This window comes from Streptomyces sp. NPDC055955 (genome assembly GCF_042270245.1).
Taxonomy (GTDB): domain Bacteria; phylum Actinomycetota; class Actinomycetes; order Streptomycetales; family Streptomycetaceae; genus Streptomyces.
In genome coordinates, this window is sequence record NZ_JBHJYS010000003.1 from 294,628 (window position 1) to 407,458 (window position 112,831).

Here is a 112,831-nt window from a genome sequence, read left to right on the forward strand (position 1 = left end):
TCGCGGGGATGAAGTGGGGGGCGACGCGGGCGAAGGCGCGGGTCGACGAGACCTTCTGCAGCAGTCTTGCTCCGGGTGGCGCCATCAGGCCGTCGCCTCCTGACGGGTGAAGAGCCCGGCGGATTCCGCGGCGCGTGCGCGCAGCAGGTGGGCGGGGCCGAAGAGCAGTTCGTCGCCGGTCGCGCGCTTGAGGTAGAGGTGGGCGTCGTGCTCCCAGGTGAAGCCGATGCCGCCGTGCAGCTGGACGGCCTCGGACGCGGCGGTGCGCAGCGCTTCCAGGGCCTGGGCGAGGGCGAGACCGCCCGTGCGCTCCCCGCCTTCGAAGCCCGTCGACCAGGCCGCGTAGTACGCCGCGGAGCGCGCCGCCTGCACCTGGACGTAGACGTCTGCGAGGCGGTGCTTGACCGCCTGGAAGGAGCCGACGGGCCGCCCGAACTGCTCCCGCCCGCGCACATGCTCGACGGTCCGTTCCAGGGCGCGCCCGGCGGCGCCGACGGCTTCCGCGGCGAGTACGGTCGCGGCCGCGTCGCCCATGGCCGCCAGGGCCGCGGCCACCTCGTCCCCCTCGCCGGAGCCCAGCAACTCGGCCGCCACGTCCCGCAGTTCGACCCGGGCGCGGGGGCGCGTCTCGTCGAGGGAGGTCCGGCGGGTCCTGACGACTCCCTCCGCGTCGCCGTGCACGAGGAAGAGCAGGGTCCGCGAGCGGGCGAAGCCACCGGTGTGCGCGGCGACGATCAGGAGGCCGGCGCTGTGTCCGTCGAGGACCTGGTCGGCCTGTCCGTACAGGCGCCAGCCGGCGCCACCGCGGGCGTCCTGCCTGGCCTGGACGCCGCCCGCGCGGCCGCCGCCCGACCAGTCGCCGCGGTTGTCGCCGGTCAGGCCGAGCGCGGTGGCGAGGCCTTCGCCGGGCACGGCGAGGGTCGCGGTCAGGGCGCCCGACGCGATGCGGGGCAGCAGTTCGGCGCGCTGCGCCTCGGTGCCGAGGGCGAGGAGGAGCGGGGCGGCGAGCGCCGCGGTGGCGAGGAGCGGGGAGGGGGCCACGGCGCGGCCCGACTCCTCGCAGGCCAGGGCGAGTTCGGTGGTTCCGCAGCCGACTCCGCCGTAGCGCTCGGGGAGCGCCAGGCCGGGCAGGCCCAGTTCGCCGCCGAGGGCCGACCACAGGGCCGGGTCGTAGCCGGCGGGGGTGCCGACGGCGGCCTTGACGTCTTCGGGGCCGCAGCGTTTGTTCATGAGTTCGTGCAGGGTGCGGCGGATCTCGTCCTGTTCCGCGGTGAAGGCGGCGTCCATACGGGCTCCTCCCCGGGGCCCGGCGACCCCGGAACCCCTGTTCTGACGGGGCGTCATGTTAGGGCGGCGGAGCCGGGAAGCACAGAGATGTGCGCGGAGAGAGGCTCTGGCAGATCGACAGATCTGATGTACCGTCAGATTCATGACTGCCGCACTTCACGGTTCCCGCCGGGTCGCCATCGCCGGCATCGCCCTCTCCGACTGCGGCCGCGTGGACGAGGCCACTCCGTACGCCCTGCACGCCCAGGCCGCCCGCCGCGCCGTCGCCGACGCCGGGCTCACCCCCGACGTCGTCGACGGGTTCGCCGGCGCGGGCCTCGGCATCCTCGCCCCGGTCGAGGTCGCCGAGTATCTCGGCCTCAAGCCCCGCTGGGTGGACTCGACCTCGGTCGGCGGCTCCACCTGGGAGGTCATGGCGGCGCACGCCGCGGACGCCATCGCCCAGGGCCACGCGCGCGCCGTCCTGCTCGTGTACGGGTCGACGGCCCGTGCCGACATCAAGGCCCGGCGGCGCACGTCGAACCTGAGCTTCGGCGCCCGCGGGCCGCTCCAGTTCGAGGTGCCGTACGGGCACTCGCTGATCGCCAAGTACGCGATGGCGGCGCGGCGCCACATGCACGAGTACGGCACGACCCTGGAGCAGCTCGCCGAGGTCGCCGTGCAGGCGCGGGCGAACGCGGCGCTGAACCCGGAGGCCATGTTCCGCGACCCGGTCACCGTGGACGACGTGCTCGACGGGCCGATGATCGCCGACCCGTTCACGAAACTGCACTGCTGCCTGCGCTCGGACGGCGGCGCCGCGGCCCTGCTCGTCGCCGAGGACCTGCTGCCCGACTGCGCCAAGTCCCCGGTGTGGGTGCTCGGTTCGGGCGAGTACGTGTCACACACGACGATGTCCGAGTGGGACGACTTCACCGTGTCCCCGGCGGCCGTCAGCGGGAAGCTCGCCTTCGAGCGGGCGGGCGTCACCCCCGACGAGATCGACCTCGCGGAGATCTACGACGCCTTCACCTACATGACGCTGGTGACGCTGGAGGATCTGGGGTTCTGCGCGAAGGGCGAGGGCGGATCGTTCGTGGAGAAGGGGCGGCTGCTGCGGGACGGCGGGCTCCCGACGAACACGGACGGCGGCGGTCTCTCGGCCCAACACCCGGGAATGCGCGGCCTGTTCCTGCTGGTGGAGGCGGTGCGGCAGCTGCGGGGCGAGGCCGGGGAGCGCCAGGTGCGCAAGGCGGGCGGGCGGCTTCCACGGCTCGCGGTGGCATCCGGTACGGGCGGATGGTTCTGCTCGTCGGGAACGGTGGTGCTGGGCACGTCCTGAGGCCGCGTCCATGAGAAACGGGGAATCGGCACAACAAATTTGCAATTTCAATAAACCGATCGCGGCCACGCATGCGCCGCGTCATGAACAACCCGGAACCTGTTATTTCGGATGCCCGGTTTCCGTAGGGCATGATCCTGAGTAGGGTGCTCCCCGTCGTCCGTACGGAAAAGCAGAACAGTGGCAGGGGAGCATGGCCGCCGGCTCGTTCGAAGGACAGTACGTCTGGCATCCCGCCGCCGATGACCGAGAGCTGGCCAGGGCCTGTACGGATTTGCGGGCGGGCCGCTACTTCGGCGCGCACTCCGTCCTCAGGGAAACGCACGGCGACTTCGGCCTGCGCGCCCACCGCTCCCTGGTCCTGGCCTCCGTCGCCGCCGAATCCGACCTCGCGGAACGCTGGCTCGAGGAGGAGCCCGGCCCCGACGCCGCCCTGCTGTGGGCGCGCGTCGCCGTGTTCCGGACCCTGCGCGCCGCCCAGTCGTACGACCGGCGCATCGGCGCGCTGGGCCGGATAGCGCTCGCCGCCTGCGACCGGGCCTCGGACCTCGCGCCCAAGGACCCCACCCCGTGGGCCGCCCGGCTCTCCCTGGCCCGCCTCCAGCGGCCCCGCGACCGCGCGCCGCAGGGCCTGCTCACCGAGCCCCGTGGACCCTGGGCGCAGTTCGAGCACGTCACGCGCCTCGACCCCTGGCACCGCGAGGCCCACCACCAGTTCCTGGCGTTCTTCTTCACCCGGCACGGCGGCAGCGCGAACGCGGCCTGGGACGTGGCCGCGTATCTGAGCCAGCGCGCCCCTGCCTCGTCCCCGCTGCGTCTGCTGCCCCTGGTCACCCTCGTCGAGGGCCACAACCCGGCGCACCTTCTCGCCGAGCACACCTGGGATCAGCCGCAGTGGAAGGCGACGGCGCTCGGCGCGTACCGGAACTGGCTGCCGCAGGTGCCCGGATACCGCTTCACACCGGTTCTCGACCTGGCGTATCTGGCGCACGCGCTGCACATGGCGCAGTGCGCCTTCGAGGCGCGCGCGGTGTTCACGGCCATGGGCCCGTACGCGTCCCGGATGCCGTGGAGCGTCTTCGGCGACCCCGAGGAACAGCTCAGCAGGGCGCGGCGCGCGTGCGGCCTGCCGGTCCCCCACAGCACCTGATCCACGTCCGCCCCACAGGTTTCGGAAATTCCCCCCACCGGAAGGCCGAGATGGTGTCCGACCCCCTGACCAGCGCACCCACTCCCCCCACGTCCCCCACCAGATCCGGGCGGCCCGCCGCCGCGCTCGACGACGACGCGACGCTGCACGCGATGGGCTACCCGCGGAAGCTGACCCGGCGCTTCAAGGCGTTCGACAATTTCGCGATTTCCTTCACGATCATCAACATCATCTCCGGCATCTTCTCCTCCTTCGGGTTCGGAATGAACGCCGGCGGGCCGCGTATTCTCGTGTTCGGCTGGATAGCCGTCGCGGCCATGGTGCTTTTCGTCGGTGCGTCGATGGCCGAAATCGCATCGGCGTATCCGACGAGCGGGGCGCTCTATTTCTCGGCGGGCAAGCTGGCGAAACGCCACAAGGGCGCCTGGTCCTGGTACACGGGCTGGCTGAATTTCGTGGGGCAGGTCGGCGGCACCGCGGCGACGGGCTACGCGGCGGCGACGTTCATCCAGGCGTTCCTCGTCATGCAGTGGCCGTCGTACCACGCGACGGCACAGCAGACGGTCCTCATCACGGCGGTGATCCTGCTGCTCCAGGCGCTCGCCAACACGTACACGGTGCAGCTGGTGGCGCTGGTCAACCGGATCTCCGTGTGGTGGCTCCTCGTCGGCATGGTGGTCATCGTGGTCGCGCTGATCGCCGTACCGGACCATCACCGGTCGGCGTCGATCGTCACGCAGTTCACCAACAACACCGGCTTCTCCAACGGGATGTACGCGGCTCTGCTCGGCCTCCTCGTGACCAGCTGGACGTTCACCGGCTTCGACGGCAGTTTCCACATGTCGGAGGAGACGGTCCGGGCGACGGTCAACGCGCCGAAGGGCATCATGCGGTCGATCGGCTACTCCGCCGTCACCGGCCTGGTCCTGATGCTGGCCCTCGTCTTCGCGATCGGCGACTACGCGGCCCAGGCGAGCGCGTCGGCGCCGCCCGTGCAGATCCTCATCGACGCGCTCGGCATGACGACGGCGAAGCTCCTGCTGCTGATCGTGATCGGCTCGATGCTGTTCTGCGGCCTGGCCAACATGACGAGCAACACCCGCCAGATCTTCGCCTTCTCGCGTGACGGCGCCATGCCGGGCTCGCGCTGGTGGCACTCGGTCTCCTCGCGTACGCGTACGCCCGTGAAGGCCGTGTGGCTCGCGGCGGCCTGCTCGCTGGTCCTCGTGGTGCCGGGCTGGTGGTCGCACACGGCGTTCACCGCGATCGTGAGCGTCAACGTCGTGGGTCTCTACCTCGCCTACGCCGTCCCGATCTATCTGCGCCTGCGCCACGGCGACTTCCAGCAGGGGCCGTGGAATCTGGGCCGCTGGGGCAAGCCGGTGGCCGCGGTCGCGGTGGTCTGGATCGTGGCGAGCAGCGTCCTGTTCATGCTGCCGCAGGCGTCCCCGATCAACGCGACCTCGTTCAACTACGCGCCGATCGCACTGGTCGCCGTCCTCGTGATCGCGACGGTGTGGTGGTTCGCGACGGCCCGCCGCCGCTTCCAGGGCCCGGTCAGCTACGGCAGCCCGGACGAGGTCGCGGCGATGGACCTGATCTGACGGGCCTCGCCCGACGGACTCTGCTCATCCGGCACACGGGTCGCCCCGCCTTCCGGTCGGACCGGTCGGCGGGGCGCTCGCGTGCACCGCCAGAATCGGTGCATGCCGGAACTGCGAGAGATCCTGAAGTCCCTGCGCGTCTGGGACACCGAACTGCCCGTGTTCGACCCGTCCGCGGCCCCGCCCGCACCGCTGCCGCTCTTCGTCGAGTGGTTCGCCGAGGCCGTCGCCGCGGGCCAGACCGAGCCGCACACCCCGTCCCTCGCCACGGTGGACGGCGACGGCCTGCCCGACGTCCGTACCGTGATGCTGCACGGCGCCGACGAGGACGGCTTCCACTTCGCGTCCCACGTGGGCAGCGCCAAGGGCCGCCAGCTCGCCGCGCACCCGCGGGCCGCGCTCGGTTTCTACTGGCCGGCGCAGGGCCGCCAGATCCGCGTACGCGGGGATGTCACCACGCGGTCGCCCGAGGTGAGCCAGGCCGACCTCCACGTCCGCTCGACGGGAGCGCTGGCGGCGGCCCTGGTCGGCCACCAGAGCGAGGTCCTCGGCTCGCAGGAGGAACTGGAGTCGGCCTCGGCCGCCGCATGGGAGCGCGCGCAGGCCGATCCGACGGCCCCCGCCCCGACCTGGACGGCCTACGCGCTGGCGCCGCGCGAGGTGGAGTTCTTCCAGGGCGACGCCCGCCGCCGCCACATCCGCCTCAGGTACCGCAGGACGGAGACGGGCTGGGTACGGGAGCTGCTCTGGCCGTGACCGGGCGGGCCTCACGCCACCGGGGGCTCCGGGTCCGTGGCGAGGCGGGCGTGCAGGTGCGCGTCACGGAAGGCGTCCTGCCGCCCCTCCTCGAACATCGCTCCGCGCAGGGTGCCCTCGTACCGGTATCCGCCGCGCTCGGCGATCCGGCAGGACGCCTCGTGCCCGAGGGCGTGCCCCAGTTCGAGCCGGTGGAGGCCGAGTTCGCCGAACGCCAGCCGTGAGGCGAGGATCAGCGCACGCGTCGCGACCCCGCGCCCCCGGGCCTCGGGCAGCACCCAGTAGCCGACATGGGCGCTGCGGAACACGGGCATGATCATGTTGAGGCCGACGTGTCCGAGCACTTCCCCGCTGCTCTCGTCGGTGACGCAGCAGGACACGGATTCGCCGCTCTTGAGCGCGTCCTGGCGTGAGCGCAGGTACGCATGGGCGGCGGCGAGGTCGTCGACCGGGGTGAGCGGGGTGTTCCAGCGCCGGAACTCGGGGTCGTCGAGCCCGCGCAGCACCGCGGCGGCATCCCCCTCGTCCCCGGCCCGCCAGCCCCGCAGAAGGAGTCCGTGACCACGTATCTCGGGAGCATCGGTCATGAGGTGTCAGCCGTTCTCGGGTGCGGTGAAGGTGTGGACGGCGAAGTCCCGCACGGGACGGTAGCCGATCCGCAGGTACAGGCCGTTGCTCGTCGCGTTGGCGAGGTCGGTGAAGAGGAGCACCTCGCTCGCGCCCGCGGCCCGGGCGGCGCGGCTGACCTCGGCGGTGACCGCTCCCGCGTAGCCGCGGCCGCGCAGCTCCTTCGGTGTGTAGACGGGTGCGACCCGGACCGCTCCGGCGGCCTGGCGGGTCACACCGGCCATGGAGACGGGCACGCCGTCCGCGCTCTCCCAGAGGGTGACACCGCCGTACGAGATCCGCTCGTCGGCCCATTCCTGCGAGCCCGAGGCGCCGCCCGGAGTGCCGGTGTCCACGTCGAACGCGGTGCGCCACCGGACCAGCAGCTCCCGGTCCGCCTCGGTGGCGACGCGGGGCCGCCCGGCGGGTGCGGGCAGCGGCGGGGTGAGGTCCCCGAGCCGGTACAGGCGCTGCTCGACGGCCCGGCGGGCCACCGCGCCCGTGCGGGACTGCCAGGCGTCGGCGAAGGCGGCGGAGGCCGAGTCGACCCCGAACACGCCGGTCACCGCCCGCCCTTGGAGCGCGACGGCGAGCGCGTCCGCCTGCTCCCCGTCCAGGGGGCTGACATGGAGCCGGAAGGGCTTCGTCCACAGGAACGTCCCGCTCACGCCGCCGTCCGGCCCGTACAGCACGCCGAAGAGCTGCCCCTGCGCCCCGTACACCGCCGGCCCCCGTTCCCGCAGGCTCGCGGTGACGCTGAGGACGACCGTGTGCAGGGCGGGCTCGGCGCGCAGGTAGCCGCCCGCGCGGGCGAGGAAGTCGTCGACGTCGGCGGTGAGGTGCCAGCCGGGCACGGGGCTCTCTGTCATGACCGCATGGTGCCGCCCCTCCCCTCACGTCCGCGAGCGAAATACCGGCACGGAGAAACCCTCGACCTGACGGAAGGTGACCTCCAGCGGCATGCCCGTGCGCAGGTCGTCGCCGTCGGCGTCCACGATCTCCGTCATCATCCGCGGGCCCTCCGCGAGGTCGACGACGGCCGCGACGTAGGGGGTGCGGGTGCCGAAGGGCGGCAGGTCGTTGCGGTGGACGACGGACCAGGTGTAGAGGACGGCCCTTCCGGACGCCCGCTCCCACGCCACGTCCTCGCTCCAGCAGTGCGGGCAGAACTCGCGCGGGTAGTGATGGGCCCGCTCGCACGCGCGGCAGCGGCGGAGCAGCAGCGTCCCGTCGGCGGCCGCGTCCCAGTAGGGGCGGGTGAAGGCGTCGGGCTCGGGGAGGTCGAACCGTACGGTCGCGGGAAGGGTCACAGGAACAGTCCGATCGCCGCGTCGAGGGACCAGGCCTGCCAGGACATGGCGAAGAGCGCCACGAGCGAGATGAGGGCCATCATCGCGTTCTGCCCCTGCTCGGCCCAGTCGTGGATCATCAGGACCAGGTACAGGAGGTTCAGGAGCAGTCCGCCGACGAGGGCCACGGGGGTCAGCAGGCCCACCACGAGGCCGAGGCCCAGGGCCAGTTCGGCGTAGACGACGATGTACGCCATCACTTTCGGCCGCGGGGTGACGACGGCGCCGAATCCGCTGCGTACGGCGTTCCACCGGTGCTTCGCGGCGACGTCGGCGGCCCAGGCGATGCCGGTGCCCCGCTCGAACCAGCCCTTCTTGTCCTTGTGCCGCCAGCTCTCCAGCCACCACAGTCCGAGGCCTATGCGCAGCACGGCCAGCCATTCGACGCCGTCGAGCCAGATCGAGTCCACGACCGGGGCCCTCCTCTCCGTTTCTGACGGAACGTCAGTTCAGCGCACACGGGGGCGCCACCGCAAGGGGCGTACGCCGTGATGAATTCGCAACCGATTCCGGTCTTGACCGAGACCCATCAAATCGAACCGTGATTACGCTCGCACTCATGGTCACCGAGCCCGCGCCCACCGCACGCACCCAGGACCGCCCCGTGTACGTCATCGGGGGCGGCCCGGGCGGTCTCGCCGCGGCCGCGGCGCTGCGCGAGCGGGGCGTCAGAGCCGTGATCCTGGAGAAGTCCGAACACGTCGGGGCATCTTGGCGCCGCCACTACGACCGCCTCCATTTGCACACCACCCGCAAGCTCTCCGGGCTCCCCGGCCTCGCGATCCCGCGTCGCTTCGGCCGCTGGGTGTCCCGCGACGACGTCGTGCGCTACCTGGAGAAGTACGCCGAGTTCCACCAGCTGGAGATCGTCACCGGCGTGGCGGTCTCCCGCGTGGAACGCACGGACGACGGCTGGCTCGTACGCGCCTCGGGCGGTCGCGAACTGGCCGCGAGCGCCGTCGTGGTCGCCACAGGCTTCAACCACACCCCCCGCCTGCCCGACTGGCCGGGCCGTTCCTCGTACTCCGGCGAGCTCCTCCACGCGGGCGACTACCGCAACGCCACGCCGTACGCGGGCCGCGACGTGCTCGTCGTCGGCGTCGGCAACACGGGCGCCGAGATCGCCGTGGACCTGGCCGAGGGCGGCGCGTCCCGTGTCAGGCTCGCGGTGCGTACGGCGCCCCACATCGTGCGCCGGTCCACCGCGGGCTGGCCCGCGCAGCGGACCGGCATCCTTTGCCGCAGGCTGCCCGTGGCGATCGTGGACCGCCTGGCGCGCCCCATGGCGAAGCTCAGCGTGCCCGACCTGACGGAACAGGGCCTGCCCAGACCCACGACCGGCCTCTACTCACGGGTGCGCGAGGGCGCGATCCCCGTGCAGGACGTCGGCCTGATCGACGCCGTGCGCACGGGCAGGGTCGAACCCGTCGCGGCCGTCGAGTCGTTCGAGGACGGCAAGGTGGTCCTCGCCGACGGCACACGCATCGCGCCCGACGCGGTGATCGCGGCGACGGGTTACCGCCGCGCACTGGAGGACCTGGTGGGCCACCTCGGCGTCCTGGACGCCCGGGGCCGCCCGACCACGCACGGCCGGCGGACGGCCCCCGCCGCGCCCGGCCTCTATTTCACGGGGTACACGAACCCGATCAGCGGCATGTTCCGCGAACTGGCCCTGGACGCACGGAAGATCGCGAAGGTGATCGCGGGCTGACCCCGGCCACCGCCGCCCCGCCGCCGACCCTCCCTTCCGCCTGCCCGCCCATCCGCACACCCGCCCGCATCCCGTCCGTCACACCCGCCCACAGTGGCCACATCCCGCCGTTCCAACCGGCCCGCCCGCGGGAACACCCGTAACAGCCTTTGCGTGCAGCCCTGTTCCTGACACAGCGTCAGTTCAGTAATCTGACACAACGTCAGTTAGTGAGCACCAGTCGAGGAGCGGGCGGACCCGATGCTTGGATCGACATACGGCACCCTGACCACCGACCCCCGCCGGGCCCGCACGATCGCCTGCGGAGAGCAGCCGGCACCTGCCGTGCACGGCAGGACGGACGACCTGGACGTGAGCGGCAGGCCACTGCACCGTGAGGTGCCTGACCTGGACCGTTTCTTCCGGCCCGAATCGATCGCGGTCATCGGCGCGTCCGACGCCGAGGGCCGCCCGAACACGGGCATCACGCGCCAGCTGATCGCGTGGGCGCAGCGCGTGGGCGCCCGCCTCCACCCCGTGCACCCCACCCGCGAGACCGTCTTCGGCATCCCGTGCTCGCCGGGCGTCTCCGCGCTGCCCGAACCCGTCGACCTCGCCGTACTCCTCATCTCGGACCCGCTGCCGGTCATCGAGGAACTGGCCCAGGCCAAGGTGAAGTTCGCGGTGGCGTTCGCGTCCGGCTTCGCGGAGACCGGCGAGGAAGGAGCGGCAGCGCAGTCGTCCCTGTCCGCGGCGGTCAGCCGCTCGGGCATGCGGCTGCTGGGCCCGAACACGAACCTGAACGCGTTCTCCGAGTTCCGCGACGACCTCGAAGGACCGGCGATCGCCCTCATCACGCAGTCGGGCCACCAGGGTCGCCCCCTCTACACGATGCAGGAACTGGGCGTACGGCTCTCCCACTGGGCGCCCACGGGCAACGAGGCGGACCTGGAGACGGCGGACTTCGTCTCGTACTTCGCCGAGCAGCCCGAGGTCGGGGCGATCGCGTGTTACGTGGAGGGCCTGAAGGACGGCCGCGCCTTCCTCCTCGCGGCGGACCGCGCGGCCCGCAACGGCGTGCCCGTCGTGGCCGTCAAGGTCGGCCGGACCGAGGCGGGCGCCCGCATGGCGGCCTCGCACACCGGCAAGCTGACCGGCGCGGACACGGTGGTGGACGCGGCGATGCGGCAGTTCGGCGTGGTCAGGGTCGACGGACTCGACGAGCTCCAGGACACCGCCGCCCTGCTGGCGCGGGCCCGGCCCCCGCGGGCGGACGGCGTGGCGGTCTACTCGATATCGGGAGGCACCGGCGCCCACTTCGCCGATCTGGCCACCCGCGCGGGACTGACCCTGCCGTCGCTGTCCGAGGAGAAGCAGCGGGAGCTGCACCAGTGGATCCCGGAGTACCTCAACGTCGCGAACCCGATCGACAACGGCGGCCACCCGGTGGGTGACTGGCGCGGCCCCAAGATCATCGAGTCGATCCTCCAGGACCCGTCCATCGGCGTCCTGATCTGCCCGATCACCGGTCCGTTCCCGCCGATGAGCGACAAACTGGCCCGGGACCTGGCGGAGGCGGCGGAGCGCACGGACAAGCTGATCTGTGTCGTCTGGGGATCGCCCCTCGGCACCGAGGACGCCTACCGCGAGACGCTTCTCGGCTCCTCTCGCCTCGCGACGTTCCGCACGTTCGGCAACTGCATCACGGCCGTCCGGGCCTATCTGGACCACCACCGGTTCACCGCCGCCTACCGTTCCCCGTTCACCGACGCGCCCCGCACGCCCTCCCCCTCCTTCCGCAAGGCGCAGGCCCTGATGCGTCCGGGCCGCCAGCTCAGCGAGCACGCCGCGAAGCAGCTCCTGCGCGCGTACGGCATCCGCGTACCGCGCGAGCAGCTCGTGACCAGCGCCGCGGCGGCGGTACGGGCGGCCGGGCAGGTCGGCTACCCCGTCGTCATGAAGGCGTCCGGCGCGCGGCTGGCCCACAAGTCGGACCTGGGCCTGGTCAAGGTCGGCCTGACCTCGGCCAGCCAGGTCAGGGACGCCTACCGGGAACTCACCGACATCGCCCGCTACGAGGGCCTCGACCTGGACGGCGTCCTGGTCTGCCAGATGGTCGAGCGGGGCGTGGAGATGGTCGTCGGGGTCACCCAGGACGACCTGTTCGGCCCGACGGTGACGGTGGGCCTGGGCGGTGTACTCGTGGAGGTGCTGCGCGACACGGCGGTGCGGGTGCCTCCGTTCGCGGAGGACCAGGCGCGGGCGATGCTCGACGAACTACGGGGCCGGCCCCTCCTGGACGGGATGCGGGGGGCGCCGCCCGTGGACCTGGACGCGCTGGTGGAGGTCGTCCTGCGGGTCCAGCGCATGGCCCTCGAACTGGGCGACGAACTCGCCGAGCTGGACATCAACCCGCTGATGGTGCTCCCCCGTGGCCAGGGCGCCGTGGCGCTCGACGCGCTCGCCGTCTGCCACTGAGATCCGCCGGCACCGCCCACCGCCCGCCTCCGTACAGGGAAGAAGAGGTCATGTCCGCCACCATCGAGTGCACGACCGCCGACGCCGTCACCTGGATCACGCTCAACCGCCCCGAGGCCATGAACGCGCTGACCTGGGACCAGCGCGAGGAGATCATCGGCATCCTGAACGGCGCCGGTGCGGACCCGGACGTGCGTGCCGTCGTCATCACGGCGACCGGCAGGGGTTTCTGCGCCGGCGCGGACCTGCGGGGCGCTCCGGCCACCGGGCCCCGTGTGCCCGGCGACGTCGCCCGCACGATCCGGCTCGGCGCGCAGCGTCTGATCGCGGCGGTCATGGACTGCGAGAAGCCGGTCGTCGCGGCGGTCAACGGGACGGCGGCCGGCATCGGCGCGCATCTGGCGTTCGCCTGTGACCTGGTGCTCGCGGCGGAGTCGGCCCGGTTCATCGAGGTCTTCGCGCGCCGCGGCCTGGTCCCGGACGGCGGCGGCGCCTATCTGCTGCCGCGCCTGATCGGGCCGCAGCGGGCCAAGGAGCTGATGTTCTTCGGCGACGCGCTCTCCTCGGCGGACGCGGAACGCCTGGGCCTGGTCAACCGCACAGTCCCGGACGGGGAGCTGCGCAAGACGGCCCAGGAGTGGGCCGCGCGCCTGGCGAGCGGCCCGACCCGGGCCATCGCCCTGACCAAGCAGCTGGTCAACGCCTCCCTGGAGTCGGACCGCGCGACGGCGTTCGCGGCGGAGGCGGCGGCTCAGGAGATCAACATGACGACGGCGGACGCGCAGGAGGGCGTCGCCTCCTTCAAGGAGCGGCGCGACCCGGCGTACAGAGGCCGGTAGCCGGCCTGCGCCGCGGGACGCCGTCAGCCAATCCGCGCCCGCCACTTCCTATCTGACGGCTCGTCAGCTTCAATCGTAGATGTGATGGGACACGCGGGAATGGCAGCGACGGTGGTCAGGTACCTCCGGTCGGTCGGTGCGCCCACATCGGCCGAGCCGGTGGACGCACTGCCGCGTCCGGAGCTACGGGCCGTGGGCGAGGACGAGCGGGCGCCACTGGATCCCGGCGAGTTCCGCCGCGTCCTCGGGCACTTCGCCACCGGGGTCACCGTCGTGACGGCGCCGCCCCCGCACCCCGGCGCTCCCCCCGCGGGGTTCGCCTGCCAGTCCTTCTCCTCGCTCTCCCTGGACCCGCCGCTGGTGGCGTTCATGGTGGCCCGTACGTCCACGACCTGGCCGCGCATCGCGAGCGCCGGCGTCTTCTGCGTGAACGTGCTGGGCGCGGACCAGGGCGCGCTGTGCCGGTCCTTCGCGGTGAGCGGAGCGGACAAGTTCGCGGGTGTCGAGCACGACGCGGCGCCCGTGACGGGCTCGCCGCGGATCGCGGGCGCGCCCGCGTGGGTCGACTGCACGATCCACGCCGTCCACACCGGCGGGGACCACCTCATCGTGGTGGGCCGGGTGGAGGCGCTCGGGACGGGGGACGGCGAGGCGTCCCCTCTGCTGTTCCACAAGGGCGCGTTCGGCCGCTTCGCGCCCTGATCAGGCGAGTGGGGCCACCGGGCCCGTACCGGCGTCGGCGTGACGGCGCCGGATGACCAGCGCCATCAGGGCCGCCGCGGCGCACAGCGCGCCGGACGCGTACCAGACGACGTCGTACGAGCCGAACGTGTCACGGGCGACGCCGCCGAGGAAGGCGACGAGCGCGGCGCCCACCTGGTGCGAGGCGAGCACCCAGCCGAACACGATCGCGCTGTCCTGCCCGTAGTGCTCACGGCACAGGGCCAGGGTGGGCGGCACGGTGGCGACCCAGTCGAGCCCGTAGAAGACGATGAAGAAGATCATCGGCGGGTGGACGGAGGGCGCGAGGAGCATGGGCAGGAACAGCAGGGAGATCCCGCGCAGCGCGTAGTACACCGCGAGCAGCCGCCGCGCGTCGAAGCGGTCGGTGAACCAGCCCGACGCCACCGTTCCGACGACGTCGAAGACCCCCACCACGGCCAGCAGCGAGGCCGCCGCGGTGATGGGCATCCCGTGGTCGTGCGCGGCCGGCACGAAGTGCGTCTGGACGAGCCCGTTCGTGGAGGCGCCGCAGATCGCGAAGGTCCCGGCGAGCAGCCAGAAGGGGCCCGTGCGGGCGGCCTTGAACAGCACGCCCACGGTGCGGCGGGCGGCCCCGGTGACGGGCGGCGGCTTCTCGACGAAGTCCTGCGAGCCGTACGGGGTGGTGCCCACGTCGGCCGGATGGTCACGCAGCAGCAGCCACACGAACGGTACGACGGCGAGCGCCGCGAGCGCCACCGTCACGGCCGCCGGCCGCCACTTGTGCGCCTCGACGATCCACGAGAGCAGGGGCAGGAAGATGAGCTGCCCCGAAGCGGACGCGGCCGTGAGGATGCCGGTCACGAGCCCGCGCCGGGCCGTGAACCAGCGGTTGGTGACGGTCGCGGCGAACGCGAGGGCCATCGAGCCGGAGCCGAGCCCGACGAGCAGGCCCCAGCACAGCAGGAGCTGCCAGGCCGAGTCCATCCACACGGTCAGTCCGGAGCCGGCCGCGATGACGACCAGGGCGGCGGCGACCACGCGCCGGATGCCGAACCGGTCCATGAGGGCGGCGGCGAAGGGCGCGGTCAGCCCGTACAGCGCGAGGTTGATGGAGACGGCGAGCCCGATGGTGCCGCGGGACCAGCCGAACTCCTCGTTCAGCGGGTCGATCAGCAGCCCCGGCAGGGACCGGAAGGCGGCGGCGCCGATGATCGTCACGAAGGTGACGGCGGCCACGAACCAGGCGCGGTGGATACGGGGACCGGGGCGCGGCGGACGGGCGGCGCCCGCGCCGGGCGAGCCCTCGGCCGCGGCGTCGATGTCGGTGGTGTGCGTCACGGAAGACAGCATCGGATCACCGGCCCACCCGGGACGAGTGGCCCGAAAGACAGCCTTCGCTAGGATCGGGCCATACACTCGGAGCCATGCCCGAGACTCCCGCAGCCCGCACCCGGCGCCCCCACCGCGTGGTCGTCCTGGCCCTCGACGGCGTGCTCCCCTTCGAACTCGGCATCACCCAGCGCATCTTCACCCGCGCCAAGGACTCCGAGGGCCGGCCGCTGTACGAGGTCGTGACGTGCTCGGTCAGGGAACCCGGCCCCGTGGAGACGGACGCCGACTTCGCCGTCCTGATCAGGAACGGCCCAAAGGCGCTCGCGACCGCGGACACGGTGGTCGTTCCCGCGTCGTACGAGTTCGGCCCCGTCGTCGACGAGGGCGTCCTCACCGACGAGCTGGCGGCGGCCTTCGCGCAGGTCAGGCCCGGTACGCGAATGGTCTCGATCTGCACCGGCAGCTACGTCCTCGCCGCGGCGGGCTACCTGGACGGGCGCCCGGCGACCACGCACTGGGCGTCGGCGGAGCACTTCCAGCGACTCTTCCCCAAGATCAAGGTCGACGCCGACGTCCTCTACATCGACGACGGGGACGTCCTGACGTCGGCCGGGGTCGCCGCGGGCATCGACCTCTGCCTGCACCTGGTCCGCCGCGACCACGGCGCGGCGGTGGCCAACGAGGTGGCCCGCCGCACCGTCGTCCCGCCCCACCGCGACGGCGGACAGGCCCAGTACATCCACCGTCCCGTCCCCGAACCCCAGCTCGCGACCACGACCAAGGCCCGCGCCTGGGCCCTGGCCCGTCTCCACGAACCGCTCCAGCTGCGGGACCTGGCCGCCCAGGAGGCGATGTCGGTCCGCACCTTCACGCGCCGTTTCCGCGAGGAGGCCGGTGTCAGCCCGGGCCAGTGGCTCACCCAGCAGCGGGTGGAACGGGCCAGGCACCTGCTGGAGTCGAGCGACCTGTCGATGGACCAGGTGGCGCGCGAGTCGGGCTTCGGCACGGCGCAATCGATGCGGCAGCACCTCCAGACGGCGCTGGGCGTGACGCCCACGGCCTACCGCCGCACGTTCCACGCGACGAACCCGCGGGGCGCGGGCCGGACAGCGCAGGCGCGGCCGGCCGACGTGGGCGCGGGCCGGGCGACGTAGCCGCGCGACAGGCGAGAGGGGCGCGGGTCAGAACACCAGCACCCCCCGCGCCACCCTCCCCTGCCGGGCGTCCTCCGCCGCCTTCGCGAAGTCCTCGACCGGATAGGTCTCCGTGACCAGCTCGTCGAGCAGCAGCCGGCCCTGGCGGTACAGGTCGGCGTAGAGCCTGATGTCGCGCTGGGGCCGCGAGGTGCCGTAGCGGCAGCCCAGGACGGACTTGTCGAGGAAGAGCGAGGCGGGGACGAAGGACGCCTCCGCGTCCGCGGCCGGCATGCCGAGGAGCACGGCTTGGCCGCGCCGGTCGAGGAGGTCGATGGCCTGCCGGATCAGCTCGACGCGGCCGACGCACTCGAAGACGTGGTCGGCGCCGTGCGGCAGGACTTCCCTGACCCCGTCGGCCGAGGTCAGGAACTCGCTCGCGCCGAACTGCCGGGCCACGGCCTCCTTGTCGGGGTTCGCGTCGACGGCGACGATCCGCGAAGCACCGCTGATCCGGGCCCCCTGGAGCACATTGAGGCCGATCCCTCCGGTCCCGATGACGACGACGGTGTCGCCCTGGTCCACGCGCGCCCGGTTGAGGACGGCCCCGACGCCGGTCAGCACCCCGCACCCCATGAGCGCGGCCGACGTCAGCGGGATCTCCGCGGGGATCGGCACGGCCTGCACGGCCTTCACGACGGTCCGTTCGGCGAACGAGGAGTTCGCGGCGAACTGGTAGAGCGGCGTGCCGCCCCGCGAGAACGGCTGCGTGGGCCTCCCGATCGCCTTGCGGCACATGGTCGGCCGCCCCCGGTCGCAGTCCGCGCAGGCGCCGCAGTTGGCGAGCGTGGACAGCGCCACATGGTCCCCGGGCGCCACATGGGTGACGCCCGAGCCGACGGCCTCCACGACCCCCGCGCCCTCGTGCCCGAGCACGACCGGCGCCGGGAACGGGATGGTCCCGTCGATGACCGACAGGTCGCTGTGGCACAGCCCCGCGGCCGCGACGTCGACGAGCACCTCCCCCGGCCCCGGATCGCGTATCTCGAGATCGTCGACCACGTCGGCCCGGACCCCGTCGAACACGACACCCCTCATGACGACTCCCTCGTCTCCCTGGGCAGTCCGAGCACCCGCTCGGCGATGATGTTGCGCTGGATCTCGTCCGAGCCGCCGTAGATCGTGTCGGCCCGGCTGAAGAGGAACAGCCGCTGCGCGGCGTCGAGTTCGTACGTACGGTCAGGCGCCCAGTCCCCGGGTCCGGCGGCGGCGAGCGCGCCCCGCGCCTGGAGGGCGAGTTCGCCGAGGCGCTGGTGCCAGCGGCCCCACAGGAGCTTGGCGACGCTCGGGGCGCCCGGGTCCTGCGCGCCGCCGAGCGTGCGCAGCGCGTTGAACCGCATGACGCGCAGCTCGGCCCACTGCCGTACGAGGCGGTCCCTGAACAGCGGGTCCTCGGCCGCACCCGTACGCACCGCGGTCCGCACGACCTCGGCGAGTTCCGCGGCGAAGCCGATCTGCTGGGCGAGCGTCGAGACGCCCCGCTCCAGGGCGAGCAGCCCCATGGCGACCCGCCAGCCGTTCCCCTCGCCGCCGACGACGTGCTCCACGCGCGCGTGCGCCCCGTCGAAGAACACCTCGTTGAACTCGGCTGTGCCGGTCAGCTGCCGGATGGGCCGCACCTCGATCCGGCCCGGCTGGTCCATCGGCACGAGGAGGAACGACAGGCCGTGATGACGCCGCGAGCCCGCCTCGGTGCGGGCGAGCACGAAGCACCAGTCGGCCTCGTGCGCGAGCGACGTCCACACCTTCTGCCCGGTCACGCGGTACGTGTCCCCGTCGCGCACGGCGGTCGTACGCAGGTTCGCGAGGTCGGAACCGGCGCCGGGCTCGCTGTACCCCTGGCACCACAGCTCCTCGCCGGAGGCGACGGGCGGCAGGAAGCGCCGCTGCTGCGCCTCGTCGCCGTAGGCGATCAGGGTCGGGGCGAGCAGGTTCTCGCCGATGTGCCCGTGGCGTGCGGGCGCCCGGGCCCGCGCATACTCCTCGGCCCAGACGACCTGCTGCGTCAGCGAGGCGACCCGGTTGCCGTACCCGCCGCGCTGCCAGCCGAGCCCGATCCACCCGGACGCGCCCAGCTCCCGCTCCCAGGAACGCCGTACGCCGGCGCCCTCGTGCTCGCTCCCGGGGCCGCCGCGCCCCCGGGCGACGGCGTATTCGCCGGTGAGGTGCTCCGCGAGCCACCCGCGGGCCTCCCGCCGGAACGCCTCGTCCTCATCCCCGAACCCGAACTCCACCACGCGCCTCCGCCCCCGGCCTCGACGTCACTGATTGGGCCGCGCTTTCGCCGCGGCCGCCTCCGCCATCGCCTCCAGCTGCGCCAGCATCGGCATCGGATCGACGCCGACGGTGCCGGGCAGGAAGTCCGCGATCTTGTCCGGGGTCCAGCCGCCCTCCGCGTACCCCGAGCGCAGCTCCCTCGGCTGGGCCCACACCGCGATCTTCGGGCCGGCGATCGTGTACACCTGCCCGGTGATCTTCTCGGCGCGGGCGCGCTCGCTGAGCAGATAGACGACGAGCGCGGCGACGTCCTCGGGCTCCCCGATCTCCTTGAGCTCCATGGGAACGTTCGCCGACATGCGGGTACGGGCGACGGGCGCGACCGCGTTCGCCGTCACGCCGTACTTGTGCAGCCCGAGCGCGGCGCTGCGCACGAGCGAGATGATCCCGCCCTTGGCGGCGCTGTAGTTGGCCTGCGCCACGGAACCCTGGTGATTGCCGCTGGTGAAACCGATGAGCGTGCCCGACCCCTGCTTGCGCATGACGGCGGACGCGGCCCGGAACACGGTGAACGTGCCCTTCAGATGCGTGGCGACCACCGGGTCCCACTCCTGCTCGGACATGTTGAACAGCATCCGCTCGCGCAGGATCCCGGCGACGCAGACGACGCCGTCGATCCGTCCGTACCGGGCGAGCGCCACGTCGACGATCCGCTGCCCGCCCGCCATGGTCGAGATGTCGTCGGCGACGGCGACGGCCTCGCCGCCGGCCGCCTCGATCTCCTTGACGACGGACTCGGCGATCTCGCTCGCCGGTTCGCCGCCCTCGATGGACACCCCGTAGTCGTTGACCACGACCCGTGCGCCCTCGGCGGCACAGGCGAGCGCGACGGCCCTGCCGATGCCGCGTCCGGCCCCGGTGACGGCCACCACCTTGCCTGCCAAGAAGTTCCCCACGTCCGGCCCCTTCCCGCGGTTTCTGACGGACCGTTAGATTCTATGACCCGTCAGATACCCGAAGACAAGCCCCGGGGAGCACTCATGTCGTTGCCTGCCGAGTTCCACGAGATGGCCAAGCGCGTCAACAACTGGGGACGTTGGGGCGCCGACGACGAGATCGGCACGCTCAACCTGATCACCGACGAGGTCGTGCGCGAGGCCGCGGCGACCGTCCGCACCGGCCGCCGGACGGCGCTCGCGCTGCCCCTCAAGGAGGACGGGGTGCAGACCGGAATGATCCCCGGCCGGGTCAACCCGCTCCACACCATGGTCCAGATCAACCACGAACTGTTCGGCCCCGGCACCGTCGCCACCAGCGACGACGCGGTGACCATGGGGCTCCAGACGGCCACGCACTGGGACGCCCTCACGCACGTCTCGCACTCGGGCCGGATCTACAACGGCCGCCCCGCCGAGACGATCACGGCGCACGGCGGCGCGCAGTTCAGCGGCATCGACAAGGCCCCGCACATCGTCTCGCGCGGCGTCCTGCTCGACGTCGCCGCGGCGAAGGGCGTGGACCGGCTGCCCGGCGACCACGCCGTGACGCCCGAAGACCTGGACGAGGCCGCGGAGTTCGGCCGGGTCACGGTCCGCCCCGGCGACATCGTCCTCGTCCGCACCGGCCAGATCCAGACGTATCTGGCGGGCGACAAGCACGCGTACGGCTATCCGTCGCCCGGCCTGTCCGTGCGCACGCCCGAGTGGTTCCACGCGCGCGACGTGGCCGCGGTCGCGAACGACACCCTCACCTTCGAGATCTTCCCGCCGGAGATCGAGAACCTCTGGCTGCCCGTGCACGCCCTCGACCTGGTCGAGATGGGCATGCTCCAGGGCCAGAACTGGAATCTGGAGAACTTGTCCACAGTCTGTGCAGAAGAATCGCGCTACGTGTTCCTGCTGTCGGCGATGCCCGAGCCCTTCGTCGGCGGCACCGGCACACCTGTGGCCCCGGTCGCGATCCTGTAGCGCCCAAGAAGCCTGTCCGGCACGGGAGTTCAGAACCGGGCGGCGATGCGAGCCGCACCACCGCCCGGCCCCCGGCGCCCGGGCCCTGCTCCCCCGGCCCCTGGAGGAGCCGGCCGCCGCGGCACGACCCGTACTCGCCGAGGGCCCCCGTCACCGGAACCCTTGGCGTCCCCTCGCCACGAATCGCTGACCACAAGCGTGATCAAACGGACACCCGGCGTCAACACCCGTAAGGAGATTTGCCAGTTATGTGACATTGATGACGGCGCGAGCCGGGCCCGAACCGGCGCACCGGGGCACACGGACGCGCTCAGGCGCACGGGGACGCCCCTTGCCACCCCGAGAGGCGCCGGGTGCCGGGACTACACCGCCTCGTACGCCATCCCCGGATACGCCCCCGCCCCCGCGCCCCGAGCGCCGCAGCGGTCGATCTCGCACCAGATGGCCTTGCCCGTGCCCTCGGGCCGCCAGCCCCAGCGGTCCGCCAGGCCGTCGACGAGTTCCAGGCCGCGGCCGTTGGTCTCGTCCCCGTCGGCGTGCCGCGGCGCGGGGGGCCGGTCGCTGGCGTCGGCCACCTCCACGCGGACCGTGCCGGCGCTGGCCTCCGCCGGGACGCCCGGCAGCAGGATGCGCAGAACGGCCGGACAGCCGGTGTGCACGACGGCGTTGGTGACGAGCTCGGAGACGATCAGGATGAGCGTCTCCGCCAGTGGCTCGTCGGCCTCTATCCCGGACCCTGCCAGGCGCGAGCGCACCCACCTGCGGGCTCGCCCCACCTCTGCGGGATCCGCCCGGACCTCCAGCTGAACTTGAAGCACCTGCACCGCTCACACCATCCGAACCGGCGGACACATCGCCTCGGGACTGTGACAAGTCAAGGAGCTCACGGACCGTGATCCCCTTGGAAGACAGCATGGTTGACGTACAGTCACCCCAACAAGCGCTTCGGGCATATTCCAGCGCGAAGGAGTACGCGTGCGCCATACTGTGCGACGCGCCCTGTGGGGAGTCGAACGGGCGGGCGCGCGGCCCTCCCGTGCGCTGCGAACGGCACGCATCGCCGGATCCGGAGCCGCCTCAGGGGCAACACCGGGATGGCTCGGACTCGGAACCACTCGCATCCCACACAAGGTACCCGAGCGGGGCCCCGACTCCATGCCGTGACGAGTCCCGCGCAGGACACAACCCGATATCGACGTTCCGTGACCGTCCGTACACGGGTTCGCCCCGCACCGCACGGATCCCCGGACGTCACAGCGCCGCCGCCAGCTCCTCCTCCGTCTCGCGCGCCGTACGGCCCGTTCCGGCGCGCACCCAGGCCCGCTTGAGATGCAGATGCACGTCCGCCTCCCAGGTGAAGCCCATGCCGCCGTGCACCTGGACGCAGTCACGCGCGTTGCGCACGGCCGCCTCGTCGGCGAGCAGTTCCGCGGCGGCGATCTCGACCGGGTCGGCCGTGACAGCCGCCGCGTACACGGCCGCGCGGGCCAGCTCGGCCCGTACGAGCATCTGGGCACACAGGTGCTTCACGGCCTGGAACGCGCCGATGGGCTGCCCGAACTGCTCGCGTTCACCCGCGTACCGGACCGCCAGCTCGCAGGTGCGCGTGGCCGATCCGAGCTGTTCGGCGGCGGTGAGGAGCACGGCCTCGGGACTGCGGGGCGCGTGCGGGCCCGGCAGCCTGTGCAGGGGCGTGAGGGGGTCGACGGAGGCCAGGGGCACGGCGCCGGCCGCGTCGCCCTGGACGACGTCCGACGCCTCGCGCCACGGCAGGAGTTCCCCGGCGGGCGCCGTCACGACGCTCTCGCCGGTCGCGGCGCCCGGCACGGTGCCCGCGGCGAGGTGCGTGGCGACGAGCGGGCCCGGCAGCAGGACCCGGCCCGCCTCCTCGAAGACGAGGACGGCCTCGGGCAGCCCCAGGCCGACGCCGCCGTCCGCCTCCGGCAGGCACAGGGCGAAGAACCCCGCGTCGCCCAGAGCCCGCCACAGCGCCCGGTCCAGGTGCCCGGGCGTGTCCACGGCGGTGCGCAGGGCCTCGCGGTCGAAGCGGCCGGCGAGCAGGTCGCGTACGCCGTCGCGCAGGGCGCGCTGGTCGTCGGTGAGCTGGAAGCGCATGCTCACCGCCCTCCCTTCTGAAGATCCCCCTGAAGGCCCTTCGGCCGGTCTTTCGGCCGGTCTTTCGGCAGGCCGAGGATGCGTTCGGCGACGATGTTGTGCTGGATCTGGGAGGTGCCGGCGGCGATCGTGTACGAGAGGGACGACAGTCGGTCGAGCGTCCACTCGTGGTCCGTGTCGAGGGACCCCGCGACGCCGAGCACTTCGGCGGCGGCGTCGAACAGTTCCTGACGGGCGTGCGAGTACCGCAGCTTGAAGACCGAGCCGCCGGTGCCGGGGACGCCGACCGCCCTCCCCCACGTTCCCGGCTCCGCTCGGACCGGGGGGACCCCCATCGCCTCGCTGACGTTCCACTGGGTGAGCCGCCACAGGGCGCGGAACTCGGCGTTGAGGCGGCCGAGCCTGCGGCGCAGTACGGCGTCGTCCCAGCGGCCGTTCTTGCGGGCCTGCGCGGCCAGTTCGCCGAGGACACGGCGGCAGGCGACGACCTCGCCCACGAACGCGGTACCCCGTTCGAAGGACAGTGTCACCATCGTCACGCGCCAGCCGTCGTTCTCCTCGCCGACCCGGTTGGCGACCGGGACGCGTACGTCGTCGAGGAACATCTCGGCGAACTCGGCGGACCCGGCGAGCGTGCGCAACGGCCGCACGGTGATCCCGGGCGCGTCCATCGGCATGGCGAGCCAGGAGATGCCCCGGTGTTTCGGAGCGGACGGGTCGGTGCGCACGAGGAGTTCGCACCAGTCGGCGACCTCCGCGTGCGAGGTCCATATCTTGGACCCGCTCACCACGTAGTGGTCGCCGTCCCGGGTCGCGCGCGTGCGCAGCGCCGCGAGATCGGACCCGGCGTCGGGCTCGCTGAACCCCTGGCACCACACCTCGTCGCCGCGCAGGACGGGCGGCAGCCAGCGCGCCCGCTGCTCCGGTGTCCCCTCGGCCGCGATCGTCGGCCCTGCGTGCAGCAGCCCGACGAAGTTGGCGCCCACGTAGGGCGCGCCCGCTTTCTCGGTCTCCTCCAGGAAGATGAGGTGCTGCGTGGGCGTGGCACCGCGGCCGCCCGCGTCGGCGGGCCAGTGCAGGCCCGCGTACCCCGCGTCGTACAGCCTGCGCTGCCAGCCGAGGTCGTAGGCGCGCCTGCCCGGCCAGTCGTCGGGGGACGGCTTCGGGGGGAGTCCCGGAAGCACGGACGCGAGCCACTCCCGCAGCCGCGCCCGGAACTCCTCCTCCTCGTCCGTGTACGTGAGATCCATGGCGCGGCCCGCTACCGGTCGAGGTCCAGATCGAGCATGCGGATCGCGTTGCCCCGCATGAGCTTGTAGACCGTCTCGGAGTCGAGTCCCTTCACATGGTCGAGGGCGACCTCCTTGGTGTGCGGGAAGGTCGAGTCGACGTGCGGATAGTCCGTCTCGAAGGTCGCGTTGTCCCGGCCGACGACGTCGAGGGACGCCACCCCGTGCTTGTCGCGGAAGAAGCAGCAGAACATCTGGCGGTAGTAGTACGTCGACGGCGGCTCCGGGACGAGGTCGCGCACCCCGCCCCAGGCCCGGTGCTCCTCCCAGACGTCGTCCGCGCGCTCCAGGGCGTACGGGATCCAGCCCATCTGGCCTTCGGAGTAGGCGAGCTTGAGCGTCGGGAACTTCACCAGGACCCCGGAGAAGAGGAAGTCCATCATCGACGCCATCGCGTTGTTGAAGCTGAGCGAGGCCTGCACGGCGGGCGGGGCGTCGGGGGACGCGGCGGGCATCTGCGAACTGGAGCCGATGTGCATGTTGACGACCGTCCCGGTCTCCTGGCACACGGCGAAGAACGGGTCCCAGTAGCCGGAGTGGATCGACGGGAGCCCCAGGTAGGTGGGGATCTCGGAGAACGTCACGGCCTTGACGCCGCGGGCGGCGTTGCGCCGGATCTCGGCGACGGCGAGGTCGACGTCCCACAGGGGGATGATGCAGAGCGGGATGAGGCGGCCTCCGCTGTCGCCGCACCACTCCTCGACCATCCAGTCGTTGTAGGCGCGCACGCAGGCGAGCGCCACCTCCTTGTCCTTGGCCTCGGCGAACGTCTGGCCGCAGAAGCGCGGGAAGGTGGGGAAGCAGAGGCTGGCCTCGACATGGTTGAGGTCCATGTCCTCCAGGCGGGCCTTCGGGTCCCAGCAGCCGAGCCGCATCTCCGCGCGCGTGATGCCTTCGAGGGTCATGTCGTCGCGGTCGAAGCCGACGGCGGCGATGTTGCGCTTGTACGGGAACTTCAGGTCCTCGTAGATCCACCAGTCCGTCGCGGGCCCGTCCGGGTCCATGGTGATCTGGTACTTGCCCGCCACGTAGGCGAGCTCGCCGATCCCGGCGGTGAGCGGCTGCGGCCCCCGGTCCCGGTACTTCGCCGGAAGCCAGGTCGAGAAGAGGTGCGCGGGCTCGATCACATGGTCGTCGACGCTGATGATCCGGGGCAGTTCCATCGGGTCCATCGTGTCCCCTCACCTGACAGTTTCTGATGGCGTTCGTGACGCTGCTTCTGCTGCTGTTTCTGATGGGTCGTCAGATAGCAGGCTAGCCCCGCACCCCTGGACCGACAAGGCGCAGCGCTCTACGCTCTCCGCACGATCTGACTAACCGTCAGGTACGGCCTGTCCTTCCGAGGGGGAGCAGTGAACGACACCGCACACGCCCTGGGCGCCGCCGGGACGCTCTGGGAGCTGATCGAGCGCCGCGCCGCCCTCACCCCCGACACCCCCGTGCTGATCCAGTCCGCCCCCGACGCGAAGGACGACCGGCGCCTGACCTTCGGCGAGCTGCGCGACCGCGGCGAGCGGGTCGCCGCCGGCCTGTACGACATGGGCGTACGCCCCGGCACGGTCGTCGCCTGGCAGCTCCCGACCCGCATCGAGACCGCCCTGCTCTCCTTCGCCCTCGCCCGCATCGGCGCCGTCCAGTCCCCCGTCATCCCCTTCTACCGGGACCGCGAGGTCGGCTTCGCGCTGCGCGAGTCGAAGGCCGAGTTCTTCGCGACGCCGGGCGTGTGGCGCGGCTTCGACCACACGGAGATGGCCCGGCGCCTCGGCGCGCGCGGGATCTTCGAGGCCTACGACACGCTGCCCGACGGCGACCCGTCCGTACTGCCGCCCCCGCCCTCCGACGGCACGTCCGTGCGCTGGATCTACTGGACCTCCGGCACGACCTCCGACCCCAAGGGTGTCCTCCACACCGACCGCTCACTGATCGCCGGCGGCTCCTGCCTCGCGCACGCCCTGCGTCTGTCGGCGTCCGACGTCGGCTCGATGGCGTTCCCCTTCGCACACATAGCGGGCCCGGACTACACGGTCATGCTGCTCCTGTACGGGTTCCCCGCGGTGATGTTCGAGCACTTCGCGCTGCCGGACGCGCTCGACGGCTACCGGCGCCACGGGGTCACCGTCGCCGGCGGCTCCACGGCCTTCTACTCCATGTTCCTCACCGAACAGCGCAAGTCCCCGGCGGACCGGCTCATCCCGACGCTGCGGCTCCTCGCGGGCGGCGGCGCGCCCAAGCCGCCCGAGATCTACCACGCGGTCGTACGGGAGATGGGCTGTCAGCTCACGCACGGATACGGCATGACCGAGGTCCCCATGATCACGATGGGTGCCCCCGACGACACCGCGGAGAACCTCGCCACGACGGAGGGACGGCCCCCCGAGGGCATGGAGATCCGGGTGACGGACGCGGACGGCAAGCAGGTCCCCCGCGGCGTGGACGGCGAGGTCAGACTGCGCGGGGAGGCCGTCTGCCAGGGCTATCTGGACCCCGTGCAGTCGGCGGCCGCCTTCGACGGCGACGGGTTCCTCGTCACCGGCGACCTCGGGCACGTGCGGGAGACGGGGCATCTGGTGCTCACCGGGCGGGCCAAGGACATCATCATCCGCAAGGGCGAGAACATCTCCGCGAAGGAGATCGAGGACCTGCTGCACGCGCACCCCGCGGTGGGCGACGCGGCGGTCGTCGGGCTCCCGGACCCCGAGCGCGGCGAACGGGTGTGCGCGGTCGTCGTCCAGCGTGACGGAACCGAGCCGCTCACCCTGGAGGCGATGGTGTCCCATCTGCGGTCGGAAGGGCTGTCCACGCACAAGCTGCCGGAGCAACTGGAGCTGGTGGACGCCCTTCCGCGCAACGACACGCTGCGCAAGGTGCTCAAGTACAAGCTGCGCGAGCGCTATGCGGGCACGAGCCCGGTGAACGCTATTCCGAAACGGTGAAGTAGTGGGCGAAGGCGGTGACGATCTCCTCCTCGGAGATCCGCCCGTCGCCGTCCGCGTCCAGCGCGGCGGCGACCGGGCCCACCAGGGACGGGTCTACGCCGAGGACACGCAGGACGCGCTCCGCCGCCGCCGGGGTGAGGCCCGAGCCGTTCTGGTCCGCGACGGCGATGGCGGCCCGCAGGAAGGGGCGGGCGATCTCCGCGAACCGCTCCGGGTTGTCCCGCAGCCGCTTCACCGCGCCCGTGACGAACTCCTCGCGGGTGACGCGCTGGTCGCCGTCCACATCCGCTATGCCGGCCATGCCCTGCCAGAAGGCCTCGGCACCCGCGTAGAGCGCCTGGCCCTTGTCGCAGCGCGCCGTCGTGGTGAACTCGGCGAGCAGACCCTTGGCCGCGGTCACGAAGTCCTCGCGGTCGATGTAGCCGTTGCCGTCCTGGTCGAAGCCGGCGAAGCGGGCAGCGATCCTGCGCTCGTACTCGGCGTGATCGGTGCTCTCGGCGTGGTCCATGTCCCCTCGGCCGCCTCTCGCATCGGTGGTGGTACGGGTTCTGCCCGTCCCCTCGCCAGGGAGCGTACGTCGTGGAGCGGCGCCGGGGGGCCTCACAACGACGCTTGTGCCAAGACCGGAAAAATTCCGCAACAACTTCCGTGCCCGGCCGCCCTGACGGACGGGTGTGCGTCAGGCCGAGAGGGGCGACGCCTCGTCGTTCACGGCGGTCAGCACGTCCGGGTACACCTCGAAGAGGCGGCGTACGCCGAGCGCCGACAGGACGCGGTTGACGTGCGAGCCGTCCTCGGCCCCCTTGGCGGGCAGGATCAGCCGGAGCTCGCCGCGGCAGGAACGCATCAGCCGGCGGGCCGCGATCAGCACGCCGACCCCGCTCGAATCGCAGAAGAGGACCTGCGAGAGATCGAGGACGAGACTGTGCCGGCCGTCCGCGACCGCGTCGTGCACCTGCTGGCGCAGGGCGGGAGAGGTGGCGATGTCCATTTCGCCCGACACCCGCACGACGGCCCAGCCACCCTGCTGTCCCTCGGTCACTCTGAGCGTCACGCGACACGCCTCTCGTTGATCCGGAACCTCTGCTTACGGTTGTCTTCTTTCGCGGCTGCCCGACCGCGAGGTGCTGAAACACCACCGCAGGCGTATCACATATGGCCCGGTTAAGACCCAAGTGATTGGATTTTGGGTCACTCCCGGAACCAAAGGTCCGCGCATCGTGACCGTCTCCTTACCATCCGCATCCGGACCGGTCGAGCTTTGCCGCAAAGACACGTGCGCCCGCGGCGGGTCCGACTACATTCGAGTGAAGGCACACGGTGAGGGGGCCGCATGGCCAGGGAGACTCCGACCCGGTGGGACCGGAGGATGCAGCAGCGGCTCGCGCACGGGGAGGCCGCCGCGCTCGGCGAGCTGTACGACCGCTTCGCGTCGCTCGTACACGGGCTCGCGCACCGCGTGCTCGGTGACGAGGACGCGGCCGACCGCATCACGCGCGACGTCTTCACCCATGTCTGGGAGAACCCCGACGCGTACGACCCCAAGCAGGGACCGCTGCGCTCCTGGATCGCCACGCTGACCCACCGGCGCGCGGTCCACCGGCTGCGCCAGACCGAGTCCGCCGCGCTCGTCCGCAGCGGCCAGGGCACCACGGAGGACCTGGAACGCAGGGTGCGGCATGCCTCCGCCGCCGCCCGCGCCGACTACATCGTCACGTCGATGCCCGCCCCGCTGCGCGCCGCGCTCGAACTCGCCTACTTCCAGCGCAGGGACTACCGCCAGACCGCGGTCGACCTCGGCGTCACCGAGGACGAGGCGCGCCGCCGCCTGCGCCTCGGCCTCCAGCTCCTGTCCACGGCGCACGACAGCGGCACCTCCGGCACCCCGCCGGGTTCTCCCGGACTCGGGAGGGCGCTGTGAGCGGGCCCCACCCCTTCGGCAACGCCGAACAGCCCGACGACCCCGACCGCCGCGGCGGCTCCGCAGAGCCCGAGGGCACCGGTCGTTCCGACGCCGCCGCGAGCGCCCGGATACCGACGCCGCGCTCGTCCGTCGAGGACACCGGGCGCCCGCTGCCGGACCACGCCCCCGAGCCGCTCGTCCTGGAGCACCGCGTCCTCAAGTCCCTCCTCGGCGCGTGGGCGCTGTCCGCGTGCTCGGCCGAGGAGAGCTTCGCCGTGGAGGAGCACCTCGGCGGCTGCGGCCCCTGCGCCGAGGAGGCGCTGCGGCTGCGGGACGCCGTGGGCCTGCTGCACTCCGAGGAGAGCCTCGACCTCGACCCGATGCTGCGCTCCCGCGTCCTCGAAGGCTGCCTGACCCGGCGTCCGCCCCGCATCCCGGTCCCCGAGTGGGCCGCTCCGTACGACGCGGAGACCGCCCGCCTCGACGCCCTGCTCCAGGACATCGGCGACTCCGAGTGGCACGCGCCCGTACGGCTTCGCTGGTACGAGGGCGACGACCGGGTCAGCCGCAAGACGACCGTCGCCGGGGTGCTCACGCACCTGATGAGCGTGGACGGCCTGGTCGCCGTCGCACTCGGCCTCGACGACCCGCTGTTCGGCGTCGCGCCCGAGGAGCGCCGCACTCCGGAGAGCCGCACGGAGACGTTCTGGAACGCCTCGCACTACCCGCCGACCCGGGCCGTCCGCGGCCCCTGGCGCGAGCAGTCGCACGCCGTGATCCGCACGGTGTCGTTCGCGGCCGACCCGAGCGGTTCCGCGGGCCGCACCCGCACCTCCGGGCAGCTGGCGGTCCCGTACGGGGACTTCACGCTGCCGCTGCGCGACTCGATGCTGGACCGCGCCTTCGAGTGCTGGGTGCACGCCGAGGACATCGCCGAGGCGGTGGACTACCCGTACGAGCCGCCGTCGCCCCGCCATCTGAACCGCATGATCGACCTGGCGGCCCGGCTCCTGCCCGACTCGCTCGCGGGCCGCCGCCGCGCGGGCCTCGCCGCACCGGCCCGCGGACTCGTCGCCGCGGGCGCGCCGGGCCGTACCCTGCGCCTGGAGGTCGAGGGGGCGGGCGGCGGCGAGTGGCTCATCTCCCTGGACTCCCCCGGCGCGGTCGGCTCGGCGGAGCACGAGGTGGCCCATGTGGCCCTGGACGGCGTGGAGTTCTGCCGCCTGGCGGCCGGTCACGTCACCCCGGAGGAGGCGGCCGCGGGACAGGACGGCGACCGCGAGGCGATCCACGACGTCCTCTACGCGACGGCGTCGCTCAGCAGGATGTGACGGCGCGTCGCGGCACGCGTCATCCCTTGCTGACCGCCGCGAGGATCTCCGGCAGGCGGGCGGCCGTGCGCGGGGCGGCCAGGCGCAGGCCCGCCAGGGTGATCCCCGCCCCGTACGCGGCCCCGACCGGCAGCAGCAGCCAGGTCGCGGACCCGGCGCCCGACACGTGCAGCCAGATCGCGAGGGCGATGACCGGGGCGCACAGCAGGGCCGCCGCGACCATCCCGCCGAAGATCGATATCCAGGCGAGGCCCGCCTGTCCCGGGGCGACGTTCTTGTAGCCCTCCTGGGGGATCGAGTACGGGAAGCGGGCCGACGACCAGGCGCCGGTCGCGAGCATCGCGCCGAGCAGCGCGAAGGAGAGGCCGAGGACCTCGGGCAGGGCCCGCCAGTCGCCGAGCATCGCCGTCGTGACGACGGTGACCAGCGTCGCGTACGGCAGGGTGATCGTCAGGAGGGCGAGGGCCCGGCCGCGCAGTTCGACGTAGGCGTCGTGCGGCGAGGAGATGGTCATGGCGACCATCCAGAACGCCGAGGTGTCCTGCCCGAACTGGTTGTACATCTGGATGCCGAGCATTCCGGCGGCGAAGCACGCGAAGTAGATGGAGCCGGTGCCCTGGAGCGCGTTGAAGACCGGCACGATCAGGCCGATGGCGAGGGACGTCACCCAGGCCGCCTTCGTCTTCGGGTCGCGCCACACATAGCGCAGGGCGCGCTCCATGACCGTGCCCGTGCGGCCGTCGGGCAGAAGGCGGCGGCCGCGGGACGTGCGCCTGCGGCGGGTGGGCTCGGCCGCCTGGAGCGTGGAGCCGTCGGGGGACGTCATGAGGCGCGTCAGGGCTCGCTGCCAGGCGTACAGGAGTCCGGCGAGGGCGGCCGCGCACAGGACGAGGCGGGTCGCCGCGACGCCGTACGAGCCATGGCTGACCGCGTCGACGGCGCCGATCGCGGACGCCGGCGGGATCCAGGCCAGCACGTCGCCCGCCGGGTCGAGCGCCCCGAGTCCGCCGGACGAACCGATCTTCTGCGCACCGAAGTTGACGACCTGTGCGCCGACGGCGATGACGAGCCCGCTGAGGACGGCGAGGTCGCGTCCCTTGCGGCTGGTGAGCAGCCGGATGTTGGCGGCGGCCATGGCGCGGGCGAGGGCGACGCAGGTGAGCAGGGTGAGGGCGACGGCCAGGACCGCGACGGCGTACGCGGCTGCCCCGTGCGCCACGGCGATCACCGCGCCGACCGCGAGACAGAGCGTGAACAGGGGGCCGATCCCGACGAGGGACGCGATGAGCAGGCCCCTCACGAGCGGGCGCGGACGCAGCGGGAGCATCACGAGGCGGGTCGGGTCGAGGGTCTCGTCGCCGGAGGGGAAGAAGAGCGGCATCACCGCCCAGCCGAGGGCGAGCACCGCGGTGAGGATGACGCAGAGCGTCGCCGCGTGCGTGCTGCCGCGCAGGGCGATCAGGCCGATGAGCTGGAGCGCGGCGACGAGGAGCACGACGACGAGCGTGGTGATGTAGGCGGCGCGGCGGCCCGTGGACCCGCGCAGGCCGTTGCGCAGAAGTGCCAGTTTGAGGCGGACCAGCGTGACGGTCGTCGTGGTCACCGGCCGCCTCCCAGCCAGTCCAGGTCGGAGGTGGTGTCGCGGCTGTTCGCGCCGACGAGTTCGAGGAACGCCTGCTGGAGGGAGGGCGCGTCGCCGCGCACTTCGGCGAGGGACCCCTGCGCGCGGATGCGCCCGGCGGCCATGACGGCGACCCAGTCGCAGAGCGACTCGACGAGCTCCATGACGTGGGAGGAGAAGACGACGGTCGCCCCGGATCCGGTGTAGCGCTCCAGAACGCCGCGGATGGTCTGCGCGGAGACCGGGTCGACGCCCTCGAACGGCTCGTCGAGGAACAGGACTTCGGGGTTGTGGAGGAGCGCTGCGGCGAGCCCGATCTTCTTGCGCATGCCGGTCGAGTAGTCGACGACGAGTTTGTGCTGGGCCCCGGAGAGGTCGAGCACGTCGAGGAGCTGGGCGGCGCGCTTGTCGACCTCGGCGCCGGGCAGGCCGCGCAACCTGCCCGTGTAGGCGAGAAGTTCGCGCCCCGAGAGCCGCTCGAACAGGCGCAGGCCCTCGGGGAGCACGCCGATGCGGGCCTTCACCTCGACGGGGTCGCGCCACACGTCGTGGCCGACGACCTCGACGGCGCCCCGGTCGGGCCGGAGCAGCCCGGTGACCATGGACAGGGTGGTCGTCTTTCCCGCGCCGTTCGGCCCGACGAGGCCGATGAACTTGCCTGCGGGAAGGGCGAGATCGATCCCCGCGACGGCGACGCTCTGGCCGAACGCCTTCCAGAGGTCCTTCACGCGTACGGCCGGCGCACCGGCCTCGGTCCCCGCCTCGATCACTGTGCCGCCCGCCGTCCTTCGTCGCCGTCGCCCTCCCCGAGCACTCGGCTCCGCTCGGGCAGGGACCCCCGTCCGCACGATACGTGGCCGTGGGACCCGCTGTGGTGTTCTACCGGCGGCCTTCCCGCCCGCACGCGTACGCCAGTGGGGAGATGAGCTCCTCGGCGTCCGGCAGCCAGCGGTTCGCGGCGGTGGGGCGGCAGGCCCACTGGACGGCGCCCCGGCCGCCGAAGCGGGTGGGCGGCGCGGCGAGGTAGGAGCCCTCGCCGAGCGCGTCCAGGTCGAGGGAGGCGGGCGGCCAGCCCAGCTTGCGGACCAGGTCGGGGACCTTCGCGGCGGCGCCCGGCAGGACGAAGAACTGCATCCGGCGGTCGGGGGTGCAGGTGACCGGGCCGAGGGTGAGCTCCATGCGCTCCATGCGGGCCAGGGCCAGGAACCCGGCGGTCTCGGGCACGTCGATGGCGTCGAACGTGCGCCCCGTGGGCAGCAGGATCGAGGCGGTGGGCTGCTTGGACCACAGCCGGCGGGCGGCGGTCGCGCTCCCGGTGGCCTGGTTCGCCCAGTCCTCGCGCGCGTGGTGGGCACCGGGGGCCGCGCACCCGGCGTCGCCGCAGGAGCAGTGCTGCCTGCCCTCGTCGACCTCCAGCCAGGTGCCCGGGAACACGTCCCAGTGGCGTTCCTCCGCGTAGCGCGCGGCGGCGTCGAGGAGGGCCTCTCCGCGCTGCTTGGGGATCTGGGGAGGCGAGGTGACGGACGAGGTGACTGCCGGGGTGACTCCGAGGGTCTCTTCCACGAGGTTCTCAACTCCCGCCGCCACCCGGGGTTACGGGCGCACGCGCGCGGGAGCCCGCGGCACCGATCCTGCACGTGGGGCGCATGGATGCATGGGCGGGGGCGCGCGGGAGGAATGGCCCCGGCCGGGGGGTAGCCAGCCCGGAGGACCGGACGGGGGTGCTTCCACCGATCGGCCACCGGTTGGGGCTCTTGCTTGTTTTTGCCCTTCTTTGTGGCGCATCTTCCGTTTGATCTCAGGGCATTGATCACCTCAAGGCGGGCCCGACCGGGAGCGTGACGACAGGCCCGAGTCCGCCCGATGGTCCACGGTGCACACAGGGGGTACGCCATGGCCGCAAGGCCTCTCGTAGCACGACAGCCCAACGAACGGCTGCAGGCACTCATCCAGGAGGCGGGCTGCTCGAACGCCGGACTGGCCCGCCGGGTCAACATGTGCGGATCGGAGCACGGCCTCGACCTGCGCTACGACAAGACATCGGTGGCGCGGTGGCTGCGCGGCCAGCAGCCGCGCGGCCGGGCGCCCGGCATCATCGCCGAGGCCATCGGCCGCAAGCTCGGCCGCACGGTCACGATCGACGAGATCGGCATGGCCAACGGCAAGAACCTCGCCTCCGGCGTCGGCCTCCAGTTCTCGCCCACCGTCCTCGGCGCCATTGAGCAGGTGTGCGAGCTGTGGCGCAGCGACGTGGGACGCAGGGACTTCCTGTCCGGTTCGTCGGTCGCCTCGTCCGCGCTGGTCGAGCCGAGCCGGGACTGGCTGATCTCCGTACCCGACTCACAGGTCGCGCGGTCGGCGGGCCCGCGGGTCGGCACGTCGGACGTGGCGGCCGTGCGAGCGATGTCCCAGGCACTGACGGACCTCGACCACCAGTACGGCAGCGGGCATGTGCGGCCGGTGGTCGTCCACTATCTGAACAGTGTGGTGTCGGGGCTGCTCGCGGGCTCGTACCGGGAGGCCGTGGGGCGTGAACTGTTCGCGGCGGTCGCCCGGTTGACGGAGCTGGCCGGGTACATGGCCGTCGACACGGGACAGCCGGGCCTCGCCCAGCGGTACTACATCCAGTCGCTGCGCCTCGCCCAGGCCGCCGGGGACCGCGGATACGGCGGATACGTACTGGCCGCGTCCATGAGCCACCTGGCGGCGCAGCTCGGCAACCCGCGCGAGATCGCCCAGTTGGCGCGCGCGGCGCAGGAGGGCGCGCGCGGGCGGGTGACCCCGCGCGCGGAGGCGATGTTCTACGCGGCCGAGGCACGCGGCCACGCCCTGCTCGGGGACGCGCGGGCCACGCAGGCGGTGGCGGGCAGCGCACTGGCCGCGCTGGAGCGGGCCGCGCCGGACTCGGGCGACGACCCGGCCTGGATCGCGCACTTCGACGCCGCGTATCTCGCGGACGAACTGGCGCACTGCTACCGGGACTTGGGGCATGCGGAGGCCGCGCGACGGCAGGCCGAGGCGTCCCTGGCCGGGCACCCTCAGTCGCGGGCGCGACGCAGGGCGATCGGTCTGGTGCTGCTCGCCACGGCGCAGGTGCAGCAGCGCGAGATCGAGCAGGCCTGCCAGACGGGGACGCGCGCGGTGGAACTCCTCGGCACGCTGCGCTCGAACCGGGGCGCCGAGTACCTGGACGACTTCAGGCAGCGCCTGGAGCCGTACCGGGACGAGCCCGTGGTCCGGGAGTTCGGTGCGCGCCTCGATCTTCAGGCAGCGTGAGGATGCGTGAGCGGCGCGCAGGAGACGTACGCGTGAAGCTTGTGTGACGGACGCCTCAACCCGGTTCGGGAGGGCGCTAATCAGCGTTCCGCGGGCTTGTTTTGTTACTTGGGGGCGTGGGGAGGCTGTGGGGTTCTGAGCTGCGTGGCACGTGTGTGCGGGGACCCGGTAGCGTGAGCCGACGATTCCGAAGGTCCCCCAGTCGTAGGAGTCCCGGTGACGCAGCAGAGCGGACAGGGCGAGGATCCGCACCTTCCCTCGGTGCGGCAGGCACACGAAGGCGTCGTGCTGCCCGCCGACGGCAGCGAGCCCTTGCTGCCGGGTACCTTCGGCGACCAGTCGCACGTCGCCCCCTCGGGCGGCAGCCCCTGGGGCCAGCCGTGGGGCCCCGAGTCCGCGCAGGCGGCCTCCGGCGGCCCGATGCCGACGTACGAGTGGGGTGCGCCGTCCGCGTCGCCCGCGCTGCCGGGTGAGGACGCGCCGCATGCCGCGGCCCCGCTGCCCCCGGCCGCGCCGCAGCAGCACCACTCCGCGCCGCTGCCGCCCGCCGGCGCCCCGGCCGCCCCGTACGGCTCCGCGCCGCTGCCGCCGGCCTCCGCCTCGGACGCGACGCAGTACATAGCCCCGGCCGCGCCCTCCGACGCGGACGCCACGCAGTACATGGCCCCGGCCGCGCCCTCCGACGCGGACGCCACGCAGTACATCGCTCCGGTCGCGCCCGGGGCCCTGCCGCCCGAGGTGCCCGCCGACGCCACCCAGTACCTGGGCCGCGCGAACGCCCCCGGCCAGATGCCGCCGCCCCAGCAGCAGCCGTACGGCTCCGCGCCCATGCCGCCCGCGGGCACCGACAGCGATGCCACGCAGTACATCGCGCCCGTGCCCTCGCCGCCCCCGAGCGCGCCCTACGGCATCCGCCCCGGCGCCCCGGGCGACCGCCAGCCCCCGGCCGAGTTCGACAGCCTCTTCCGCACCGAGCCGGAGCCGGGCGCGCCCGCCTCGACGCAGCAGATGCCCCGCTTCGACCCGCGCGCCGGCGGACCCGCGGGTCCCGGCGGACCGGGCGGGCCCGGCCCGGCCGCGCAGCCGCAGGCCCCGTACGAGCCCACCGGGCGGGCCGCGGCCCGCAAGGGCCAGAGCCGCACCGGCTCCAAGGTGCCGCTGATCGCCGCCGTCGGCGTCGGCATCCTCGTCGTCGGCATCGGCGCGGGCGCCCTCATCGGCAGCGGGGGTGACGAGAACAAGGGAGACGACGCCAAGCCGGCCGCCGCGACCGGCGCACCGGACAGCTCGTCCCCGACGCCGGCCGACCCCGCCAAGGCGCAGGCCGTCGCTCTCGACAAGCTCCTCGCCGACTCGAACAACAGCCGCGACACGGTGATCAGGGCCGTCGCCGACATCGGCGCCTGCAAGGACCTCGGCAAGGCCGCCAGTGACCTGCGCGGCGCCGCCACCCAGCGCACCGGGCTCGTGACCCGGCTCGCCGGGCTCTCCGTGGACAAGCTGCCCGACCACGCGGCACTCACGCAGGCCCTCACCAGGGCGTGGCAGGCCTCCGCCTCCGCGGACAGCCACTACGCGGCGTGGGCCGACCAGGTCGCGGGCAAGAACGGCTGCAAGAAGGGCCACGCCAAGCCCACCCCGCAGCGCCGCGCGGGCGACGTGGCCAGCGGCACGGCCTCCACCCAGAAGACCCAGGCGTCGAAGCTGTGGAACAGCATCGCGGCGCAGTGGAACCTCACGCAGCGCAAGCCGTACCAGCTCTAGGGCCTTGCTTCTGGATCAGGCCGGACCAGGGAGCGGTGCAAGGCCCCTTGAGCCCGGCATGATCCGGACGAATGGCACCAGCCGATGCGGAGGCGCCTGAGCGGGGTCAGCCCGTGGGGGTCGCCTCCAGCGTCCGCGACACGTCGACGAGCCCGCGGCGCGCGGCCACGAGCCGCCCGTCGCGCACCTCCTGGAAGGTGACGTCGGCGTTGACGAGCCGCGGGAAGCCGCTGGCCGCGATCATGTCCTCGAAGCGCCAGCTGAGCGTCGGCGTCAGCCCGCCCGTGCGCACCTTCAGGCCGCCGTCGAGCGCCCCGCGCACCGTGTGCGCCGTCACGTCACCGTCGCCGAGCGACTCGACGACCTGCTTCAGGACGGTGTACGCGATCCATGTCGTCTGCACGCCCGCGTCCGCCGGGTCGATCCGGTTGTCGCCGAACGCCTGCTCACTGATGACCTTGCGCATCGTCGCCCACCGCCGGTCGGTCGCCACCGGGTACCAGCCGGTGACGTACGCCCCTTCGTAGACGCCCGACCCGCCGCCCGAGCGGTCGATGACCGTCTGGTCGACGCTGCCGAGGACGGTCGAGATCCGCACCTTCGGATAGGAGTCGCGGGTGCGGCGGAACGAGTCGAAGAACGTGTCCGTGCGGTCGCCGAGGACCGCTGTGACGCAGCCCTTCCCGACCGGGTCGGCGCCGGCCCGCTGGAGCGCCTGGCGGGCCTGCTCCGTGTAGTCGGTGGCGTCCTCGGCGGCGCGCACGTCGAACGCGCGGTCGCGGCCCGCGGACAGGCCCGTGTCGAGGAGCAGCGGCAGCTGGTCGCCGGCGACGGTGTCGGGGCGTACGAGCGAGGTGCGGTCGCAGCCCGCGGCGGCCAGCTGCCGGCCGTTCCCGGCCATCAGCGCGGGCTGGCCGCCGTTGACCGGGTACGACAGGGGGCTGGCGAACTCCTCGTCGGTGACGCCGTAGCCGCCTATGTAGGGAATGCCGGCGGACTCCAGGGGCCCGAGGAAGGAGCGGGCGTGCTGGCTGTAGGAGCCGACGACCGCGACGGCGTTCTGCTCGACGGCGTCCCTGGCGCAGCGGGCGGCGCCCACGGTGTCGTTGTTGTCGTTGCAGGTGATGACCCTGAGGTCGCGGCCGCCGATGCCACCGTGGGCGTTGACCCAGCGCGCGTAGGCGCGTGCCATGGCGGGCATGCCGGGCATGTTGGTCGCCTGGGTCTTCTCGGGCGCCCATGTCATCACGGTGATGGGGTCCTCGGAGCCCCCGGTGACGTCGGAGACGAGTCCGCATCCGGCGGCGAGCGACGCGCAAGCCGCCCACACCGCCGCCGAAAGCACGGTGGAACGAAGGGTGCGGGTGGTGCGCGAGATGGTGGTGCGACGCCGGCCAGTCATGAACCTGCACGATTCCGCCGCATCCCTAACCTGCGAGTGACCCGCGGTCAACGTGCGGTGACGCGGAGGTGAATTACGGGGGTCGGGTCGGGCCGAAGGGGACGGCACGTACGATCGATGACCGTGCAAAGCTCGGAGAAGTCTTCCCGTCGCGGCCGTCGCTCCTCCACCATGGGCGGCATGGCACTCAACGACATGCCGTGGTGGCGCTGGCGCAGCAATGTGCGCTCCGCGCTGCACATGCTCTCCGACTCCGCGTTCCAGCGAAACGTCTGGCTCGCGGGTGTGGACGGGTTCGGGGACGTCACCGACGCCGTGTACCGCCTCGTCGAGGACACCTGGCTCGACAACTGGTCCGCCGAGAAGTACGTCGGCACGATCTTCCGGGACTCCCAGGAGGCGCAGCTCGTCGACGCGGCCGTGCTGCGCGTGCTGCGGATCATGCACCAGGTGGGCCCCGACGCCCCCGTCTCCGCCTATCTCGACCACCACGCGTGGCCGGAGGCGGTGCACTCCGCGCGGGCCGCGCACGTCGCGCTCGCCACGAGCGACGGCGACGACCCCGACGCGGCGCCGCGCACCCTCGAAGTCCTGCGGATCATGACGCGCGCGGCCTGAGCGCCGCGAGCCCGTCCGAACGGCGGGACGGCGGCCCGGCGCGGGTTGCGTGTATGGGACCCTTGCCTGCATGAATGAGCAGTCCCCCGCGTCCGGCGTCGCCGGCGGCGAGCAGTACGTCCTGACTCTCTCCTGCCCCGACAAGCGGGGCATCGTGCACGCCGTGTCGAGCTACCTCTTCATGACCGGCTGCAACATCGAGGACAGCCAGCAGTTCGGCGACCACGACACGGGCCTGTTCTTCATGCGGGTCCACTTCTCGGCGGACGCGCCCGTCACCGCCGAGAAGCTGCGGGCCAGCTTCGCCGCGGTCGGCGACTCCTTCCACATGGACTGGCAGATCCACCGCTCCGCGGAGCGGATGCGCGTCGTGCTGATGGTGTCGAAGTTCGGCCACTGCCTGAACGACCTGCTGTTCCGCGCCCGGATCGGCGCCCTGCCCGTCGACATCGCGGCGGTCGTCTCGAACCACACGGACTTCGCGGAGCTCGTGAAGTCGTACGACATCCCCTTCCACCACATCCCGGTCACGAAGGACACCAAGGCCGAGGCCGAGGCGCAGATCCTCGACCTGGTGCGCGCCGAGGGCGTCGAACTGGTCGTCCTGGCCCGCTACATGCAGGTCCTCTCGGACGACCTGTGCAAGGAGCTCAGCGGGCGGATCATCAACATCCACCACTCGTTCCTGCCGAGCTTCAAGGGCGCCAAGCCGTACCACCAGGCACACGCGCGGGGAGTGAAGCTGATCGGCGCGACCGCGCACTACGTGACGGCCGACCTCGACGAGGGCCCGATCATCGAGCAGGAGGTCGAGCGCGTCGGCCACGACGTGACGCCGGACCAGCTCGTGGCGATCGGCCGCGACGTGGAGTGCCAGGCGCTGGCCCGCGCCGTGAAGTGGCACGCCGAGCACCGGATCCTGCTGAACGGGCGCCGCACGGTCGTCTTCACCTGATCACAGGTACGCGGGCCCGTCCGCACACGCAGACGACCCGCGAGCCTGGTCTCCTCCCGTACGGAACGGGAGGAGGCCGGCCGGACGTACCGGCGGCTCGCGGGTCGGGCGACTGCTTGGGATTGGGGCCGGCTGCACGCAGCTCTCACGTGCTGGTCCGGCGCCGAAATCGAGATGCGACGCCGGGCTGCTAGCCCGCAGTCACCTCACGCGTCCGGTATTCATACATCTGCCGAACCACCTCCCTTCTTGTGTACCTCCACCCTAAGAAGGGTCCGGGCGGCGTTCAAGCGAATTAACCGGCCACGGCTCGTCCGGTGCGCGAGGTCGTAGGCTGTGATCAAGGACGGAACGTTCTCCCCGGATCTTCGGAGCGCAACGATTTCCCCGAACTCCGTGTGTGCTGCGTCACGTTCGAGTTGAATGATCTGAAGTGCGGAACACGCGGACACAGCCTGCAGGGGGTGCCAGGTGAGTGCTTCCCGGCGTAGTGGGGCCACCGACGAGCTCGGTCCCGACGAGCCCGAGCGGGACGGGGCCGATCTTCTTGCCGCGTTGCTCGACGGTATGGACGCCGCGCTCTGCGCGTTCGACGCCGACGGGACCGTGACCCATTGGAACCGGGAGGCCGAGCGGATCCTCGGCTGGTCGGCGGCCGAGGCCGTGGGACGACGCGGGTTCTCCGGATGGGCGGTGCGCACCGCCGACGCCGACGAGGTCGAGGCCCGGCTGATGGCCGCGATGCGCGCGCCGGGCCGGCAGGTCCACGAGTTCGCACTGCTCACCAAGGACGGCGGGCGGATCCTCGTGCGTACGCAGTCCGCCGCGGTGCGCGGGCCCGACGGCAAGCCGGCCGGGCTGTACTGCGCGTTCAGCGAGGTGCACACGCAGATCGACCTGGAGCGGTCGATCGCCCTGAGCGAGGCCCTCTTCGAGGACGCGTCCTGGGGAGTCGTCCTCGTCGACGCCGACCTGCGGCCCGCCGTCGTGAACGTGCATGCCGCGCGGGCACTCGGCTCCGGCCGCACCGCGCTGCTCGGACGCCCCCTCGGGGACCTGATCTCGCAGGGCGTCGAGGAGCTGGAGAGCGCGCTCGCCCATGTGCTCGCGGAGGGCGCACCGCCGGCCCCCGCCGAGCTGTGGGTGACGGTGCGCCTCCCGGAGGGCGACGCGCGCAGGTGCTGGCGCAGCGGCTTCGTGCGGCTCGCCTCACCGCTGGCGGAGGAGCCCGTACCGCTGGGCGTCGGATGGCTGTTCCAGGACGTCACCGAGGCCAAGCGGACGGAACAGGAGGCGGCGCAGCTGCGGTTCCGGGCCAACCAGCTGCACCGGGCCACGCGGGCCGCCGCCGAGTGCGAGGACCCGGCGGAGGCGGCGACCGTCCATCTGGACTTCGCGCTGGCCGGGTTCGCCGACCACGCGCTGATCGACCTGGTCGTCGGCGACGAGCAGGCAGGCCGGTCGGAGCGCGACGCCGACGGGGACCGCACGGGTCCGGTGCGCCTCGCGCGGGCGGCCGCGACGCCTTCGGGAGCTCCGGGGCCGAGCCTGCTGGTGTCGCGCACGACGCTGCCCGTGCGCTATCCGGAGGGCCACCCGGCGCTGCAGTGCGTGGAGCGCGCGGGTTCGGTCCGGGCGAGCGCGAGCGGGCGTGACGCGGCGCGGGCGGGCGACTGGGCCGAGACCAGACAGTGGCCCGAGGGCACGGTGCACGCCCTGTGCGCGGTGCTGCGCAGCCGGGCGCGCACGCTGGGCGTGGTGACGTTCCTGCGCGGGCCCAGCCGTACGCAGTTCGAGCGGACCGACGCCACGTACGCGGAGAGCGTCGCGGCCCGGATCGCCGGGACGCTCGACCTGGCGAGGGTCCTCGACCGGTAGCCGCGCCCCCGGCGTCAGTGGCGGTAGAAGATCCGGTCGCCGTACTCGGTGAAGATCCGGCCGTTCCACTCGTGGCCGCCGTCCACGTTCCCGGAGCGCAGGAGCGGCGGCTGGATGCCGCGGTCGGCGAGCTCGGCCGCGGCCGTCGCCATGGTGGCCTGCATCAGGGCGCTGGCCACCATCGTGGAGGCCGGCCCGAAGGGGGCATCGACGGTGTCGTACGTGAGCTCCGCGTCACCGACCTCGATCTTGGAGTCGAGGACGATGTCGCAGTGGTCCTTGAGGAACGTCCCCGACACATGGCGGGACTTCGTCTCCTCGGCGTACGCCACGGACGTCACGCCGATCACGCGCACGCCGAGGGCGCGGGCGTTCATGGCCATCTCCACGGGCAGGGAGTTGCGGCCGGACAGCGAGATGATCACGAGGGTGTCGCCCGCGCGGACCGGGCTGGAGTCCAGGACGGCGCCGGCGAGCCCGTCGACGCGTTCCAGGGCGGAGCCCAGCGTGGCGGGCATGACGTCGACACCGACGACCCCGGGCACGGACAGCAGGTTCATCAGGGCGAGGCCGCCCGCGCGGTAGACGACGTCCTGCGCGGCGAGCGAGGAGTGCCCCGCGCCGAACGCGAAGAGCCGGCCGCCGTCGGCGACGGTGTCGGCGATGAGCGTGCCGGCGGCCGCGATGTTGCGGTCCTCCTCGTCGCGCACCCGCCTCAGCAGGCCGATCGCGGCGTCGAGGTACTGACCGGCCAGCTTGCTGTCGCTCATCGGCGGAGCCCCTTCGTGTCCCTTACTGCCCGCATGCCGCGCATCACGTTGCGGTCCGGACCAGTGCCGTGTCAATACGTTCCCGCCGCACGGAGCCCGGTTCCCCCGGCGCGGCACGGTTGTCAGCGCTATGCGTCAGAATTGGGTTCAGGGCCAGCGCACGAGCTAGCGGCGAGCTAGCAGAGCTAATCGAGGGGCACGTATGTCCGGACTGATCGACACCACGGAGATGTATCTCCGCACCATCCTCGAGCTCGAAGAGGAAGGTGTGGTCCCCATGCGCGCCCGGATCGCCGAGCGGCTGGACCAGAGCGGCCCGACGGTGAGCCAGACCGTGGCCCGTATGGAGCGCGACGGCCTGGTGGCCGTGGCCACGGACCGTCACCTGGAGCTGACGGACGAGGGCCGCCGGCTCGCCACGCGCGTGATGCGCAAGCACCGTCTCGCCGAGTGTCTGCTCGTCGACGTGATCGGCCTGGAGTGGGAGCAGGTGCACGCGGAGGCCTGCCGCTGGGAGCACGTGATGAGCGAGGCGGTCGAGCGCCGCGTGCTCGAGCTGCTGCGGCACCCGACCGAGTCGCCGTACGGGAACCCGATCCCGGGGCTGGAGGAGCTGGGCGAGAAGGACGGCGCGGACCCGTTCCTCGACGAGGGCATGGTGTCCCTCGCCGATCTCGACCCGGGCACGGACGGCAAGACGGTCGTGGTGCGCCGGATCGGTGAGCCGATCCAGACGGACGCGCAGCTGATGTACACGCTGCGGCGCGCGGGCATCCAGCCGGGCTCCGTGGTCAGCGTGACGGCGTCGCCGGGCGGGGTCCTGGTGGGCAGCAGCGGTGAGGCGGCGGAGCTGGCGGCGGACATCGCCTCGCACGTGTTCGTCGCCAAGCGCTGAGCCGGACACCGGCCACCCCGGCCCGGGTCAACTTACCGACGCGTCAACTCCTGTTCCCACAGGCACAGTTGGGACGTCATCGCATCCCCCCAGAACTCTCGCAGAAACAAGGATTCACTGCGCGGAATCGCAGCGCCCGGACGTTTTGCGTGCAAGGCTGTCGCGAGAGGCATATGACCTGAGGACTCTTGACCGTCTCGGTTTCGGGTCCGCACCGGTCCGGCCGCGCGGGCGGGGAGGGGGGCGGGACGATGTGCCGACGTACCCGTACAGGGCGCAGACAGACACGGCGTGGACAGACAGAGGGCCCCGGCGCCTTACGGCGCCGGGGCCTGTCCTCCCCTGTGCTGACCCGGAGCCCCGAGCTCCCAGGGTCATCCCCTTCGGACCGATTTCCCCGAGCGGTCCGCCTCCCGCTGAAGATCTCCCCTCGACGGCGGCGGTCAATCCTTGTGCGAGGTCACTCGAACGAGGGGTGTTGCCGAGAACGACCGCGCTTTCGAAAAAAGGTTCGATAACGTGCGCGGGTACGGGACTGCAGGCGCGACCACAAGGGGGTGCCAGGGCCTATGGTGCGGCGCATCGACGTGACCGGGGCGGGCGGCGTGAGTCTCGCCGCGTGGGAGTTCGCCGACCCTCCCAAGACGGGCGAGGTCGACCAGTCCTCCGCCGTGCTGTTACTGCACGGCCTGATGGGCCGGGCCTCGCACTGGGCGGGCACCGCCCGCTGGCTCTCCGAGCGCCACCGTGCCGTGGCGCTCGACCAGCGCGGCCACGGCCAGAGCCAGAAACCCCCCGAGGGCCCCTACGACCGTGAGGCGTACATCCAGGACGCCGAGGCCGCCCTCGTCCAGCTCGGCCTCGCGCCCGCCGTCGTCATCGGCCACTCCATGGGCGCGCTCACCGCCTGGCAGCTCGCCGCGCGCCGCCCCGACCTCGTACGCGCCGTGATCATCTGCGACATGCGGGCCTCCGCGCTCGGGGCGGCGTCCCAGCGGGAGTGGGAGGACTGGTTCGACGCCTGGCCCTCGCCCTTCGCCACGCTCGCCGACGTACGGAAGTGGTTCGGCGAGGACGACCCGTGGGTGGAGCGGCCCCAGCCCTCGCGCGGTGAGTTCTACGCCGAGGTCATGACGGAGGGCCCCGACGGCTGGCGGCCCGTGTTCGACCACCGGCAGATGCTGGTCTCCCGGGCCACCTGGGTCTACGACGCGCACTGGGAGGAACTGGCCCAGGTCCGCTGCCCCACCCTCGTCGTCCGCGGCCTCGACGGCGAACTGGGCCGCGCCGAGGCGCAGGAGATGGTCCGCGTCCTGCCCAGGGGCGAGTACGCGGAGATCGCGGACGCCGGGCACCTCGTCCACTACGACCGGCCGGAGGCGCTGCGCGCCGCCATCGAGCCCTTCCTGGACGGCGTACTCACGTCGTAGCGGCTCGGCCGCGCGGTGGCGGGGCCTCGTGGCCGGGAGGGCGGATCCGCGGGTCAGGGGCCGAGGCGTTCGACGCGCCAGGCGCCGGACGGCTCGTGGACGTAGCGCAGCCGGTCGTGGAGGCGGTTCTCGCGGCCCTGCCAGAACTCGACCGTGCGCGGGGTGACGCGGTAGCCGCCCCAGTGGTCGGGCACCGGGATGTTCTCGCCCTCCGGGTAGCGCTCGACGAGTTCGGCGTAGGCGATGTCGAGTTCGGCGCGCGAGGTGAGGATCTGCGACTGCGCGCTGGCCCACGCGCCGAGCTGGGAGCCGCGCGGGCGGGAGCGGAAGTACGCGGCCGTCTCCTCGCGGCTCGTGTGGGCGACGGTGCCGGAGACGATGACCTGGCGGGCCATCGGGTGCCAGGGGAAGAGCAGCGCGATCTCGTGGTTCGCCGCCAGGTCACGGGCCTTGCGGGAGCCGTAGTTCGTGTAGAAGACGAAGCCGCGATCGTCGTAGGCCTTGAGCAGCACGGTGCGTGAGCTCGGCCGGCCGGCCGCGTCCACCGTGGAGACCACCATCGCGTTCGGCTCGTACAGGACGCCGCGGGCCCGCGAGGCCTCGTTGAACCAGAGCTCGAACAGTTCCATCGGGCGCGCGGGGACGTCCTCCTCCAGGAGTCCCTCACCCGGTGGGCGGTACTGCGCACGCATGACGGCGGGGTTCTGGGGTGCATGGTGGTCGTGGTCGCTCACGCGGTCATCCTGCCGTACGCATGGGGCAGTCGGCCGCGTGGAGTTCATCACTGAGTGGCACTGAGTGCCGCGCACTCTCCCCAAGGGTGGCACCAGCGGATATCGTCATCGGTCCCGCCGCCCCTTCGGTTGGGTGACCGCCTGCCGAACGGGGCATCACCACGGTGATGCCCCGGCCCGTGGGCCCACCGCTGCAGAGCCGTTACGCCCATGCGGACCGCGCACGACCACCGCGGTCCTCCGTCGTACACCCGCAGAGCCGTACACCGCAGAGCCGTACACCGCAGAGTCATACACCCGCTGAGCCGTACACCCGCTGAGCCGTACATATTCAGAGGAGCCGCCTGATGTCCGACCCCGGCCTTGACCCCGGCAGTGCCCCCGGCTTCGTGCCCGGCCTCGAGGGAGTCGTCGCGTTCGAGACGGAGATCGCCGAACCGGACAAGGAAGGCGGCGCCCTGCGGTACCGGGGCGTCGACATCGAGGATCTGGTCGGCAAGGTCTCGTTCGGCAACGTCTGGGGCCTGCTCGTCGACGGGGCCTTCAACCCGGGCCTGCCGCCCGCCGAGCCGTTCCCCATCCCCGTCCACTCCGGCGACATCCGCGTCGACGTACAGTCCGCGCTCGCCATGCTCGCGCCCGTGTGGGGCCTGAAACCGCTGCTCGACATCGACGAGGCGCAGGCCCGCGAGGACCTCGCCCGCGCCGCCGTCATGGCCCTCTCCTACGTCGCCCAGTCGGCCCGCGGGCAGGGCAGGCCGATGGTGCCGCAGCGCGAGATCGACAAGGCGGACACCGTCGTCGAGCGGTTCATGAAGCGGTGGCGCGGCGAGCCCGACCCGAAACATGTCGCCGCCGTCGACGCGTACTGGACGAGCGCCGCCGAGCACGGCATGAACGCCTCCACGTTCACCGCGCGCGTCATCGCCTCCACGGGCGCCGATGTCGCGGCCGCCCTTTCGGGCGCCGTCGGCGCCATGTCGGGCCCCCTGCACGGCGGCGCGCCCTCCCGCGTCCTCGGCATGATCGAGGAGATCGAGCGGACCGGCGACGCGGAGGCGTACGTACGGCGGGCCCTCGACAAGGGCGAGCGCCTCATGGGCTTCGGGCACCGCGTGTACCGCGCCGAGGACCCCCGAGCGCGCGTGCTGCGGCGCACGGCCCGCGAGCTGGGCGCGCCGCGCTTCGAGGTCGCCGAGGCGCTGGAGAAGGCGGCCCTCGCGGAGCTGCACGCCCGCAGGCCCGACCGGGTCCTGGCGACGAACGTGGAGTTCTGGGCGGCGATCATGCTGGACTTCGCGGAGGTCCCGGCGCACATGTTCACGTCGATGTTCACGTGCGCGCGCACCGCCGGCTGGTCGGCGCACATCCTGGAGCAGAAGCGCACGGGCCGCCTGGTACGCCCCTCGGCCCGCTACATCGGGCCGGGCACCCGCGACCCGCGCGACATCGAGGGGTACGGGCAGATGTCGGGCTGAGCACCGCCCCCGACGGACTCAGGCAGGACGAACGGCGCCGCACGGATCTCCGTACGGCGCCGTTCCCCTGCGTCGTCCGCCCCGGGTCACCCCAGCGCCCGGTCCAGAATCGCCGCCCACTGTGCGACGACCCGGTCGCGGCGGGGCCCGTCGTCGGTGAGGAGGTTCGCGAGGCCGAGGCCGCGCGCCATGTCGAGGAGCCCCTGCACGGTCTCGCGGACACCGGGGTGCGACTCGTCGGCGGCCAGGAGCTCCACGGCGATGCGGTGGGTCTCGCGGCCGACGCGGGCCTCCAGTTCGGTGACGCGGCCGCCCAGCTGCGGCTCGTTCGACGCCGCCACCCACAGGTGCAGGGCGGCGCGGAACAGCGGGCCCGTGTACAGGTCGACGAGGGCGGCGACGACCTCGGTGCGGCCGCGGGGGCGCAGGGCGCGCAGCGCGGACGAGCGCTCCTCGGCGACGTACTCGACGGCGGCCGTGAACAGGTCCTCGCGGGTCGGGAAGTGGTGCTGCGCGGCGCCGCGCGAGACCCCGGCCCGTTCGGCGACGACGGAGACCGTGGAGCCCGACCAGCCGCGTTCGGCGAGACAGGACACGGCCGCTTCGAGGAGCCGCCGGCGGGTGGCGCGGCTGCGGTCCTGCTTGGGGGCGCGCTCCACCGCCGTACCGGATGAGGTCACAGCACCCATGCGGGATCCCGTCGTTCGAGGAAGGCCGTCATCCCTTCGCTTGCCTGCGCGGAGGAGAACAGCCGGGCCGAGAGCGCGCTCAGGTCGGCCGCGTCCCGGTCGAAGGCCTCCAGCACCTTAGCCGTGAGCAGCCGTTTCGTCTCGGCCAGGCCTTGCGGGGACGACCTGCGCAGCCCGTCGAGGACGGGGGCGAGGGCGGCGTCGACGTCGTCGCCCGCCGTCGTCAGGAGCCCGATGCGGACCGCCTCCGCCGCGTCGAGGCGCTCACCCGTCAGGTAGTAGCGGGCGACGGCGCGCGGGTCGGTGCGGGGCAGCAGGGGCAGCGAGATGACGGCGGGCGCGACCCCTATGCGGACCTCGGTGAACGCGAACGAGGCGGCGTGCGAGGCGGCCGAGATGTCGCAGGCCCCGAGCAGGCCGAGCCCGCCCGCGCGCACATGGCCGGCGATCCGCGCGACGACGGGCCGGTCGAGCGCGACGATCTGCCGCAGGAGCGCGACCAAGGCCTCGGGCGGGGGCGGGGACTTCAGGTCGGCGCCCGCGCTGAACGTGTTGCCGGTGTGGGTGAGGACGACGGCCCGTACGGCGTCGTCCTTGCCGCACGCCGTGAGCGCGCCCGCCAGCTCGGCGACGAGCGCGGCCGAGAGGGCGTTGCGGTTGGCCGGGGAGTCGAGGGTGAGGGTGGTGATCCCGCGCTCGTGCGAGGAGCGGACCAGGTTCTTCGGGGTGCTCACGACGTCTCCCTGAGCTGTCGGCGGAGGATCTTTCCCGAGGCGGCGCGCGGCACGGTCCCTCTCCGGTCACGTGGGCGCGACATGCAGAGAGTGGCAGCGGGCACAGAAACAATCAAGCGTGCCTGCATGAATCAGGGTCCGGCCGTCCGGCCGCGGGTCAGAGCGTTCTGCCGTCGGGCCCGGTCACGCCGGGCCGGGTGTTCAGGGACCACATGTGCGTGCACTGCGGGCACTGGAGGTGGAGGACCGGCCCCTGGTTGGAGATCAGGTAGCGCCAGTGCTCCCGGCAGTTGCGGCGGTCGGCGCAGGGTGCGCAGTGGCGGGCGTCGTCACAGACGGGGCAGGCCACCCAGGCGCGCCGGGCGATGTCCGCCTGCGGATCAATGGGAAGCCGCACGGCCCGGCCCCTCTCCCGGCAGGACACCGGCAGCCACCAGAAGGTCGTAGGTGCGCTGCTGCTCGTCGTCCAGACCCGAGTAGAGGAGGGCGTGCGCCTCGTCCTCGCCCCGCAGGACGGCCACCGGATCCCAGTCGGGGCCGAGCGCGGCCACGACCTCGGCACGGCGCCGGGCCTCCTCGAAGGTCAGGTCGATCGTGAAGGGTATGAGGCCAGGAGAATTGTCTTGGTTCATGGCGAGACTTCCGATGAGCTGAGCAGAACCCGACCATCAGTACCAGGCACCCCCGGCTCTAGGGAAGGGTTACCTAAGTTGCCCTGCGGTGACCGGGAGCGACATAACGCCCGGACGTGCCGACGGGGCGGCCTCGGATTCACCTACGGGGGTGGGCCGTTGCCGAGGGACAGCCGCGAAGAGACAGGCACGACCCGCCGGCGGAACTATGACGTACTTCACGGCACCCCACGGGGAGAGCCCGGCCATGATCCGCCGGACACCCCCCGAGCCCGGCCCTCCGGCTCAGGCCGCTGGGGCCTGTCGTCACATTCCCGTCGTCCGCCCGAGGGGCGGGCCCGGCGGCGTCTGGTGCGTGCGATCGCAAGGCGCCGAAGAGTCCTTGTAGCGGAGCTACCAGGGCTTTTCGGCAACGCCGCATGGGGGTCCCCCCTGCTCGAGCAAAGCCGAGAGCCAGGGGGAGTGCGTGCCAGACGCCGCCGGGCAGACGGGAATGTGACGACAGGTCCTAGTACGACTTCGGCAGTCCCAGGGTCTGGTGGGACACGTAGTTCAGGATCATTTCCCGGCTCACGGGCGCGATGCGGGCCACACGGGACGCCGTGATGAGCGAGGCGAGGCCGAACTCGCGGGTGAGCCCGTTGCCGCCCAGCGTGTGCACCGCCTGGTCGACGGCCCGCACGCAGGCCTCCGCCGCCGCGTACTTGGCCATGTTCGCGGCCTCACCCGCCCCGATGTCGTCGCCCGCGTCGTACAGATGGGCCGCCTTCTGCATCATCAGACGGGCCGTCTCCAGCTCGATGTGGGCCTGCGCGAGCGGGTGCGCGATGGCCTGGTGCGCGCCGATGGGCGACTTCCAGACGCTGCGCTCCTTCGCGTACCCGACGGCCCTGGCCAGCGCGAAGCGCCCCATGCCGATCGCGAACGCCGCCGTCATGATGCGCTCGGGGTTGAGGCCCGCGAACAGCTGGAGCAGGCCGGCGTCCTCGTCCCCGACGAGCGCGTCGGCCGGGAGCCGTACGTCGTCGATGACGAGCTCGAACTGCTTCTCCGGCGCCTGGAGCTCCATGTCGATCTGCCGCCGCCCGAACCCCTCGGCGTCGCGCGGCACGATGAACAGGCACGGCTTGAGGCTGCCCGTACGCGCGTCCTCGGTGCGGCCCACGATGAGGGTGGCGTCGGCTATGTCGACGCCGGACACGAACACCTTGCGCCCGGACAGGATCCAGTCGCCGCTGTCCCCGTCGCGGCGGGCGGTGGTGGTGATGCGGTGCGAGTTGGAGCCCGCGTCGGGCTCGGTGATCCCGAACGCCATCGTGCGGCTGCCGTCGGCGAGACCCGGCAGCCAGGCCGCCTTCTGCTCGGGCGTGCCGAAGCGGGAGATGACGGTGCCGCAGATCGCGGGCGACACGACCATCATCAGCAAGGGCGCGCCGGAGGCACCCAACTCCTCCAGCACCAGGGACAGTTCATACATACCGCCACCCCCGCCGCCGTGCTCCTCGGGCAGGTTCACGCCCAGGTACCCGAGCTTCGCGGCCTCCGCCCACAGCTCCTCGGGGTGGCGCTCCTCGCGGACGACGCGGGTCAGGTAGTCGCGTCCGAAGCGGCTGCCGAGCGCGGCCACGGCGGAGCGCAGGGCCCGGTGCTCCTCGGACTCGAGGACGGGAGCGTTCATGACTGATCCTCCTGTACGACGGCGAGCAGGGCGCCGACCTCGACCTGGCGGCCGGGCGCGGCGTGCAGGGCGGTGAGCGTGCCGGAGGCGGGAGCGGTGACGCGGTGCTCCATCTTCATCGCCTCCAGCCAGATGAGGGGCTGTCCCGCGGCGACCGTGACGCCCTCGGCGAGGCCTTCGGCGAGCCGGACGACAGTGCCGGGCATCGGCGCGAGCAGGGATCCCGGCTCCTGGCGCGCGACGGGCTCGGGGAGGCGGGGCAGGGCGGTGAGCGCGGCGCCGTTCACGTACACGCGGTCCCCGTGGACCGCGACGTCGAACTTGCGCACCACGCCGTCCACTTCGAGCACGACGAGCTTCGGCGTCGCCCGCACGACACGTACGCCGTCGGCGGCCAGACCGTCGCGGGTGTGCCGGTAGCGCACCTCGTGCTCGGCCCCGTCGGGTTCGGTGCGGTAGTGCTTGACCTGAGGCTGCGAGGCCACATTGCGCCAGCCGCCGAAACGGGACCGGCCGTGCGCGTCGGCGAGCGCCGCGGCGAGCGGTGCGTACGGATCCGGGCTCGGCGCCGTGAGCGCGGCCAGATGCCGGTCGTAGAACCCGGTGTCCGCGCCGCCCGCGATGAACTCGTCGTGCCGCAGCGACCGTACGAGCAGTTCCCTGTTGGTGACCGGCCCGTGCACGACGGCCCGCTCCAGGGCTCCCGCCAGCTTGCGCAGGGCCTCGGCTCGGGTCGGCGCGTGTGCGACGACCTTGGCGAGCATCGCGTCGTAGTGCACCCCGATCGGGTCGCCGTCGCTGAACCCGGTGTCCAGGCGTACGGCCTCGGGAACGGACAGCCGGTGCAGCGTGCCGGTCTGCGGGGCCCAGCCGGCGGCCGGGTCCTCCGCGTACAGGCGGGCCTCGACCGCGTGGCCTCGCGCCGTGGGCGGCTCCTCGTCCAGGGGCTCGCCCTCGGCGACGCGCAGTTGCCACGCCACGAGGTCGACCCCGAACACGGCCTCGGTGACGGGGTGTTCGACCTGGAGACGGGTGTTCATCTCCAGGAAGTGCGCCGTGCCGCCGACGACGAGGAACTCGACGGTCCCGGCGCCCCGGTAGTCGATGGCACGAGCGGCCCGCACGGACATCTCCCGCAAAGACGTCTCGAGTTCGGGCGTGAGCCCCGGTGCGGGCGCCTCCTCGATGACCTTCTGATGGCGCCGCTGGAGCGAGCAGTCCCGGGTGCCGAGCGCCCACACGGTGCCGTGCGCGTCGGCCATGACCTGCACCTCGACGTGCCGGCCGCCCTCGATGTACGGCTCGACGAACACCTCACCGTCCCCGAAGGCGCTCAGCGCCTCCGCGCCGGCGGCGGTCAACTGCTCGTCCAGGTCGGCCAGATCCCGCACGACGCGCATGCCGCGCCCGCCACCGCCGGCCGCCGCCTTCACGAGGACGGGCAGGTCCGCCGCCGTGATGTCACCCGTCTTCAGGGGCTCGATGCCCATGAGTTCCTTGGCGCGCGTCTTGGACGCCATGGCCTCGATCGCCTCGGGCGGCGGGCCGATCCAGGTCAGGCCCGCGTCGGCGACGGCCCGCGCGAAGTCGGCGTTCTCGGACAGGAACCCGTAGCCGGGGTGCACGGCGTCCGCGCCCGCGGCCAGGGCCGCCTTCACGATGAGGTCGCCGCGCAGATACGTGTCGGCGGGTGATGCCCCGGGCAGCCGTACGGCGGCATCGGCCACGCGCGCGTGGAGGGCGTCCTCGTCGGCGTCCGAGTACACGGCGACGGTCCGCACGCCCAGCTCGGCGCAGGTACGGAAGACACGGCAGGCGATCTCACCGCGGTTGGCGACGAGTACAGAGGTGATCATTCGCGTGGTCATGGTCCTCACATCCGGAACACGCCGAATCCACCGCGCGCGCCCTCCACGGGCGCCGTGTGGATCGCGGACAGACACAGGCCGAGCACGGTCCGGGTGTCGCGCGGGTCGATGACCCCGTCGTCGTACAGGCGCCCGGAAAGGAACATCGGCAGGGACTCGGACTCGATCTGCTGCTCCACCATCGCGCGCAGCGCGGCGTCCGCCTCGTCGTCGTAGGGCCGGCCCTTCGCGGCGGCGGACTGGCGGGCCACGATCGACAGGACACCGGCGAGCTGCTGCGGCCCCATCACGGCCGACTTGGCGCTCGGCCAGGCGAACAGGAAGCGGGGGTCGAAGGCCCGCCCGCACATCCCGTAGTGCCCGGCGCCGTAGGAGGCGCCCATGAGGACGGACAGGTGCGGCACCCGGCTGTTGCTGACGGCGTTGATCATCATCGAGCCGTGCTTGATGATGCCGCCCTGCTCGTACTCCTTGCCGACCATGTAGCCGGTGGTGTTGTGCAGGAACAGGAGCGGGATGTCGCGCTGGTTGGCGAGCTGGATGAACTGGGCGGCCTTCTGCGACTCCTCGCTGAACAGGACGCCCTGGGCGTTGGCGAGGATGCCGATCGGATAGCCGTGCAGCGACGCCCAGCCGGTCGTGAGGCTCGACCCGTACAGCGGCTTGAACTCGTCGAAGTCGGAGCCGTCCACGATCCGGGCGATGACCTCGCGCGGGTCGAAGGGGACCTTGAGGTCGCCGGGCACGATGCCGAGGAGTTCGTCGCTGTCGTACTTGGGCGGCTCCACACCCTGTGGATCCCCGTACGCCTTGCGGTGGTTGAGGCGGGCGACGACGCGGCGGGCCTGCCGGATCGCGTCCCGCTCGTCGAGCGCGAAGTAGTCGGCGAGCCCGGACGTACGGGCGTGCATCCCGGCGCCGCCGAGCGACTCGTCGTCACTCTCCTCACCGGTCGCCATCTTCACCAGGGGCGGCCCGCCGAGGAAGACCTTCGCCCGCTCCTTGACCATGATCACGTGGTCGGACATGCCGGGGATGTACGCGCCGCCGGCGGTGGAGTTGCCGAAGACGACGGCGACGGTGGGGATCCCGGCGGCGGACAGGCGCGTGATGTCGCGGAAGATGCCGCCGCCCGGGATGAAGATCTCTTTCTGGGACGGCAGGTCGGCGCCACCGGACTCGACGAGGCTGATGCAGGGCAGCCGGTTGGCGAACGCGATCTCGTTGGCGCGCAGGGCCTTCTTCAGGGACCACGGGTTACTGGCTCCGCCGCGCACCGTCGGATCGTTCGCGGTGATCAGGCACTCGACGCCCTCGACGACCCCGATCCCCGTGACCAGGGAGGCACCGACGGTGTAGTCACTGCCCCAGGCCGCGAGGGGGGAGAGTTCGAGGAAGGGGGTGTCGGGGTCGAGGAGCAGCTCGATCCGTTCGCGGGCGAGCAACTTGCCGCGCTCGCGGTGCCGTTGGACGTATTTCTCACCCCCGCCCGCGAGCGCCTTGGCGTGCTCGGCGTCGAGCGCGTCGAGTTTGCCGAGCATGGCCTCGCGGTGAGCGGCGAAGTCGGCACCGCCGACGTCCAGAGCCGAGGCGAGAACGGTCACAAGAGGACCTCCGGTATGTCCAGATGACGGGAGCGCAGCCACTCGCCGAGCCCCTTGGCCTGAGGATCGAAACGGTGCCGGGAGGCGACGCCCTGGCCGAGGAGGCCGGTGACGGTGAAGTTGAGGGCGCGGAGGTTGGGCAGCACGTGCCGGACAACTGTCAGATGACGACTTTCAGATATCAGACTCTGAAATCTGTCAGCTGTCAGTTCATGGACGAGCCACCGCCAGGCCTCATCCCCATCGCCGGACCCATCGCCGGTCCCATCGCCGGACCCGTCGCCGGACCCGTCGACTGACCCGCCCCCGCCCCCGCCCCCGTTGCCGTCACCGTCACCGCTGCCGTTCACCCACACCCCCACGTTCGCGTCCCCGCCCTTGTCGCCGCTGCGGGCGCCCGCGACGAGGCCGAGGGGAGCGCGCCGGGTGGGGCCGGGGGGCAGAGGCGCGGGCAGGGGTGGTGCGGCCACGTCCACGAGGGCGCGGACGGCACCGTCGTACGGGAGCACCTTCCGCTCCCCGTCCGGCAGTACCGCCACGTGGTCGACGTCAGCCCGGTCCACGTACGCCGCCTCGAACACCCCGTACGGCGCACCCTTGCCCGGCGGGGCCGTGACGTGGAAGCCGGGGTAGCTGCCGAGGGCCAGCTCGACCGCGGCGCTGCTGAGGGTGCGGCCCACCGTGTCCGCGTCGCCGTCCCGGACGACGAGCCGCAACAGCGCGCTCGCCGTCTCCTCGGTGTCCGCGTCCGCCCGATCCGTGCGTGCCAGCTCCCACGCCACCTGCGCGGGGCGGGACTTGGCCCGGTCGAACGCCTCGTCCATCTGCTCCCGTACGAGCGTCGCCTTGGCCTCGATGTCGAGACCGGTCAGCACGAACACGACCTCGTTGCGGAAGCCGCCGAGCCGGTTGAGGCCGACCTTGAGGGTGGGGGGCGGCGCCTCGCCTCGTACGCCGTCGACGCGGACGCGGTCCGGGGCCTCCTGCGTGAGCCGTACGGTGTCCAGCCTCGCCGTCACGTCGGGTCCGGCGTACCGGGCGCCGGCGGTCTCGTAGAGGAGCTGTTCCGTCACCGTCCCCACGGTCACGAGCCCGCCCGTGCCGGGGTGCTTGGTGATGACGCAGGAGCCGTCCGCGTGGAGTTCGGCGAGGGGGAAGCCGGGGCGCCGCAGATCGCGGGCGCGCCCGGCGAAGCGGGAGTAGTTGCCGCCCGTCGCCTGGGTCCCGCACTCCAGGATGTGCCCGGCGACGACGGCCCCCGCGAGGCGGTCGTACGCGTCCTGCTCCCATCCGAAGCGCCAGACCGCGGGCCCGGTGACCAGGGCGGCGTCGGTGACGCGGCCGGTGACCACGATGTCGGCGCCGGCGGCGAGGCAGGCGGTGATCCCGGCGCCGCCGAGGTAGGCGTTGGCGGTGAGGGCCCCCGGGAAGCGCCCGCCCGGGGACAGGTCGTCGCCCTCGACGTGCGCCACGCGCGCGTGGAGGCCGAGCCGGTCCGCCAACTCCCTCACGGCCCCGGCGAGTCCGGCCGGATTGAGCCCGCCCGCGTTCGTGACGATCCGCACGCCCCGGTCGAGCGCCGTGCCGAGGGTCTCCTCCAGCTGGCGAAGGAACGTGCGGGCGTAGCCGCGCGCGGGGTCCTTCAGGCGGTCGCGGCCCAGGATGAGCATGGTCAGTTCGGCGAGGTAGTCGCCGGTCAGGACGTCGAGGGGGCCGTCTTCGAGCATCTCGCGCAGGGCGTCGAAGCGGTCTCCGTAGAAGCCGGAGGCGTTGCCTATGCGCAGTACGTCCCCGGTCACCGTCCGGCGCCCTTCGCCGCGCGCCCCGTCCCCGGCGGTCCCGCGAAGGCCTGGGCGATGTCCAGCCACCGGTCGGCGTCGGCTCCTTCCGCCCGTACGTCGACGTCGTCGCGATGCGCCCGCTGCGTCACCAGAAGACAGAAGCCGAGCCCGGATCCCGTCACGCGCTGCGCCGCGTCCTCGGGCCCGTACGTCCACAGGTCGCCCGAGGGGGCGGCCAGTTCGACGCGGAACTCCTCGGCGGGCGGCGTCAGCCCGCGTACGGAGAAGGCGAAGTCGCGGGCCCGGATCCCGATGCGGGCCACATGCCGCAGCCGGTCGCTGGGCCGCCGTGCGACGCCCAGCGCGTCGGCCACGTCCTGCCCATGGGCCCAGGTCTCCATGAGGCGGCCCGTCGCCATGGAGGCGGCCGACATGGGTGGCCCGTACCAGGGGAAGCGCGTTCCCGCGGGAGCGGCGGCCAGGGCCCTGAGCAGCCCCTCGCGGCCCGCGCGCCAGCGGGCGAGCAGTTCGGCGGGCGGCAGCGCGGCCCCCTCCTCCGCCCCCGCGTCGACGAAGGCGTCGGGTGCGGCGAGGGCTTCCCGCACGAGGGCGGCGAAGGCGTCGGCGTCCGTGACGGCGAGCAGGGCGGAGTGGTCGGTCCAGGCCAGATGCGCGATCTGGTGGGCCACGCTCCAGCCGGGCGCGGGCGTGGCGAGGGCCCATCGGTCCTCGCTCAGCTCACTGACGATCCGGTCGAGTTCGGCGCTCTCACTGCGCAGATCCTCGAGCACGGCCAACGGGTCGGACACGATGCGCTCCCCTCGGGGCACGACGGCGTGCCCCGGAGCATGGCAGCGCCCGGAGAAACAATCAAGCGTGCTTGTATGAGAATGGGTCGGGGGAAGGCGATGCGAAACGGCTGCGGCGGACGTCGGGGACTGCGCTCAGCCCTCCACCGACGTCCGCCGCACCCGCGCGCCGACCAGCGTGACCCGCGGCCTGCTTCGGCCCGCTGCGGCCCGCTGCGGCCCGCTTCTGCTTACCGGGTCTCCGGCGCGGGCGTTGCCTCGCCCTCCGGCGCGGGCACGTCCCTGACCTCCAGCTCGGGCACCTTCGCCCGCCCCCGGCCCACCTGCGTGCGCACCGCGCCGATGCTGGCCGCGATGACCAGGGCGATCGCCAGGGCGCCGACGGCGGACATGGCCTGGTCGAGGATGAGGAATCCGGCGAGCGCGGCGATGGCCGGTTCGAGGCTCATCATGACCGCGAAGGTGGACGCGGGCATGCGGCGCAGCGCGAGGAGTTCGAGGGTGTACGGGAGGACCGAGGACATGACGGCGACGGCCGCGCCGAGTGCCAGCGTCGTCGGCACGACGAGCTTCGAGCCGGACTCCGCGATGCCGAGCGGCAGGCAGAGCACGGCCGCGACCGCCATCGCGAGGGCGAGCCCGTCCGCCTGGGGGAACCTGCGCCCCGTACGGGCGCTGAAGACGATGTACGCCGCCCACATGCCGCCCGCCGAGACGGCGAAAGCCGCGCCCACCAGGTCGAGTCCGCCGAAGCCGCCCCCGCCGAGGAGGAAGACGCCGCAGAGCGCGAGACCGGCCCAGACGGCGTTGACCAGACGGCGGGAGGCGAAGACCGACAGGGCGAGCGGGCCGAGCACCTCCAGGGTGACGGCCGGGCCCAGGGGGATCCGCTCCACCGCCTGGTAGAAGAGCATGTTCATGCCGCCCATGGCCACGCCGAAGGCGACGACGGTGCCCCAGTCGGCGCGCGAGTGGCCGCGCAGCTTCGGCCGGCACACGATGAGCAGCACGATCGCAGCGAAGAACAGCCGCAGGGTGACCACGCCCACCGCGCCGGCGCGCGGCATCAGGGTGACCGCGACGGCCGCACCGAACTGCACCGACACGCAGCCGCCGAGCACGAGTCCGACCGGGCCGAGCGCACCCCAGCGGGAGCCGTTCGGCGCGGCACCCTCGGGCGCGGCGGGAGCGCCCGCCACCTCCGGCTGCGCCACCGCGGCCTCCGGCTGCACCAGTGCGGCGGACGCCGCGTCGGCGCCGGTCGCCGCCCGGTCGGTCCGTGAGACGTTCACGTCTGAGCCTTCCCTTTCACCGCCACCCCTCACAGTTCAATAGGGTGGACTTCATCGTCCAAGGTAGTACACCACGTCATGATCGTGGACCCCCTTTACGACTGACGCTCCCTCGCCCGTACATTCCGTGCGACGCAACCCCGTCTGCCACGCTAAGACCGCCCCTCGCGGTCCGTGAAATGCCGACTGCGCTCCCGTTATGCTCCGCAGACATGAGCGGTCCCCACGCCCTCCACTCGCTGGAGCTGCGCCATCTGCGCTGCTTCCTCGCCATCGCCGAGGAGGGCAACGTCACACGCGCCGCCGCCCGGCTCCGTCTCACCCAGCCCGCCGTCTCGCGCACCCTCGCGACCCTCGAGGACGCGCTCGGCGTACGGCTCGTGGACCGCTCCACCCACCATCTCGCCCTGACCGCCGAAGGGCGCGCGTTCCAGGAGAGCGCGGCGGCCGCCGTCGCCGCGTTCGAGGACGCCCTGGACTCCGTCCGCGCCGTGCGGCGCCCGCTGCGGCTCGGGCACGCCTGGTCGGCGGCGGGCCCGTACACCACGCCCCTGCTGCGGCGGTGGCGCGAGCGGTACCCCGACGTGCCCCTCGAACTCCTGCGCATCGACGACCGCACGGCCGGACTGACCCGCGGCGCCGTCGACGTCGCCCTGCTGCGCGGGCCCGTGGCCGCGCCCGGCCTGATCACCGAGCTCCTGCACACGGAGAGCCGGGTGGCGGCCGTACCGTCCGACAGCCCCCTCGCCCCGCGCCGCGCGCTCACGCTCGCCGATCTCTGCGGCCACACCATCGCCGTGAACACCGTCTCCGGCACCACCGCCCTCGACCTCTGGCCGCCCGCCGCCCGGCCGACCGCGACGATCACCGTGGCGAACACGGACGACTGGCTCGCGGCCATCGCCGCCGACCGCGCGGTGGGCGTCACGACGACGGCCACTCCCGGCATGCACCCGCACCCGGGCGTCGTCTACGTCCCGCTGACCGACGCCCCCGACCTGCCCGTCGTCCTCGCCTGGCGCGACGGCCCACGCCACCCCGCCGTACGGGACCTGGTCCGACTCGCCCACGAGGTGGTGCCGTCCGACGGGACGCGGGCCGCGGACTGACCCAGGAGGTCGCGCCGCCCGGCGACACGGGAGGTCGTGCCGTCCGGCCGCGCGATCCACCGAGCGACACAGGACGCCGCGCCGTCCGGCGACGGAACGCGCCGTACCGAGTGCCCCGAAGAGACCTACCGTCCGACGGGACGCGCCCACGAGACCCGCGAAGTCGCGCCGCGCGACGGCACGTGCCGTGCGAGGGAAAGCGCCCACGGAGCGCCGCCCCACGAAGTCGCGCCGCGCGACGGAGCGCGCCCTACGGAGCAGTCCCCAGCGCCTCCGCGAGGACCTCCGCCAGGTGCCGCCCCGGCCTGCCCCCTTCCCTCTCCAGCTGCTCCAGCTGCGTGCGGCACGAGAAGCCGTCCGCGAGGACCACCGCGCCGTCGTCGGCGGCGCGGACGGCGGGCAGGAGCTGCTCCTGTGCGCAGGCCACCGACACGTCGTAATGCCCCTCCTCGAAGCCGAAGTTGCCCGCGAGGCCGCAGCAACCGCCGCTCAGCTCGCCGTCCAGGCCCGCCCGTTCGCGCAGACGGCGCTCGGCGGCGTCGCCGAGGACCGCGTGCTGGTGGCAGTGGGTCTGGCCGACGGCGGGGCGGTCGACGCGAGGCGGGTCCCAGTGCGGGGCGAGCCGCTCCAGGGCCTCGGCGAACGTGAGGACCGAGTCGGCGAGCCGCCGGGCGCGCGGATCGTCCGACAGCAGTTCCGGCAGGTCGGTGCGCAGCGCGGCGGCGCAGCTCGGCTCCAGGACGACGACGGGCAGGCCCGAGTCGATGACCGGCCGCATCAGGTCGAGGGTGCGGCGCAGGACGGCGCGGGCGCGGTCGAGCTGGCCCGTGGAGACGTAGGTGAGGCCGCAGCAGACGCGGCCGCGGCGCGACGGGAGGAGCCCGGCGACCGCCGAGAGCCCGTCCGGCCTGTGGTCGAAGGCGTGCGTCGGGGGCAGCAGGACGGAGAGCCCCGCGTCTTCCAGGACCCGCACGGCGGCCTGTCCGACCTGCGGCGCGAGGTGCTCCGTGAACGTGTCCGGCCACAGGACCACCTCCGGCCCGTCACCGCGGAACCGCGCCGCGCCGCCCTGCCGGGCCACTCGCACCTTGCGCCGCAGGTCCCGCCGCCACCACGCGCTGAACGTCTCGGGGGCCACCCGCGGAATGCTCCGCTCCGATGCGATCCCGCCGAGCCGCTTGCCGAGCGCGGCCAACGGCCCCACCCGCGCGAGGGTGTTGACGACGCCCGCCGCGCGCGCGTGCTGCACGAGACGCAGCCAGCGTGGCAGCCACCCCATGGAGTAGTGCGCCGCGGGCCTCCTGCGGCCGTCGTAGTGGTGGTGCAGGAACTCCGCCTTGTACGTGGCCATGTCGACGCCGACCGGGCAGTCCGTACGGCACCCCTTGCACGACAGGCACAGGTCGAGCGCGTCCCGTACCTCCGTGGACTGCCAGCCGTCCGTGACGACCTCGCCGGCGAGCATCTCGTGCAGCAGGCGCGCGCGCCCGCGCGTGGAGTGCGCCTCCTCGCCGGTCACCCGGAACGACGGACACATGACGCCCCCCGAAGGGGCTGATTCCGTACGGCACTTGGCCACGCCGACGCAGCGCCGTACGGCGGCGGAGAAGTCGCCGCCGTCGTGCGGGTAGGCGAACTCGACGTCGACGGGGCCGCGCGGCAGGACGTCGAAGCGCAGGTTCTCGTCGAGGCGGGCGGGGCGCACGAGGACGCCGGGGTTGAGGAGGCCCTCCGCGTCCCACACGTCCTTGATCCGCGCGAAGAGGTCCACCAGTTCGGGCCCGTACATCTTCGGCAGGAGTTCGGCGCGGGCCTGCCCGTCGCCGTGCTCCCCGGACAGCGATCCGCCGTGCGCGACGACGAGTTCGGCGAGATCCTCGGAGAAGCGCCGAAAGCGCCGCACGCCGGTCCGGCTGAGCAGGTCGAAGTCGATGCGTACGTGGATGCAGCCGTCGCCGAAGTGCCCGTACGGGGTGCCGCGCAGGCCGTGCTGCGACAGGAGCCCCCGGAAGTCCCGCAGATACGGGCCGAGGCGGGCGGGCGGCACGGCGCAGTCCTCCCAGCCGGGCCAGGCCTCGGTGCCGTCGGGCATACGGGTCGCGGTACCGGAGGCGTCCTCGCGGATGCGCCACAGGGCGCGCCGGCCCGCGGGGTCGTCGACGATGAGGGAGTCCGTGGTGCCGTCGGCCGCGGCCCGCACGATCGCCTCGGCATGCGCGCGTGCCTGTGCCGGGGTGTCACCGCCGGTCTCGACGAACAGCCAGGCACCGCCCTTCGGCAGGCCCGCCTGTTCCCGTACGAGGTCGGCGGCCATGCCCTCGACGGTGAGCGGCTTGTGCGGCAGGAGCCCCGCGGCGGCCTCGGCGGCGGCGCTCTCGTCGGCGTAGGCGAGCACCGCGAGGGCACGCGCGTGTGGCGACTCGACGAGCCGGACGGTCGCCTCGGTGACGAGGCCGAGGGTGCCTTCGGTACCGCAGAGGAAACGGGCGAGGTCGACACCGTTCTCGGGAAGCAGGGCGTCGGCGGCGTACCCGGAGATACGGCGCGGCAGGTCGGGGAATCCGGTGCGCAGGAGCGCCAACTCGCCCTCGATCAGGGGGCGGAGGCCGTCGGGGGCGCCTTGCCAGCCTCGGGCCAGAGTGCGCTGACGGATATCACCGTTGGATTGACAGATGACAGATGACAGCGAACAGATATTGTCAGCTGTCGTTCCATAGGCCACCGAATGCGACCCGCACGAGTTGTTCCCGATCATCCCGCCGAGCGTGCACCGACTGTGCGTGGAGGGGTCGGGCCCGAACCGCAAACCGTGCGGTGCGGCCGCCTCCTGGAGCCTGTCGAGCACAACTCCCGGCTGCACCACGGCGGTTCGCGCGTCCGGGTCGACGTCCACAATCCGGTTCATGTGCCGCGTGAAGTCCATGACGACGCCCGTCCCGGTCGCCTGCCCCGCGATCGACGTGCCGCCCCCGCGTGCCACGACCGGCACCCCGTGCTCCCGGCAGACCGCGAGCGCGGCCGCCACGTCCTCGGCGTCGCGCGGCGCCACGACACCGACGGGAACTCTTCGGTAGTTCGACGCGTCCATGGTCATCAGGGCCCGCGCGGCCGCGGAGAAGTCGACCTCCCCGCGCACGACGCCGCGCAACGCCCTCGCGATACCTTCCGGATCCTGGTTTCCCACGGTGCCAGCCATGTCCCCCAGCATGCATCTCCCCCGGGAACGACGACAGTTCGCCACGACAGGAGCAACTCCTATGCCCCGCATAGCCCTCGACCCGTTCGTCACCGACCTCGACGCCGAGAGCGCAGCACTGCGCGCCGCGGGGCCCCTCGCCGAGGCGGAGCTGCCGGGCGGCGTACCCGTATGGGCCGTCACGCACCACGCGGAGGCACGTCAACTCCTCACCGACCGGCGCCTGGTGAAGGACATCGAGGTGTGGGACGCGTGGCGGCGCGGCGAGATCCCGGCCGACTGGCCGCTGATCGGCCTCGCCAACCCGGGCCGTTCCATGCTGACGGTCGACGGCGAGGAGCACCGCAGGCTGCGCACGCTCGTGGCACAGGCGCTGACGCCCCGTCGGGTGGAGCTGATGCGCGACCGGATCGCGCGGCGCACCGAGGAACTCCTGGACGCCCTGCCCGAGGACGGCGCCACCGTCGACCTCAAGGCCGCGTTCGCCTACCCCCTCCCCATGTACGTGATCGCCGACCTGATGGGCATCGACGACTCGGCGCTGCCCCGCCTGAAGGTCCTGTTCGAGAAGTTCTTCTCGACGCAGACCCCGCCGGCGGAGGTCGTCGCGACGCTGACGGAGCTGGCCGGGATCATGGCGGCCACGGTCGCCGCCCGGCGCGCCGAGCCCGGCGACGACCTGACGAGCGCGCTGATCCTGGCGGCGGGCGACGACGGCGACCGGCTCACCGACGAGGAGATCGTCTCCACGCTCCAGCTCATGGTCGCGGCGGGCCACGAGACGACGATCTCGCTGATCGTCAACGCCGTGGTGAACCTGTCCGCCCACCCCGGACAGCTCGCCCGGGTCCTCTCCGGCGAGGTGCCGTGGGAGGCCGTGGTCGAGGAGACGCTGCGCCACTCCACACCGACGTCGCACGTCCTGATCCGCTTCGCCGCCGAGGACGTACCGGTCGGCGACAAGGTGATCGCGAAAGGCGAGGCGCTGATCGTGTCGTACGGGGCGATCGGCCGGGACGAGGCCGCCCACGGCCCCAGCGCGGGTGACTTCGACATCACACGCACCTCCCCGAACCGCCACATCTCGTTCGGCCACGGCCCGCACGTGTGCCCGGGCGCGGCGCTCTCCCGCCTGGAGGCGGCGGTGGCGCTGCCCGCGCTCTACGCCCGCTTCCCCGGCCTCTCCCTCGCCGTCCCGCCCACGGCCCTGCGCCACAAGCCGGTGGTGACCCAGAACGACCTGTTCGAGCTGCCGGTACGGCTTCGTCGCTGACGCGGATCGCCGGACACGCGGACGGTCCGTCCGGTGTTCGAGCACCGGGGTCCGGGGTGAAGCCCCGGGGCGTGAGTCTCACCGGACGGACATGGTGAATCCCGGTGCCGGCGAGCCGCTAGGCTCGCCCCGTGGCTGAGATCCAGATTCCCGCTGACATCAAGCCCGCCGACGGACGTTTCGGCGCGGGCCCCTCCAAGGTGCGCACGGAGGCGCTGGACGCCCTGGCCGCCACCGGCACGTCCCTGCTCGGCACCTCCCATCGCCAGGCCCCGGTGAAGAACCTGGTCGGCCGGGTGCGCGAAGGGGTCAAGGACCTCTTCCAGCTCCCCGACGGCTACGAGGTGATCCTGGGCAACGGCGGCTCCACCGCCTTCTGGGACGTGGCGACGCACGGCCTGATCGAGAACAAGTCGCAGCACCTGAACTTCGGTGAGTTCTCGTCCAAGTTCGCGAAGGCCTCGAAGCTGGCCCCGTGGCTGGCCGAGCCGACCGTCATCGCCTCCGAGCCCGGCACGCACCCCGAGCCGCAGGCCGAGGCGGGCGTCGACGTGTACGGCCTCACGCACAACGAGACCTCCACCGGTGTCGCCGCCCCGATCAAGCGCGTGGCGGGTGCCGACGAGGGCGCCCTCGTCCTCGTCGACGCGACCTCCGGCGCCGGCGGTCTGCCCGTCGACATCGCCGAGACGGACGTCTACTACTTCGCTCCGCAGAAGTCGTTCGCGTCGGACGGCGGCCTGTGGCTGGCGGCGTTCTCGCCGGCCGCCCTGGAGCGCGCCGAGCGCATCCACGCGTCGGGCCGCCACATCCCGGAGTTCTTCTCGCTGCCGACGGCGATCGACAACTCCCGCAAGAACCAGACGTACAACACCCCGGCGCTCGCGACGCTGTTCCTGCTCGGTGAGCAGCTGGAGTGGATGAACAGCCAGGGCGGTCTGGCCTGGACGACGGCCCGCACCAAGGACTCCTCGACGCGCCTGTACAGCTGGGCCGAGGACTCGAAGCACGCGACGCCGTTCGTCACGGACCCGGCGAAGCGTTCGCAGGTCATCGGCACGATCGACTTCTCGGACGAGATCGACGCGGCCGCGGTCGCCAAGGTGCTGCGCGCCAACGGCATCGTCGACACGGAGCCCTACCGCAAGCTGGGCCGCAACCAGCTGCGCGTCGCGATGTTCCCGGCGATCGACCCGGCGGACGTCGAGGCACTGACGAAGTGCATCGACTACGTGATCGAGAAGCTCTAGTCACACCGGTTCTACGCCGATGGGGCGCCCGGCACTTCCGCCGGGCGCCCCATCGGCGTAGAAGGGGACAGAGCGCCCGGGGAGTGCCCGCCCCGGGCGCGCTACTTCTTCGGCCGCCTCAGCAGCCGCCCGATCCCGAAGACGGCGATGACCACGACGACGAGCCCGACCGCGCTCGCGCTGAGGCCCGTGTCGATGGGTCCGTCGCCCGCGTCACCGCTTCCCGAGGGCGACTTCGCGTCCCCGCCGGACCCGTCGTCGACCTGTACGGGCTCCACCGAACTGCCCCGGCCCTCGCTCCCGTAGAGCAGTGTCTTCCCGTCCGCGGTGTACGTGACGGACTCGCCCTGGGGCTGCATCGGCACGTTCAACTGCCCCTCACGCTCGGGCTTGCCGTTCTTCCAGGCGTACGAGATCCCGCCGAAGTAGCCGCGCAGGGCGAGGTGCTCGCCGTCGGGCGAGAACGCTCCGTCCGTCACCCACAGGTCGATGTCACCGACACGGCGGAAGACGTTCGTGCCCGACGCGGACAGGTTCCGGGGGCCCTCGTAGAGGCCGCCGCCGTCCTCGTTCTTCTCGGCGATGTAGACGCGTCCGGTCTTCGGATGGACCATCAGCGCCTCGGCGTTGCGGGGCCCGTCCGCGTACTGCACGGTGAACTGCGTCGCCCGCACGGTCTGGTCGCGCAGCTCCTTCGGCTCCGGCAGCTTGTAGATCCACACGTGGGACCACTTGCCGCCGAGGTTGTCGCCGATGTCGCCGACGTACAGGTTGTTGTCGGGCCCGAGGGAGATGGCCTCGACGTCGCGCGGGGCACCGACGCCGGTCAGGGTGAGGGTGGCGACGGTCTTTCCGGTCCTGCCGTCGATCGCGTACAGGTAGGCGCCGTCGCTGCTGTCGTTGTGGGTCCAGTAGATGCCCGGGTGGATCCGGGACGCGGCGAGGCCGCTGGACTCGGTGATGCGCGGGTCCTTGATGGTGAACCCGTCGCTGCCGGGGTCGTCCGCCACGGCGGGGGCGGTGGCACCGAACGCGAGAACGACGGCGGCTCCGGCCGCACCCAGAAACGAACGCATGCCCCCAGCTTGCCAGGGCGTGCTCAGCGTCACACACTCCGCCCGCCCGTGATCCGCGATGATGAGCGGATGCTCAGGTTCACATTCGTCGGCGACTCGATGACGATAGGCAGCGCGGGCGAACTCACCTGGCGTTACCGGATGTGGCAGCATCTGCGGGCCGCGTACGGCGACGGCGCGTTCGAGATCGCCGGGCCGCGCGAGACGCTCTACGACAAGACGGCGAACGCCGCGGTGTCGCACGACTACGCGGACGCGGACCCCGCGTTCCCGCGCGCCCACCTCGCGGGCTGGGGCGAGGGCTGGCTGCACATGGCGCCCGTCATCGAGGAGGCGGTCGCGCTCGCCCGCACCGACGTCCTGCTCATCTCGCTCGGCCTGATCGATCTCGGCTTCTACACGAACGCGGAGCAGACCGCGCAGAACGTGCGCCGCTTCGTCGCCGGCGCCCGCGCCGCGAACCCGCGGGTGCGGATGGTCCTGCTGCCGGTCATCCCGAACGTGCGCGCCGAGACGGACGCGCCGTTCGCCGCGGAGGTCGCGCACTTCAACACGCTCCTCGCGAAGGCCGTCGCCGACCTCGACTCGGGCCGCTCCCCCCTGCTCCTCGCGTCCGTGCCGGAGTCGTACGACATCCATGTGGACACGTACGACGGCACGCACCCGAACGCGAGCGGCGAGCGCAAGCTCGCAAACACGTTCGCGCGGGCGATGCGGCAGGCGTGGGGTCCGCTGAACGCCCGGCCCGGGGGCCTTGCCTAGAGTCCACTCCACGCCGTTGGCTGGGGACTCATGAAGTACACGCAGCTCGGACGCACAGGACTCAAGGTCAGCCGGCTCGTTCTCGGCACGATGAACTTCGGTCCGCAGACCGACGAGGCCGACAGCCACGCGATCATGGACACGGCGCTGGCCTCGGGGATCAACTACTTCGACACCGCCAACGTCTACGGCTGGGGCGAGAACAAGGGCCGTACCGAGGAGATCATCGGCAGCTGGTTCGCCCAGGGCGGCGACCGGCGGGACAAGACGGTCCTGGCCACGAAGGTCTACGGCAACATGGCCGGCTCGGGCACCGATTCGCCCTGGCCCAACCACGACAAGCTCTCCGCGGTCAACATCCGCCGCGCCGTCGAGGCCAGCCTCAAGCGGCTGGGGACGGACTACATCGACATCTACCAGTTCCACCACGTCGACCGCGAGACCCCCTTCGAGGAGATCTGGCAGGCCGTCGACGTCCTGATCCAGCAGGGCAAGATCCTGTACGCCGGATCGTCGAACTTCCCCGGCTACAAGATCGCCCAGGCCAACGAGAAGGCGGCCGCGCGCGGCCGCCTCGGGCTCGTCAGCGAGCAGTGCCTCTACAACCTCGCGGAGCGCCGCGCGGAGATGGAGGTCATCCCGGCCGCGCAGGAGTACGGCCTCGGGGTCATCCCCTGGTCGCCGCTGCACGGCGGTCTGCTGGGCGGGGTCATCAAGAAGGAGGTCGAGGGCGGGCGCCGCGCGAGCGGCCGCGCCGCGGACGCGCTCGCGAACCCGGAGACGCGCGCCCAGCTCCAGGCCTACGAGGACCTGCTCGACAAGCACGGCCTCGCGCCCGGCGAGGCGGCGCTGGCGTGGCTGCTGACCCGTCCCGGCGTCACCGGGCCCATCGTCGGCCCGCGCACCTCGGAGCAGCTCGACTCGGCGCTGCGCGCGGTCGAGCTGGAACTGAGCGAGGAGGTCCTCACGGGTCTGGACGAGATCTTCCCCGGCCCGGGCCCTTCACCGGAGGCGTTCGCCTGGTAGAGCGGGGGCCTCACGCGGCCTGACGGCAGTGCGGCTGCGGGTACGGCGCGGAGCGGCCGCGGTCACTTTCCGACCGCGGCCGCCACTGCGACGACGGCGAACATCAGCACCAGCACAACGGCCATGATCCGGTTACGGCTCTTCGGGTCCACGCTTCGAGGTTAACCCGTGGCCGAAAGAGGCCAGCCGCCGACCTTCTCGTAGCGGGGCCGCTCGCCGCGCACCCCGGAGGTCGGCAGCCGGCTGCGGACGAGAGCCAGCTCGCCGACCGTCCACTGTTCACCGGCGAACGTGTCGAGGGCGGCCGCGTACGGCGTGAGGCGGACGGCGCCGGAGCCACGGGCCAGCGTGAGGTGCGGCCGGTAGTGGCGGTGCTCCTCCGTGTCGAGGCCGGCCTTGCGGGCCGCGGCCCCGGCCCGCTCGGCGAGCCGCCGCATCGCCGCCACGTCACCGTCCGCGCCCACCCACAGGGCCCGGTTCCCGAAGTGCCCGCCGCCGCGCAGGGCGAGCGGGAAGGGCGCGGTGCGGGCGGCGGCCCGTTCCAGGCGCCGCGACAGCTCGGGCACGGTCTCGTCGGGCACCTCGCCGTAGAAGGCCAGCGTGAAGTGCCAGCCGGGCCGGCCGGTCCACCGCAGACCTTCGGAATCCCCGGAACCCGTCAACTGGTCGACGGCGCGCTCCAGTTCGGCCAGAGCCTCGTCCGGCGGAAGCACTGCTGCGAAAAGTCTCACGGGGTTAGTGTCCCCGTATGGAGATCAGAAAGGGCAGCACAGCGGACATCCCCGCCATAGTCGGCCTGTTCGACGGGGCCATGGAGTGGCTGGTGTCACAGGGGCGGACGGGGCAGTGGGGCGAGAGACCGTGGTCACAGCGTCCGCGGGCCGTGGCGATGGTCGAGGAGTACGTGGCCGCAGGCCAGCCCTGGCTCGCGGAGGTCGACGGCACCCCGGTCGGCACGCTCACGCTCTCCGAGGGACCCGGCTCGTACGTGGAGCCGGCCGGCGAGCCCGAGCGTTACGTCCATCTGCTCGCGGCCCGGCACGGCAGCGGGGCGGGCGCCGCGCTGCTCGCCCACGCCGTACAGGAGACGCGCAGGGCGGGCGTCGCCCTCCTGCGCGTCGACTGCTACGCGGGCGACGACGGCAAGCTCGTCGCGTTCTACGAGGCGAACGGCTTCGTCCGCACCGAGACGTTCATCGGGCCCGACGGCGTCTGGCCGGGCCAGGTCCTGGCCCGGCGCGTCTGACGGTCAGCCCCCTCGGCTCACGCCGCCGTGGCCAGCTGCTCGCGCGGTACGAACTGCACGTGCTGCTGTCCGCGGCGCAGGTCGAGCTTGAGCCGCAGGTTCGCGGCGCGGGCCAGCATCAGTCCGACGCCGACCGCGGCCGTGGCGCACACGAGGCCGCCGAGCGCGAAGCTGATCCTGACCCCGTACTGGTCGGCGATCCAGCCGAACAGGGGCCCGCCGAGCGGCGTACCGCCCGTGAACACCATCATGAACAGGGACATGACGCGGCCCCGCATCTCGGGGTCGGTGGCCATCTGGACGGACGAGTTCGCGGTCACGTTGACCGTGAGGCCGAGGATGCCGAGCAGCACGATCAGCGGCGCGAAGACCCAGACGTCGGGCGCGAACGCGGCCACGACCTCCAGGACACCGAAGCCGACCGCGGCTCCCGCGAGGACGCGCAGCCGGGTGGAGCGGCGCCGCGCGGCGAGCAGCGCACCGGCCAGTGAGCCGAGGGCCATGAGCGTGTTGAACACGCCGTACATGCCGACCCCGCCGTGGAAGACGTCGTCGGCGTAGGCACTCAGCCAGATCGGGAAGTTGAAGCCGAAGGTGCCGACGAAGCCGACGAGGACGATCGGCCAGATCAGCTCGGGGTGCTTGGAGACGTAGTCGAGGCCCTCGCGGAGCCGGCCCTTGCCGCGCGGGGCGCGCGGGGTGTGGTGCAGCTCGCGGGTGCGCATCAGGCAGAGGCTGGTGAGCGGGGCGAGAAAGGAGAGCCCGTTGGCGAGGAACGCCCAGCCCGGACCGACGGCAGCGGTGAGTCCACTCGCGACCGCGGGACCGATCAGGCGTGCCGACTGGAAGTTCGCCGAGTTCAGGCTGACCGCGTTGCGGACCTGGTCGGGGCCGACCATCTCGGAGACGAAGGACTGGCGGGTCGGGTTGTCGACGACGGTGACGAGGCCGGTGAAGAAGGCCGCGAGGTAGACGTGCCAGACCTGGACGTTCCCGGTGAGGGTGAGCGCGGCGAGGAAGAGCCCGGACAGGCTCATGGCGCCCTGGGTGACGAACAGCAGGTTCCGCTTGGCGAAACGGTCGGCTATGACGCCGCCGTACAGGCCGAACAGGAGCATCGGCAGGAACTGCATGGCGGTGGTGATACCCACGGCCGCCGAGGAGCCGGTGATGCTGAGCACCAGCCAGTCCTGGGTGATGCGGGCCATCCAGGTGCCGGTGTTGGAGACGACGGCCCCGGTCGCGAAGAGCCGGTAGTTACGGATCTTCAGCGAGCTGAACATCGAGCTCTTGCGGGGGCGGTCGGTCTTGTCGAGGGCGGTTGGTGCGGGGGCGGAGTCTGCTCCGGGTCCCGTACTCAATGCGGGTTCGCCTCCTTGGCGGCCGTGAACGGCAGGTCGACGACGCCCCGAAGGGCATGGCAGAGGGGTTACAAGTGGGCGAGCTTCTCCAGGACGGGGGCGGCGGCGCGGATCTTGGCCCACTCGTCCTCGTCCAGGTTCTCCACGAGCGAGGCCAGCCACGCGTTGCGCTTGCGGCGGCTCTCCTCGAGCATGGCCTCGGCCTGCTCGGTGGAGGTGACGACCTTCTGTCGCCGGTCCTCGGGATGCGGCTCCAGCCGGACGAGCCCCTTGGCCTCGAGCAGCGCGACGATGCGGGTCATCGACGGCGGCTGCACGTGCTCCTTGCGGGCGAGTTCGCCCGGAGTCGCGCTGCCGCAGCGGGCGAGGGTGCCGAGCACCGACATTTCTGTGGGGCTCAGCGACTCGTCGACCCGCTGGTGCTTGAGTCGGCGCGACAGGCGCATCACCGCTGAGCGCAAGGCGTTCACGGCGGCTGCGTCGTCGCCATGGGAGAGGTCCGGCATGTCTTTAGCTTAACTCATTACTCTTTCTAAAGACCACTCGGGTTCCCGTGACTCCGCCCACCGAATCCTCCCCGACCCCCTTCGTCACCCATATGAGTGACGCGGCCACGAAAAGTGACACGCGGGCGGACAGGGGCCCGCGACCCTGTTGCGCATGGGATCGACAGTGCTCAGCCTGCGGATAGACGGTGAGCTGCTCGAGCGGCTCAAGACCCACGCCGCCAAAAGAGGAATGAGCGTCCAGGACTATGTGGTCCGGACGCTCATTCGGGACGACTTCGACGAACGCTTCGCGCTGTCCGTCGAGAAGACAGAGGCTTTCTACGGGGCCGCGTGAGAGCCGCGGGCCGTCAGGAGCCGGGTGCGCGGTTGCCCGCGCCCCGTCAGGGCGCTCAGGTCAGGCCCAGCGCCGGCATCAGGTAGTAGAAGGCGAAGACCGCCGCGACGATGTACATCGCGACCGGCACCGAACGGGCGCGGCCCGCCGCGACCCGCAGCACGGTGAAGCTGATGAAGCCCATCCCGATGCCGTTGGTGATCGAGTACGTGAACGGCATCATCAGCATCGTCACGAAGGCCGGGATGGCGATCGTGTAGTCGCTCCAGTCGATGGCGCCGATCGACCCCGACAGAATCAGGAAGCCCACCGCGAGCAGCGCGGGCGTGGCGGCCTGGGACGGGACCATCGTGGCGATCGGCGTGAGGAACAGCGCGACGGCGAAGAGACCGCCGGTGATCACGTTGGCGAAACCCGTGCGGGCGCCCTCACCGACACCGGCGGTGGACTCCACGAAGCAGGTGGTGGCCGACGAGGACGAGGCGCCGCCCGCGGCGACGGCGATGCCGTCGATGAAGAGGACCTTGTTCATGCCGGGCATCTGACCGTCCTTGTCGGTCAGCTTGGCCTCGTCGCTGACGCCCATGATCGTGCCCATCGCGTCGAAGAAGCACGACAGCAGCACGGTGAAGACGAAGAGGATGCCGGTCAGCAGGCCGACCTTGCTGAAGCCGCCGAACAGGCTGACCTGACCCACCAGACCGAAGTCCGGCATCTCGACCGGGTTGCCGGGCCACTTGGGCGTCGTCAGGCCCCAGCTCGGGACGTTGGCGACCGCGTCGATGAACACCGCGACGAGCGTCATGACGACGATGGAGATCAGGATGGCGCCCGGCACCTTGCGCACGATCAGCGCGAGGGTGAGCAGCACGCCGAGCACGAAGACGAGGACGGGCCAGCCGTTGAGGTGACCGTCGCTGCCGAGCTGGAGCGGCACCGTGGTGTGCGCGGCGTCCGGGATGCGGGAGACGAAGCCCGAGTCGACCAGGCCGATCAGCATGATGAACAGGCCGATACCGATCGCGATGCCCTTGCGCAGGCCGAGCGGCACGGCGTTCATGACGCGCTCACGCAGGCCGGTCGCCACCAGGAGCATCACGACGAAGCCCGCGAGGACGACCATGCCCATCGCGTCGGGCCACGACATGCGGGGCGCGAGCTGGAGGGCGACGACGGTGTTCACGCCGAGGCCCGCGGCGAGCGCGATCGGGACGTTGCCGATGACACCCATGAGCAGGGTCGTGAAGGCGGCGGTGAGCGCGGTCGCGGTGACCAGCTGGCCGTTGTCGAGCTGGTGCCCGTACATGTCCTTCGCGCTGCCGAGAATGATCGGGTTCAGCACGATGATGTAGGCCATCGCGAAGAAGGTGGCGAAGCCGCCACGGATCTCCCGGCTGACCGACGAGCCCCGCTCGGAGATCTTGAAGTACCGGTCGAGGCCGTTCTTGGGGGCCGACGGCGGCTCGATGAGATCGACCGGGGCGGGGGCCGAGCTGGACATGGATGACCTCTGAATCGGTGTGCTGGTGGGGGCGCTGTTTGGCGTTTTCTACGAACAGAAGTGGCCAGACTCAGGCCGTTTCAGTATGAACATATGAGCAAGAATTCGCTATCTCCGCGCGTAGACCCTTGACCCATAAGGGTTCCGGGGTGACTGAAGACGTCGTTTCGTGCTCCTCGTAAGCTAGGCCCATGGAGAAGTGGACCCCCAAGCACGAGGCACCCGAGCCCCTTGAAGGGCCCGTGGTCGCCACCATCACGGGCGGCACGATCCTGTGGTTCGTCCTCTTCCTGGTGCAGCTGCCGTTCTACGGCTGGTTCGACGACCACGGCCACACCTGGTGGGTGTGGACCTGCCTGGCCGGCGCCGGACTCGGACTCATCGGCATCTGGTACGTACGGGGGCGCGACGCGGCGCTCAAGCGCGCGGCCGCCGAAGCGGGCCCGGCACCCGAATAGCGGCCCGCCCGGCACCCGGGCAGCGGCCGGCGCGCCGCCCGCGTACCACCACGGGACCGGACCCCGGCCCTCCATGTCCTGCCCGGGTCGGATCTTTGGCGCACCCGAGGGGTGAAGCGGCAAATCCGCCCGTACTGTCTTTTGCATGACACCCATCGACGCGGGCTCCGAGCTGGACCCGGTCCACCCGGTGCCGCTCCCCCAGCGGGCGAGGGGGCTCACCAGCGCCGAGGTGGCCGAGCGCGTCGCGCGCGGCGAGGTCAACGACATACCGGTCCGCAGCTCCCGCTCCGCCACCGAGATCATCCGCGCGAACGTCTTCACGCGCTTCAACGCGATCATCGGCGTCCTCTGGCTGATCATGCTGTTCGTCGCACCGTTCCAGGACAGCCTCTTCGGCTACGTCATCCTCGCGAACACCGGCATCGGCATCATCCAGGAGCTGCGCGCCAAGAAGACCCTCGACTCGCTCGCCGTCATCGGCGAGGCCAAACCGACGGTCCGGCGCGACGGGCGCGCCACCGAGATCTCCACCTCCGCCATCGTCCTCGGCGACCTGATCGAGATCGGGCCGGGCGACAAGATCGTCGTGGACGGCGTGTGCGCCGAGGCCGACGGGCTCGAGATCGACGAGTCCCTGCTCACCGGCGAGGCCGACCCCGTCGTCAAACACCGCGGCGACCAGGTCATGTCCGGCAGCTTCGTCGTCGCCGGCGGCGGGGCGTTCACCGCCACGAAGGTCGGCCGCGAGGCCTACGCCGCGCAGCTCGCCGAGGAGGCCAGCCGCTTCACCCTCGTCCAGTCCGAGCTGCGCACCGGCATCTCCACCATCCTCAAGTACGTCACCTGGATGATGATCCCGACCGCGATCGGCCTCGTCATCAGCCAGCTCGTGGTCAAGCAGAACGACTTCAAGGACTCCGTCGCGCGCACCGTCGGCGGCATCGTGCCGATGGTCCCCGAAGGGCTCGTCCTGCTCACCTCCGTCGCCTTCGCGATCGGCGTGATCCGCCTCGGCCGCAAGCAGTGCCTCGTCCAGGAACTCCCCGCCATCGAGGGCCTCGCCCGCGTCGACACCGTCTGCCTCGACAAGACGGGCACCCTCACCGAGGGCGGCATGGACGTCACCGAGCTGCGCCCGCTCGACGGAGACGAGGGCTACGTGCGCAAGGTCCTCGGCGCGCTCGGCGAGTCCGACCCGCGGCCCAACGCCTCGCTCCAGGCGATCATCGACGCCTACCCCGACAGCGAGGAGTGGCGCTGCACCGAGTCGCTGCCCTTCTCCTCCGCCCGCAAGTACAGCGGCGCCGCGTTCAGCGAGGGCGACGGCACCACCAGCGCGTGGCTGCTCGGCGCGCCCGACGTTCTCCTGCCGGCCGGGCACCCGGTGCTCGCCGAGACCGAGGAGCTCAACCACCAGGGCCTGCGTGTCCTGCTGCTCGCCCGCGCCCGCGGCGACCTCGACGACCCGGCGGTCAAGGAGGGCGCCGAGGCCGTCGCCCTGGTCGCCATGGAGCAGCGGCTGCGGCCCGACGCGGCCGACACGTTGCGGTACTTCGCCGACCAGGGCGTCCACGCGAAGGTCATCTCCGGGGACAACGCGGTGTCGGTGGGCGCCGTCGCCGGGAAGCTGGGCCTCGCGGGCGCCCAGGACACGGTCGACGCCCGCACGCTCCCCGACGACCAGGCCGGAATGGCCAAGGCCCTCGACGAGAACACGGTGTTCGGCCGCGTCACCCCGCAGCAGAAGCGCGACATGGTCGGTGCGCTCCAGTCCCATGGACACACGGTCGCGATGACGGGCGACGGAGTGAACGACGTGCTCGCTCTCAAGGACGCCGACATCGGCGTCTCCATGGGCTCGGGCTCGGAGGCGACCCGCGCCGTCGCGCAGATCGTGCTCCTCAACAACAGCTTCTCCACACTGCCGTCGGTCGTCGCCGAGGGCCGCCGCGTCATCGGGAACATCACGCGCGTCGCGTCCTTGTTCCTGGTCAAGACGGTCTACTCGGTGCTGCTCGCCGTCCTCGTGGTCTGCTTCCAGATCGAGTACCCGTTCCTGCCGCGGCACCTGACGCTGCTGTCGACGCTGACGATCGGCGTCCCCGCGTTCTTCCTGGCGCTCGCGCCCAACAAGGAGCGGGCCAGACCGCAGTTCGTGAGGCGGGTGATGCGGTACGCGATCCCGGGCGGCGTCGTCGCCGGGACCGCCACCTTCGTCACGTACGTGATCGCCCGGCACTACTACACGGGCTCCGGCGCGCTCGACGCCGAGACGAGTTCGGCGACGCTGACGCTGTTCCTCGTCTCGATGTGGGTCCTCGCCATCATCGCGCGGCCCTACACGTGGTGGCGGGTGTGCCTGGTGGCCGCGATGGGCGCGGCCTTCCTGCTCGTCCTCATGGTGCCGCGGCTCCAGGACTTCTTCGCGTTGAAGCTGGTGGGCGCGTCGATGCCGTGGACGGCGGTCGGCATCGCGGCGGTGGCGGCGGTCGCCCTGGAGTACGTATGGCGCTGGGTCGACCGCCGCTTTCCCGTCTAGGACTTCTACCGCACGTCGACGAAGTCACCCGTGGCCTTGACGGCCGGGGTGGTGGAGGTGCCGAGGAAGTTGTAGCGCCAGTAGCCGTCGTACGTGGCCGTGGACGTGGTCTTCAGCGAGCCGGTCGAAGACGACGTGACCGACTTCAGGTACGTCGTCGGGTACGTCGAGGAGCTCGTCTTGCGGAACTGCAGCTTCACCGACTGGCTGGTGTAGCCCGCGTACTTGTGGGTGTCCCAGTTCGCGCGGGTCAGGGCACCCGTGATGGTGAGCGTGCCGCCCTTCTTCACGGGCTCGGGGGACGCGTTGACGGTGAGCTTGGAGTAGCGCTGCAGGGCGTTGGACGACACGGCGTCCTGATACGCGGTGCCGATCTTGCTCGGGTCGCTGGGGCTGTCCGGGTCCTGGCCGTTGTACGCGACGGCGAACGCCTCGCCGGTCCATTTGGCTCCGGCGTCGACGTTGGTCAGCTCCTCCTGCGGGTTGATGTCGATGCTGCCCTTGCAGTTCGCGACAGTCGACGAGGCGGCCGTGCAGGTCGCCGGGGCGTCGCCGAACAGGGCGTTCCCTCCGTCGGTGCGGTAGAGGTCGACGCCCGGGACGAAGTCGTCGGCCGTCGGGTCCACGTCCGAGCCGTGGGTGAAGGTGAAGCTGTACGAGACGTGAACCGTGTTGGTGGTGCCGACAACGATGGCGGACTTACCGCTGTTCACCTTGATGTTCGAGAAGGTGGCGTCCATCACGTATGGGTCGCCGGCCTCGGTCGCGGTCAGCGAACGGGCCTGCGGAGCCGAGTGCCCCGCAGCCTTCTGGGCGACCTGGTGAGCCTGCGCCAGGCTCGGCTGGGCGGTGGCCTGCGCGGCCGGCACGGCGAAAGCGGCCAGGGCGAGAGAGCCGGTCACCGTCGCGGCGGCCATGGTGGCACGTATGCGCATGTGTTCCCCAAGTTGGAGAAGGGGTCCCGCGGTGCTGATGCCGTCACGCGGGACCCAAGTGATCTAGGAGCCTGTTGGCTCGCAAGATCAGACATGCGACTGGAGGGATCGGTTGTACGGGCGGTGAACTCTTGTGATCACCTTTACCTTTACTTGCCCGCCTCCGCCAGTGCCCCTGAAGCGGCCTCAGTCGAACCAGCGGTCGCGCGCCAACTCCGCCGTGCGTGAGGGATCTTCGAGCAGCGCCGCGACCTCGAAGCGGCGCGGCCACTGGCCCGCCGCCCACGCCAGGCCCGCCGCCACACCCTCCAGGGTCGAGGCGTGGACCGTGCCGTCGGACGTGCGCCGCCAGTCGACCTCCACCCCGGCGACGAACAGCTCCTCGTGCTCGACGTACGTCTGGGGGGTCGCCGGTCCGAGCAGGGTCCGTACGGACTCCGGCACCGGATGTTCGGCGCCCTCCTGGGTGACCTCCGCGTCCGCGGTCGCGCTCAGCCGCCGTACCTGGAACAGGTCCGCCAGGTCCGCGGCCCGTCCCGGACTCACCGGCAGCAGGGCCAGCCCCGCGGTCAGGGGCAGCAGGTCGGGCGCGTCCGCGACGACGGCGTCGGCCGCGTCCACGACCCTGACCTCACCGTCCACCACGGCCCGCAGCTCGTCGGGCAGGGTCACCTGCTCCGGGTCGAGGTCGGCCAGCGCCCCGTACAGGGCGTGGAGTTGGGCCGCGCTGACCTCGCGCTCCGGGTCGGCGAGCCGGTCGAGGAGCTCGGCCGCGCCGCCGGGCTCGTCGAGGAGCGCGGCGACCGAGGTGCGGACGCCGAGTGCGCGCAGCACCTGCTCGTCCTCGAACCCGGTCGCGTCCGCAGAGTCGTAGAGCCCGGCGAGCAGCGGGTCGCCGCCCGCGGCGCGCAGGCCGGCCGGCCGGCGGCCGTCGAGGACGGGGTGGTCGCGCAGCCACCAGGCTGTGTACGGGCGGACGATCTCGTGCGTGCCGTCGGGCAGCAGGATCCGTACGGGCTGGGTGAGGGCGTCGCGCAGCGGCGGGCGGGAGAGCAGGGCGAGTGCCTGGGGCCAGCGGTCGTCGTCGACGAGGTCCAGGTCGCGTACGGCGACGAGTTCGGTGGCGACGGGCGGCACGGGAGTGTCGGGCAGCCGGTCGAGTACGTCCTCGCACCACACGTCCACCGCGTCGAGCAGGCCCGCGTCGTCCGGCTCCGCGAAATCGCTGTCGCGCGGGTCGAGTTCGTCCGGGTCGAGAACCACGTCGGTGGCGCGGACCAGGGCGAACCCGGCGAGGACACCGCACGCGGCGAGTGGCTGTTCGCCCCACCGCTCGGCGAGGTCGCCGTCCACCATGGCGAGTTCGCCCTCGCGGACGACCTGCGCGAACGGGCTGCCGGGCAGCATGAGTTCACCGGCGGGCGCCAGCTCTCCCTCGTCGTCGGGCAGCGCGAGCGCGCCCAGCCACGGCTCGTCCCCGGGCTCCAGGTTCGCGTCCCGTACGAGGGTGAGGACCAGCTCGGCCAGCTCCTCCGCGCCGACCGGGCCGTCGTCGTCGAAGGACCAGGCGTCGTCGTCGAGCGAACCGGCGACGGCCGCCCGCACCTGAGGCGTCGTCAGGACGGCGCGCGGCGTCGCGGGCAGCGCGCCCAGCTTCTCGAGCAGCGGGTGCGCGGCGTCCACGTGGGCGACCTTGAGGCCGAGCCGGGCGAGCGTCTCACCCGGTGTCGCGTCCGGCATGGGCAGCAGCACCTGCCGCGGCCCGATCGTCGTACGCCCGCCGGCCAGCGGCACCGGGAGCCCGGTGAGCCGGTCCGGGTCGACGCCCGCGAGGGTGTCGTAAAGGCGCCGCCACCAGCCCGGCTCCTTCTCCAGACCGGCGAGCCGGTCGACCGCCTCCGTCAGCGGGACCCGGGCGACCTCCAGGGTCCGCAGCTCCACGCGGCGTTCGAGTCCGGCGGGCAGCAGGCACGGCAGGACCTCGGCGAGGACCCGCACGGTCTCGGCGCCGGCGCCCTCGACGACCTCGGCCTCGCGCGGCCGCAGTGTCTCGGGCAGGCCGTCGGCGTCGTCCTTCGTGCGCGGCAGCGCGGGCGGCAGGAACGCGGTGCGCGGCAGCCGGGCCAGGATCGCCCCGCGCAGGCTGCCGTCCAGCTCGCCCCGGCCGAGCGGGCCCGGCACCAGGCCGAGGACGGCGGTGCTCACCGGGCGCCATCCGGCGAGGAGTTCTGCGTAGGCGTCGGCGGCGCGCTCCACCAGGAAGTCGGTGAGCGGCCCGGGCGCGGCGTGCCGCCGGGTCGTGTCGAGGGGGAACGAGGCGATGAGCAGCGCGGGCACGCCGAGCGGCTCGTCGCTGGGGGTCGGCGCGTGGAGCACGGGCGCGCTGCGGGGCGGCTCGGGGGCGCCGTCCGCGTCCACGGGCACGGCCCAGGTCACGGACCAGTGCGGGCGCAGGCGCTCTTCGAGGGGCCGGTCGGCGAGGAGCGCGGCGTCGAGCGGGCCGTCGTGGACGAGGACACGCCAGCGGGTCGTGACGCTCTCGCGCCCGCCGGACGCGGCGTCCTCGCGCTCGTCGTCCACCGCCACGTACGGCCCGTCGGTCCTGCGGCGCAGGATGCGCGTACCCTGCCCGGTCTCCACGACGACCTCGTCGAGGCCGGGCAGGGCGAGCAGGAGCGTGTCGTCGATGGCGTCGATGAGCCGCGCCGCGAGCGCCTGTGCCGCGGCGTCACGCAGCGGCAGGATCACGACGGTCTCGTACGGGTCCGGGGCCGAGCCCTCCGCGGCGAACGGGAGCCTGAGCAGCGGCACATGGCCGTCGCGCCGGCGCAGTTCGTCTCCGAGGCCGGGGCTGTGCCGCGCCGTGTCGGCGGCGAGGCCGCGCGCCTCGGCGAGCGACCAGCGCACCCCGCCCGTGCGGCCGACGACCGCGGGCTCGTCGGTCACGGCGAGGACGGCGGCGAACCCGACGCCGAACCGGCCCACCGCGCCGTCGCCCTGCTCGCGCTTGGCGGAGGCCCGCAGCGTGGACAGCGACTCGACACCGGCGGCGTCCAGCGGCGCGCCGGTGTTCGCCGCGACGAGCACTCCGTCGCGCAGGGTCAGGGAGAAGCGGCCGGGGACACCTGCGCGGGCGGCCGCGTCGGCGGCGTTCTGGGCGAGCTCGACGACGAGACGGTCGCGGTAGCCGCCGAGGGCGAGGTCCTCCTCGGCGTTGGCGTCCTCACGGAAGCGGGCCGGGCTGCCGGCCCAGGCATCGAGAACCCCACGCCGCAGACGGGCCGTCCCGAACGGGTCCATCCCCTCCGCCGCCGGGCGCACGATCTTGCTCACGCTCACGGTGTGGTCTCCCTCTGACGTTCACCCAGGCCAACCCTGGCGACGCAGACGCTACCGCGCGGGCGGAAAGAGAACTGCGAGGGCTACGAGTGCCCCAGGTCCTCCGTGCCGTCCGGGGCGCTCGGGACCGAGCCCGAGTCCGCCGCGGGGCGCAGGGGGAACGGGTCCACCCGCGTCTCGTCGATCACCGGCGGGGCCGGGCGCGGGGGCTTGGGCATGACGGCCGCCTCGGAGTGGCCGCCGCAGCCGTACGACAGGGAGACGACCCGGCCGTCCGCCGGGGAGAACTCGTTGCCGCAGACGCCGAAGGCCTGGCCGAGCGAGCCGCCGATCGGGGCGAGGAATCCGCAGGACACGCAGGTGGCGGGCGCCGCCTGGGCCATCTGCGTCTTCGCCCCGTACGCCTCGTCCCAGCGGTCGGCCGCGACGTGGAGGCCGTACCGGGACAGGACCCGGGCGCGCCGCATGCCGAGCTCCTCGGCGACCGAAGCGATCGAGCCGCGCTCGGGCACGACGGTCAGTTCCGCGGGCGGTCCCACCGTCAGCTCGGCGTCCTCCGTGTCGGCGAGTTCGGCCATCTCCTCGGACACCGCGGAGTTCGGCGGCGGGGTGTCCTCACCCGAATAGCCGGGCTCCAGCCGAAGATCCTCCGCGTCGGTCGGGAGCAGGTCTCCGGGGCCCATGTCGCCGGGCCGCAGCCGCTCGCTCCACGGCACCCACTCGGGGGCGAGGAGCGCGTCGGGGCCGGGCAGCAGGACCGTCTCGTCGAGAGTGACGACCTTGGCGCGCGAGGCCCGCGCGACCGTCACAGCCCACCGCCAGCCGCGGTAGCCGAACTCCTTGCACTCGAAGAGATGCGTGACGACCCGGTCGCCCTCGACGACCACGTCGACGTGCTCGCCCACGACTCCTGGCGCGGCGGCCTCCTCGGCCGCGGTCCGCGCGAGGCCCACGGCCTCGGCGCACAGACGGTCAGGGGTGCGGCTTCGCGTTGTCGCTGCGCTCACAGGTATCGCTTCTCTCCTACGCCGTCTCACGAGTGCGCCACCCTTGCGCGGGGGTACGGACGGAGCGGACCAGGGGGCCGCGTCGACGTCCGCGCCCGAACGTCCTCGGGCGCACCTACGTCACCCATTCTGCGGGATGGCCGAGAGGCGCGCGGCCGAGCACAGCTGCCGCAGGCGCGTTACGCACGCTACCTTCTCCCGGCCCGTGCGCCCACACCGACGTACAAGTAGCTGTGTCCTGCACCACGCGGCGGCGCGGTTCCGGGGGGCCGCGGCGGCGACCCGCTGCCCCGATATCGACACTAGTCGCCACCTTCCGGGGGCACTATGGCTGAGTGACTTCCGCAAGGTCGTCCTCGCGCGCAGCAGGCGGATCGGGCCCGGTACGCAGGGCGGTCCGCGGGCTCGGGCGTGCCCTGCACCTGCCGTTCACCGGCACGGCGCGCGGGATCCGCAAAGCGACCCACGCGCACGGCGCGGGCGAGTCGGGTCTCGGGAAACTGATCGAACTGCACGCGGTGAACGGCGCCGGCGACGTCATGATCACCATCGCGCTCGCGTCCACGGTGTTCTTCTCGGTGCCGACGGACGAGGCGCGCGGGCGCGTCGCCCTGTACCTCGGCATCACGATGGCGCCCTTCACCGTCCTCGCGCCCGTCGTCGGGCCGCTCCTGGACCGGCTGCCGCACGGGCGGCGCGCCGCGATGGCCGCTTCGATGCTGGCGCGGGCACTGCTCGCGATCGTCCTGTCCGGGGCGGTGATCAGCGGCGGCGTGCAGCTGTACCCGGCGGCGCTGGGCGTCCTGGTGGCGTCCAAGGCGTACGGCGTGGTCCGCAGCGCCGTCGTGCCGCGCCTGCTGCCACCCCGCTTCTCCCTGGTCAAAGCGAATTCGCGGGTGACGCTCGGCGGGCTCCTCGCCACCGGTGTGGCCGCGCCGGTCGGCGCCGGGCTCCAGATGCTCGGGCCGCGCTGGCCGCTCTACGGCGCGTTCGTGATCTTCATCGCGGGCATGGCCCTGTGCTTCCAGCTGCCGCACAAGGTGGACTCCGCGAAGGGCGAGGGGAAGGCGCTCCTCGCGGCCGACGAGCAGCATCTGCACGGGCCGCACCGGGAGAGGGCGAAGCAGAAGCGCCCCGGTCTGCGCACGGTCGGCCCGGCCGTGACGCACGCGCTGTTCGTCAACGCCTCGCAGCGCTGCCTCTCCGGCTTCCTGATCTTCTTCCTGGCGTTCCTGCTGCGCGAGCACCCCATGTCGGGGCAGAGCGCCGCCGTGTCGCTCAGCATCGTCGGCGTCTCGGCGGGCGCGGGCAACGCCCTGGGCACGGCCGTCGGGGCATGGCTCAAATCACGGGCGCCGGAGATCATCATCGTGACGGTGGTGGCGGCGGTCCTGGGCGTGGCGATCACGGCCGCGCTGTTCTTCAGCGCCGCCCTCACGGCGTGCCTGGCGGCCGTCGCGGGGTTCGCGCAGGCCCTCTCCAAGCTGTCCCTGGACGCCCTGATCCAGCGCGACGTCCCCGAAGAGGTCCGCAACTCCGCGTTCGCCCGCTCCGAGACCCTCCTCCAGATGGCGTGGGTCCTCGGCGGCGCCATCGGCATCGCACTGCCCCTGAACGGAGCACTGGGCCTCGGCGTCGCCGCGGCCATCGTCGGAACGGGCTGGCTGACGACCGTACGGGGCCTGCTGGCCGCCGCGCGCCACGGTGGCCAGGCACGCAGCCGCGTGGCGTGAGGGGCGGCCGGGAGAGCGGGAGACGCACCCCGGATGGCGTGAGCATGCGGCACGCCGTACCCGCATGGCGAGTGTGTGCTGGCCGCCAGATAGCCTGCCCGCATGACCTCCCTGCGTTTCACCGTGCGCAACCGCCGCACCGTGGCAGCCGCCGGCGCCGTCGCTGCCGGGCTGCTCGTCCTCTCGGCCTGCGACAAGCCGACGCCGCTGGCGACCATCACGGTCGGCCGCTCCACGGTGACGTCGGAAGCCGCCTGCTACAACGACGGCAAGGCGCTGGACGCCTCCACGCTGAAGGACTGCCTCAAGGACAAGGACATCAAGTCCATCAAGGTGGACCCCGACGCCACGGTCCGCTTCGGCGTCGACCCGAAGATCGCGGACAAGGGCTGGACCCTGCTGATGAACGGTCAGGCGCTGACCGACTCCAGCCACAAGACCTACCGCACCGTCCCGGGCAGCGTGTTCTTCAACCAGCAGTACGGCGCCACGGGCAGCTCCACGACGGTCTCCATCGTCGAGGGCAGCGGCTCGAACGCGACCGGCCTGTGGTCGTTCAAGCTCAAGAAGGACGCCTGACGGAGCGTGGGCGGGTCCTGATCGCCACCGCCGTCCCCGCGGAGCGGGACGCGGTGGCCAGGGGCCTGTCCGGGGCGGGCGCCGCGCATCCTGCCGTCGATGTCGTCGCGGTGGGCGTCGGGCCCGCCGCCGCGGCGGCCGGTACCGCCACCGCCCTCGCCACCGCCGCCCTGTCGGGGCGGCCGTACCGCCTGGTCGTCTCCGCCGGGATCGGCGGCGGATTCCAGCCGGACGCGCCCATCGGCTCCGTCGTCGTCGCCGACGCGCTGACCGTCGCCGACCTGGGCGCCGAGACCTCCGACGGCTTCCTGCCCGTCACCGAGCTCGGTTTCGGCGCGGTCACGCACCTCCCGCCGCCCTCCCTCGTACGGGACGTCGCCGCGGCCACCGGCGCGCTCACTGGCACCGTCCTGACCGTCTCCACCGTGACCGGCACCGCGGCCCGCGCCGCCGAGCTGCTGGGCCGTCACCCCGGCGCCGCCGCCGAGGCGATGGAGGGCTTCGGGGTCGCCGAGGCGGCCGCCGCGCACGGCGTGCCCGTCCTGGAGATCCGCGCGGTCTCCAACGCCGTCGGACCCCGCGACCGCGCGGCCTGGCGCATCGGCGACGCGCTCGCTGCGCTCACCGAGGCGTTCGGGAAGTCCGCGCCCGTACTGGAGAGTTGGAACCGCACATGACGCACCCCGAAGATCTCAGGATCGCCTTCTCGCCCTGCCCGAACGACACGTTCGTCTTCGACGCGTGGGCCCACGGCCGCGTCCCCGGGGCGCCCGCCCTCGACGTGACCTTCGCCGACATCGACATCACGAACGGCGTCGCCGAGCGCCGCTCCCCCGAATTCGACGTGCTGAAGGTGTCGTACGCCGTCCTGCCGTACGTCCTCGACGACTACGCGCTGCTGCCCTGCGGAGGCGCGCTGGGCCGGGGCTGCGGCCCGCTCGTGCTCACGCGCGAGCCGGGCGTCGACCTGACCGGGAAGACGGTCGCCGTCCCCAGTGAGAAGTCGACGGCGTACCTGCTGTTCCGCCTCTGGACCGCGGACGCCGTGCCCGGCGGGGTCGGCGAGGTCGTCGTGATGCCGTTCGACGAGATCATGCCCGCCGTGCGGGACGGCAAGGTCGACGCCGGACTCGTCATCCACGAGGCCCGCTTCACGTACCAGGACTACGGCCTGCACTCCCTCGCCGACATGGGCGAGCACTGGGAGAACACGACCGGACTGCCCATCCCGCTCGGCGCGATCATCGCGAAGCGGAGCCTGGGCGAGGACCGGCTGCGCCGACTCGCCGAGACGGTCCGCACCTCGGTGCGCATGGCCTGGGACGACCCGGAGGCCTCGCGCCCCTACGTCCGGGAACACGCCCAGGAGATGGACCCGTCGGTGGCGGACCAGCACATCGGTCTGTACGTCAACGAGTTCACGGCCGACCTGGGCGAGAACGGCTACGCGGCGATCCGCGGCCTGCTCACGCGCGCGGCGGCCGAGGGAATCGTCCCCGCCCTCGGCCCGGACGCCCTCGCCTTCCCCTGACGGCAGAACAGAGGGGCCGAGGGGGTCGTGCCGCCCTCGGCCCTGGTGCGCTCGCCTTCCCCGACCGCAACGCCCGGACGGAGCCCGGCACAGCCGCCCGAAGCCCGCGAAGCACCGCGACAGCGGCAGAACAGAACCGCCGCGGCGATCCGCGGCCTGCTCACGCGCGCGGCGGCCGAGGGAATCGTCCCCGCCCTCGGCCCGGACGCCCTCGCCTTCCCCTGACGGCAGAACAGAGGGGCCGAGGGGATCGTGCCGCCCTCGGCCCTGGTGCGCTCGCGTTGTCGTAGAGGCGGTCAGACGTCCAGTTGGTCGGCCACCGCTCGCAGCAGGCCCGCGATCTTTGCGCCGGAGGCCTTGTCCGGGTAGCGGCCCTTTTCCAGCATCGGCGTGATGTTCTCGAGGACCGTCGTCAAGTCCTGGACGATCGATGCCAGTTCGTCCGGCTTGCGGCGCTGCGCCGCGGCCACGGACGGGGTCGGATCGAGGATGGTCACGGAGAGCGCCTGGTCGCCGCGCTGTCCCGCGACGACGCCGAACTCGACACGCTGGCCCGGCTTGAGAGCGTCCACGCCGGCCGGGAGTACGGAGGAATGCACGAAGACGTCGCCGCCGTCGTCGCGGGAGAGAAAGCCGAAGCCCTTCTCGCTGTTGAACCACTTGACCTTGCCGGTAGGCACGTGAAGTCCTCGTCCTCGTACTCGTCATGCCGTCTCGTGCGATGAAGAACGGCGCTGGAAACGGCTCTGGATAGCACTGCAGCGGGCCGCCCGACCCGCCGGCACCAGGCTAATGGCCCAGGAGCCCGTGACAAGACGGCCCGAGGAACCCGGATTGTTCCTTCGGGCTGGGAACTACCCTGGTCGGGTGCGTGACAAAACCCAAGCGAATTCCGCCGGACCCGGCGACGGCCTCGTCAAGGCCGGCGGCATCGTCTTCATCGTCGGAGCCGTGGCCACCCTGGCCACGATGGCCCCCCTGTTCCTCGGAACCGACCCGTTCCCGCCCATCGCCTACGCGGTGTGCATGCTGATGGGTGTCGGCTTCCTGATCTCCGCGGCCGGGGTGCTGCGCGGGATCGCCGTGCAGCGCCGTCAGGCCCGCTCGGCGACGTAGCGCTCCAGCCAGGCGGGGAACTCCGTCAGATCCGCGAGCACGACGTCCGCGCCGGCCTCGCGCAGCTCCGCCGCGTCGCACGGCCCCGTCGTGACCGCCACGGACAGCGCGTCGGCGGTGCGGGCGCCGCGCACGTCGCCGGTGTGGTCACCGACGTACACGGACGCGCCGTGCTCGCGCAGCGCCGTCGCCTTGCCCTCGGCCCACAGGTTGCCGATGACCTCGTCGGCGGCGATGTCCAGGTGTTCGAGGTGGAGCTTCGCGTTGGGCTCGTACTTCGCCGTGACGACGATCGCCCTGCCGCCCGCCGCGTGCACCGCGGCGACGGCCTCGTGCACGCCCGGCATCGCGTACGTCCCGGTGATGGCGTGCGCCGGGTAGAGCTCCCGGTACAGGTCGGCCATCTCCGGGATCCGCTCCTCGGGGAACCAGTACGCGAGTTCCTGCTCCAGCGGCGGGCCGAGTCGGGTCACGATGAGTTCGGCGTCGAGCTGCGCGCCCGTGCGGTCGGCGAGTTCCAGCCACGTGTCCCTGATCCCCGGCCGTGAGTCGATCAGCGTCATGTCCAGGTCGAAGCCGACCGTCGGTCCCGCGGCTGATCCGTTCGCGCTCTCGTATGCACCCATGAGGGCCATTGTGCCTGGGCGTACGATTGCCGCTTAGCTAAGCCTTACCAACCTCGGATTGGTCCATGGGTCAGATCTCAGCCGCCCCCGCCGCGCGGCGACGCATCGTCTGGACGGCGGCCGCGCTCGTGGCCCTCGTTCTCGCGGTCCTGCTCAGCCTCGCCGTGGGCGCCCGCGCGATCGCCCCGTCCGCGGTCCTCGACGCGCTCGTGCACGGCGGCCACGGCGACGACGCCGAGGTCGTCAGGGGCCTGCGGCTGCCGCGCACGCTCGTCGGGCTGATGGTCGGCGCCGCGCTCGCCCTCGCCGGGACGGTCCTCCAGGGCATCACCCGCAACCCCATCGCCGACCCCGGGATCCTCGGCATCAGCCAGGGCGCGTCGGTCGGCGTCGTCCTCGCGATCGCCTTCGCCGGGATCCACACGCTCACCGGCTACGTCTGGTTCGCGTTCGCGGGCGCGGCGCTCGCCTCCGTCGCCGTCTACGCCATCGCCTCCAGCGGGCGTGGCGGCGCGACGCCGGTGAAACTCGCGCTCGGCGGTGCCGCGATCAACGCGCTCCTGGTCTCCGTCACCACGGCCGTCCTCACCACGAAGGCGTCCGCCATGGACGAGTTCCGGTTCTGGCAGGTGGGCTCGCTGTCCGGCCGGGACGCCCACATCGTGGGCCAGATCTGGCCGTTCCTCGTCGTCGGCGTACTCCTCGTGCTGTCCGTCGCCCGCGGCCTCGACGCGCTCGCGCTCGGCGAGGACGTCGCCAAGGGGCTCGGCCAGCGGGTCGCGGCCGTACGGATCGTCGGCGGCCTCGGCGCGACCGTCCTGACCGGCGTCGGGGTGGCCGCCGCGGGACCGATCGCCTTCATCGGCCTGGCCGTTCCGCACATAGCCCGGGCCGTCGTGGGCAGCGACCACCGCTGGGTCCTGCCGATGGCGGCCCTCATCGGCCCCGTCATGCTTCTCGTCTCCGACACCGTGGGCCGCGTCGTCTTCCCGCCGAGCGAGGTGCCCGCGGGTGTGATGACCGCGCTGATCGGCGTCCCGTTCCTCGTCACCCTGGTCCGGCGCAAGGCGGTCCCCGCATGAGTACGACCACCGCGCCCCGGGTCCGCCCCGCCGGGTACTCCGTCGTCCGCGCGGGACGCGCCGCGTTCCTCGTGCACCGCAGGGCCGCCGTCGTCGCCGTGACACTCGTGGTCCTCCTCGCGGCCGCCTGCCTCGCCTGTCTCTGCGTCGGCGAGTCCTTCGTCGCCCCCGCCGAGGTCCTCAAGGTCATCACCGGCCGCCCGTCCCCGGACGAACTCGTCGTCGGCACGCTGCGCGCCCCCCGCATGGTCGTCGGGCTCCTCGTCGGCGCCGCGTTCGGTGTCGCGGGCGCGCTCATCCAGACCGTCGCCCGCAACCCGCTGGCGTCCCCCGACATCATCGGCATCAGCCAGGGCGCGAGCGCGCTGACCGTCGGCGCCATGACGTTCGGCGTCACCTCGTACGCGGTCCTGCCCTACCTCTCCGTGCTCGGCGGCCTCCTCGCCGCGCTCCTCGTGTACGCCTTCGCCTGGCGCGGCGGACTGCACGCGACGCGCTTCGTCCTCATCGGCATCGGCTTCGCCATCGCGCTGCGGTCGGTGACGACGCTGTTCATGACGAAGGGCGACTACCTCGTGGCCCAGCAGGCCCAGATCTGGATGACGGGCTCCCTCAACGGCCGCGGCTGGGCGGAGGCCGCCCCGCTCGGCTGGACCCTCCTCGTCCTCGTCCCGTTCGTCGCGTGGGCCGCCCGGGCCCAGCGCACCGTCTCGATGGACGACGACACGGCGACCGCGCTCGGCGTCCGTCTCGGCCGCGTCCGCCTCGGCCTCGTACTCCTGGGTGTCGTCCTCGCGTCCGTCGCGACGGGCGCCGCCGGACCCGTCGACTTCGTCGCGCTCCTGGCCCCGCAGATCGCCCGCCGGGTGACCCGCACCGCCCAGATCCCGCTCCTGTGCTCGGCGCTCCTGGGCGCGTTCATCGTCGTCGTGGCCGACCTGCTGGCCCGGCGCCTGTTCTCCCCCACCGAACTCCCGGTGGGCGTCCTCACGGCCGCCGTCGGGGCGCCGTACCTGATCTGGCTCATCATCCGCAGCCGCACGGGAGGAAACCGGTGACCCGGCTCAGCACCAGCGCGCTCACCCTCGCCTACGAGGACCGCACCGTCGTCCACGACCTCGACCTCGCCGTCCCCGACGGCCGCGTCACCGTCATCGTCGGACCCAACGCCTGCGGCAAGTCGACCACACTGCGCGCTCTCGGCCGGCTCCTCAGGCCGAGGAGCGGCTCCGTGCTCCTCGACGGCGAAGCCCTCACCAAGCTGCCCACCAAGAAGATCGCCCAGCAGATCGGGCTGCTGCCGCAGACGCCCGTGGCGCCCGAGGCGATCACCGTCACCGACCTCGTGGCCCGCGGCCGCCAGCCCCACCAGCACTGGTGGCAGCAGTGGTCCGACGCCGACGAGCGCGCCGTCACGGAGGCCATGGAACGCACCGACGTCGCGGCCCTCGCCGACCGCTCCGTCGACGAGCTCTCCGGCGGCCAGCGCCAGCGCGTGTGGATCGCCATGGCACTGGCCCAGGAGACCGAACTGCTGCTCCTGGACGAGCCGACGACGTATCTCGACATCGCCCACCAGGTCGAAGTGCTGGACCTCGTGCGCCAGTTGAACCACGACAAGGACCGCACCGTCGTCCTCGTCCTGCACGACCTCAACCAGGCGGCGCGCTACGCCGACCACCTCGTCGCCATGAAGTCGGGCCGCATCGTCGCCGAGGGCCCGCCCGCCGAGGTCGTCACGGCGGATCTCGTACGGGAGGTGTTCGGCCTGGACTGCGTGGTCGTCCCCGACCCCGTGACGGGCTCCCCGCTGATCGTCCCCGGCGCGCCGTGGCAGGCCGGTGCCCGGCCCGGCGCGCCGTCCGACTCCCTCTCCCGGAAGGCAGCCTCATGACCCGCAGCGACCGCCGCGCCCTCGTCTCCGGATCACTCGCCCTGACCGGCGCCCTGGCCCTGACCGCCTGCGGCTCGTCCGACGGGGGCTCCGGCGCCGCCGCGCCGGCATCCCGCAAGACGCACACCGTCAGTACGGCGATGGGGGACGTGAAGGTGCCCGAACACCCCACCCGTGTCGTCGTCCTGGACACCGGCGAGCTCGACTCCGCGCTCACCCTCGGCGTGAAGCCCGTCGGCGCGACCCACGCGGCGACGGAGGAGGGCTTCCCGTCCTACCTGCCCGAGGACGAGGTGAAGGGCATCAAGGAGGTCGGCGAGATCGCCGACCCCGACATGGAGGCCGTCGCCGCCCTCGATCCCGACCTCATCCTCACCAGCAAGGTCCGCGACGGCGCGCGCTACCAGCAACTCAGCGCCATCGCCCCCACCGTGATGACGGAGTCCACCGGCACCGCCTGGAAGGAGAACTTCCAGGTCCACGCCGACGCGCTCGGCCGCAAGGCCCAGGCGAAGAAGGTCGTCTCCGACTACGACGCGCACGTCGCGAGGGTGACCGCCGCGATCGGCGGCAAGGAGAAGGCCGCCGCGACGGACATCAACTTCGTCCGCTTCGTCGAAGGCGCCGACATCCGCATCTACGGCAGACAGAACTACATCGGCTCGATCCTCGCCGACCTCGGCGTGGGCCGCCCCGCCATCACCGACAAGGCCAAGGACGGGTTCTCGTACGACGTGAGCCCCGAGAAGATCGACCTCGCCGACGCGGACGTCATCTTCACCTCGACCTACGGCGACCCGGGCAGGGCGAAGACGACCCGGACGATGAAGAGCGGCCTGTGGAAGAACCTCGAGGCGTCCGAGGACGGCAAGGTCTTCCAGGTCGACGACAACCTGTGGATCGCGGGCATCGGCTACACCGCCGCGCACCAGATCCTCGACGAGTTCCAGAAGGACCTGACCGCGTAACAGGCGCTTGTGTCACGGCCGTTGCCGCTGCGATCTCCACACCACGAAGAGCGCGGAGGCGACGGCCGCACCCCGCACCACCCACGGCCACGTCGTGCCGATCGCGTCGCTCATCCGCCCGTCCGCGATCGGCTCGCCCCACCGCCCGGCGCCACGGCCCCACAGCCACACGAGCCCGGCCGTCACCGCAAGCCCCGGCAGCCACAGCACGGCCACCTTCGACTCGCCCTCGCTGAGGCGCCGCGACCCGTACGCGATGATCCAGCCGAGGCCCAGCGCGAACCAGTTGCCCATGACCGCGCCGGCGACCAGGAGCGCGGCGGCGAGCAGCAGGAGCGGGTTCGACCAACCGGGCAGGGACGGCAGGCGGCGTCCTCCGGACGCCTTCTCCGTCCCCTTGTGGGTTCCCGCCTCCCGCTCGCCGTCCGGGAGTTCGTCCTCCGCGTCGGCCTCGGCCGTGCGCGCCGCGGGCGGTCGCGGGCCGTCCTTGCCCGGCGGCCGGAGTATCTCCGGGATCTCCACGCCGCCCACGAACCCCGGCACGCTGTCCGCGACTCCGAACGGGCTGCTGTCCACCCGCCACCAGTCCGGCTCCGAACCCGGCGCCCCCAGCTCGTCCGTCCCCGCCAGGTGCGGCGGCGACGGCACGTCCCGCGGCGACTCGTCCTCCTGCGGCTCCGCGCGCGGGCCCGGCACGATCCGCCGCAGGCCTTTGGGGCGCTCCTTGGGCCGCTGCTCCTTCGACCGCTGCACGGGCACCGACGCCCGCGGCGCCTCCGGCTGCTCCGGGCCGCGGCCCCCACCCGCGCCCGTGACCACCTCGTCCGGCGAGCCGAGGCGTTCCAGGATCCGGCGCACCGCCGCAGGGCTGTCCACCGTCGTCTTCGCGCGCCGCGCCTCGATCTCGTTGCGCAGCTCCGACACCAGCCGCATGCGGGTGGCGGAGGGCAGCTGACGCTGCTGGGCCAGGTCGCCGACCCGGCTCAGATAGTCGAAGACGAGCTGATCGCTCTCGATCCCCACGAAGTCCCCTCCGGGGTGGTGGTGTTGACGGTTCGTTCACCCGTTTTACGACGTTACCGTGCCCGGCCCGGCACCGGGGGCCTCTTGCGGGCCCAGCGGGGCCGCCGCCCGCCGGGCCGGTCAGGCGCTACCGTGGCCCGGATGAGCACTCACGAGCCGGACCGCGCCGCCGAGGACGGGAGCGGGGCGGGGAGTACGGCCCCCCGGTCCCTCGCCGAGGCGCTGCGCGCCCGCGACGACGCCTCCCTCGGCGCACTCCTGCGCGCCCGCCCCGATCTGCTCAACCCCGTCCCGAGCGACCTCACCCAGCTGGCCACCCGGGCGGGCACCCGCGCCTCCGTGATCCGCGCGCTCGAACACCTGGACCGCTTCACGCTCCAGACCGCGGAAGCGCTGGCCGTCGCCCCGGAACCCACCACGTACGGCACGCTCCTGGCCCTGCTCGCCGGAGACGAGGGCGACGACGCGGGTGTGGACGCCCGTACGGTCTCCGCGGCCCTGCCGCGCGCCGTCGCCGCCCTGCGCGAACAGGCCCTGCTCTGGGGGCCCGACGACCGGCTCCGCCTCGTGCGCACCGCCCGTGAACTGCTCGCCCCCGCGCCCCAGCGGCCCTCCCCGACGGGCCTCGGCCCGACGGTCGCCGAGGCCACCGCGGGCATGTCCCCCGGCCGCGTCCAGGAGATCGTGACGGCCGCGGGCCTCCCCTCCACGCACGACCCGGTCTCCGCCGTCGCCTCGCTGACCGCGCTCTTCGCCGAGCGGCCCCGCATGTCGGCCCTCCTCGACGAAGCGCCCGCGGACGCGGTCGAGGTCCTCTCCCGGCTCGTCTGGGGCCCGCCCTACGGCCAGGTCACCGCCGAACCCGCGGCCCATCTGCGCTGGCTCCTCGACCGCGGCCTCCTGCTGCCCACGGCTCCCGGAACCGTCGTCCTGCCCCGCGAGGCCGCCCTCCATCTGCGCGGCGGACGCGCCCACCGCACCCTGGAACCCGTACCTCCCGCCGTCGACCCGGCCGCCACCCACCGGGCCACCGTCGTGAACGCGACCGCCGCCGGACAGGCCTACACGGCGCTCGCCACCGTCGAGGAGCTCCTCAAGGACTGGGACGAGGGCGGGCCCGCCGTCCTGCGGGCCGGCGGGCTCAGCGTGCGGGACCTCAAGCGCACCGCCGCCGCCCTCGACACCACCGAGCCCCTCGCCGCGTTCTGGGTCGAACTCGCCTACGCCGCGGGGCTCATCGCGTCCGACGGCGAGGCCGACGAGCAGTACGCCGCGACCCCCGCCTACGACAACTGGCTGGAGCTGCCCGCCGCCGAGCGCTGGTTCCGGCTCGTCACCGCCTGGCTCCCCGCCACCCGCACGTCCGGGCTGGTCGGCGGGCGCGACGGCGCCGTCGCCGCCGCCGGGCGCACCCTCTCGGCGCTCGGGCCGCAACTGGACCGCTCCGCCGCTCCCGAGGTCCGCCGCCGCGTGCTCGCGCTCCTGGGCGAGCTCCCCGAGGGCGCCTCCCCGGACCCCGAGACCCTGCTCGCCCGGCTCCGCTGGGAGCGGCCCCTGCGCGGCGCCGCCGCCTCCGACGACGCCGGTGACCCCGACGACCTGCGCGCCCGCATCGCCCGGTGGACCCTCACGGAGGCGGAGCTGCTCGGCGTCACGGGGCGGGGCGCCCTGTCCGCGCACGGGCGGACGCTTCTCGACGCCGGGGGCGCGGCCGCCACCTCGGCGGAGGCGGCCGCTGTCGCCCTGCTCGCGCCGCTGCTGCCCGAGCCGCTGGACCATGTCCTTCTTCAGGCCGACCTGACCGCCGTCGCCCCCGGGCCCCTGGAACGGCCGCTCGCCGAGGCGCTCTCCGTCCTCGCTGATGTCGAGTCCAAGGGAGGGGCCACCGTCTACCGCTTCACGCCCGGGTCCGTACGGCGCGCACTCGACTCCGGGCGCACCGCCTCCGACCTGCACGACTTCCTGAACACGCACTCCCGTACGCCCGTGCCGCAGCCCCTCGCCTACCTCATCGACGACGTGGCCCGTAAGCACGGGCACCTGCGCATCGGCGCCGCCTCCGCGTATGTGCGCTGCGACGACGACGTGCTCCTGGGCGAGATCCTCGCCGACAAGCGCTCGGCCGGCCTGCGCCTGCGGCGGCTCGCGCCGACCGTCCTCGCCGCGCAGGCCGATCCCGCGGCGCTCCTGGAGGGCCTGCGCCAGATGGGGTTCGCGCCCGCCGCGGAGAGTCCCGAGGGCGATGTGCTGATCACCCGTGCCCACGCCCGCCGCACTGCGCCACGCAGCGCCCCCGAGCCCGTCCCGGAGGGGCCGCCGGTCCCGGACGGCACGCTCCTGACCGCCGCCGTGCGCGCGATCCGCGCGGGTGACGTCGCCTCCACGACCCCGCGCAAGCACGCGCCGGGCGAGCAGAGCGGGGCGCTTCCCCGCACCAGCGCGGCGGACACGCTGGCCACGATGCAGGCGGCCGTCCTGACCGGTGAGGCCGTGTGGATCGGCTATGTGAACGCGGAGGGCTCCGCCAGCCAGCGCGTCATCGCCCCGATCCGGGTGGAGGGCGGGTTCGTCACCGCGTACGACCACACCGCGGACGAGGTCCGGACGTATCCGCTGCACCGGGTGACCGGGGTGGCCGAGCTGGAGGCCGAGGCCTGACGCCGGGGTCCGTGCCCGGGCGTCCCGTCGGCGAGCGACCGTACGCGGTTCGTACGCGCCATGCGGCACACTGGACGTTTGGCCCCGCGCCTCGCGGAGCGCGGTGGAAGGGATACATGTGAACGGACCGCTCATCGTCCAGAGTGACAAGACGCTGCTCCTGGAGGTCGACCACGACCAGGCCGACGCCTGCCGTCGCGCCATCGCGCCCTTCGCCGAGCTGGAGCGCGCCCCGGAGCACATCCACACCTACCGGCTGACGCCGCTGGGCCTGTGGAACGCGCGGGCGGCCGGCCACGACGCCGAGCAGGTCGTGGACGCCCTCGTCGAGTACAGCCGCTACCCCGTCCCGCACGCGCTCCTGGTCGACATCGCCGAGACCATGGACCGGTACGGGCGTCTCACGCTGTCCAAGCACCCGGCGCACGGCCTCGTCCTGACCACCACGGACCGGCCGGTGCTCGAGGAGATCCTCCGTTCCAAGCGCGTGGCCCCGCTGGTCGGCGCCCGCATCGACGCCGACACCGTCGCCGTGCACCCCTCGGAGCGCGGCCAGATCAAGCAGACGCTCCTCAAGCTGGGCTGGCCCGCCGAGGACCTCGCCGGTTACGTGGACGGCGAGGCCCACCAGATCGATCTCGCCGAGGACGGCTGGGCGCTGCGCCCCTACCAGCGGCAGGCCGTCGAGGGCTTCTGGCACGGCGGGTCCGGCGTGGTCGTGCTGCCCTGCGGCGCGGGCAAGACGCTCGTGGGCGCCGGCGCGATGGCCGAGGCCAAGGCGACGACGCTCATCCTCGTCACCAACACCGTCTCGGCCCGGCAGTGGAAGCACGAGCTGGTCAAGCGGACGAGCCTGACCGAGGACGAGATCGGCGAGTACAGCGGGACGAAGAAGGAGATCCGGCCCGTCACCATCGCCACGTATCAGGTCCTGACCACGAAGCGGAAGGGCATCTATCCGCATCTGGAGCTCTTCGACTCCCGCGACTGGGGGCTCGTGATCTATGACGAGGTGCATCTGCTGCCCGCACCCGTCTTCAAGTTCACCGCCGACCTCCAGGCCCGGCGGCGCCTCGGCCTCACCGCGACGCTGGTGCGTGAGGACGGGCGCGAGTCGGACGTGTTCTCGCTGATCGGGCCCAAGCGCTTCGACGCTCCGTGGAAGGAGATCGAGGCCCAGGGCTACATCGCCCCCGCCGACTGTGTCGAGGTGCGCGTCAATCTCACCGACAGCGAGCGGCTCGCCTACGCGACCGCGGAGGCCGAGGAGAAGTACCGCTTCTGCGCCACGACGGCGACCAAGCGGAAGGTGACCGAGGCCCTCGTGCGTCAGCACCGGGGCGAGCAGACTCTCGTCATCGGGCAGTACATCGACCAGCTCGACGAGCTCGGCGAGCATCTGGACGCCCCCGTCATCAAGGGCGAGACCAGCAACGCCCAGCGCGAGAAGCTCTTCGACGCGTTCCGCAACGGCGAGATCTCCGTCCTCGTCGTGTCCAAGGTCGCCAACTTCTCCATCGACCTGCCCGAGGCCACGGTCGCGATCCAGGTGTCCGGCACCTTCGGGTCCCGGCAGGAGGAGGCCCAGCGCCTCGGCCGCGTCCTGCGCCCGAAGGCCGACGGGCACGAGGCCCGCTTCTACTCCGTCGTCGCCCGCGACACCATCGACCAGGACTTCGCGGCCCACCGCCAGCGCTTCCTCGCCGAGCAGGGCTACGCGTACCGCATCATCGACGCCGACGAACTCCTCGCGGGCGAGCAGGGCAGCTGAACGGTCACGGGTGAGGGCCCGTCCACCGCGTGTGGACGGGCCCTGCCTGTCTGCTCTTACACCTGCGGCCTGAAGTTCCTCAGCCGCAGGCTGTTGCCGACGACGAAGACCGAGGAGAACGCCATCGCCGCGCCCGCGATCATCGGGTTCAGCAGGCCCGCCGCGGCCAGCGGCAGCGCGCCGACGTTGTAGGCGAACGCCCAGAACAGGTTGGTGCGGATCGTCCCCAGCGTCCGCCGGGACAGGCGGATCGCGTCGGCCGCCGCCCTCAGGTCGCCGCGGACCAGCGTCAGGTCACCGGCCTCCATCGCCGCGTCCGTGCCCGTGCCCATCGCGAGTCCCAGGTCGGCCTGCGCCAGGGCCGCCGCGTCGTTGACGCCGTCGCCGACCATGGCCACAAAACGCCCCTCGCCCTGCAGCCGCTTGACGACGTCGACCTTGTCCTGCGGCATGACCTCCGCGATCACCTGGTCGATGCCCACCTCGGCGGCCACCGACCGCGCCACGGCTTCGTTGTCGCCGGTGAGGAGGACGGGCGTCAGGCCCAGGTCCCGCAGCCGCCGTACCGCCTCCGCGCTGGTCTCCTTCACCGCGTCCGCGACTTCGAGGACGGCCCTGGCCTCCCCGTCCCAGGCCACCGCGACGGCCGTACGCCCCGCAGCCTCGGCCTCCGCCCCGGCCCGCTCCAGCCCCACCGGCAGCCGGATCTCCCACTCGCCCAACAGCCTCACGCGGCCGACGAGTACGGCGTGGCCGTCCACGACGCCCTGCACGCCGAGACCGGGAAGGTTGGCGAAGTCCTCGACGACGCCGAGCTCGCCCACCTTCTCGCGGGCCCCGTCGGCGATCGCCCGCGCGATCGGGTGCTCCGAGGAGTGCTCCAACGCCCCCGCCACACGCAGGACTTCATCCGGGTCCGTGCCGTCCGCCACGTGCGTGGCGAGCAGTGTCATCCGGCCGGTCGTGACCGTTCCGGTCTTGTCCAGGACGATCGTGTCGACCGTGCGCGTGGTCTCCAGGACCTCCGGGCCCTTGATGAGGATGCCGATCTGCGCGCCGCGCCCCGTACCGACCATCAGCGCCGTCGGCGTGGCGAGGCCCAGGGCGCAGGGGCAGGCGATGATCAGGACGGCGACGGCCGCGGTGAAGGCGGCGGTGATCCCGGCGCCGTTGCCGAGCCAGAACCCGAGCGTGGCCAGCGCGAGCCCGATGACGACCGGCACGAACACGGCGGAGATCCTGTCGGCGAGGCGCTGCGCGGCCGCCTTGCCGTTCTGCGCGTCCTCCACGAGGCGTGCCATCCGGGCGAGTTGGGTGTCGGCGCCGACGCGGGTGGCCTCGACGACGAGGCGTCCGCCGACGTTCAGCGTCGCGCCGGTGACGGCGTCCCCGACGGCGACCTCCACGGGCACGGACTCACCGGTCAGCATCGAGGCGTCCACGGCGGACGCGCCCTCGACCACGGCCCCGTCGGTGGCGATCTTCTCGCCGGGCCGTACGAGGAACCGGTCGCCGGCCTTCAACTCGCCGACGGGGACGGTCTCTTCACGCCCGCCGTCGCGCACCAGCGTGACGTTCTTGGCGCCGAGTTCGAGCAGCGCCTCGAGCGCCGCGCCGGCCTTCCGCTTGGACCTGGCCTCGAAGTAGCGCCCGGCGAGGATGAAGGCGGTGACTCCGGCGGCGGCCTCCAGATAGATGTTCCCGGCGCCGTCGCTGCGGGCGATGGTCAGCTCGAAGGCGTGCGTCATGCCGGGCGTGCCGGCGGTTCCGAAGAAGAGCGCCCACACCGACCAGAGGAACGCGGCCGACGTGCCGACGGAGATGAGGGTGTCCATGGTCGCGGCGCCGTGCCGCGCGTTGGTGAAGGCGGCCTTGTGGAAGGGCCAGGCCGCGTACGTCACGACGGGGGCCGTCAGCGTGAGGGACAGCCACTGCCAGTACGTGAACTGGAGGGCGGGGATCATCGCCGTCGCCACGACGGGCACGGCGAGCACGACGGCGGTGATCAGTCGCTGCCGGAGCGGCGCGAGCGGGTCGGCCGACGCGCCCGGCCCCGCTTCCTCCGCCTTCTCCTCGACGGTCCGGGGCGGCTCCTGGGCCGTGTACCCGGTGGCCTCGACCGTGGCGATCAGGTCGGCCACCGCCACCCCGTCGGCGAAGGTGACCTTCGCCTTCTCCGTGGCGTAGTTGACGGTCGCCGCCACGCCGTCCATCCGGTTCAGCTTCTTCTCGATCCGGGCGGCGCACGAGGCACAGGTCATGCCGCCGATGGCGAGTTCCACCTCTGCCGCCTGGGCGGCGAAGGGCGCGGCGGCGGCTGGTTGCGCCGGCATGGGGCCTCCTCGGTTGCGGTCTGCTCCGGTACCCGGGGCGGGTATCGCTCATGAGATCCAATCTATACCCATGGGGGGTATCGAACGCAAGCGCTCCCGCCGCTTGACTTCATACCCCCCAGGGGTATCGTCGAGCTATCAGCCACCGGACATCGACACCGTCCGCACACCAGGAGCCGTCATGAAGACCGGACTGAAGATCACCGCCTTCGCAGCCGCCGTCGCCGCGACCTTCGGCACCGCGTACGGGGTGGGCAGGGGAGTGGACCCCGTCACCGCGGGCGAACAGAACACGGCAGGGCACGCGGAGGGCGGACATGCGAAGGAAGCGGAGGGAGCGCAGGACGGGCACGCCGGGCACGGCGCGACAGCCGCCGTCCCGGGCGGGCTGCAGATCTCCGAACGCGGCTACACGCTCGACCTGCGGACCCGGCGCATCGCGGCCGCCGGCGAGCGCACCGAGCTGAGTTTCGCGATCACCAAGGACGGGACGGGCCGCAAGGTCACCGCCTACCGGACGGAGCACGGCAAGGAGCTGCACCTGATCGTGGCCTCGCGGGACCTCACGGTCTACCGCCATCTGCACCCGTCCCGCGCGGCCGACGGCACCTGGAAGACGCCGGTCGAGCTGCCGAGGGCGGGCGGTTACCGCGTCTTCGCCGACTTCACCCCGCGGGCGGAGAGGGAGGGCCTCACCCTCGGGGCCGACCTGGCGGTCGCCGGAAAGTACGCGCCCCGGGAGCTTCCGGCGGCCTCCCCGACCGCCGACGCCGGCGACGGCTACGAGGTGCGGCTGGGCGGCGGCCTCGGCGCGGGATCGGCGAGCGAGCTGACCCTGAGCGTCGCGAAGAACGGGAAGCCGGTCACCGACCTCCAGCCCTACCTCGGCTCGTACGGGCACCTGGTCGCCCTGCGCTCCGGCGACCTCGCGTACCTCCACGTGCACCCGAACAAGGGCGGGCCGGGGCCGGAGGTGTCGTTCACGGCGACGGCGCCCAGCGCCGGGACGTACCGCCTCTTCCTGGACTTCAAGCACGACGGCACCGTGCGGACGGCGGAATTCACGGTGCACGCCGGGCGGAGCGCGGGTGATCATCCTCAGGAGCACGGCCACTGATCACCTGTCGGCGCGGGCCGTCAGCGCGTAGGCTGACCTATTGGACTAGACCTCTAGGACTGTTCTGACGACAGGCCGGGGGACCGGCCGCCACCGCATCCGCACCCGCCTTCGCAACCGACAAAGGGGTCCCATGAGCAAGCGTGCAGTCCTGGAGGTGATCGCGCTCGGCGCCGAGGACGCCGTCGCGGCCCAGGCAGGAGGGGCCGACCGGCTCGAGCTGGTCACCGACATGGCGGCGGACGGGCTCACCCCGTCGCGCGAGACGTTCGGCCGGATCCGTGCGGCCGTCGGCATCTCGCTGCGGGTCATGATCCGGCTCGCGGACGGCTTCGCCGCGGGCGACCTGGACAGACTGGCCGAGACCGCGCGCGGGCTGCGCGCGGAAGGGGCCGACGAGTTCGTGCTCGGCTTCCTCGACCCGGCGGGCGGCCCCGACCTCGCGGCGGTCGAACGGATCACGGCGGAGCTGGACGGCTGTCGCTGGACCTTCCACCGCGCGATCGACCGGGCCGCCGACCGCGACGCCCTGCGCAAGCGGCTCGCGCACGCGCCGGGCCTCGACACCTACCTGACGGCCGGTTCGCCGGACGGCGTGGACGCCGGGCTCGACGTCCTGGCGGCGGAGGCGGCCCGCTCGGGCGAGCCGGGTTACGAACAGCGGATCCTGGTCGGCGGCGGCCTCCGCCTCGACCACCTGCCCCGCCTGAAGGCGGCGGGCGTCGACGCCTTCCACATCGGCGGCGCGGCCCGCCCCCAGGGCTGGACGGCCCCGGTGTCGACGGACGCGGTCCGCACGTGGCGGGAAGCGGTCGACGCAGGGATGTAGGGCCTTTCGTTCGGATCGGGCCGGAACCCGCGAGCCCAGCATGATCCGAACGAAAGGCCCTGGCCCCTACAGCGCTCCCCCGAGCTGCTCGGGCAGCTCCGCGGCGTGGACCACGACCAGCCCGGAGACGGCTCGGGTCAGCGCCACGTACAGGCGCCGCAGTCCGGTCCGCTCGTCGGGTTCGCCGTCGACCACGGCGGCGGGCTCGTCGAGGACCACGTAGTCGTATTCGAGGCCCTTCGCGAGCGAGGCCGGCACGAGGGTGAGGCGGGTCTGTGAGGTGGTCTCCTCGCCGGGGCTCAGGTGGGTGAGCCCGGCGTCGGCGAGGGCCGCGGCCAGGGCCGGGATCCGGGCGTCGGCGGCGATGAGGCCCACGGACCCCTCCCGCTCCAGCGCATCGACGCAGGCGGCGACCACGTCGTCGGCCCCGTTCGCCGCCTCCCGGACCTCGAAGGCGCCGGGGTTCTCACGGACGGACGAGACGGGCGCGAGCCCGGGCGCGATGTGGGGCAGCAGCCGGGACGCGTACGCGATGACGTCGCGCGGCACGCGGAATCCGACGGTCAGCTCCTCGACCACGGCCTCCTCCTTGCCCAGATGCCGCAGCGCCTCGCCCCAGCTGCGCGTGGCCCAGGGCGTCGTGCCCTGCGCGAGATCGCCGAGGACGGTGGCGGACCCGGTGGTGCAGCGCCGCCCGACGGCCCGGTACTGCATGGGCGAGAGGTCCTGCGCCTCGTCGAGCACCACATGCCCGAGGGAGTGCGTACGCGCGACGAGATCGGTGACCTCGTCGATCAGCACGGCGTCGGCCGAGGACCACCTGGCGGCCCGCACGCTGCGCGCCGGCCGCTCCCACAGCACGCACTTCTGCTCGTCCTGACTGAGCACACCCTCCGCGTGTTCGGCGAGGAACTCGGCGTCGGAGAGCAGCCGCAGCACGAGCTTCGCGGGATCGACGGCGGGCCACAGGACCTTCACGGCGGCCTTGACGGCCGTGTTCCTGGCCACGGAGTCCTGCACACGGTCGTCGGGGGCTTCGCCCGACCGCTCCATCTGCACGAGAACGGCGTGGGCGATGCGCTGCGGAAGGGCCTCGCGGGCGGCGCCGTAGCGCATATCCCGGGCCATCAACTCCCGCACGATCTCCTCGAGTTCGTACGCGGGCACGCGCCAGCGCCGGGACCCGCGCACGACCACGACGGGCTCCACGGGCAGGGTGATGTGCGAGCGCACGGCCCGCCGCAGCACCTCGGCCATCCGCGCGTCACCCTTGATCACGGCGGCGTCCGCGCCGTCGGCGCCCCGCACCTCCACATGGGCGACGAGGTCGTCGACGGTGGCCTGCTTGACCTCCAGCTCACCGAGAGCCGGCAGCACTTGCTCGATGTACTGGAGGAAGGACCGGTTCGGCCCGATGACGAGGGTCCCGGTACGGGCCAGTCGCTCGCGGTGGGCGTACAGCAGGTAGGCGACGCGGTGGAGGCCGACGGCGGTCTTCCCGGTCCCGGGCCCTCCCTGGACGCACACGGACCCCGCGAGCCCGCTGCGCACGATCTCGTCCTGCTCGGGCTGGATGGTGGCGACGATGTCGCGCATGGGCCCGACGCGGGGACGCTCGATCTCGGCCTGGAGCAGCGCGCTCACGACCTCGGCCTCGGCGGGGTCGGACAGCCGCTCGTCCTCGTACGCGGTGAGATCCCCGCCCGTGTAACCGAACCGCCGCCGCAGCCCGACGTCCATCGGGTCCTTCTTCGAGGCGCGGTAGAAGGGCTGCGAGACGGGGGCGCGCCAGTCGATGACCATCGGGTCGCCCACCGCGTCGTGAACATGCCGCCGACCGATGTAGAACTGCTCCCCGTCGGCCCCCTCGGCCCGGTCCGCGCCGGGGGCGTGCAGGTAGTCGAGCCGCCCGAAGAACAAGGGGGTGTGCGACAGATCGGCCAGGGCCTTGATCCGTTCGTCGATCTGGCGCTGCAGAACGGCGGCGTTCACCCAGTTCGCGGTGACATCGGCGATGTCGAGGGATTCCACGTCCTCGCGCATGGCGCGCAGGGCGGCACGGGACGACGTGAGGTGGGCGCGCTCGCGGGAGAGCGGATCGTCGAGGGACACGGGCTATGCCTCCGGGCTCCGGGGGGTCGGTTACACACGGCGGCCGGCCGGTTTCCGTCCGGGCGGCGGCGCTCCACGGAGGGAGGCGGGCAAGGCGGACCACCTTACTCCCGCCCCGACACACGGCCAACACATTTATTTCCCTAGGGGGCGGGGTCACCCGCAGGACGCACGCCCTCCGCCGCAACCTACGACTCGGGACCGATGTGCACGGAATGCCCGTATTCCACCATGGAGGCATGACAACCATGACCTTCACCCACGGTGCCACCGCGGCCACGGAGACCCACCACCCCCACCGCCTCGGAAACGTCCTGCGCGCGGCCAAGGTCATCGTGACCACGGCGCTCGGCGTGGTCCTCCTGGGCGAGTACGACGAGGAGGCCGGCGTGCAGAGGCGAACAGCCGCGTACGAGCCGCCACCGGACTAGAGCGACAGGGCCTGCCGACAGGGCCCGCCGGCAGGGTCTAGGGTCGCCGCATGCGGGACGACCTGAGGAAAGCCTGGGCGGACACACTCGCCACGGCGCAGCCCACGACAGCCACCCCGACGACCCCGGAGGCCTACGCGGACGACCTCCTGGCCCGCTGGGCGGAGCCACAGCGCCGCTATCACACGACGACGCATCTCAAGGCGGTCCTGGACCGCATCGACGCACTGGAGGACCACGCCGACGACCCGGCCCTGGTCCGCCTCGCGGCCTGGTTCCACGACGCGGTGTATCTCCCCGAGCGCTCGACGAACGAGGAACGCTCGGCGCGTCTCGCGGAACGGGCCCTGACGGAAGTGGGCCTGACGGAGCGGCAGGTCGACGAGGTGAGCCGTCTGGTCATGCTCACGGTGACGCACGACCCGGACGAGGACGACCGCAACGGCGAGGTCCTGTGCGACGCGGATCTGGCGATCCTGGCGGCGTCCCCGGGCGCGTACGCGGCCTATGCGGCGGCGGTCCGGGAGGAGTACGGCTTCGTGCCGGACGAGCCGTTCCGCGAGGGCCGCGCCGCGGTTCTGCGTCAACTCCTCGCCCTGCCCCGCCTGTTCCGCACCCCGTACGGCGCGGCGCACTGGGAGGAGCGGGCCCGCGAGAACCTCACGGCCGAGCTGGCCCTGCTGACTCCGCAAACCGGTTGATCGGCGCGCGGGGCTGTCGCATCCTCGGCCCATGACACTCCTCACCATCGCGGCCGCACGCCTGCGCCTGCACGAGCTGTCCCTGGAGTCGGCCAGGGATCTGAACGCGGACAGCGGGTCGGGCGGCTTCGCCTGGCTGGACGGCGACGCACCGGACGGCACCCGGACCGGCTCGGGGATCACGGTGAAGGCGCACGCGGCGGGCACGTACCGCGAGGGCTGGGGCACGTACGCGATCGTGCGGACCGAGGACGGACGCGCGGTGGGCGGGATCGGCTTCCACAGCGCGCCGGACGAGGAGGGCCGCGTGGAGATCGGTTACGACGTGACGGAGGGGGCGCGCGGCCGGGGCTACGCGACGGAGGCGGTGACCGCCATGGCCGCGTGGGCACTGTCGCAGCCGGGCGTCACGGCGGTGACGGCGAACACGGACCTGGACAACGCGCTGTCCCAACGGGTACTCGAGCGTGCCGGTTTCGTACGGATCGCGACGACGACGGATCTCTGCGCCTACGAACTGTCGGGAATGTAGGCGCCGCCGCGCCGCGTTGTGTCACGTCATGCCTGACTCTGCTCGAAGAGCTCCCGACGACACCGCCGAAGACACTGCCGCGGGTACCCCCACCCGTATGCCGCCGGCCGTCTACATCCTGGGCCTCGCGGTGTTCGCGCTGGGCACGTCCGAGTTCATGCTGTCCGGCATCCTGCCCGCGATCGCCGACGACATGGACGTCACGATCCCGCAGGCGGGCCTGTTGATATCGGCCTTCGCGATCGGCATGGTGGTGGGCGCGCCGCTGCTCGCCGTGGCGACGCTGCGCCTGCCGCGCCGCACCACACTCATCGCGCTGATCTCGGTGTTCGGCCTGGGCCAGGTCGCGGGCGCGCTGGCGCCGACCTACGCGGTCCTGTTCGCGTCGCGGATCGTGAGCGCGCTGGCCTGCGCCGGGTTCTGGGCCGTGGGTGCGGCGGTGGCCATCGCGATGGTGCCGGTGACCCAGCGGGCGCGGGCCATGGCGGTGATGATCGGCGGTCTGTCCATCGCGAACGTGCTGGGCGTCCCGGCGGGCGCGTTCCTCGGTGACGGTCTGGGCTGGCGGGCGGCGTTCTGGGCGGTGGGCGCGGCGTCGGCGATCGCGCTGGTGGGGGTGGTGGCGCTGATCCCGCGGATACCGCTCCCGGCGCAGAGGCCGCGGCCGCGGCGCGAACTGGCGATCTACCGGGACAGCCAGGTCTGGCTGTCGATCACGGTGACGGCACTGGCGGCGGGCGGCGTGTTCTGCGCGTTCAGCTATCTGTCGCCGCTGCTCACCGATGTGGCGGGCCTGGACGAGGGCTGGGTGCCGACGGTCCTCGCGCTGTTCGGCGTCGGCGCGCTCGTCGGCACGACGGTCGGGGGCCGGGTCGCCGACGCGCATCTCTTCGGGGTGCTGCTGAGCGGGATCACGGCGTCCACGGTGTTCCTGGTGGCGCTGGCACTGCTCGGCGGGTTCGCGGTGGCGGCGGTGGTGCTGTCGTTCCTGCTGGGCTTCTCGGCGTTCTACACGGCGCCGGCGCTGAACGCCCGCATGTTCAACGTGGCGGGCGCGGCCCCCACGCTCGCCGGGGCGACGACGACGGCGGCGTTCAACCTGGGCAACACGGGCGGGCCGTGGCTCGGCGGCACGGTGATCGACGCGGGGCTCGGCTACCCGGCGACGGCGTGGGCGGGCGCGGCGATGACGGTGACGGCGATCGGCGCGACGGCGGTGTCCCTGCGCCTGCACCGCGGCTCGGCCACGAAGCTCGTGGCGTCGTCCGGCCCCAAGGACCTCAACTCCCCACCACAGGGCGCCCCTTCGGCCTCCGCAGCCCCGCCTCGGTGAGCCTGCGCACCAGCTCCTTCGAGCCGACCTTCACGGCCCCGGCCCGCACCGCGTCCTCGTAGCGGTGCGACGGAAGGTCGTAGTGGTCGCGCTCGAAGGCGCGGGGCGGGACGCCGAGCCGCTCGGCGAAGAGATGGAGCTCGTCGAAGGAGACGTCGCTGACCACGTGGGACCACATGCGCCCGTGGCCGGGCCAGGTCGGCGGATCGATGTAGACGGTCATCGCGCGACGCTGCCGAGGGACCCCACGGGCGCCACGACCACGCCCGCCTCGCTGCACACCCAGTGCGGGTCGGGGCCCAACTCCGGTTCCACGTCCAGGGCGTGGGGTTCGCCGGAGCCGCACACCGGGCACAGGGGCCAGCGGCCGGAGCGTTCGAGGAGTCCGTCCTGGACGTCCTGCGCGACGAGCCCGGCGACGTAGTCGACCCCCTCCGGCCACTGCTCGACCCACCAGCGCCGGTGCACTATGGAGTCCTCGACCAGCGAGACGACGTCGGCGTGGGCGACCTCACCGGAGCCGAGGTCGGCGAGTACGAGGGCGCGGGCCGCGTGCAGTGCCTGTTCGAGAGGGCTGATGTGGTCCATGCAGCCCATTGTGCTCCCTCGGCGTGCGGGCTCCCAGAACGTCCGAAGGACCCGGAGTGACGTGCCGAACGGCACAGTCGAAGGACTCTTGACGTCTCACCTCCCTGAAAATATCTTTCAAATGTGACCAGCAATGTGAAGGAAATTTTCGCAGGCGACGCGCCGCCCGCCCCGGCCGCCCTCGCGGCCAAGGTGCGGACCCTCGCGCCGTCGATGACCCGCTCCATGCAGCGGGTCGCCGAAGCCGTCGCCGGCGACCCGGCCGGCTGCGCGGCCCTCACGGTCACCGGCCTGGCCGAGCTCACCGGCACCAGCGAGGCGACGGTGGTCCGTACCGCCCGCCTCCTCGGCTACCCCGGATACCGGGACCTGCGCCTCGCCCTCGCCGGGCTCGCCGCCCAGCAGCAGTCGGGCCGCGCCCCCGCCGTCACCGCGGACATAGCGGTCGACGACCCCATCGCCGACGTCGTCGCGAAGCTGGCGTACGACGAGCAGCAGACCCTCGCCGACACCGCGGCCGGCCTCGACACCGTGCAGCTCGGCGCGGCCGTGAACGCGCTGGCGGGCGCCCGCCGCATCGACATCTACGGCATCGGCGCGTCCAGCCTCGTCGGCCAGGACCTCGCCCAGAAGCTCCTGCGCATCGGGCTGATCGCCCACGCCCACGGCGACCCGCACCTGGCGATCACCAACGCCGTGCAGCTGCGCGCCAAGGACGTCGCCATCGCCATCACGCACTCCGGGTCGACCGGCGACGTGATCGAACCGCTGCGCGTCGCCTTCGAGCACGGGGCCGCCACGATCGCGATCACCGGCCGCCCCGACGGCCCGGTCTCGCAGTACGCCGACCACATATTGACCACGTCCACAGCGCGCGAGAGCGAGCTGCGGCCGGCCGCGATGTCGTCCCGCACGAGCCAGCTGCTCGTCGTGGACTGTCTGTTCGTGGGCGTCGCGCAGCGTACGTACGAGACGGCGGCCCCCGCCCTGTCGGCGTCGTACGAGGCGCTCGCGCACCGTCACACGCCGCGCGGCTCCCGCTAGGCGACGCGCGCCCGCCCTCCTTCTTCCGCCCCCATCGCCGCACCGGAAAGAGCCGCACACGTCATGACCTCCACGACCGACGCCGCCGACAACTACAGCGAACTGCGCGCCCAGCTCGCCACGCTCACCACGGAGGCGTTCCGCCCGGAGCTCTCCGAGATCGACCAGCTGTCGACGCAGGAGATCGCGCGGATCATGAACGGCGAGGACGCGAGCGTCCCCACCGCCGTCGCCGAGCAGCTCCCGCAGATCGCCGCCGCGATCGACGGCACGGCCGAGCGGATGGCCCGCGGCGGCCGCCTCGTCTACGCGGGCGCGGGCACGGCCGGCCGGCTCGGCGTCCTGGACGCGTCCGAGTGCCCGCCCACGTTCAACACCGACCCGAGCGAGGTCGTCGGTCTGATCGCGGGCGGCCCGAGCGCGATGATCAAGGCGGTCGAGGGCGCCGAGGACTCCAAGGAGCTCGCGGCCGAGGACCTGGACGCGCTGGGTCTGACGGCGGACGACATCGTGGTCGGCATCTCGGCCTCGGGCCGCACCCCGTACGCGATCGGCGCCGTCGAGCACGCACGCGGGCGGGGCGCCCTCACGATCGGCCTGTCCTGCAACGCGGACAGCGCGCTCGCGGCGGCCGCGGACCACGGCATCGAGGTCGTCGTCGGTCCCGAGCTCCTCACCGGTTCGACCCGGCTGAAGGCGGGCACGGCCCAGAAGCTCGTCCTCAACATGCTGTCGACGATCACCATGATCCGGCTCGGCAAGACGTACGGGAACCTGATGGTGGACGTACGCGCCTCGAACGAGAAGCTGCGCGCCCGCTCCCGCCGGATCGTCGCCCTGGCCACCGGCGCGGACGACGCCGACATCGAGGCCGCGCTCGCCGCGACGGACGGGGAGGTGAAGAACGCCATCCTCGTGATCCTCGGCTCGGTCGACGGCCCGACGGCCGCCCGCCTCCTGACCGACAGCAAGGGCCATCTGCGCGCCGCGCTCCAGGCCTCGGCCACGACCGCGTAGTCCCGCAGTCCCCCGGCCCACACAGTCCCGCAGTCCCGCAGTCCCGTATTGCTCCACCCCCCACGCACCACGCACAGCAAGGCACCACGACCCATGGCTGACTCAAAGAACCGCGCCACGGCCGCCGCGATCCTTCCTCTCGTCGGCGGCGCATCGAACATCACGTCCGTAGCCCACTGCATGACCCGGCTCCGCCTCGGCCTGGCCGACCGCGCGCTCGTCGACGAGGACGCGCTGAAGGCGCTCCCCGACGTCATGGGCGTGGTCGACGACGAGACGTACCAGATCGTCCTCGGACCGGGAAAGGTCGCCCGGGTCACCCCGGAGTTCGAGACCCTGGTCGAGGAGGGGAAGGCCGCCGCACCCGCCGCCGCACCCGCGGCCCCTGCCGCCGCACCCGAGCCGCACGCGGTCACCGCGGACGAGCTCGCCGCCCAGGGCGCCGAGTTGAGGGCGGCCCGCAAGGCGAAGAACGCGACGCCGTTCAAGCTGTTCCTGCGCCGGATCGCGAACATCTTCGTGCCGCTGATCCCGGCGCTGATCGGCTGCGGCATCATCGCCGGCATCAACGGCCTGCTGATCAACCTGCACTGGCTGCCGGGCGTCACCCCCGCCCTGGCCGCCATCGCCTCCGGCTTCATGGCGCTGATCGCGGTGTTCGTCGGCTACAACACGGCGAAGGAGTTCGGCGGTACGCCGATCCTGGGCGGCGCGGTCGCGGCGATCATCGTGTACGCGGGCGTCGCGAACATCGAGGCGTTCGGCCAGAAGCTGTCGCCCGGCCAGGGCGGCGTGCTGGGCGCGCTGGGCGCCGCGGTCCTCGCGACATACATCGAGAAGTGGTGCAGGAAGTGGGTCCCGGAGGCGGTGGACGTGCTGGTCACGCCCACCCTCACGGTCCTGGTCTCCGGCCTGGTCACGATCTTCGGCCTGATGTTCGTGGCGGGTGAGATCTCCACGGGCATCGGCACCGCGGCGAACTGGCTCCTCGACAACACGGGCGCCTTCGCGGGCCTCGTCCTCGGCGGCCTGTTCCTCCCCCTGGTCATGCTGGGCCTGCACCAGGCCCTCATCCCCATCCACACCACGCTCATCGAGCAGCAGGGCTACACGGTCCTGCTGCCCATCCTGGCGATGGCGGGCGCGGGCCAGGTCGGCTGTGCGATCGCGGTGTTCAAGCGCCTCAAGCACAACAAGTCGATCCGTACGACGATCAAGTCCGCGCTCCCCGCAGGCTTCCTGGGCGTCGGCGAACCCCTGATCTACGGTGTCTCGCTCCCGCTCGGCCGCCCCTTCATCACGGCGTGCGTGGGCGGCGCGGCGGGCGGCGCGTTCGTCGGCTTCTTCTCGATGATCGGCGACAAGGTCGGCTCCACGGCGATCGGTCCCTCGGGCTGGGCCCTGTTCCCCCTGCTCGACGGCAACAAGGGCCTCGGCACGACGGTCGCGATCTACGGCGCGGGCCTGCTGGTCGGCTACATCGTGGGCTTCGTGGCGACGTACTTCTTCGGCTTCAGCAAGCAGATGCTGGTGGACCTGAACGTGGACACCCAGGCCGCCGCGGGCGAGTCCCCGGCACCGGCACCGGCCCCCGCGGGCACGACGGAACCGAAGGAACCCGCGAAGGTCTGACCGGCCACGCGCTTCCCCCTGAGAGCCGGGGCCCGCACGGGCCCCGGCTCTCAGCTTTCCTGTACGCCGCCCGGCAGGAGGCAGTGCGCAGCCTCAACCCCGCGCCTGAAGAGGCGCGTCACCGATCAGGGCAGTCGCCCCTCCCGGTTCACCACCCGCACCCGCGCCCTCAGCTCCTCCGCGACGGGCGCCGGCTCCACCGCCTCCGGCGGACAGTCCCACTCGCGCCCGCCGCCGGGCGGCCGCAACTGCACGTAACCGCCCTCACGTCCCATGACCTGCCCGACGCGTCCGTCCCGTACGTCGACCACGTACGCGCCGACGTTCACACGCCGCGCCGGTCGTGCAGTACGGCGGCCAGCCGCATCGCCGTGTCGAGGTTCACGCATCCCAGGTCCACCAGCGGGTAGCCGACCTCTCCCGCCGCCGACACGGGGTCGACCCGCAGGGACGGCAGCAGCACGCCCAGCACACCGAGTTCGGCCCGCAGTTGCGCGATGGTCTCCTCGACCACCCGCAGCCGCTCCGCGTCCCGCACCACCATCGCCCGCTCCTTCACGCCAAGTTCCGCTTTCGCCACCCAGCGTGACGGGAGCGGCTCTACGCTTTCCAGAGCCACCGGCCCAACAAATCCTTTGTTGCCCTGGGAGTCGATGCACGTGACCGGACCGAAGGACCTCGACCCCGTCTCCCGCCGCGTCATGGTCGGCGAGGAACTCCGCCACGCGAGAGAGCGGGCCGGGCTCACTCAACAGGCCCTGGGCGAGCTGCTGTTCGTGAGCGGGTCGTACGTCGGCCAGATGGAGGCGGGTACGCGCAGGATCCTGCCGGACATGGCGGAACGGCTGGACGAGGCGCTGGGGACGGCGGGGTTCTTCGTCCGGCACGGCGTGAAGGCGAACGAGTCGAAGCACCCTGTTCAGTTTGCGGAGACGGCCGAGGCGGAGGCCCTGGCGACCTCGATCCTGGAGTACGGGGCGATGCTCATCCCCGGCCTGCTCCAGACCCCGGGCTACGCCCGCGCAGTCTTCCTCGATTTCCAGCCCACAGCGCCGGACGAGGTCATCGAGAAGCTCCTGACCGCCCGCATGGAGCGCACTCGCCTCCTCGACAATCCAACAAAGCCTGTGTTGTGGGCCGTTCTGGACGAGGCCGCATTGCGCCGACGAGTCGGCGGGGCCGCTGTGATGGCCGATAATCTGCGCCACATCGCCGACCTGATGCGCAAGCGTCGGATCGTCGTCCAAGTGCTCCCGTTCACGGCGGGCGGCCACGCCTCTCTACACGGCCCGCTCAAGCTCATGCACTTCGACGACGCACCCCCGCTCACCTACATCGAGGCCCCCGCCGTCGGCCTACTCCTGGACGATCCGGCCACGGTTGCCCGCCACCAACTGTCCTACGATCTACTGAGGGCCAACGCACTCACCCCGAGGCAGTCCCTGGCCCTGATCTCTTCAGTGGCAGAGGATTACACGCATGAAGATCGCGAACCCCGGGCCTGATCTCACCTCGGTCAGCTGGCACAAATCCAGCTACAGCGCCGGCGACGGCGGCAACTGCCTCGAAGTCACACACGACCACCCCGGCCTCGTCCCCGTCCGCGACTCCAAGAACCCCGACGGCCCGAAGCTCGTGCTCCGGGCGGAGGCCTGGACCGCGTTCATCGACGGCCTGCGCCGACGCTGACCGGACCCCGCCCGAAGCCTCGGCCCCGAGTCCCGCTTTCGAGGAGGGGGAGGCGGGTTTCGACCCACCTCCCCTCCCTGTGCGGCCCCGGAGACGGTCCGCACCTGTGCGGGACGCATCCGTACGGCGATGCGCACCCGCTGACGTCCCGTCCGCGGGGGGCGGGTCAGAGCCGCAGGCCGCACCAGCCGGGTGCGGATCCGGACGGCGCCGGCGGCGAAGCGCTCCCGAAGTAGTAGACCCCGGGCTCGTAGCACGGGGACGGCGCGAAACCGGGCGACACGAGGCCGGCCGCTTCCGCCTCCTCGTTCGACATGATCACTGTCTGGTGCGGGGGCTCCGGATCGGCGGCGTACGCGCCCGGGGCGAACACCCCCGCCACCGCCGAAGCCGCCAACACCCCTGTCACCAAAGCCCGCACGGGCATGTTCATCGTCATGCCCGGGTCAACGAACGCCGCCGCGTCAGGTCACCCCGGAGCACCGTCCGCGAGCCCCGATGCCCCGCGATATCGTTCAAGCCACAACCACCTTCACAGGCCGCGCACCTACTTCGGCCGTACGACCGACGCCGGAGCATCCATGCGCGCCCCCTTGTCTTTCACCGCTGCCCTCGTGACCGCCGCCGTCCTGTGCGCGGGCTGCGCCTCGCACGACGACGCCGGGGACGGCTCCGCCACGAAGAGCGCGGCCGCGAAGACCGCCCCGAGGGACGCCGTGCGCGCCGCGGTCGAAGCCACCCGCGCCACCTCCGCGCAGACGCGGCAGAACGTCGAGATCTCCGACGGCCAGGGCCGGACCTACCGGATCGACATCACCGGTGGCTTCGACCTGGACGCCGACCGCGGCGCGCTCTCGGTCCGGATGCCCGGGGGCCCCACGGGCAGGATCGACGAGGTCTTCGCCGACGACACGGTCTACGTACGCGGCACCGGCGACCTCGCCATGAACGGCTGGGGCTCGACCTCCCGCTCGACGGCGAAGGCGCACGCCATGCTGCGCGCCCCGCTCAACGATCCCGAGTACGTCCTCGAACAGATCTCCGCGATGCGTCAGGTCACCGAGAGCGGCACCGAGACCCTCGGCAAGGTCCCCGTCACGCACTACCGCGGCACCCTCGGGCACGCCACCCTGACCCTGCGGACGACCTCCAAGATCCGCGACAAGGTCGACGAGGCCAGGGACTACCTCGGCAGCGACCTGCCGGTGTTCGCCGACGCCTGGATCGACGGCAGGGGCCGCATCGCCCGCGCCCGGACGGACCTGAACCTGGGCGGGGCCCGCATGACCGTCACGCTGTCGCTGTCGCAGCACGGCAAGCCCGTCCGGGTGACGGTCCCCGATGCCGGGCAGACCTCCCCCGTGCCCGAGTTCGACGGCCCCATGCTGGGCTGACGCCCTGCGGACACGCGCTCCACATGCGCCCCGCTCCGCCGTCCCGCATCCTGAATTCATGGCTGAGAGCACGTTCTCGAAGATCTCCTGGACCGAGTTCCGCCCCGACCAGCGGCGCCTGGCCACCGGCGCCGTGCTGACCGGCATCGGCATGCTCGCCGCCGCGGCGGGCGTCGGCGTCCTGGTCTACGAGCTGGC

The 112,831-nt window shown here is 72.4% G+C and carries 105 protein-coding genes (2 of these 105 running past the window's edge); 54 read left to right on the forward strand and 51 right to left on the reverse strand.

Features of this window, described 5'->3' with window-relative positions; translation table 11 throughout:
- Positions 1 to 85, reverse strand: the 5' end (the start) of a protein-coding gene (locus ACFC96_RS07380) for a nitroreductase family deazaflavin-dependent oxidoreductase (protein ID WP_376610767.1). 392 nt of this gene lie to the left of the window's left edge; only the first 85 of its 477 coding nucleotides appear in the window; it begins with the start codon at positions 83 to 85; its stop codon lies beyond the left edge, outside the window.
- Positions 85 to 1,287: an acyl-CoA dehydrogenase family protein gene (locus ACFC96_RS07385; protein ID WP_376610769.1), complete on the reverse strand. Its 1,203-nt coding sequence runs from the start codon at positions 1,285 to 1,287 to the stop codon at positions 85 to 87. Before ACFC96_RS07385 ends, ACFC96_RS07380 begins: the two co-directional genes overlap by 1 nt.
- Before the next feature lie 142 nt (positions 1,288 to 1,429).
- Between ACFC96_RS07385 and ACFC96_RS07390 the strand changes: the two genes are divergently transcribed.
- The 4 genes from ACFC96_RS07390 to ACFC96_RS07405 all read left to right on the forward strand — a co-directional run bounded on the left by ACFC96_RS07390 (position 1,430) and on the right by ACFC96_RS07405 (position 6,118).
- On the forward strand, positions 1,430 to 2,608 hold the full coding sequence (locus ACFC96_RS07390; RefSeq protein WP_376260375.1) for an acetyl-CoA acetyltransferase: 1,179 nt from the start codon (positions 1,430 to 1,432) through the stop codon (positions 2,606 to 2,608).
- 193 nt (positions 2,609 to 2,801) lie between these two features.
- Positions 2,802 to 3,758, forward strand: coding sequence for a hypothetical protein (locus ACFC96_RS07395; protein ID WP_376610770.1), 957 nt, complete (start codon positions 2,802 to 2,804; stop codon positions 3,756 to 3,758).
- A 152-nt stretch (positions 3,759 to 3,910) separates the two neighbouring features.
- The gene (locus tag ACFC96_RS07400; RefSeq protein WP_376610960.1) at positions 3,911 to 5,362 is read left to right on the forward strand and encodes an amino acid permease; all 1,452 of its coding nucleotides are present in this window, start codon (positions 3,911 to 3,913) and stop codon (positions 5,360 to 5,362) included.
- Between the two features lie 102 nt (positions 5,363 to 5,464).
- Positions 5,465 to 6,118 (forward strand): pyridoxal 5'-phosphate synthase, encoded by a 654-nt coding sequence (locus ACFC96_RS07405; RefSeq protein ID WP_376260378.1) that lies wholly within the window; start codon positions 5,465 to 5,467, stop codon positions 6,116 to 6,118.
- A gap of 11 nt (positions 6,119 to 6,129) precedes the next feature.
- On the opposite strand, the gene ACFC96_RS07410 is transcribed toward ACFC96_RS07405, so the two are convergent.
- From ACFC96_RS07410 to ACFC96_RS07425, 4 genes are read right to left on the reverse strand one after another with little or no spacing between them, the layout of a single operon-like run.
- Positions 6,130 to 6,705, reverse strand: a complete 576-nt coding sequence (locus ACFC96_RS07410) for a GNAT family N-acetyltransferase (RefSeq protein WP_376260380.1) — start codon at positions 6,703 to 6,705, stop codon at positions 6,130 to 6,132.
- A gap of 6 nt (positions 6,706 to 6,711) precedes the next feature.
- On the reverse strand, positions 6,712 to 7,593 hold the full coding sequence (locus tag ACFC96_RS07415) for a GNAT family N-acetyltransferase (protein ID WP_376610771.1): 882 nt from the start codon (positions 7,591 to 7,593) through the stop codon (positions 6,712 to 6,714).
- Positions 7,594 to 7,617: 24 nt separating this feature from the next.
- Entirely contained in the window at positions 7,618 to 8,034 is a 417-nt protein-coding gene (locus tag ACFC96_RS07420) for a Zn-ribbon domain-containing OB-fold protein (protein WP_376610773.1), read from the reverse strand.
- On the reverse strand, positions 8,031 to 8,483 hold the full coding sequence (locus tag ACFC96_RS07425) for a DoxX family protein (RefSeq protein ID WP_361042537.1): 453 nt from the start codon (positions 8,481 to 8,483) through the stop codon (positions 8,031 to 8,033). Before ACFC96_RS07425 ends, ACFC96_RS07420 begins: the two co-directional genes overlap by 4 nt.
- 149 nt (positions 8,484 to 8,632) lie before the next feature.
- Here ACFC96_RS07425 and ACFC96_RS07430 point away from each other — a divergent pair, with 149 nt between their 5' ends.
- The 4 genes from ACFC96_RS07430 to ACFC96_RS07445 all read left to right on the forward strand — a co-directional run bounded on the left by ACFC96_RS07430 (position 8,633) and on the right by ACFC96_RS07445 (position 13,782).
- Complete coding sequence (locus ACFC96_RS07430; protein WP_376610962.1) at positions 8,633 to 9,784, forward strand: flavin-containing monooxygenase; 1,152 nt, start codon at positions 8,633 to 8,635, stop codon at positions 9,782 to 9,784.
- A 240-nt stretch (positions 9,785 to 10,024) separates the two neighbouring features.
- On the forward strand, positions 10,025 to 12,241 hold the full coding sequence (locus ACFC96_RS07435; protein WP_376260387.1) for an acetate--CoA ligase family protein: 2,217 nt from the start codon (positions 10,025 to 10,027) through the stop codon (positions 12,239 to 12,241).
- A gap of 50 nt (positions 12,242 to 12,291) precedes the next feature.
- Positions 12,292 to 13,080: an enoyl-CoA hydratase/isomerase family protein gene (locus ACFC96_RS07440; protein WP_376260388.1), complete on the forward strand. Its 789-nt coding sequence runs from the start codon at positions 12,292 to 12,294 to the stop codon at positions 13,078 to 13,080.
- 84 nt (positions 13,081 to 13,164) lie between these two features.
- The gene (locus ACFC96_RS07445; protein WP_376260390.1) at positions 13,165 to 13,782 is read left to right on the forward strand and encodes a flavin reductase family protein; all 618 of its coding nucleotides are present in this window, start codon (positions 13,165 to 13,167) and stop codon (positions 13,780 to 13,782) included.
- Here the strand turns inward: ACFC96_RS07445 and ACFC96_RS07450 are convergent, their stop codons facing one another.
- Positions 13,783 to 15,123, reverse strand: coding sequence for an MFS transporter (locus tag ACFC96_RS07450; protein ID WP_376610775.1), 1,341 nt, complete (start codon positions 15,121 to 15,123; stop codon positions 13,783 to 13,785).
- Between the two features lie 86 nt (positions 15,124 to 15,209).
- On the opposite strand from ACFC96_RS07450, the gene ACFC96_RS07455 reads away from it, so the two are divergent.
- The gene (locus tag ACFC96_RS07455; RefSeq protein ID WP_376610777.1) at positions 15,210 to 16,271 is read left to right on the forward strand and encodes a GlxA family transcriptional regulator; all 1,062 of its coding nucleotides are present in this window, start codon (positions 15,210 to 15,212) and stop codon (positions 16,269 to 16,271) included.
- 27 nt (positions 16,272 to 16,298) lie between these two features.
- Here ACFC96_RS07455 and ACFC96_RS07460 read toward each other — a convergent pair whose 3' ends face one another.
- The 3 genes from ACFC96_RS07460 to ACFC96_RS07470 are packed head-to-tail and all read right to left on the reverse strand — an operon-like array spanning position 16,299 to position 19,483.
- A complete protein-coding gene (locus ACFC96_RS07460; protein WP_376260394.1) occupies positions 16,299 to 17,348 on the reverse strand; it encodes a Zn-dependent alcohol dehydrogenase in 1,050 nt (349 codons plus the stop codon).
- Positions 17,345 to 18,544 (reverse strand): acyl-CoA dehydrogenase family protein, encoded by a 1,200-nt coding sequence (locus tag ACFC96_RS07465; RefSeq protein ID WP_376610964.1) that lies wholly within the window; start codon positions 18,542 to 18,544, stop codon positions 17,345 to 17,347. The genes ACFC96_RS07460 and ACFC96_RS07465 overlap by 4 nt, the downstream gene beginning before the upstream one ends.
- Before the next feature lie 27 nt (positions 18,545 to 18,571).
- Positions 18,572 to 19,483 (reverse strand): SDR family NAD(P)-dependent oxidoreductase, encoded by a 912-nt coding sequence (locus ACFC96_RS07470; protein ID WP_100596028.1) that lies wholly within the window; start codon positions 19,481 to 19,483, stop codon positions 18,572 to 18,574.
- Between the two features lie 84 nt (positions 19,484 to 19,567).
- Here ACFC96_RS07470 and ACFC96_RS07475 point away from each other — a divergent pair, with 84 nt between their 5' ends.
- Positions 19,568 to 20,494 carry a cyclase family protein gene (locus tag ACFC96_RS07475; protein WP_376610780.1) on the forward strand — a complete coding sequence of 309 codons (927 nt, stop codon included), beginning with the start codon at positions 19,568 to 19,570 and terminating at the stop codon, positions 20,492 to 20,494.
- A gap of 362 nt (positions 20,495 to 20,856) precedes the next feature.
- On the opposite strand, the gene ACFC96_RS07480 is transcribed toward ACFC96_RS07475, so the two are convergent.
- The 4 genes from ACFC96_RS07480 to ACFC96_RS07495 form a co-directional block, all read right to left on the reverse strand.
- Positions 20,857 to 21,318 carry an ATP-binding protein gene (locus ACFC96_RS07480; RefSeq protein ID WP_376260399.1) on the reverse strand — a complete coding sequence of 154 codons (462 nt, stop codon included), beginning with the start codon at positions 21,316 to 21,318 and terminating at the stop codon, positions 20,857 to 20,859.
- Between the two features lie 427 nt (positions 21,319 to 21,745).
- On the reverse strand, positions 21,746 to 22,609 hold the full coding sequence (locus tag ACFC96_RS07485) for an acyl-CoA dehydrogenase family protein (RefSeq protein ID WP_376610966.1): 864 nt from the start codon (positions 22,607 to 22,609) through the stop codon (positions 21,746 to 21,748).
- A gap of 2 nt (positions 22,610 to 22,611) precedes the next feature.
- Positions 22,612 to 23,859 (reverse strand): acyl-CoA dehydrogenase, encoded by a 1,248-nt coding sequence (locus ACFC96_RS07490; RefSeq protein WP_376260401.1) that lies wholly within the window; start codon positions 23,857 to 23,859, stop codon positions 22,612 to 22,614.
- Positions 23,860 to 23,870: 11 nt separating this feature from the next.
- Positions 23,871 to 25,070, reverse strand: coding sequence for an amidohydrolase family protein (locus ACFC96_RS07495; protein WP_376610782.1), 1,200 nt, complete (start codon positions 25,068 to 25,070; stop codon positions 23,871 to 23,873).
- Positions 25,071 to 25,250: 180 nt separating this feature from the next.
- Here ACFC96_RS07495 and ACFC96_RS07500 point away from each other — a divergent pair, with 180 nt between their 5' ends.
- Complete coding sequence (locus ACFC96_RS07500) at positions 25,251 to 26,831, forward strand: class I adenylate-forming enzyme family protein (protein ID WP_376610784.1); 1,581 nt, start codon at positions 25,251 to 25,253, stop codon at positions 26,829 to 26,831.
- On the opposite strand, the gene ACFC96_RS07505 is transcribed toward ACFC96_RS07500, so the two are convergent.
- Positions 26,815 to 27,342 carry an EF-hand domain-containing protein gene (locus ACFC96_RS07505; RefSeq protein WP_376260407.1) on the reverse strand — a complete coding sequence of 176 codons (528 nt, stop codon included), beginning with the start codon at positions 27,340 to 27,342 and terminating at the stop codon, positions 26,815 to 26,817. The genes ACFC96_RS07500 and ACFC96_RS07505 overlap by 17 nt on opposite strands.
- 171 nt (positions 27,343 to 27,513) lie before the next feature.
- Positions 27,514 to 27,888, reverse strand: coding sequence for an STAS domain-containing protein (locus tag ACFC96_RS07510; RefSeq protein ID WP_116512424.1), 375 nt, complete (start codon positions 27,886 to 27,888; stop codon positions 27,514 to 27,516).
- A gap of 279 nt (positions 27,889 to 28,167) precedes the next feature.
- Between ACFC96_RS07510 and ACFC96_RS07515 the strand changes: the two genes are divergently transcribed.
- Complete coding sequence (locus tag ACFC96_RS07515) at positions 28,168 to 28,755, forward strand: sigma-70 family RNA polymerase sigma factor (RefSeq protein WP_376260409.1); 588 nt, start codon at positions 28,168 to 28,170, stop codon at positions 28,753 to 28,755.
- A complete protein-coding gene (locus ACFC96_RS07520) occupies positions 28,752 to 30,068 on the forward strand; it encodes a zf-HC2 domain-containing protein (protein WP_376260411.1) in 1,317 nt (438 codons plus the stop codon). The genes ACFC96_RS07515 and ACFC96_RS07520 overlap by 4 nt, the downstream gene beginning before the upstream one ends.
- A gap of 19 nt (positions 30,069 to 30,087) precedes the next feature.
- Here the strand turns inward: ACFC96_RS07520 and ACFC96_RS07525 are convergent, their stop codons facing one another.
- From ACFC96_RS07525 to ACFC96_RS07535, 3 genes are all read right to left on the reverse strand, one after another.
- Positions 30,088 to 31,671: a transporter gene (locus tag ACFC96_RS07525; protein WP_376610786.1), complete on the reverse strand. Its 1,584-nt coding sequence runs from the start codon at positions 31,669 to 31,671 to the stop codon at positions 30,088 to 30,090.
- Positions 31,668 to 32,456 (reverse strand): ABC transporter ATP-binding protein, encoded by a 789-nt coding sequence (locus tag ACFC96_RS07530; protein WP_376610968.1) that lies wholly within the window; start codon positions 32,454 to 32,456, stop codon positions 31,668 to 31,670. Before ACFC96_RS07530 ends, ACFC96_RS07525 begins: the two co-directional genes overlap by 4 nt.
- 112 nt (positions 32,457 to 32,568) lie before the next feature.
- Positions 32,569 to 33,252, reverse strand: coding sequence for a bifunctional DNA primase/polymerase (locus tag ACFC96_RS07535; protein WP_376260414.1), 684 nt, complete (start codon positions 33,250 to 33,252; stop codon positions 32,569 to 32,571).
- Between the two features lie 330 nt (positions 33,253 to 33,582).
- On the opposite strand from ACFC96_RS07535, the gene ACFC96_RS07540 reads away from it, so the two are divergent.
- Both ACFC96_RS07540 and ACFC96_RS07545 read left to right on the forward strand, forming a co-directional pair.
- The gene (locus tag ACFC96_RS07540) at positions 33,583 to 34,965 is read left to right on the forward strand and encodes a transcriptional regulator (protein ID WP_376610788.1); all 1,383 of its coding nucleotides are present in this window, start codon (positions 33,583 to 33,585) and stop codon (positions 34,963 to 34,965) included.
- Positions 34,966 to 35,181: 216 nt separating this feature from the next.
- Positions 35,182 to 36,729: a hypothetical protein gene (locus ACFC96_RS07545; RefSeq protein WP_376610790.1), complete on the forward strand. Its 1,548-nt coding sequence runs from the start codon at positions 35,182 to 35,184 to the stop codon at positions 36,727 to 36,729.
- A 106-nt stretch (positions 36,730 to 36,835) separates the two neighbouring features.
- Here ACFC96_RS07545 and ACFC96_RS07550 read toward each other — a convergent pair whose 3' ends face one another.
- Entirely contained in the window at positions 36,836 to 38,131 is a 1,296-nt protein-coding gene (locus ACFC96_RS07550; RefSeq protein ID WP_376610791.1) for an ABC transporter substrate-binding protein, read from the reverse strand.
- Between the two features lie 117 nt (positions 38,132 to 38,248).
- On the opposite strand from ACFC96_RS07550, the gene ACFC96_RS07555 reads away from it, so the two are divergent.
- The 3 genes from ACFC96_RS07555 (at position 38,249) to ACFC96_RS07565 (ending at position 41,582) form a co-directional block, all read left to right on the forward strand.
- A complete protein-coding gene (locus tag ACFC96_RS07555) occupies positions 38,249 to 38,749 on the forward strand; it encodes a hypothetical protein (RefSeq protein ID WP_376260421.1) in 501 nt (166 codons plus the stop codon).
- Positions 38,750 to 38,819: 70 nt separating this feature from the next.
- Complete coding sequence (gene purU / locus ACFC96_RS07560) at positions 38,820 to 39,704, forward strand: formyltetrahydrofolate deformylase (RefSeq protein WP_376260423.1); 885 nt, start codon at positions 38,820 to 38,822, stop codon at positions 39,702 to 39,704.
- Between the two features lie 471 nt (positions 39,705 to 40,175).
- Positions 40,176 to 41,582 (forward strand): PAS domain-containing protein, encoded by a 1,407-nt coding sequence (locus ACFC96_RS07565; protein WP_376260425.1) that lies wholly within the window; start codon positions 40,176 to 40,178, stop codon positions 41,580 to 41,582.
- A 14-nt stretch (positions 41,583 to 41,596) separates the two neighbouring features.
- On the opposite strand, the gene ACFC96_RS07570 is transcribed toward ACFC96_RS07565, so the two are convergent.
- Positions 41,597 to 42,352 carry an SIS domain-containing protein gene (locus ACFC96_RS07570; RefSeq protein ID WP_376260427.1) on the reverse strand — a complete coding sequence of 252 codons (756 nt, stop codon included), beginning with the start codon at positions 42,350 to 42,352 and terminating at the stop codon, positions 41,597 to 41,599.
- A gap of 202 nt (positions 42,353 to 42,554) precedes the next feature.
- Here ACFC96_RS07570 and ACFC96_RS07575 point away from each other — a divergent pair, with 202 nt between their 5' ends.
- Positions 42,555 to 43,247 carry a metal-dependent transcriptional regulator gene (locus ACFC96_RS07575; RefSeq protein WP_372564152.1) on the forward strand — a complete coding sequence of 231 codons (693 nt, stop codon included), beginning with the start codon at positions 42,555 to 42,557 and terminating at the stop codon, positions 43,245 to 43,247.
- A gap of 569 nt (positions 43,248 to 43,816) precedes the next feature.
- The gene (locus ACFC96_RS07580; protein ID WP_376260429.1) at positions 43,817 to 44,677 is read left to right on the forward strand and encodes an alpha/beta fold hydrolase; all 861 of its coding nucleotides are present in this window, start codon (positions 43,817 to 43,819) and stop codon (positions 44,675 to 44,677) included.
- Between the two features lie 53 nt (positions 44,678 to 44,730).
- On the opposite strand, the gene pdxH is transcribed toward ACFC96_RS07580, so the two are convergent.
- Positions 44,731 to 45,369 carry a pyridoxamine 5'-phosphate oxidase gene (pdxH, locus tag ACFC96_RS07585; protein ID WP_376260759.1) on the reverse strand — a complete coding sequence of 213 codons (639 nt, stop codon included), beginning with the start codon at positions 45,367 to 45,369 and terminating at the stop codon, positions 44,731 to 44,733.
- 389 nt (positions 45,370 to 45,758) lie between these two features.
- Between pdxH and ACFC96_RS07590 the strand changes: the two genes are divergently transcribed.
- Positions 45,759 to 46,889 (forward strand): citrate synthase 2, encoded by a 1,131-nt coding sequence (locus tag ACFC96_RS07590; protein ID WP_376260431.1) that lies wholly within the window; start codon positions 45,759 to 45,761, stop codon positions 46,887 to 46,889.
- Positions 46,890 to 46,975: 86 nt separating this feature from the next.
- On the opposite strand, the gene ACFC96_RS07595 is transcribed toward ACFC96_RS07590, so the two are convergent.
- The 10 genes from ACFC96_RS07595 to ACFC96_RS07640 all read right to left on the reverse strand — a co-directional run bounded on the left by ACFC96_RS07595 (position 46,976) and on the right by ACFC96_RS07640 (position 57,916).
- The gene (locus ACFC96_RS07595) at positions 46,976 to 47,578 is read right to left on the reverse strand and encodes a TetR/AcrR family transcriptional regulator (RefSeq protein WP_376260433.1); all 603 of its coding nucleotides are present in this window, start codon (positions 47,576 to 47,578) and stop codon (positions 46,976 to 46,978) included.
- Positions 47,566 to 48,312: an enoyl-CoA hydratase family protein gene (locus tag ACFC96_RS07600; RefSeq protein ID WP_376260435.1), complete on the reverse strand. Its 747-nt coding sequence runs from the start codon at positions 48,310 to 48,312 to the stop codon at positions 47,566 to 47,568. Before ACFC96_RS07600 ends, ACFC96_RS07595 begins: the two co-directional genes overlap by 13 nt.
- A gap of 157 nt (positions 48,313 to 48,469) precedes the next feature.
- Positions 48,470 to 48,709, reverse strand: coding sequence for a hypothetical protein (locus ACFC96_RS07605; protein ID WP_266671677.1), 240 nt, complete (start codon positions 48,707 to 48,709; stop codon positions 48,470 to 48,472).
- Positions 48,693 to 48,944, reverse strand: coding sequence for a DUF6400 family protein (locus tag ACFC96_RS07610; RefSeq protein WP_376260437.1), 252 nt, complete (start codon positions 48,942 to 48,944; stop codon positions 48,693 to 48,695). Before ACFC96_RS07610 ends, ACFC96_RS07605 begins: the two co-directional genes overlap by 17 nt.
- A gap of 508 nt (positions 48,945 to 49,452) precedes the next feature.
- The gene (locus ACFC96_RS07615; RefSeq protein ID WP_376610793.1) at positions 49,453 to 50,622 is read right to left on the reverse strand and encodes an acyl-CoA dehydrogenase family protein; all 1,170 of its coding nucleotides are present in this window, start codon (positions 50,620 to 50,622) and stop codon (positions 49,453 to 49,455) included.
- Complete coding sequence (locus tag ACFC96_RS07620) at positions 50,619 to 52,478, reverse strand: acetyl/propionyl/methylcrotonyl-CoA carboxylase subunit alpha (protein WP_376610970.1); 1,860 nt, start codon at positions 52,476 to 52,478, stop codon at positions 50,619 to 50,621. Before ACFC96_RS07620 ends, ACFC96_RS07615 begins: the two co-directional genes overlap by 4 nt.
- 17 nt (positions 52,479 to 52,495) lie before the next feature.
- The gene (locus tag ACFC96_RS07625; RefSeq protein WP_376610795.1) at positions 52,496 to 54,094 is read right to left on the reverse strand and encodes an acyl-CoA carboxylase subunit beta; all 1,599 of its coding nucleotides are present in this window, start codon (positions 54,092 to 54,094) and stop codon (positions 52,496 to 52,498) included.
- Entirely contained in the window at positions 54,091 to 55,893 is a 1,803-nt protein-coding gene (locus ACFC96_RS07630; protein ID WP_376610797.1) for an acyclic terpene utilization AtuA family protein, read from the reverse strand. Before ACFC96_RS07630 ends, ACFC96_RS07625 begins: the two co-directional genes overlap by 4 nt.
- Positions 55,890 to 56,684 carry a TIGR03084 family metal-binding protein gene (locus tag ACFC96_RS07635; protein WP_376610799.1) on the reverse strand — a complete coding sequence of 265 codons (795 nt, stop codon included), beginning with the start codon at positions 56,682 to 56,684 and terminating at the stop codon, positions 55,890 to 55,892. The genes ACFC96_RS07630 and ACFC96_RS07635 overlap by 4 nt, the downstream gene beginning before the upstream one ends.
- A 230-nt stretch (positions 56,685 to 56,914) precedes the next feature.
- Positions 56,915 to 57,916, reverse strand: a complete 1,002-nt coding sequence (locus ACFC96_RS07640) for a DMT family transporter (protein WP_376610972.1) — start codon at positions 57,914 to 57,916, stop codon at positions 56,915 to 56,917.
- A 239-nt stretch (positions 57,917 to 58,155) separates the two neighbouring features.
- Here ACFC96_RS07640 and ACFC96_RS07645 point away from each other — a divergent pair, with 239 nt between their 5' ends.
- Complete coding sequence (locus tag ACFC96_RS07645) at positions 58,156 to 59,085, forward strand: LysR family transcriptional regulator (RefSeq protein ID WP_376610801.1); 930 nt, start codon at positions 58,156 to 58,158, stop codon at positions 59,083 to 59,085.
- A gap of 250 nt (positions 59,086 to 59,335) precedes the next feature.
- Here the strand turns inward: ACFC96_RS07645 and ACFC96_RS07650 are convergent, their stop codons facing one another.
- A complete protein-coding gene (locus tag ACFC96_RS07650; protein WP_376610803.1) occupies positions 59,336 to 62,281 on the reverse strand; it encodes an FAD-binding and (Fe-S)-binding domain-containing protein in 2,946 nt (981 codons plus the stop codon).
- Between the two features lie 61 nt (positions 62,282 to 62,342).
- Between ACFC96_RS07650 and ACFC96_RS07655 the strand changes: the two genes are divergently transcribed.
- Together ACFC96_RS07655 and serC are read left to right on the forward strand one after the other, a co-directional pair.
- The gene (locus tag ACFC96_RS07655) at positions 62,343 to 63,554 is read left to right on the forward strand and encodes a cytochrome P450 (RefSeq protein ID WP_376610805.1); all 1,212 of its coding nucleotides are present in this window, start codon (positions 62,343 to 62,345) and stop codon (positions 63,552 to 63,554) included.
- Positions 63,555 to 63,685: 131 nt separating this feature from the next.
- Complete coding sequence (gene serC / locus ACFC96_RS07660) at positions 63,686 to 64,804, forward strand: phosphoserine transaminase (protein WP_376260452.1); 1,119 nt, start codon at positions 63,686 to 63,688, stop codon at positions 64,802 to 64,804.
- A 101-nt stretch (positions 64,805 to 64,905) separates the two neighbouring features.
- On the opposite strand, the gene ACFC96_RS07665 is transcribed toward serC, so the two are convergent.
- On the reverse strand, positions 64,906 to 65,880 hold the full coding sequence (locus ACFC96_RS07665) for a WD40 repeat domain-containing protein (RefSeq protein ID WP_376260454.1): 975 nt from the start codon (positions 65,878 to 65,880) through the stop codon (positions 64,906 to 64,908).
- Positions 65,881 to 65,949: 69 nt separating this feature from the next.
- On the opposite strand from ACFC96_RS07665, the gene ACFC96_RS07670 reads away from it, so the two are divergent.
- Both ACFC96_RS07670 and ACFC96_RS07675 read left to right on the forward strand, forming a co-directional pair.
- Complete coding sequence (locus tag ACFC96_RS07670) at positions 65,950 to 66,642, forward strand: SGNH/GDSL hydrolase family protein (RefSeq protein ID WP_376610807.1); 693 nt, start codon at positions 65,950 to 65,952, stop codon at positions 66,640 to 66,642.
- A gap of 30 nt (positions 66,643 to 66,672) precedes the next feature.
- Entirely contained in the window at positions 66,673 to 67,668 is a 996-nt protein-coding gene (locus tag ACFC96_RS07675; RefSeq protein ID WP_376260458.1) for an aldo/keto reductase, read from the forward strand.
- Positions 67,669 to 67,829: 161 nt separating this feature from the next.
- Here ACFC96_RS07675 and thpR read toward each other — a convergent pair whose 3' ends face one another.
- Positions 67,830 to 68,399 (reverse strand): RNA 2',3'-cyclic phosphodiesterase, encoded by a 570-nt coding sequence (gene thpR / locus ACFC96_RS07680; RefSeq protein ID WP_376610809.1) that lies wholly within the window; start codon positions 68,397 to 68,399, stop codon positions 67,830 to 67,832.
- A 17-nt stretch (positions 68,400 to 68,416) separates the two neighbouring features.
- Between thpR and ACFC96_RS07685 the strand changes: the two genes are divergently transcribed.
- Positions 68,417 to 68,914 carry a GNAT family N-acetyltransferase gene (locus tag ACFC96_RS07685; protein ID WP_376610811.1) on the forward strand — a complete coding sequence of 166 codons (498 nt, stop codon included), beginning with the start codon at positions 68,417 to 68,419 and terminating at the stop codon, positions 68,912 to 68,914.
- A 17-nt stretch (positions 68,915 to 68,931) separates the two neighbouring features.
- On the opposite strand, the gene ACFC96_RS07690 is transcribed toward ACFC96_RS07685, so the two are convergent.
- Both ACFC96_RS07690 and ACFC96_RS07695 read right to left on the reverse strand, forming a co-directional pair.
- Positions 68,932 to 70,275: an MFS transporter gene (locus tag ACFC96_RS07690; RefSeq protein ID WP_376260464.1), complete on the reverse strand. Its 1,344-nt coding sequence runs from the start codon at positions 70,273 to 70,275 to the stop codon at positions 68,932 to 68,934.
- A gap of 68 nt (positions 70,276 to 70,343) precedes the next feature.
- Positions 70,344 to 70,781, reverse strand: a complete 438-nt coding sequence (locus tag ACFC96_RS07695) for a MarR family winged helix-turn-helix transcriptional regulator (protein WP_100595753.1) — start codon at positions 70,779 to 70,781, stop codon at positions 70,344 to 70,346.
- 154 nt (positions 70,782 to 70,935) lie between these two features.
- Between ACFC96_RS07695 and ACFC96_RS07700 the strand changes: the two genes are divergently transcribed.
- Positions 70,936 to 71,118: a ribbon-helix-helix protein, CopG family gene (locus tag ACFC96_RS07700; RefSeq protein WP_376260466.1), complete on the forward strand. Its 183-nt coding sequence runs from the start codon at positions 70,936 to 70,938 to the stop codon at positions 71,116 to 71,118.
- A gap of 55 nt (positions 71,119 to 71,173) precedes the next feature.
- Here the strand turns inward: ACFC96_RS07700 and ACFC96_RS07705 are convergent, their stop codons facing one another.
- Positions 71,174 to 72,619: an NCS2 family permease gene (locus tag ACFC96_RS07705; protein ID WP_376260468.1), complete on the reverse strand. Its 1,446-nt coding sequence runs from the start codon at positions 72,617 to 72,619 to the stop codon at positions 71,174 to 71,176.
- 191 nt (positions 72,620 to 72,810) lie between these two features.
- On the opposite strand from ACFC96_RS07705, the gene ACFC96_RS07710 reads away from it, so the two are divergent.
- Both ACFC96_RS07710 and ACFC96_RS07715 read left to right on the forward strand, forming a co-directional pair.
- A complete protein-coding gene (locus ACFC96_RS07710) occupies positions 72,811 to 73,077 on the forward strand; it encodes a DUF2530 domain-containing protein (RefSeq protein WP_227295457.1) in 267 nt (88 codons plus the stop codon).
- A 145-nt stretch (positions 73,078 to 73,222) separates the two neighbouring features.
- Entirely contained in the window at positions 73,223 to 75,619 is a 2,397-nt protein-coding gene (locus tag ACFC96_RS07715) for an HAD-IC family P-type ATPase (protein WP_376610813.1), read from the forward strand.
- Between the two features lie 5 nt (positions 75,620 to 75,624).
- Here the strand turns inward: ACFC96_RS07715 and ACFC96_RS07720 are convergent, their stop codons facing one another.
- The 3 genes from ACFC96_RS07720 to ACFC96_RS07730 all read right to left on the reverse strand — a co-directional run bounded on the left by ACFC96_RS07720 (position 75,625) and on the right by ACFC96_RS07730 (position 80,900).
- A complete protein-coding gene (locus ACFC96_RS07720; protein ID WP_376228036.1) occupies positions 75,625 to 76,554 on the reverse strand; it encodes a hypothetical protein in 930 nt (309 codons plus the stop codon).
- Positions 76,555 to 76,740: 186 nt separating this feature from the next.
- Positions 76,741 to 79,887 (reverse strand): sacsin N-terminal ATP-binding-like domain-containing protein, encoded by a 3,147-nt coding sequence (locus ACFC96_RS07725; protein WP_376610974.1) that lies wholly within the window; start codon positions 79,885 to 79,887, stop codon positions 76,741 to 76,743.
- 89 nt (positions 79,888 to 79,976) lie between these two features.
- Positions 79,977 to 80,900, reverse strand: coding sequence for a DUF3027 domain-containing protein (locus ACFC96_RS07730; RefSeq protein ID WP_376610815.1), 924 nt, complete (start codon positions 80,898 to 80,900; stop codon positions 79,977 to 79,979).
- 335 nt (positions 80,901 to 81,235) lie between these two features.
- Here ACFC96_RS07730 and ACFC96_RS07735 point away from each other — a divergent pair, with 335 nt between their 5' ends.
- The 4 genes from ACFC96_RS07735 to ACFC96_RS07750 all read left to right on the forward strand — a co-directional run bounded on the left by ACFC96_RS07735 (position 81,236) and on the right by ACFC96_RS07750 (position 84,743).
- Positions 81,236 to 82,633: an MFS transporter gene (locus ACFC96_RS07735; RefSeq protein ID WP_376260473.1), complete on the forward strand. Its 1,398-nt coding sequence runs from the start codon at positions 81,236 to 81,238 to the stop codon at positions 82,631 to 82,633.
- 102 nt (positions 82,634 to 82,735) lie between these two features.
- Positions 82,736 to 83,212 carry a DUF2771 domain-containing protein gene (locus ACFC96_RS07740; protein WP_376260475.1) on the forward strand — a complete coding sequence of 159 codons (477 nt, stop codon included), beginning with the start codon at positions 82,736 to 82,738 and terminating at the stop codon, positions 83,210 to 83,212.
- Positions 83,182 to 83,889, forward strand: a complete 708-nt coding sequence (locus ACFC96_RS07745) for a futalosine hydrolase (RefSeq protein ID WP_376260477.1) — start codon at positions 83,182 to 83,184, stop codon at positions 83,887 to 83,889. Before ACFC96_RS07740 ends, ACFC96_RS07745 begins: the two co-directional genes overlap by 31 nt.
- Positions 83,886 to 84,743, forward strand: a complete 858-nt coding sequence (locus tag ACFC96_RS07750; protein ID WP_376260479.1) for a 1,4-dihydroxy-6-naphthoate synthase — start codon at positions 83,886 to 83,888, stop codon at positions 84,741 to 84,743. The genes ACFC96_RS07745 and ACFC96_RS07750 overlap by 4 nt, the downstream gene beginning before the upstream one ends.
- Positions 84,744 to 85,039: 296 nt before the next feature.
- On the opposite strand, the gene ACFC96_RS07755 is transcribed toward ACFC96_RS07750, so the two are convergent.
- Positions 85,040 to 85,423 carry a cold-shock protein gene (locus ACFC96_RS07755; protein ID WP_376260481.1) on the reverse strand — a complete coding sequence of 128 codons (384 nt, stop codon included), beginning with the start codon at positions 85,421 to 85,423 and terminating at the stop codon, positions 85,040 to 85,042.
- Between the two features lie 154 nt (positions 85,424 to 85,577).
- On the opposite strand from ACFC96_RS07755, the gene ACFC96_RS07760 reads away from it, so the two are divergent.
- Positions 85,578 to 85,859 (forward strand): hypothetical protein, encoded by a 282-nt coding sequence (locus ACFC96_RS07760; protein WP_376260483.1) that lies wholly within the window; start codon positions 85,578 to 85,580, stop codon positions 85,857 to 85,859.
- Here the strand turns inward: ACFC96_RS07760 and ACFC96_RS07765 are convergent.
- Positions 85,838 to 86,485: an HAD family hydrolase gene (locus ACFC96_RS07765; protein WP_376260485.1), complete on the reverse strand. Its 648-nt coding sequence runs from the start codon at positions 86,483 to 86,485 to the stop codon at positions 85,838 to 85,840. The two genes, ACFC96_RS07760 and ACFC96_RS07765, sit on opposite strands and share 22 nt — an antisense overlap.
- Before the next feature lie 65 nt (positions 86,486 to 86,550).
- On the opposite strand from ACFC96_RS07765, the gene ACFC96_RS07770 reads away from it, so the two are divergent.
- From ACFC96_RS07770 to ACFC96_RS07785, 4 genes are read left to right on the forward strand one after another with little or no spacing between them, the layout of a single operon-like run.
- A complete protein-coding gene (locus ACFC96_RS07770) occupies positions 86,551 to 87,567 on the forward strand; it encodes a FecCD family ABC transporter permease (protein WP_376260487.1) in 1,017 nt (338 codons plus the stop codon).
- On the forward strand, positions 87,564 to 88,625 hold the full coding sequence (locus ACFC96_RS07775) for a FecCD family ABC transporter permease (RefSeq protein WP_376260489.1): 1,062 nt from the start codon (positions 87,564 to 87,566) through the stop codon (positions 88,623 to 88,625). The genes ACFC96_RS07770 and ACFC96_RS07775 overlap by 4 nt, the downstream gene beginning before the upstream one ends.
- Positions 88,622 to 89,461 (forward strand): ABC transporter ATP-binding protein, encoded by an 840-nt coding sequence (locus ACFC96_RS07780; protein ID WP_376610817.1) that lies wholly within the window; start codon positions 88,622 to 88,624, stop codon positions 89,459 to 89,461. The genes ACFC96_RS07775 and ACFC96_RS07780 overlap by 4 nt, the downstream gene beginning before the upstream one ends.
- On the forward strand, positions 89,458 to 90,429 hold the full coding sequence (locus ACFC96_RS07785; RefSeq protein WP_376610819.1) for an ABC transporter substrate-binding protein: 972 nt from the start codon (positions 89,458 to 89,460) through the stop codon (positions 90,427 to 90,429). The genes ACFC96_RS07780 and ACFC96_RS07785 overlap by 4 nt, the downstream gene beginning before the upstream one ends.
- A gap of 12 nt (positions 90,430 to 90,441) precedes the next feature.
- Here the strand turns inward: ACFC96_RS07785 and ACFC96_RS07790 are convergent, their stop codons facing one another.
- Positions 90,442 to 91,452, reverse strand: coding sequence for a hypothetical protein (locus tag ACFC96_RS07790; protein ID WP_376610821.1), 1,011 nt, complete (start codon positions 91,450 to 91,452; stop codon positions 90,442 to 90,444).
- A gap of 141 nt (positions 91,453 to 91,593) precedes the next feature.
- On the opposite strand from ACFC96_RS07790, the gene ACFC96_RS07795 reads away from it, so the two are divergent.
- A complete protein-coding gene (locus ACFC96_RS07795; protein WP_376260497.1) occupies positions 91,594 to 94,110 on the forward strand; it encodes a helicase C-terminal domain-containing protein in 2,517 nt (838 codons plus the stop codon).
- Positions 94,111 to 94,228: 118 nt separating this feature from the next.
- A complete protein-coding gene (locus ACFC96_RS07800) occupies positions 94,229 to 95,881 on the forward strand; it encodes a DNA repair helicase XPB (protein ID WP_376260499.1) in 1,653 nt (550 codons plus the stop codon).
- 56 nt (positions 95,882 to 95,937) lie between these two features.
- Here the strand turns inward: ACFC96_RS07800 and ACFC96_RS07805 are convergent, their stop codons facing one another.
- A complete protein-coding gene (locus tag ACFC96_RS07805; RefSeq protein WP_376610823.1) occupies positions 95,938 to 98,214 on the reverse strand; it encodes a heavy metal translocating P-type ATPase in 2,277 nt (758 codons plus the stop codon).
- 181 nt (positions 98,215 to 98,395) lie between these two features.
- Here ACFC96_RS07805 and ACFC96_RS07810 point away from each other — a divergent pair, with 181 nt between their 5' ends.
- Both ACFC96_RS07810 and ACFC96_RS07815 read left to right on the forward strand, forming a co-directional pair.
- A complete protein-coding gene (locus tag ACFC96_RS07810) occupies positions 98,396 to 99,331 on the forward strand; it encodes a hypothetical protein (protein ID WP_376610825.1) in 936 nt (311 codons plus the stop codon).
- A 133-nt stretch (positions 99,332 to 99,464) separates the two neighbouring features.
- A complete protein-coding gene (locus ACFC96_RS07815; RefSeq protein WP_376610827.1) occupies positions 99,465 to 100,160 on the forward strand; it encodes a copper homeostasis protein CutC in 696 nt (231 codons plus the stop codon).
- 66 nt (positions 100,161 to 100,226) lie between these two features.
- Here ACFC96_RS07815 and ACFC96_RS07820 read toward each other — a convergent pair whose 3' ends face one another.
- Positions 100,227 to 102,272 (reverse strand): HelD family protein, encoded by a 2,046-nt coding sequence (locus tag ACFC96_RS07820; protein WP_376610829.1) that lies wholly within the window; start codon positions 102,270 to 102,272, stop codon positions 100,227 to 100,229.
- A 239-nt stretch (positions 102,273 to 102,511) separates the two neighbouring features.
- Here ACFC96_RS07820 and ACFC96_RS07825 point away from each other — a divergent pair, with 239 nt between their 5' ends.
- From ACFC96_RS07825 to ACFC96_RS07840, 4 genes are all read left to right on the forward strand, one after another.
- Positions 102,512 to 102,703 (forward strand): hypothetical protein, encoded by a 192-nt coding sequence (locus tag ACFC96_RS07825; RefSeq protein ID WP_376260509.1) that lies wholly within the window; start codon positions 102,512 to 102,514, stop codon positions 102,701 to 102,703.
- Between the two features lie 50 nt (positions 102,704 to 102,753).
- Positions 102,754 to 103,404, forward strand: coding sequence for a hypothetical protein (locus tag ACFC96_RS07830; protein WP_376260511.1), 651 nt, complete (start codon positions 102,754 to 102,756; stop codon positions 103,402 to 103,404).
- Between the two features lie 31 nt (positions 103,405 to 103,435).
- Entirely contained in the window at positions 103,436 to 103,936 is a 501-nt protein-coding gene (locus ACFC96_RS07835; protein WP_376610831.1) for a GNAT family N-acetyltransferase, read from the forward strand.
- A gap of 97 nt (positions 103,937 to 104,033) precedes the next feature.
- Positions 104,034 to 105,269, forward strand: a complete 1,236-nt coding sequence (locus ACFC96_RS07840) for a Cmx/CmrA family chloramphenicol efflux MFS transporter (RefSeq protein ID WP_376610976.1) — start codon at positions 104,034 to 104,036, stop codon at positions 105,267 to 105,269.
- On the opposite strand, the gene ACFC96_RS07845 is transcribed toward ACFC96_RS07840, so the two are convergent.
- Positions 105,217 to 105,492, reverse strand: a complete 276-nt coding sequence (locus tag ACFC96_RS07845) for a DUF4031 domain-containing protein (RefSeq protein WP_376260515.1) — start codon at positions 105,490 to 105,492, stop codon at positions 105,217 to 105,219. The two genes, ACFC96_RS07840 and ACFC96_RS07845, sit on opposite strands and share 53 nt — an antisense overlap.
- Positions 105,489 to 105,857 carry a hypothetical protein gene (locus ACFC96_RS07850; RefSeq protein ID WP_376260517.1) on the reverse strand — a complete coding sequence of 123 codons (369 nt, stop codon included), beginning with the start codon at positions 105,855 to 105,857 and terminating at the stop codon, positions 105,489 to 105,491. Before ACFC96_RS07850 ends, ACFC96_RS07845 begins: the two co-directional genes overlap by 4 nt.
- 123 nt (positions 105,858 to 105,980) lie before the next feature.
- Between ACFC96_RS07850 and ACFC96_RS07855 the strand changes: the two genes are divergently transcribed.
- The 3 genes from ACFC96_RS07855 (at position 105,981) to ACFC96_RS07865 (ending at position 109,550) form a co-directional block, all read left to right on the forward strand.
- Positions 105,981 to 106,901 carry a MurR/RpiR family transcriptional regulator gene (locus ACFC96_RS07855; RefSeq protein ID WP_116512367.1) on the forward strand — a complete coding sequence of 307 codons (921 nt, stop codon included), beginning with the start codon at positions 105,981 to 105,983 and terminating at the stop codon, positions 106,899 to 106,901.
- Positions 106,902 to 106,964: 63 nt separating this feature from the next.
- On the forward strand, positions 106,965 to 107,918 hold the full coding sequence (murQ, locus tag ACFC96_RS07860; protein ID WP_376610833.1) for an N-acetylmuramic acid 6-phosphate etherase: 954 nt from the start codon (positions 106,965 to 106,967) through the stop codon (positions 107,916 to 107,918).
- A gap of 93 nt (positions 107,919 to 108,011) precedes the next feature.
- Positions 108,012 to 109,550 carry a PTS transporter subunit EIIC gene (locus ACFC96_RS07865; RefSeq protein ID WP_376260521.1) on the forward strand — a complete coding sequence of 513 codons (1,539 nt, stop codon included), beginning with the start codon at positions 108,012 to 108,014 and terminating at the stop codon, positions 109,548 to 109,550.
- Positions 109,551 to 109,675: 125 nt separating this feature from the next.
- Here ACFC96_RS07865 and ACFC96_RS07870 read toward each other — a convergent pair whose 3' ends face one another.
- Both ACFC96_RS07870 and ACFC96_RS07875 read right to left on the reverse strand, forming a co-directional pair.
- Entirely contained in the window at positions 109,676 to 109,879 is a 204-nt protein-coding gene (locus ACFC96_RS07870; RefSeq protein ID WP_376260523.1) for a hypothetical protein, read from the reverse strand.
- Positions 109,876 to 110,169, reverse strand: coding sequence for a hypothetical protein (locus ACFC96_RS07875; protein ID WP_376610835.1), 294 nt, complete (start codon positions 110,167 to 110,169; stop codon positions 109,876 to 109,878). Before ACFC96_RS07875 ends, ACFC96_RS07870 begins: the two co-directional genes overlap by 4 nt.
- 40 nt (positions 110,170 to 110,209) lie before the next feature.
- Here ACFC96_RS07875 and ACFC96_RS07880 point away from each other — a divergent pair, with 40 nt between their 5' ends.
- Positions 110,210 to 111,055 carry a helix-turn-helix domain-containing protein gene (locus ACFC96_RS07880; RefSeq protein ID WP_376610836.1) on the forward strand — a complete coding sequence of 282 codons (846 nt, stop codon included), beginning with the start codon at positions 110,210 to 110,212 and terminating at the stop codon, positions 111,053 to 111,055.
- Positions 111,030 to 111,239 carry a DUF397 domain-containing protein gene (locus ACFC96_RS07885; RefSeq protein WP_376610838.1) on the forward strand — a complete coding sequence of 70 codons (210 nt, stop codon included), beginning with the start codon at positions 111,030 to 111,032 and terminating at the stop codon, positions 111,237 to 111,239. The genes ACFC96_RS07880 and ACFC96_RS07885 overlap by 26 nt, the downstream gene beginning before the upstream one ends.
- 166 nt (positions 111,240 to 111,405) lie before the next feature.
- Here ACFC96_RS07885 and ACFC96_RS07890 read toward each other — a convergent pair whose 3' ends face one another.
- Positions 111,406 to 111,678, reverse strand: coding sequence for a hypothetical protein (locus tag ACFC96_RS07890; RefSeq protein WP_376227075.1), 273 nt, complete (start codon positions 111,676 to 111,678; stop codon positions 111,406 to 111,408).
- A gap of 142 nt (positions 111,679 to 111,820) precedes the next feature.
- On the opposite strand from ACFC96_RS07890, the gene ACFC96_RS07895 reads away from it, so the two are divergent.
- Entirely contained in the window at positions 111,821 to 112,633 is an 813-nt protein-coding gene (locus tag ACFC96_RS07895; protein ID WP_376610840.1) for a hypothetical protein, read from the forward strand.
- A 58-nt stretch (positions 112,634 to 112,691) separates the two neighbouring features.
- A protein-coding gene (locus ACFC96_RS07900) for a hypothetical protein (RefSeq protein ID WP_376227071.1) crosses the window boundary here: on the forward strand, positions 112,692 to 112,831 show its start. 157 nt of this gene lie beyond the right edge of the window; the window shows 140 of its 297 coding nt (coding positions 1-140); the start codon lies at positions 112,692 to 112,694; its stop codon lies beyond the right edge, outside the window.

Coding starts and splice junctions, on each gene's coding strand:
- ACFC96_RS07495 (WP_376610782.1), bottom strand. CDS start 25,070: ATGGACCCGATGGAACTGCCCCGGATCATCAGCGTCGACGACCATGTG.
- ACFC96_RS07570 (WP_376260427.1), bottom strand. CDS start 42,352: ATGAGCGACAGCAAGCTGGCCGGTCAGTACCTCGACGCCGCGATCGGC.
- ACFC96_RS07720 (WP_376228036.1), bottom strand. CDS start 76,554: ATGCGCATACGTGCCACCATGGCCGCCGCGACGGTGACCGGCTCTCTC.
- ACFC96_RS07810 (WP_376610825.1), top strand. CDS start 98,396: ATGAAGACCGGACTGAAGATCACCGCCTTCGCAGCCGCCGTCGCCGCG.
- ACFC96_RS07685 (WP_376610811.1), top strand. CDS start 68,417: ATGGAGATCAGAAAGGGCAGCACAGCGGACATCCCCGCCATAGTCGGC.
- ACFC96_RS07840 (WP_376610976.1), top strand. CDS start 104,034: ATGCCGCCGGCCGTCTACATCCTGGGCCTCGCGGTGTTCGCGCTGGGC.
- ACFC96_RS07715 (WP_376610813.1), top strand. CDS start 73,223: ATGACACCCATCGACGCGGGCTCCGAGCTGGACCCGGTCCACCCGGTG.
- ACFC96_RS07770 (WP_376260487.1), top strand. CDS start 86,551: ATGGGTCAGATCTCAGCCGCCCCCGCCGCGCGGCGACGCATCGTCTGG.
- ACFC96_RS07555 (WP_376260421.1), top strand. CDS start 38,249: ATGACCGTGCAAAGCTCGGAGAAGTCTTCCCGTCGCGGCCGTCGCTCC.
- ACFC96_RS07710 (WP_227295457.1), top strand. CDS start 72,811: ATGGAGAAGTGGACCCCCAAGCACGAGGCACCCGAGCCCCTTGAAGGG.
- ACFC96_RS07850 (WP_376260517.1), bottom strand. CDS start 105,857: ATGGACCACATCAGCCCTCTCGAACAGGCACTGCACGCGGCCCGCGCC.
- ACFC96_RS07865 (WP_376260521.1), top strand. CDS start 108,012: ATGGCTGACTCAAAGAACCGCGCCACGGCCGCCGCGATCCTTCCTCTC.
- ACFC96_RS07700 (WP_376260466.1), top strand. CDS start 70,936: ATGGGATCGACAGTGCTCAGCCTGCGGATAGACGGTGAGCTGCTCGAG.
- ACFC96_RS07445 (WP_376260390.1), top strand. CDS start 13,165: ATGGGACACGCGGGAATGGCAGCGACGGTGGTCAGGTACCTCCGGTCG.
- ACFC96_RS07540 (WP_376610788.1), top strand. CDS start 33,583: ATGGCCGCAAGGCCTCTCGTAGCACGACAGCCCAACGAACGGCTGCAG.
- ACFC96_RS07400 (WP_376610960.1), top strand. CDS start 3,911: ATGGGCTACCCGCGGAAGCTGACCCGGCGCTTCAAGGCGTTCGACAAT.
- ACFC96_RS07705 (WP_376260468.1), bottom strand. CDS start 72,619: ATGTCCAGCTCGGCCCCCGCCCCGGTCGATCTCATCGAGCCGCCGTCG.
- ACFC96_RS07795 (WP_376260497.1), top strand. CDS start 91,594: ATGAGCACTCACGAGCCGGACCGCGCCGCCGAGGACGGGAGCGGGGCG.
- ACFC96_RS07620 (WP_376610970.1), bottom strand. CDS start 52,478: ATGATCACCTCTGTACTCGTCGCCAACCGCGGTGAGATCGCCTGCCGT.
- ACFC96_RS07845 (WP_376260515.1), bottom strand. CDS start 105,492: ATGACCGTCTACATCGATCCGCCGACCTGGCCCGGCCACGGGCGCATG.
- ACFC96_RS07485 (WP_376610966.1), bottom strand. CDS start 22,609: ATGCGCTTCCAGCTCACCGACGACCAGCGCGCCCTGCGCGACGGCGTA.
- ACFC96_RS07825 (WP_376260509.1), top strand. CDS start 102,512: ATGACAACCATGACCTTCACCCACGGTGCCACCGCGGCCACGGAGACC.
- murQ (WP_376610833.1), top strand. CDS start 106,965: ATGACCTCCACGACCGACGCCGCCGACAACTACAGCGAACTGCGCGCC.
- ACFC96_RS07575 (WP_372564152.1), top strand. CDS start 42,555: ATGTCCGGACTGATCGACACCACGGAGATGTATCTCCGCACCATCCTC.
- ACFC96_RS07830 (WP_376260511.1), top strand. CDS start 102,754: ATGCGGGACGACCTGAGGAAAGCCTGGGCGGACACACTCGCCACGGCG.
- ACFC96_RS07665 (WP_376260454.1), bottom strand. CDS start 65,880: ATGCGTTCGTTTCTGGGTGCGGCCGGAGCCGCCGTCGTTCTCGCGTTC.
- ACFC96_RS07385 (WP_376610769.1), bottom strand. CDS start 1,287: ATGGACGCCGCCTTCACCGCGGAACAGGACGAGATCCGCCGCACCCTG.
- ACFC96_RS07405 (WP_376260378.1), top strand. CDS start 5,465: ATGCCGGAACTGCGAGAGATCCTGAAGTCCCTGCGCGTCTGGGACACC.
- ACFC96_RS07670 (WP_376610807.1), top strand. CDS start 65,950: ATGCTCAGGTTCACATTCGTCGGCGACTCGATGACGATAGGCAGCGCG.
- ACFC96_RS07675 (WP_376260458.1), top strand. CDS start 66,673: ATGAAGTACACGCAGCTCGGACGCACAGGACTCAAGGTCAGCCGGCTC.
- ACFC96_RS07595 (WP_376260433.1), bottom strand. CDS start 47,578: ATGGGTGCTGTGACCTCATCCGGTACGGCGGTGGAGCGCGCCCCCAAG.
- ACFC96_RS07590 (WP_376260431.1), top strand. CDS start 45,759: ATGTCCGACCCCGGCCTTGACCCCGGCAGTGCCCCCGGCTTCGTGCCC.
- ACFC96_RS07440 (WP_376260388.1), top strand. CDS start 12,292: ATGTCCGCCACCATCGAGTGCACGACCGCCGACGCCGTCACCTGGATC.
- ACFC96_RS07650 (WP_376610803.1), bottom strand. CDS start 62,281: ATGGCTGGCACCGTGGGAAACCAGGATCCGGAAGGTATCGCGAGGGCG.
- ACFC96_RS07515 (WP_376260409.1), top strand. CDS start 28,168: ATGGCCAGGGAGACTCCGACCCGGTGGGACCGGAGGATGCAGCAGCGG.
- ACFC96_RS07750 (WP_376260479.1), top strand. CDS start 83,886: ATGACGCACCCCGAAGATCTCAGGATCGCCTTCTCGCCCTGCCCGAAC.
- ACFC96_RS07580 (WP_376260429.1), top strand. CDS start 43,817: ATGGTGCGGCGCATCGACGTGACCGGGGCGGGCGGCGTGAGTCTCGCC.
- ACFC96_RS07390 (WP_376260375.1), top strand. CDS start 1,430: ATGACTGCCGCACTTCACGGTTCCCGCCGGGTCGCCATCGCCGGCATC.
- ACFC96_RS07815 (WP_376610827.1), top strand. CDS start 99,465: ATGAGCAAGCGTGCAGTCCTGGAGGTGATCGCGCTCGGCGCCGAGGAC.
- ACFC96_RS07505 (WP_376260407.1), bottom strand. CDS start 27,342: ATGGACCACGCCGAGAGCACCGATCACGCCGAGTACGAGCGCAGGATC.
- ACFC96_RS07435 (WP_376260387.1), top strand. CDS start 10,025: ATGCTTGGATCGACATACGGCACCCTGACCACCGACCCCCGCCGGGCC.
- ACFC96_RS07410 (WP_376260380.1), bottom strand. CDS start 6,705: ATGACCGATGCTCCCGAGATACGTGGTCACGGACTCCTTCTGCGGGGC.
- ACFC96_RS07455 (WP_376610777.1), top strand. CDS start 15,210: ATGCCCGAGACTCCCGCAGCCCGCACCCGGCGCCCCCACCGCGTGGTC.
- ACFC96_RS07890 (WP_376227075.1), bottom strand. CDS start 111,678: ATGACGATGAACATGCCCGTGCGGGCTTTGGTGACAGGGGTGTTGGCG.
- ACFC96_RS07765 (WP_376260485.1), bottom strand. CDS start 86,485: ATGGGTGCATACGAGAGCGCGAACGGATCAGCCGCGGGACCGACGGTC.
- ACFC96_RS07395 (WP_376610770.1), top strand. CDS start 2,802: ATGGCCGCCGGCTCGTTCGAAGGACAGTACGTCTGGCATCCCGCCGCC.
- ACFC96_RS07615 (WP_376610793.1), bottom strand. CDS start 50,622: ATGAACGCTCCCGTCCTCGAGTCCGAGGAGCACCGGGCCCTGCGCTCC.
- ACFC96_RS07460 (WP_376260394.1), bottom strand. CDS start 17,348: ATGAGGGGTGTCGTGTTCGACGGGGTCCGGGCCGACGTGGTCGACGAT.
- ACFC96_RS07895 (WP_376610840.1), top strand. CDS start 111,821: ATGCGCGCCCCCTTGTCTTTCACCGCTGCCCTCGTGACCGCCGCCGTC.
- ACFC96_RS07645 (WP_376610801.1), top strand. CDS start 58,156: ATGCCGACTGCGCTCCCGTTATGCTCCGCAGACATGAGCGGTCCCCAC.
- ACFC96_RS07415 (WP_376610771.1), bottom strand. CDS start 7,593: ATGACAGAGAGCCCCGTGCCCGGCTGGCACCTCACCGCCGACGTCGAC.
- ACFC96_RS07805 (WP_376610823.1), bottom strand. CDS start 98,214: ATGCCGGCGCAACCAGCCGCCGCCGCGCCCTTCGCCGCCCAGGCGGCA.
- ACFC96_RS07885 (WP_376610838.1), top strand. CDS start 111,030: ATGAAGATCGCGAACCCCGGGCCTGATCTCACCTCGGTCAGCTGGCAC.
- ACFC96_RS07740 (WP_376260475.1), top strand. CDS start 82,736: ATGACCTCCCTGCGTTTCACCGTGCGCAACCGCCGCACCGTGGCAGCC.
- ACFC96_RS07490 (WP_376260401.1), bottom strand. CDS start 23,859: ATGGATCTCACGTACACGGACGAGGAGGAGGAGTTCCGGGCGCGGCTG.
- ACFC96_RS07430 (WP_376610962.1), top strand. CDS start 8,633: ATGGTCACCGAGCCCGCGCCCACCGCACGCACCCAGGACCGCCCCGTG.
- purU (WP_376260423.1), top strand. CDS start 38,820: ATGAATGAGCAGTCCCCCGCGTCCGGCGTCGCCGGCGGCGAGCAGTAC.
- ACFC96_RS07550 (WP_376610791.1), bottom strand. CDS start 38,131: ATGACTGGCCGGCGTCGCACCACCATCTCGCGCACCACCCGCACCCTT.
- ACFC96_RS07610 (WP_376260437.1), bottom strand. CDS start 48,944: ATGAACCAAGACAATTCTCCTGGCCTCATACCCTTCACGATCGACCTG.
- ACFC96_RS07695 (WP_100595753.1), bottom strand. CDS start 70,781: ATGCCGGACCTCTCCCATGGCGACGACGCAGCCGCCGTGAACGCCTTG.
- ACFC96_RS07835 (WP_376610831.1), top strand. CDS start 103,436: ATGACACTCCTCACCATCGCGGCCGCACGCCTGCGCCTGCACGAGCTG.
- ACFC96_RS07785 (WP_376610819.1), top strand. CDS start 89,458: ATGACCCGCAGCGACCGCCGCGCCCTCGTCTCCGGATCACTCGCCCTG.
- ACFC96_RS07475 (WP_376610780.1), top strand. CDS start 19,568: ATGTCGTTGCCTGCCGAGTTCCACGAGATGGCCAAGCGCGTCAACAAC.
- ACFC96_RS07655 (WP_376610805.1), top strand. CDS start 62,343: ATGCCCCGCATAGCCCTCGACCCGTTCGTCACCGACCTCGACGCCGAG.
- ACFC96_RS07775 (WP_376260489.1), top strand. CDS start 87,564: ATGAGTACGACCACCGCGCCCCGGGTCCGCCCCGCCGGGTACTCCGTC.
- pdxH (WP_376260759.1), bottom strand. CDS start 45,369: ATGCGTGCGCAGTACCGCCCACCGGGTGAGGGACTCCTGGAGGAGGAC.